A 114472-nucleotide genomic window follows, 5' to 3' on the forward strand; every position below is an offset into this window, starting at 1 on the left:
CAGGCGCGTGCGGTGCTGGGGCTGCCGGCTTTTTTATTTTAAACCTGAAAAGTTACAACGATCTGGAAAGACAACCAGACCGCTTTCGCAGGGACTGCGAATCCGGGAATAAGCCGCGACCAGGTGGGAGTGGCGCACCCCACCGTAGCAGGCGCGTGCGGACCTGGCCGGCTTTTTTTATTTTAAACTGGAAAACTTCCGCTGTGCCATGACCTCCAGTTTTTTTTTTTTTTTGGACTATGTTTGGAAATTGTATTGCTGCGCTGATTGAGCGACTCGCTTAGCCCATATGAGCCTGCTATGGGGTCATGCCTAAATCGAGCAGCATCCATATGCTATTTCTTTTTCTGGTCTACATCAGGACAGCGTTATAACCTAGCGGAATGTATTTAAATTCGTTTAATAATGAAAAATATTTCAAATATTTTAATATTCCTATTGACAGTTTTTTTATAATTCTATAATATACGAATACATTCGAGAAATCGAAATGCTCCTTTAGCTCAGTTGGTAGAGCAATGGACTGTTAATCCATGTGTCACTGGTTCAAGCCCAGTAAGGGGCGAAAAGCTTAGTAAGTTTTTACTAAGCTTTTTTTATTTTAAATACATCTGAAATGCAAGAATGTCTGGGCTTACCTAGATTCAAATACAGACTTGCCCACCAAGTGCAATACGATTTTAAGTTTTTCGTCCATTGACTACTCATGGATATCTCAATAAAATAGAACAATGTACGACATTAAAGATTCCAAAGGTTTTGATACAGACGAAGAAGATTTCGATACTGTAATGGCTTCTGATATTTCATTTACGGGTAATATACGTTTTACAAAACCTTTTATGATCAAAGGTAAAATGAACGGCATCATCGAGGCTACGAGCGATTTGCTTGTTGATACAGATGCGGTTGTTAATGCTGATATTTCTACGGACAGAGTACTTGTAAGAGGCAAAGTTACGGGCAATATCAACGGTAGAAAACTTGTTTATGTAACATCTACAGGAACAGTTAAAGGGGACATCACTTCTGCTCAGGTTGTTCTTGAACCAGGTTCAGTGTTCTCTGGTAAATGTTCAATGTCCGAGTAATTCCTAAGGGGTTTGAAAAATATGAAAAAGTCCATCATCATATCGCTTTTGCTTTCTATGGTAGTCTCAGCATCCTTTGCTCAGGCTGGAAAACCTGATGCCCTTAAGCTCTATCGCGAAGGCAACTATAAGGACGCCATTGTCATCTGTGAGGAAGAGATAACGAATAATCCATCTAACATGGATTCACATGCAGTTCTGTGCTGGTCTCTTGTTGCTAACAAGCAGTATAACGAAGCAGAACAGCGTGCCTCAGAAGCAAGAAAAATCAATCAGTATGACATTCGTCTTATGGAAGTTCTTGGAGAAGCAAAGTACTACCTCGGGAAAAACAATGAAGCAATGGCAATGTTCCAGCGCTACATCGCAAGCTCTTCTGAATCTGCGGCTAGAATTGGAACCGCCTATTACTATATGGGTGAGATATATGTAAGACAGGCAAAATATGAGCATGCAGACATTTCCTTTACGACTGCAGTGCGTTTTGAACCTGCCCACAGTGCCCATTGGTGGACAAGACTTGGCTATGCGCGTGAAATGAACGGTGACTGGCAGAATGCAATTGTAGCCTATGACAAGGCTCTTGCCCTCAATTCATCGCACTATGATGCTATCCGTGGTAAGAACAACTGCAAGGCACACATTCAGTAATCGATAAATGAACAGAGTTGTACACTTTGAGACATTGGGCTGCCGACTGAATCAGGATGAATCTGAAGGGGCAGCCCGTTGTTTTTCCAAGTCTGGGTTTGTAACCGACATGGACTCAATTTCATCAAAGACAGAAATCTCTCAGGATGTGATCCTTTGCGTCATCAATACCTGTACCGTAACCGCAAAGGCAGAACAGAAGGCGCGGAGGATAATAAGGCTTCTTCTTGAAAAATTTCCAAATGCTCCTTTGATTGCCACTGGGTGCTATGCAGAGCTTGACGGAAAACAGATAACAGAAATATGTCCAGACAGAATTTGTATTCTTCCTGGAGCAAAGAAATTTGTCCTTTCCCGTATTGCTGAAGAGGCTGCAGGCGGGCTTCTTGATGTTGAAAGAAAATTGCTTACTCGAAATAATCTGCAGGCCTTCATCGATGAATGCAGTAAGGAAGATGTCTCTGCAAAATTAAACAAATTCACATTGTTCACTCCGATATTTGAGAAGCATTCAAGGTCTTCGCTTAAAATTCAGGATGGATGCAACAATAACTGTTCATTCTGCCGAATTCATCTTGCGCGTGGAAAATCTGTTTCCCTCGATGTTGATGAGGTTGTTTCTCGAGCCATCGAGCTGGAGACCCATGGAGCCGTAGAAATCGTCCTGACAGGGGTAAACCTTAGCCAGTATGCAGGAAGGACCTCTTACGGCCTTCTATTGGCCTTTGGTGGCCTTTTGGAACGCCTCCTTGCCGAAACATCCAAGGTGAAATATCGAATCTCAAGCTTTTATCCTCAGCATGTTACGGAAGATCTATGTAGGACGCTCTCAGATAAAAGGGTACAGCCTTTCTTCCATTTGAGCATCCAGAGCGGCAGTGATTCAATTCTTGAAAAGATGTGCCGTCCATATAAGGTAGAGCATGTTGAAAGGGCAGTTGATCTGCTTAGAAAATATAAGCCAGGTTGCTTCATCTCATGCGATATAATAGCAGGATTCCCTGGTGAGACAGATGATGACTTCGCACTTACGGAAAAACTTTGCAGGGAAAAAAAGTTTGCATGGATCCATGCGTTCCCTTATTCTCCACGACCTGGAACTGCAGCAAAGGGTATGAAGCCTCAGATTCCAGAAAGAATAAAGGATAGCCGAGTTAAGGTCCTTTCTTCCTATGCTGTCAACGGCAAGATTGATTTCATAAAGACTTGCATTGGGGAAACCTTCGAGGCTGTTGTTGAGAACAGCCGTTCCATGAGACTTGGTCTTACAGCCTCCAATGTGTTCCATGCGGTGACTGATAACTTCATACATGTTGAATTCAGGAGCATTGTCCCAGTGTCTCAAGGAACAGTAGTCAAGCTGAAGGTGACCTCTGTTCTTGAGGAAAGCATCAAGGATGGAAGGGAAATAGAGGCGCTTGGGGAGCTGGTCTAGCGGTCCATGATGGTGATTTCAACACGGCGGTTCTTTGCTTTTCCTGCTTCTGTCTTGTTGTTTGCTACTGGTTTTGTCGCACCGAAGCCCTGGGTAAAGATGTGGAATCTGTCACAAACATTCAGTGTGATCAGGTATTCGGCGACGGCGCTTGCGCGTTCTTCGCTGAGGATCTGCCTCATTTTTTCTGTTCCTGCAAGGGCTGTGTGTCCCGAAACAAGTATGTCGTTGTTTGGCCATGCTTCAAGAATTTCCGCAATTTTCTGCAGCTTGATTTTTTCACTGTCCATGAGTATTGCACTGTCTGGCTGGAACTTTATGTCTTCGAGGGCGATTGTAAGTCCCTTGTCTCCGTTCCTGACTGTTACATTTTCAAGACCAAGGTCATTGATCTGATTCTGGACATTCTCAAGATTTTCTTCGGTGTTTGTTCTTGCAAATTCCGTTACTTCGGCTTTTGCGCTCCCTGTGAATTCATAAAGGTTTCCCAATGAGCTTTCCATAAGAATTCGGAAATTCTCAGTGTAATGGTCGATGGAACCTCTTTCATTGTCCCAGTAGATTAATTCATCGCTGAATCCTTTTGTCACAGCAGGATATTCAGCATAGGCATTTGCATTCTTTGGAGCAGGAGTCTGCATGAACATTGTATAGCGTACGTTTATGACATGAAGTCCTGTTTCTTTCTGCACACCAAGATAGGTGTACTCGGCGTTAAAAGGTACCTTGTAAGGTTTAGGCATGTCAAACTGCCGTCTTAGGTCATGTGCTTCGTGTCCTTTTTCTGTCCATTTTTCACCAGGTTTGATTTCTTTGTCGGGAAAAACTGGAACGTCACGGACAGTTGGCATGAAATATTCATCGCTGATCCTGTATATTCCACGAGGATTTCTTTCGAAGATGCTTAGATAATCTTCTCCATAGGTGAACTTTGCACCTGTTCTTGATCCTGTAGAATCCTCGCTTGTCATAAAGGTGCAATTATGTATTCCGCTTCCATCCTTTTCTACTTCGGTCACTTCAGCGGCAACTCTGTTCACGATGATTGAATGGTGGTTCAGCCTGTGGTTTACATAGACATCCTCATCAACGGTAGAAAGAATTCTGTACATGTCTCCTTTCTTGTATTTGAATAGAAACTTTACAGGATCCCCGTCTGTCAATAATTCTTCCGCAAAAAGTGAGATAGAAAAAAAAGAAAAAAACACTGCAAAAAAGAATTTTCTTGTCCTGTCCATGTAAACCTCTCAAGTGTGCATTTGTCTTCAATGCTGATATAATAATAATCTATGGATGACTTTTTAACAATAAACCACATTGCATATATTCTGGTTACGGCGGGAGTTTTTCTTGTAGGCTTGCTTTTTGGGAGGCTGGCTCAGAGTTTCAAGGATAGGGGCCTTATCAAGAAGCATAGGCAGGATGCAGTCAAGAAAAGCAGGGCGGTAATAGGTGGTCAGGTTGCAGAACAGCTTGCTCCATATCTTCCTGAGTTTCCATGCAATCCAGGCGACGTATGTTTTCTTGGTAAGCCTGTAGATTTCATTGGATTTACAGGACTTGCAGAAAACGATGAGATAAAGGAAGTTGTTTTTATAGAAGTAAAGACAGGACAAAGCAGATTGAACGGACACGAAAGACAGCTAAAGGAAGCCATTCAAAAAGGTCGTGTCCGTTATGTCGAGTACTGTCCTTCACTTTGAAATGTTCAGGAGTTGTTTATCGTAAGAAGTGCGCTCAGGTCACCACCAAGAAGCCTGTCGCAAAGATTCTTTGGCATTGGCTTTCCGCGAAGGAATCCCTGGATCGTGTTGCAGTTGAATTTCTTGAGAAGTTCAAGCTGTTCTTCCCGTTCAACACCTTCTGCAATAGTATCGAGCCCCATCTTTGAAACCAGGGTAAGGATACCTTCCGTGAGGTTTGACTCCGAAGCGATATTCTTGATGAATGATTTGTCTATCTTAAGTGTTGTGAGCGGCAGCATTTGCAGATAGCGCAATGAAGAATATCCTGTACCAAAATCATCAAGGGAAATTCCTATTCCCAAGTTCTTCACTTCATTGAGCTTGGAAACTACGAAATCAACATTTTCAATAAGTACGCCTTCTGTGATTTCTATTTCAAGATGTCTTGGGTTGATTTTATAAAAGTCAATCTTCTTGAGAAATTTAGGAATGAAATCATCCTGGCTGAACTGGATAGGTGAAACATTGACCGACATTATTCCGTTGAATTCAAAGCGCTGTTCCCATTCAGAAAGCGTCCTCAATGCAGTGTCCAATACCCAGTTGCCAAGAGGAATTACAAGATGGGTTTCTTCCGCCAGTGGAACGAACTGCTCTGGACTTATCCATCCAAGTTCATCATCATACCATCTTAAGAGGGCCTCGAAGCCACGAAGTTTTTCTGTCTGCGTATAGAACTGAGGCTGGTAGTAAAGCTGGAAGTTCTTTTCAACCATCGCCTTTGAGAGTTTGGTCTCGATGTTGAGCTTGCTTAAGAATTTTTCCTGCATCAAGGTCTGGAAGCCTGTGATGTTGTTTTTCCCTTTTTTCTTTGCCTCAAGTTTTGCCATGTCTGCAAACTTAAGAAGGTCGTCATATTTTTCAGAGTCATCAGGATATACGGAAAGTCCTCCTGATATGCCGATTCCTTCTGCGTTCATGAATCCCAGTACTTTTTTTGAAATGTTCATGGCTTCCGTACGGTTCTTGACATTCTTGAAAAGCAGTATGAATTCATCTCCGCCAAATCGCGTAGGAATCGTATCCTTTGATTCGAACATGCGTAGAATGGTTGCGACCTGCTTGATGAGCTCATCACCAGCGGTGTGCCCACGGGAATCGTTTATATCCTTCATGTTGTCGATGTCAAAAAGAAGTACTCCAAATTTTTCATTTGTGCTCTTCTGTTCCTTGCTGATTTCCCTGATGGCGGTGTTGAGCCAGGAACGGTTGTAAAGGTCAGTGAGGGAATCATGATAAGCGCTGAAAAGCAGCTGCTTGTTAAGGTTCTGGATGCTTTTGAGCTGAGAGTCAAGGTTTGCCCTGTTTTCTGCAAGCTCTGATGCAAGACTTTCAAGTTTCTGATTCTGCTGGGTAAGAGCGTGCTCGTATTCCTTAGCCTTTGATACGTCTGAGAAAGTCACTGCAACCGTATCGTCATAGACACAGTTCATGGTTATCTGGAACCATCTTGAAAAATTGTATGAATAAATTGTTTCAGTGATTACCGTTTTATTGCGCATTACTTCTTCTGCTGTTTCAAACCAGGCTAATGCAGGACTCAGCCGTGTCTTGAATTCAGAAAAAAGCTCACCTTCCTTTAGCAGATCTTTCATCATCCTGAGGAAGTTTTCGTTCATGTAGCTGATCTTGAAGTCGACGAGTTTATGGTCGTCGTCGTATACGGAATCTACAAGAAGTATGGCAGTAGAAAGATTGTCGATGATGATTTTGAAATATTCATCTTGAAGCATCGGATCTCCAGTTTCCTTATTTTTAACTTACTATTTATATTGCTTCAACTCTCGCCCACATATTACATTTTTTTTTAATTAAAGGCAAACGAAGTCATGTTTTTATATAAAGCCGCACGAACCCATATGAGTCCATGCAGCTTTAAGTTTATTCCCAACCGAAAGTTGCAGGCGGCTTGTTCGTGCAGTCAAGATAGAGGGCGTCAACAAAGTCCAGTTCTGCAATCTTATGGACAATCTTGTCCAGTAGTTCTAGAGGAAGCCATGCAAAACGTGCTGTCATTACATCTTCCGATACAACAGGGCGGAGAACAAAGCTTGCCTTGCCGTTGTCAGTTGCAAAAGGAAGGTCGATTGTAAGATGCTGGAAGATCTTGTCGTACCATCCGCTTGCATGGAGTTCTGTGAGCACGATGTTGTCTACTTCCCGCAGCTGGTCAAGACGGTCTCTTGTGCAGTATCCCTTCTGGAGCTTTAAATCGTCATCCTTTACACCAGGTTTCTGGTAGAGCTTGAGTATCGTCCTATTGAGGAACTTTGAGCTGTTTGTGATTGTGCTGGATGTCTTTTCAACCTTCTCGTGAACCTTTGGAACATGGAAGAATCCTTTGTCATCCTGTTCAAAAGCAAGGACAGCTGGGAATCTGTAGGTTCTGAAGTCTCCCTGGACTCCGACAGACTTTACAGGAAGTACTGACTTAACAAGGTTCTTTGTGCAGTTTTCGCAGAATTCTGTGATTGCGATTCCATCAAATTCTTCCTGAGCCTTCTTTAGCTCTTCCTTGTCCTCGTCTGAAAGAACGCCTTCTGAACATAGCACATTTATTGAAAGTCCAGGACCTGGGAATGGATGTCTCATTACGAGTTCATCTTCAAGACCGAGCATTTTTCCGATCTTGCGAACTTCATCTTTGTAAAGGTCCTTGAGTGGCTCGATGATAAGTCCCTGTGCAATAAGTTTCTGAATTCCATCTACGCGGTTGTGGTGTGTCTTGATGGTGTGGCTGTTCTTTGTTCCACCAGATTCGATGATGTCTGGATAGAGTGTTCCCTGGGCCAGCATGTAAGGAACGGGATCCTGGTCAAGCTTCTGTTCTGCAACGAAATTGTCGCGTACTGTAATGAAGTTTTCTCCAACTGCCATGCGTTTTTTCTGAGGGTCTGTAAGTCCTTCAATTGCCTTGAGAAAGCTTTCGCTTGCGTCAGTGGCAAGGAAGTTTGTGAAACCATGGGCTTTGTATGCGGCTGCAACGTTTGCGCTTTCGTTCTTGCGCATGAAACCGTTGTCGATGTGGAGACCGAGTACCCTGTCATTTCCCAATGCCTTGTTAAGAAGGGCAAATGCAACAGTTGAATCGACACCGCCTGAAAGGAAGAGTAGGACTTTCTTGCCTTCAGCATCCTTCTTGATGTTTTCGATGATGTGGTTGAGGACTGCGTTGTCATCCCAGTTTTTTGGCATCTGGCAGAACTTTGCGAAGTTTTCAAAAATCTGGTTTCCACATGGAGTATCCTTTACCTCACAGTGGCACTGGAGTGAGAATCTTTTCTTTGCAAGGTTCTGTGTTGCGGCATAAGGACAGTCCTTTGTGCTTCCAACGACTTCAAAGCCTTCGCCCATCTGAAGAACACCATCCTGATGGCTCATCCATACCTGCTGGCTTGGTTCAATTCCTTCAAAGAGAGGGCTCTTTACTGCAGGATTAAGGTTGAGTGTTGCAAATCCAAATTCACCTGTTTCAGCCTTACCAACCTTTCCATTGTATCCCAACTGAACGATGTAGTGACCGTAGCAGAGTCCAAGGACAGGAACATCCAGGTCAAGGATCTTTGAGTTGAACTCTGGAACTTTGTCGTCATATACGGAAGCAGGTCCGCCTGAGAATACGATTCCCTTTGCGCCTTCAAATGTATCAAGATCAGCTGAAGGAAGGGCAATCTCCGAATAGTAGCCGAGGGCACGGAATCTTTTTGCGATAAGATGCGCGTACTGGCTGCCGAAATCGAGCACAACGATTTTTTCTCTGTTCATATAATTCTATTTACTCCAATAACTATTTTACAAATATATTGAAACCGCACTTACCTTCTTCCTTAGTCTTGTAAAGTGCTTTGTCCGCTTTTTCCACAAGGTCTTCAGAGTAGCCTGAGTCGGATTTTGCTGCACCGACGCTAAGAGAAACCCTGCCGAATTCCGTCATCTGAAGAAGCTTCCTGTTCACTTTGTTTATCTTGTTCTTGACGGTTATATTTGCATTGCCCCAGAAATCAGTAAGCAGCACACCGAATTCATCACCTCCAAGACGGGCGATGAAATCACTTGTTCTGAATGCTTCAGTGAGTTCCTTTGCGACTATCTTGAGGACCTTGTCGCCTGTGATATGTCCGTATGTGTCATTTACTGACTTGAAATTATCCACATCCACGATAAGGAATACAACCCGCCTTGTTGATGAACTGAAATCATTGCAGACATCCTCGAAAGCACGCCTGTTCAGAAGTCCTGTCAGAGGGTCTGTTTCTGCATGCAGCTTAAGCCTTTTTTCGTTTGCGGCCTTTAGGTCAAAGAACTGGTTGTAGGTCTTTGCCAGACACCTGAGTTCAAATGAACCTGTTTCCATAAGCTTGCTGTCTGAGGCGATGGATCTCATGTAGCTGTTTATAGGCGCGATGATGAATATGATGTTTATGATGAAGGCAATGACAAGGATTACAAAGATTATGATCTGTGTGATGACCTGCCAGAAGATTTTTTCGCGAAGTACTTCAAAATTGTCCGAAACTTCCTGTTCGTTTGAATTCTCGATCATGCTTATAAGGAAAGAACAGTTTTCGTCAATCCTCATTTTGTATATAAGGTAGCTGCTGTCGAAAAGAAGACTTATTGCGTGCTTCTGGAGTTGATCTTTAGGAAGCGTTTCATCCTTTTGTCGCAGTGTGATTGCCTTGATTTCATCTGGTATCTCTTCTTCGTCGAATCTGCCTGTCTGGAACAGGAGCTTCATTGCATACATTTCGATTTCAGAAAGACTCTGGGACAGGGCAAAGGCAGTGCTCAATTTCTTGAATTCTATCTCATCGTAGGAAAATACATTTCCTAGTTCCTTGAGTGCGGAATTTCTTTCCCTTGTTTCGTTTCTTTCCGTGAAATAGTTTTTCACATATTGAATGTCACCTGTAACCGTGAAAAGTCGAGCCTGGTCAGTAAGATAGTTGGAGGTTTCCCTGATTTTTAGAGAACTGCTTCTGAAAACTGAAGCTTTGATCAAGGACCTCTTGAATTGATTGAGTCTTGCTACGGAAAGAGTTGAATAGAAAAGAAGAAATGCAAAGACAATGAATGAGACTATAATCATTATGAGATTCAGATCCTTTGCCTTGAAGTATGTTTTCTCTTTTGTTTTATTCATTTTGTCTTCCAGCTTTTATCTACCCATTTCAACAATCTTGTTGTAAAGCTCTATGTCTTTCTGTGCCTGTTCCCTGATGGTTTCTGCGCAGGCATTCTGCCATGGTGTCTTGTCTGATACTTCGATGATGTTTACGCCAGTTGCCCTGAGTGAATCTATCACTGCCTTTTCCCTGTCTTCACAAATGTTTCTGCAGAATTCAGCTGCGTTTGCACCAGCTTCAAGCAATGCCGACTGCTGTGAATTAGAGAGCTTTGACCAAGCCTTGTTTGTGATTATAACTTCTATGACCCCGATGGTGTGCCCGTCAAGAATTACATTTGGAGCAGCCGAATCGAAGTAATTTGATTTATAGTTTACGATTGGCTGTTCTGCTGCATCGACGGAACCAATGATCATTTCTTTGACAACATCATAGAAAGGTACCTGCACTGACTTTGCACCAAGGTCTTCAACGACTGCATTGAGGATCGGATCTCCGTTCGTCCTGATGGTCTGTCCCTTAAGGTCCTGAATTGAATTGAGGGGCTTTGTTGAAAAGAAATGCCTGAATCCTTCCTCTGCAAAGTAAAGTCCACGGACACCGTTTTCCCTTCTGCTTGGTTCCAGAAGGATTTCTGATGCAATCTCAGATTTTGCGAATTTCCAGAAGTGCTCCCTGTCGTTGAACATGTATGGTATTGTAAGGATCGTTGATTTTTCTGCGCTATGGGAGGTAAGTACGAAAGCTGAAATTCTTGCCAGGTCTATGTTCTGCGATTCGAACATTTCAGAAACGACGGAAGTTTCATCGCCTAGAATCGATGATGCATTCAGTTCGATGGTGATTTCACCTTTTGTAAGCCGCTTGACTTCATTTGCAAAGTACATGTCCATCTGACCGACAACTGAATCAGGAGGATTGACCTCTGCCATTACAAGAGTCTTCTGTGTCTTTTTACAACTAAAAAGAGTTGTTGCTATCAGAACTAATGCAGATAACTTTATGAAAAGCTTCATTCAGATTTTCCTTCCGACTGGTCCAGGCTAGAAGTTGCTTCCAGGGAGGGTAGCGAATGGATTTATTGAAGTCTTTGTCTTTGTTTTTGTCGCAAGATTATAGTAGTTTAGAAGTGCATAGTCTTCTTCGTCTTTTCTTTCGCCGTTGATGGTAGTCAACATTTTTTCTTCTATTGTCTTTGAAACATATGCGCGGATTTCTTCCTTGATGGAAGGAGCTGTCGAAGGTAGAAGAAGTAGGATCCACATGGTGCCTTCTGGGGTCTGCTTGATTCCGTAGATGACGGCCTCAACAACCACCTGCTTTGTTCCAAGTCGCATGGTTACATCCTGAAGAAGGAAGTTCTTTGCAATGATCTGGTTTTCGAGCACTGGTGGACAGCGAACAGCCATGCCTACTGAACTGATGTCAAGAAGCTTAAGCTGATGCATCTTTGATCCGTGGTTCCAGAAAAGGGAAGCGTCCTTGTCGTGTGTAAGGCTTGCACGGACATATTGTCTCTTTCCTTTTGCGTTGAGCTCAAGGAGTATCCTATCTATCTGTTTTGAGACACCTTCTATTCCTTCGTTGAAATCGATTACTTCGAAAGGAAGGTGTGCAAACTTGTTGAATATGTTGATGTCTGAAAGCTTTATTCTTTCCGACATTACGACAATCTTGATCGTCATGAGTATGTCTTCACGGTCAAAGGTCCTGACGTAGTTGAACCATCCTGGAATTGTAAGCTGCGTATCAAGGTTTATGAAAAGTACTGATTCGGGATTTTTTCTAAGGAGAGGTTTTGCTTCACGATAGCTTTCTATGTTGTAGACTTCGTATTCCTTTGCCTGAAGTTTTGAAATAATTTCTTTCTTAACAGGGTATGCAGGATTCAAAAAGAAAATCTTTCTTCCAAAGATATCAAGTTGAGATTCGTTCTGCTCTGCCATTTGTTTCTCCTGTAAAAAATATTTATTAAAACTTTTTGAAAATATTTTTGACCCCAAATTCCGCAAGACCGGTAAAAGTCCTGCGGAATGCAATTATGATTAGAAATCAGCAAGTTTCGGAGCGCGTGGGTATGGAATTACATCTCTGATGTTTTCCATTCCTGTTACGTAGCGGATGAGACGTTCAAATCCCATGCCGAAACCTGAGTGTGGCACTGTTCCGAACTTACGGAGATTAAGGTACCAGTCGTAGATACTTTCATCCATTCCGCGGTCTCTGATTGCCTTAAGAAGCTTGTCGTAGTCTTCTTCGCGCTCTGAGCCACCGTTAAGCTCACCGATGCCAGGAACAAGAACGTCAACAGCCTTAACTGTCTTTCCGTCTTCGTTCAGCTTCATGTAGAACGACTTGATTTCCTTTGGATAGTTGTAGACCATTACAGGGCACTTGAAGATCTGTTCTGTAAGGAATCTTTCGTGTTCTGTTGCGATGTCGCAGCCCCAGTATGGCTTGAATTCAAATTTGTCTGCGTGCTTTTCAAGTTCAGCAATTGCATCTGTGTATGAGATGCGAACGAACTTGCTGTTTACAACGCTTTCAAGCTGTGCAATGAGCCCAGGCTGAATTCTCTTGTCGAAGAATTCAAGGTCGTCGCGGCATTTTGTGAGTGCCCAGTTTAGGAGGTACTTTACGAAGTCTTCCTGAAGGTCCATGTCGTCTTCAAGATCAAAGAAAGCCATTTCAGGTTCAATCATCCAGAATTCAGCAAGGTGACGAGGTGTGTTTGAGTTTTCTGCACGGAATGTTGGTCCGAATGTGTATACGCGGCTCAATGCAGTCGCAAGTGTTTCTGCTTCAAGCTGACCTGAAACTGTAAGGGAAGCCTTCTTTCCAAAGAAGTCCTTTCCGTAGTCTACGATCTTGTGTGCGTCTTCAATCTTCATTCCGCCCTGTCCAGCCTTTACACCCATCTCAGCGATTTTCTCGAGGCTGAGAGTTGTAACCTGGAACATTTCTCCTGCACCTTCACAGTCAGAGCATGTAATTTCTGGAGCGTTGATGTACTGGAATCCTCTTTCCTGGAAGAAGGAATGGACTGCAAATGCCATCTGGTTTCTTACGCGGAAGACAGCACCGAATGTGTTTGTGCGTGCGCGGAGGGTAGCGTTTTCACGAAGATATTCCATGGACATCTTGTTTTTCTGGAGAGGATACTCTTCAGGGTTGCATTCTCCGAGGACTGTAAGGTTCATGAGCGTAACTTCTACAGCCTGTCCTGAAGCTGGGGAAGGAATGATTTTTCCTTCAGCCTTGATGGAGGCTCCTGTATTGATTTTCTTGAGTTCATTTTCAATATTATTTGCATCTGCACCCTGAGGATTTGAGCGGTCGAATGTGAGCTGGATGTTGGCAAAGCAGCTGCCGTCGTTAACCTGGATGAAAACGAGGTTCTTTGAATCACGTTTTGTTCTTACCCATCCGCATACTGTTACGTCGCGTCCGTCTGGAGCGGATGTCAATAGATCTTTAATAAGTATAGGCTTCATAATGCTTCAATAATAGTGAATTTTATGGATAGTGTAAATTGAATTTGTGGACGACCAGGGAATTTATAGGAAAGAGTAAAAAAAAATCATTATTAAGTTTATTTTAAGGTTAAAATGGATTTTTTGGAGTTTTTTGAGAGGGTCTAGGTGCTTTTTGAAGAGAAAATGGAGATTTTTCTGTATGAAAAAATATACAGTGTCTAAAAATTAATACAAATACTGTCTATTTTTTTATACTTTTGTATCAGGAAAATTTAATTTTTAACAATTTCTTAACATTTTTAAGAAAAATTTAAGAAAATTGTAAATCTATATATTATATAGACTTAGCTTATGTAGACGTATTTTAAGTGTAAATTAAGGAATAAATTTATAAAGTTGGCACATCTTATGCTAATAAATTCGCATAACATAAAGTGAAAATAACATCATATGGAGCGATCCCATGGAAAAGGACGTTATCGGAAGTTATTTGAACTCTATAAAAAAAATCAACCTCCTTACAGCAGAGCAGGAGGTAGAGCTTTCAAAGAAAATTCAGTCAGGCGACAAGAAAGCTGTCCAGCAGCTTGTTAATGCCAATCTTCGCCTAGTCGTAAGCCTTGCAAGAAAGATGCAGGCATCCCCATCAGTTGTCATGGATTTAATTCAGGAAGGAAATATGGGACTTATGGTTGCAGCTGAGAAGTTCAGCGCAGACTTCAAGACTCGTTTTTCTACTTATGCCTATCCGTGGATTGCACAGTACATGTTGCGCTATCTGAACAGCCGTACATCCTTCATTGCTTTGCCAAACCGCAAGGAAATGATGATCCGTAAGATTCAGAAGGCACAGACATACTTCTTCCAGCAGAATGGCAGGGAAGCAACTGTTCCAGAGCTTGCCCTTACAACAGGTATTCCTGAAGATAAAGTTGTCGAGTATTTGAACTATTCATATACCGTTGCATCATTGGATGTCGAAGTGAGTGATGAGGGGAATTCTGTTTCCCTCGGAGATCTTCTTCCTGATATGACATATTCCCCTGAGGAAATGCTGTTGAAGGAAGAGGAGAAGGAGACTGTGAAGTCTCTTATGGATTCTTTGCCTGGCAAAGAACGTTGTGTTTTGTGGTACCGCTATAACTTTGATGGCGATCTTCATGCCAAGACATTGCGCGAGGTCTCTAAGATTGTCGGCGTAAGTCCTGAGGCAGTTCGTCAGACAGAAATTCGTGCCGTCAAGCACATGAAAGCTGCCGTGGAGAAAATCCGCGCTGTATGATTCCTTGAAACAGTTTCTTCTTGTTGTAGTTTTAGAGAAGAGATCGATTTTCCTGGAGTCGTGTAAATACTTAGCCTCTTAAATATTTATTTATTCAGTCTGGACCTAAGCAGTTTTCGGGGATGAATGGATTTTCCATTTGTCCCCTATTTTTTTTAAACTAAATGGTTTAGTATAGAAGGTATGAAGATGGTCTTGTTAGGGACAGGTACAAGTCATGGTGTTCCTGTCATTGGGTGTGATTGTAAGGTGTGCCGTTCCTTGGATGCAAGGGACAACAGGTTAAGGTGCAGTGCCTATCTTTCGGAGCCAGCTAAGGTTCTTGTTGATGTAGGTCCTGAATTCAGGATCCAGGCCTTGAGATACAAGGTGAAAGGGGTTGATGCGGTTCTTCTTTCTCATTCCCATGCTGACCATCTACACGGTATCGACGACCTTAGGATATTCAGCCATTCCAAAGCCTATGATCCCCATAACAAAGGTGCTGGGGAAACCAAAGGAGAGGGTCTTCCTGTCTATTCCCATAGGGCCGTCATCGAGGATATCAGGCATAGGTTCAGCTATATATTTGGAGAGGTAAGGCAGGGTGGAGGCAAGCCTAAGGTCAATACGATTGCGACAGAAGGCTATGACGTCGATAATCCCATAAGGATCGGCGGTGTGGAGATTCTTCCAGTGCTTCTCAAACATGGCTATCTTGATGATTCAGGCTGGATCTTTAGGGAAAAGGCAGGGGATGGTCATAAAAGCATAGTCTATCTTACTGATCTGAATTCCATTCCTGATGCCTCTGTCGATCGTATAAAAGCTTTTGCGGGGCGAATAGAGCACCTTATCATTGACGGTCTGAGGGTTCTTCCTCATTCCACCCATTTTTCTTTTGAACAGGCGCTTGAGGTGGCGGAAAGGCTTGCTCCAAGGAATGCCTATCTGACCCATATTACCCATAACCTTTTTCATTACCAGGTGCAGGAATTTGTCGATGCCATTATTTCCAGATATCCTTGCCTTGATTCTGCAAAACGCAACGGAGGTTATGTCGGTCCTGCTTTTGACGGAATGGAGCTTGTCTGTTAAGCATCTGATTTAAAACAAAAAATCCCGTCTGCGTGAGACGGGACTGATGTGGCTAACTAAGATTATTCAGCCTTTGGAGCACCTGCGTTTGCTGGTGTAACGTTGATCTTCTTTGTGATCCAACCTGCGCGGAGACACTGTGTGCAGATCTTGAGTGTCATTGTTTGACCTTCGATTTCTGTCTTGATCTTGAGAAGATTTGGCTTCCACTGGCGGCGTGTGTGGTTGTATGACTTAGATACCTTGTTTCCGTGTACTGGGTGCTTTCCACAAACATCACATGTTCTTGACATAATATTACCTACCTAAAAAGAATTTCAATTACAAGTTCAAAGATGATATACAATAAAGTGAATAATGTCAATGAACAACGGGGTGCTGACGGTAAATTTGTATCGCCGTAAAAGCCAGGGATCTGCCCTGTTGGAAGGCTTATGCGGTTACCGTTGCACCTAATTTCCAAACTGCTGCTGGATTTCCTGTATCTGGTCTCTGTAGACGGCAGCTGTCTCATAATCCAGTCTTTCTGCGGCCTCTGTCATTTCCTTCTTGAGTAGTTCAATCAGCTTCTTTCTTTCTTTTGCGTTGAAAAGATTTGCGTTCTTCTTGACTTCATTGAGGTATGCATCGCCAGATTCTGGAGCCTGATCTGTCGGTTGACCGTCTGGATGCTCAAGGATGTTTCCTATTGCCTTGATGATGGTCTTAGGCACGATTCCGTGTTCCTTGTTGAATGCTTCCTGGATGCTGCGACGCCTCTTTGTCTCATCTATGGTCTCTTTCATTGCGTCGCTCATTCTGTCTGCGTACATGACTACCATTCCGTCGGCGTTGCGGGCTGCACGACCAACAATCTGAATCAAGCTGGTTGTACTTCGTAAAAATCCGATTTTGTCAGCATCAAGCAAGGCGATGAAAGAAACTTCAGGCAGGTCGATTCCTTCCCTCAAAAGATTGATTCCTATGAGTACGTCTATTTCACCCATGCGGAGGGCTTTAAGGATTTCCACGCGTTCAAATGTATCGATTTCTGAGTGGATGTACTTTACCTTGAGATCAAGGTTTGCAAGGTAGTCCGTCAGATCTTCTGCCATTTTCTTTGTAAGGGTAAGGATAAGGCTACGCTCGTTCTTTTCTATGCGCTTCTGAACTTCCTTGTAAATGTCCTGCATCTGTCCTTCCGTTGGACGAACTTCGATTATAGGATCGAGCAATCCAGTCGGACGGATGAGCTGTTCTACAACCTGGGTGCTCTGCTTTACTTCCTGAGGTCTAGGTGTTGCCGTTACATAGATCACCTGGTTCATCTTTGCCGTGAACTCATCAGCCTTAAGTGGCCTATGGTCAAGAGCGCTCGGCAGTCGGAATCCAAAGTCGACAAGATTCTGTTTGCGGCATCTGTCGCCTTCGTACATGGCTCCGATCTGTGGAACCGTAACGTGAGCTTCGTCTATGAGGCAGAGGAAGTCATCAGGAAAGTAGTGGAGCAATGTTGCTGGTGGTTCCCCAGATTTTCGGCCTGCGATGACGGCGGAGTAATTTTCTATTCCGCTGCAGTATCCCATTTCCTTCATCATCTCGATGTCGTATGTTGTGCGGGTCTTAAGGCGTTCCGCTTCAAGCATCTTTCCTTTTGCTCGGAGCGTTTCCACGGCTTCTTCCATTTCTTTCTGGATCTTGTCGGTTACAGAAACCATCATTTCCTTTGGAACTACAAAGTGTTTTGCAGGGTACAGCTGAAGCTCGTCAAGTTCTTCTATTGTATTGCCGTTCATTACATCAAAACGGCGTATTCTTGCGACCTCGTCAAAATCAAGTTCTATGCGGTATGCTTCATCCGTTTCCATGTATGTTGGAAAGATTTCGATTACATCCCCACGGATGCGGAAATTACCGCGCTCAAATACCATGTCGTTTCTCTGATATTGAATTTCTGAAAGCCTTAGGGCAAGCTTGTGCATGTCGATTTCTTCTCCACGGGTAAGATGGAGTCTCATGTCCTTGTATAGGTCAGGCATGCCAAGACCGTATATGCAGCTGACTGTTGCTATGATGATTACATCGCGACGTTCCATAAGGGCATAGGTTGCGGCAAGACGAAGCTTGTCTATCTCGCGGTTTACCGATGCATCTTTTTCTATATAAAGGTCACGGGCTGGAACATATGCTTCTGGCTGGTAATAATCGTAGTAGCTTACAAAATACTCGACGGCATTGTTTGGAAAGAATGTCTTGAATTCACGGTATAGCTGGGCACTTAGAGTCTTGTTGTGGCTGATGATGAGGGTAGGCCGCTGGACCGCCTCGATTATCTTTGCCATGGTAAATGTCTTTCCAGATCCTGTAACACCTTTTAGGGTCTGATATTTATCTCCACGTTTGAAACCTTCGACCAGCTTTGCGATTGCTTCAGGCTGATCACCGCTTGGTTCATAGTCAGATACTACTTTGAATTCTCTCATGTCAGTTTTCCAATTCCAGTTCCATTGTAAGTCCGATGTTGTGTCCATCCCTGTGGACGGTGATGTTGACTTTGTCTCCAGGTTTCTTGTCTTCAAGAGCGCTGTAATAGTCTGCAAGTCCGTCAATCTTTATTCCATCGACTTCGATGATTATGTCGCCGCCAAGGTAGATGGTCTGTGGATTGAATGTTCCGTATTGAACAGCCTTTGTTCCACCCTTGAGTCCTGCCTTTGCCGCTTTGCTGCCAGGGCGAACCTTGTTGACAAGGAGACCAGAGCTGATTTTATATCCTGCATATGCTGCGATACGGTGTGTGTTCTGTACGAATGATGCCTGGATCGTTCCACGGTTGACCTTGCCGTAAGCGAGCAGGTCACGGACTACACGACGGGCGGTGCTTACAGGGATTGCAAATCCGACTCCGCTTGAAGAGCCTGACTTTGAGTAGATGATCGTGTTTATTCCAATCATGCGACCTTTGCTGTCTAAAAGCGGTCCGCCTGAATTTCCTGGATTGATTGCTGCGTCTGTCTGTATCATGTTTCGTATGATGACATTGGAGCTTTCCTGTATAGGTCGTCCTAGACCCGAGATGATTCCCGTTGTCATGGTGCGTTCCAGGGCAAATGGGTTTCCGATGGCTATTACCTTCTGACCTACCTTGAGGGTGTCGGAAGCTCCGAATTGAATTATCTTAAGGTCTGTCTTTGGATCAGGATCAAATTTGAGTACGGCGATGTCGCTTTCTACATCCTTGCCGATTACTCGTCCTTCGTAATTTGAGCCGTCTGCAAGCGATATGTTTATGGTTGTTGCATCTTCGATTACATGGACGTTTGTCACCACATATCCACGCTTGTCGATTATGGAACCAGATCCAGAGCCGCTGCCAGTTATGACAGGCTCAAGAAACCAGTTGTATCCCATGGTCTGAGTTGTGATGTTGACAACGGCTTCGTTGCATCTTTCATACACAGAGATGTTCTGCAGTTCGTCCTGGGTATACTCATTGATGTCGTTTGCCACCTTAAGGACTGAAGGTTCTTCAAGTATCATGTCGTCTGCATGGTCTGTTGAAATCTCTTCTGAAACAACCTGAGCTGAGTTCTTGTGGTTTGATTCTCTGCCAGAAAAAAGAAAGAATCCTGCGGCGACAGCTGCACCTGCCACGATTCCTGTCAATGCTGAATACAAAGCGATCTGGTTTCTTGTGTATAGCTTCATAGAGAAAATATACTTCTATTTTGACCAAAATGCAATTTTAGGATTTTCTTTTTCCTGTGTCAGTTATTCATCCTCTTTCAGTTCTTCAGCATGTCGTGCTCAAGAAAACTGAAATAATTGTCCCGTGTTACGATTATATGGTCCAAAAAAGAGATGCCAAGAATCTGGGATGCCTTCTGAAGTTGTCTTGTTGATTCAATGTCAGCCTCGCTTGGATAGCACTGGTTGCATGGATGGTTGTGGCAGCAGATTATTCCAGATGCATGCTCTTCCACGGCGCTTGCAAATACTTCCCTTGGATGGATCAACGCTTTGTTTACGGTGCCTACGGACACGACCCTTGTGCTGAGTATTTCGTGTGCTCCGTTTGTGGTTATGGTTATGAAATGCTCCGACTGCTCCAGGCTGTATTGCCGTACATATTGTATTATGTCTTTGGGATGGTTTATTACTGAATGAAGGTAGCCACGTCGCCGTCTTCCTAGTTCAAGAGATGCCGCCACGGAAAGAGCTTTTGATACCCCCATGCCAGGTATTGCGGTAAGGTTTGTTATCAGGTTCCCATCGTTGCTTGAATTGATTGCGCTTACCACCTGGTCGGAAAGCTGTCCTATTGGATTGTCCTTTGTTCCCCTACCTAGAATAAGCATTATGAGCTCCTCATCGCTAGGGTAGGAGATTCCATTGGCAAGGGTAAGTTCCCTTATGTCTGGATGCCTGTTAAGGTTTGCATAGTCACTTATCTTGTTTTTCATTACCTATATTATTTTCCTAAAAAAACAAAAAAGTGACAAAAAATGAAAAAGCCCTCGATGAAAATCGAGGGCATGCAGTCTATTCAGCTGAATATGTCAACTTATTTGAGCAAGTCTGCTGGAATTGTGATTCCGAGGGCTTCTGCTGTTTCCTTGTTGTATGAGAAGTCACACTTGTCAAGGTACTGGATAGGCATGTTCTTTGGCTTCTTTCCGTTGATTACTTCAACAGCCATTTTTGCTGTCTGCTTTCCAAGTTCGTAGTAGTTGATTCCGTAAGTTGCAAGACCGCCACCCTGGCACATTCCGTCTTCACCTACGATTACAGGAAGCTTTGCTGGTGTTGTTACGAGGGAAACTGTTGCCATTGTAGAAGCAATCATGTTGTCTGTTGGAGTGTAGATTGCGTCAACCTTTCCAACGAGAGACTGAACAACCTGCTGTACTTCGTTTGTGTTTGAAACAGTTGCATCAACATAAGAAAGCCCCTGCTTGTCACATTCTGCCTTTGCAAGGTTGATCTGGAAGCGTGAGTTTTCTTCGCTTGAGCAGTAGAGCATTGCAACTTTCTTTGCGTTTGGAACAAGTCTCTTGAGGAGCTGGATCTGTGCGGCACATGGTGTAAGGTCAGATGTACCTGTTACATTTGTGCCTGGCTTTTCATTTGATTCAACAAGACCTGCTGTTTTTGGGTCTGTAACTGCTGTGATGAGGATAGGTGTTGTTTCTGTCTTGTTTGCAACAGCCTGTGCTGCTGGAGTTGCGATTGCAAAAATCATGTCGCATCTCTGTGAGATAAGCTTGTCTGCGATTGTAACGCAGTTTGCCTGTTCTCCCTGTGCGTTTTCATAGATGATCTTGAGGTTCTTTCCGTCTTCGTATCCTGCTTCCTTGAGTCCGTCTACGAATCCTTTGTATGAAGCGTCGAGTGCTGGATGTTCAACAAGCTGGATTGCACCGATCTTGATAACCTTCTGCTTCTTTGGTTTTGCGAATGTAGCTGTACCTGCAACTGCTAGGGCAGCGAGTGCAAGTGTGAATTTTGCAATTTTTTTCATTTCTTTCCTTCCTTAATGAGTCTTTTTTGGCGTCATGCCCAGAAATATGATAATCGAATATTCTTGAAATTTCAATTTTATTTTGTTTTCACTTCTGAAAATTGCAATTGAGGGAGGTTTTATATATAGTAGGAACATGCTCTGCAATAAATGCACCCGTTGTGGACTTTGCTCAGGGAAAGATGCAAAATCTGATAGTCTCATTGTCCAGATGAAGTCTAAAGGGATTGCTGGCTTCAATGTCGATTCTTCTTTGCCTTCAAACCATGTAGGGATTGCTTTTGATGTCGGCACGACGACAATTGCCTGTGCGCTTTATTGCCTTTCTACTGGAGATGAAATAATTTCTTTTGGCGAAGGCAATGAACAGGTGACCTTTGGAACTGATGTCATTTCTAGAATTTCTTTTTCAATGAAAGATGATGGCTTCGATAAATTGCATGGACTCATGAAAATGCAGGTTGGTCGAATGATTTCTCGTGCGATGCTTCTCTGCCAGGCTGAATTCTTTTCTGAAAGAAGGGGAAGGGCTGAACTGAAAAAAATTGTCGTTGCAGGCAATACGGTCATGGAATCTTTCCTGGCAGGTGTTTCCGTACGGCAGCTTGCCTCTGCTCCCTTTGTTCCTGAATCCACCTTTGGATTTGAAGGATATGCTTCAATTTTTTTTGGAGATGTCGTTCCTGTAGATTGCTCGATCTATTTTGTTCCCTGTGTGTCTGGTTTTATCGGAGGTGACATTGTCTGTTCCATGCTTTCCGCAGGATTTCATGAAAGCGCTGCATGCAATAGATTCCTTGCAGACATCGGTACAAACTGCGAGATGTGCGTCATTGGAAAAAATACGGAAAAAATCATCTGCACCTCAACGGCTGCAGGTCCTGCTTTCGAAGGTTATGGTATTGAGTGCGGATCTCCCGCGGTCAGAGGTGCGATTGTTAAGGTGAGTCTAGACGGTGAATGCCCAGAATGTACAGTCATAGGAGGGGGAGAACCTATTTCAATTTCTGGTACCGGTCTTGTGAGTGCAATATCTGAAATGGTGAAAAAAGGGCATATCAACAGGGATGGAAGCTTTGTCGATGAGACACAGGAACGCTTTTGTCTTTCGGAGAAGGTCTGGCTTTCTGTCAAGGACATAAGGAATTTTCAGCTGGCAAAGGGGGCTGTCTACAGCGGACTGGAAATGCTTTCCTGTAATGTCGAAAAGAGCGATGGTGCCGTTCTTTTCCTTGCGGGAGGTTTTGGCAATGAACTTAGTGTACTGGATGCTGTCAATATAAGGATGATTCCTGGAGATCTGAAGGATAAGATGGTTCCTCTCGGAAATGGAAGCCTTTACGGTGCCTCAATGATTCTTCTGGATGATGCCATGAGAAAAAAGGCTGAAGAGCTTTGTTGCCGATGCTCTGTCCTGGAACTTGCAGGCAACGAAGAATTCAGCAGGACATTTATTTCTTCAATGGATTTTTAGTATCGCATAATGCCTTTTGTAAAAGCAAGTTTTTCTTTATAATCACGTGGAATATGAAAAAAGTATCATTGGTGCCAATTCTTATCTCCCTTCTCTTTGTGTCCTGCGCATCCAGCGGAGTGGAAAAGGTCAAGCCTTTGCGGTGCAACATGGAGCTTTCAGAAAAGCAGCTTTCATATGAATCCTATGTTTTCATCCGTTTCTATGATGCTTTCTATGACAAGCCTTTGAGACCAGGAAACTTTTTGCGTATGCCCATTAAGCTTTTGGGGAAGGCATCTGATGGAGTTGTCTACAATCATTCTTCTATCAGTACAAAACTTTCTGATGACTCCTTTGTCTCGATCTCTCTTTCTGGTAATAGGAATATGGTCCAGTATGAGAATGTGCTTAATCTAGAAGCAAATGAATTCATGTCGACGATTGATTCCAAAAAGTCCAGATGCATGGTGATTGCTCTGCCTTGTGCTGAATCGGAAAGGCTTGCTGTGGGTGCATTGCTTGACTATGCGCTTTCGGGAGATTCCTCTTTCAAATATGGAATAATGAAGACTGCGACGACTGGTATACGTCATTGGAAGAATTCAAAGGCATATAAAAGAAGCCGTAATTTTCCTATCGAGTTTGCATTTGGACCTTTGCCTGTATTGAAAGGACCAGAGGAAATATTTGATCAAAAGGTTTTTGTCTGCTCCAATTTCATAAGCTTCATATTGAAGAATTCTATTGAACGCTATAGAGTTGATTTTCTGGTAAACAGAATTGATTATGAGGGGGTTTCTCCTGTCGATCTTACATATCTTGATGGGGCCATGATTCTTTTTGAATGTGGGTTTGAAGACTACGACAGGGCAATGAAAGAGTTCGTGGAGCTTTATCCACGGTTCAGAAAATTTATTGAGCAATAAAAAAAGACTGTTCGTTAGAACAGTCTTTTTTTGTTTATCGTGCGTATTCGACGATGCGGGTTTCACGAATCATTGTGATCTTGATTCTTCCAGGGTAACGGAGATCTGTCTCGATCTGTTTTGCAATGTTCTTTGCAAGTTCCTTGACCTGGTCATCAGGAATCTTTTCGTTGTTTACAAGTATGCGGAGTTCACGACCAGCCTGGATGGCATAAGCCTGTTCAACACCTGCAAACTTCTTTGCCGTCTCCTCAAGGTTTTCAAGGCGCTTAACGTAGTTGTCTACTGTTTCGCGGCGTGCACCTGGGCGGGCAGCACTTATGGCATCTGCAATCTGAATGATAACAGCTTCGATTGTCTGTGCCTCGCAGTCGTTGTGGTGGGCGGCGATGGCATTTACGATGCGTGGATCTTCACCCATCTTGCGTGCCATTTCTGCTCCGACTTCTGCGTGGTTCTGGTCGCTGTCGTTTTCAGCTCCCTTTCCGATGTCGTGGAGGAGGGCGGCGCGCTTTGCAAGTTCACGGTTTGCTCCAACTTCTGCGGCAAGGATGCTTGCAAGTTCTGCAACTTCCTTGGAGTGGGTTAGTACGTTCTGTCCGTAGCTTGTGCGGAAGTAAAGGCGTCCGATTGCACGGATTGCTTCCTGACCCATGTTGTGGATGCCAAGGTCAAAGAGTGCCCTTTCTCCTTCTTCGTAAATCTTCTGCTGAATTTCGCGTGTTACCTTCTGAACGATTTCCTCGATGCGGGCTGGATGAATGCGTCCGTCAATGATGAGGCGTTCAAGTGCGACACGTGCAATTTCCTTGCGTACAGGATCAAAGCATGAAATGACTACAGCTTCAGGAGTATCGTCGATGATGATGTCTACGCCTGTAAGAGTTTCGAGGGAACGGATGTTGCGGCCCTCACGACCGATGATGCGTCCCTTCATTTCATCGCTTGGAAGTGAAACTGTAGCAACTGTAATATCGCTTGTAGTTTCCGTTGCAATACGCTGGATAGCTGCAACGAGCACTTCCTGTGCTTTCTTTTCTGCCGTTACCTGTGCTTCCTGATCAATCTTGTTGAGAAGTGCCTGTGCGTCATGGCGGGCATCGTTTTCAAGATTCTTGATTATGAGTGCCTTGGCTTCTTCCGCTGTAAGACCAGAAATGCGTTCCAATTCAGAGCGAAGGTTTGCTTCCTTTTCTGCAAGGACTTCTGATCTTTTCTGGAAATCTGCTGTCTGGACTGCAAATTCCTTGTCTCTCTTGTCAAACTCCTGGGCTCTCTGGTCCAAAAGCTCTTCTTTTTTGCTGACACGGCTTTCATAACGCTGCAATTCTGTGCGGCGCTCACGGTTCTCCCGTTCCTGCTGATTACGGTCCTGAATGAGTTGTTCTTTTGCCTGAAGAAGAATCTCTTTTTTCTGAGCTTCAGCTTCTTTTATAGCATCCTGTCTCACGCGCTCTGCTTTCTGTTCAGAGGCGGAAAGTTGAAATCTGGCATAAATCCAGCGAATTGTCCATCCAAGAAGTATTCCTGCTACGGGGAGAACGATGAATAATATCATTTCTGTTGACATTTCAAAATTCTCCTTTTATTCATGTAAGAATAATTCAGAATACATAGTATTATATAAGAAATAAATTGTCAAACTAAATAAGTCCTCTGCAGAAGGAATCATCTCCCGATATCTTTCTAAAGTTTTATCGGTTTGTTATGGATTGCTTTTTGCATGAAAAAAGCACGCAAGGCGGAGGGCTTTGCGTGCCTTGAGTAAAACTGAAAGGAAAATTAATTGAAATGTGCAACTCCGTTGCCAGATTCACAGCTAAAGAAGCCTGCGGCATAACCTGTCGTTTCGGTATATTCCTTCTGGACATTCTCGATGAAGGAGCCAACCTTGTCCTTGTGTACCAGTGCGATGGCGCATCCCCCGAATCCAGCACCTGTCATGCGTGCTCCAAGACAGCCTTCCTGTTTCTGTGCCGTAGCGGCAAGGGTGTTCAATTCTATGCCCGTTACTTCGTAGTCCTCATCGAGGGATTTGTGGCTTTCGTTGAGGAGTGAGCCAAGCCTTGCAAGGTCGCCTGCCTTGAGGGCTTCGACGGCGTCAAGAACGCGCTGGTTTTCATAGACGCAGTGTCTGACCCTCCTTGCGATCGTCTCATCGGCTATGTGTTTTTTGCAGTCTTCCCACTGTGCAGGAGTCAACTGGCAAAGGGCATTGATTTTGATTCCGTTGTCCTGAAGAATTTTAAGTGCTTCCTCACACTGACCACGGCGTTCGTTGTATTTTGAGTCTGCAAGACGGCGCTGCTTGTTTGTGTTCATGACCACAAAACGGTAGTCGCCAAGTTCAAGAGGTGCGTATTCGTATTTTAGAGTGTTGCAGTCAAGTACGATGGCCGTCTTTTCCTTTCCCACGCTGATGATGAACTGGTCCATGATGCCGCAGTTGACTCCCATGAACCTGTGCTCGCTCATCTGACCAAGTTTCGCGATTTCAACGCGGTCAATGTTGAATCCAAATGTTTCGCTTACGGCATAGGCAAATCCGCACTCAAGTGCTGAAGAAGAGGATATTCCGCCTCCCGCTGGGACGTTTGATGCCATGAGGACTTCAAATCCACAGTCGAATTTGCAGCCCTTGGCTTTCAGCTGGCTTAAAATTCCGTTGAGGTAGTTGGCGTAGTCGTCTTTCTTGTCGTAGGTAAAATTGTCGTTGATGTCAAACTGGTGTGTCCCCTCGAACTGTATGCTCTTATATAGAATCTTTGTGTCCAGTCTTTTTCTGATGGCTACATAGAGATACCTGTTGATGGCGGCTGGAAAAACTTTTCCACCGTTGTAGTCAATGTGTTCACCGATGATGTTGATTCTTGCAGGTGAAGAAAAAAGCTTGATTTCATCTTTTGTCCCACCGTAGGTTTTAATGAAGTCATCCTTGAGTTCTGATGGATTGTATTCGTTCTTAGTGAGTGAATTTGACATGGTAAGCTCCTTGTGCCGAGTTGCACTGAGAAGATAGTAAACCACAATGGAGTATGATTCAATAAACGAAAAAAAAAGATGAGCAAACAGTTGCTCATCTCCTTTTGTGCTTGAAATGCTTTAGTTTTTGAAAGAGTCCAGGACAGGTAGAGCGTTGTGGTTCAGGTCAAAAAGGGCCTGATTTTCCCATGTGCTTCCCTGCTTCCAGTCCTGACTGTCAGTGAAAATCCATTCACCACCCCAATAGAAGAATCCGCTTCCTCCGTTCTGGTGGACTGTTTTCTTTATTTCCTCCATGAATTTCTGCTGGTTGAACTTTGAAGGTTTGATGATTTTCTTTCCCTGATGGCTTCCATAAGCAAATCCTGGAACCTCGATAAGATTGTCGTATACCTGAAGCATGGAACTGTCGTCTCCAAGATACCAGACTGCGTTGCGGACATTGTCATGGTTTTCTTCATTATCATCACAGGTCCAGGGAAAGCTTGTTTCCGCTATGACACATTTTTTTCCTTTTGACGTAATGAACCTGATTACGTTTCCCAGTTCTTTCATCGTCTTGTTGTTTCTGTAGAATGGATACCATGAAAGCCCTATGCAATCGTAATCATTGATTTTTTTTATGCCTTCCAGGCACATGGAAATTGTCTCTTTGTCTCCACCTTTTGAAAAGTGGAGCATGATTTCAGTTTCTGGAGCACATCCCTTTATTTCGCTGATGGCGGAATTTACCAGATCGGCGAAGTTGTCTGAACCTATTTTGCCATTTATTTTTGTCGGTTGGTTTTTGCTGTCCTTCAGCAGGATTCCGTTGTTGATTTCATTTCCAATCTGGACCATGTCAGGTGTTGCTCCTGCATTCTTCATGGTCACCATGCATTCTCTTGAGTATCTTCCGATTTCCGTGATGAGTCGTTCCCTGATGAATTTGTCCCATGCCGCAGGTTTTCTCTGGTATTCTGGTGTTGCCCATGTGTCGCTGTAATGGAGGGCAAGCAGAATCTTCATGTCCAGTTCCTTTGCTCTTTTTCCTATGGCTGCGGCTTTTTCTATGGTGCACATTCCATGATTGTAAACGGATCCCTGGGATGCTTCTGGATTGACCCATACCCTAAGGCGGATCCAGTTGGCTCCGTGGTCCCTGAGTATTGTAAGCATGTCTTTTTCTGTTCCGTCTATATCTTTGAAGACGATGCCTTTCTGTTCGATGTCGTAAAGGCATGAAACATCGGCTCCTCGAATGAATGTACCTGGAATGATGGACGAAACGGGATCCTTTCCGAAAGCTGTCGCGGAAACGGTGATTGCTGCCGCTGCCAATATGGACTTAAGTGCAAATGTTTTTCCACTCATGAAATTTACCTCTGGAAATAAAATAAATTATTTCCACGGATTTTAATACAAATCGTAATCTTTCAATAGAGGGGTGCATTTTTTTTATTGCAAAAGTAGTAAAGCGGTTTTAATATTGTTCTTATGAAGAAGAATTTGAAATGTTTTACTTTGGCTGTTGCTGTTGTTTCGGCTTTTGTTTTTTCTGCATGTAAGGAATCGCCTGCAAAAACAGCGACCAAAGCAAATATGTACTTTGGTGTTGCCATTCAGCCTGGAGACATACTTGATGAAAGTAAAGCAAAATTGATTGCTGATAATTTCAATGCCATTGTTCCAGAGAATACCATGAAGATGGTGAACATTCGTCCTACAAAGACTCTCTGGAATTTCTCGGATATGGACAAGATGGTTGATTTTGCACAGAAAAACAAGATGATGGTTCGCGGTCATACCTTCATATGGCATCAGCAGAATTCGACCATCGTCAACCAGATAAAGAGCAGGGAAGATGCCTTTGCCCTCATAAATGAAAACATCAATCAGATCATGACCCGCTATAAGGGAAAGATTGCATGTTACGATGTTGCCAACGAAATCTTCAATGAAGATGGAACTTTCAGAAAGTCCCTCTGGTATAGATGGTGTGGAACGGATCTCTACGAAGAGGCGTTTCGCATTGCACGTGCCGCAGATCCTGATGCTAAGCTCTTTCTTAATGACTATAGCCATGAAGAAGCAGGAACGCCAAAGGCAGAAGCCTTTTATGAATTTGTAAAATCTATGGTGGAAAAAGGAGTTCCGATCGATGGTGTAGGTTTTCAGCTTCATCTTTGCACGGATTACGGTCTAAAGGAAGATGCTCTGCGTGAAAATATCCGCCGTTTTGCAGCTCTTGGGCTTGAAGTTCAGTTTACCGAGATTGATGTGCGTATGAAGATGCCTGCTTCAGAAGCTGATGTAGCAAAGCAGAAGGGAATGTACGAGACTTTGATGCGTGTGCTAAAGGATGAACCTAATGTAAGCACATATATGACATGGGGGTATACGGATGCCAACAGCTGGGTTCCTGCAACCTTCCATGGCTATGGTGATGCCCACCTCTTTGACAAGAATCTTAAGGCAAAGTCTGTCTTTGACAGCCTTGTTGAAATGATGAGAAATTAATTCATAATTCATAATTATTAATTGTGGATTATGAATTCCCGCCGAATTCCCCTTGAATTCCTTTGGAATTCTCTAGACTAAAGACACTTTTTTCTATATATTATTTGCTCACGCTATTATAGCGCGAATACTATATCTTAGGTCTTGACCCCGTTCGCGAGAGACCTATGGAGGACAAAAGTGGTCAAAATCAGACTCATGAAACTTGGTGCTAAGAAGCGCCCAGATTATCGTATTGTCGTACAGGATGCACGCAAGCCACGCAACGGTACAACAATTGAAGAAATCGGTCAGTATCACCCAATCGCTGACGGACAGGAAACAGTATTTGACGTAGAACGCGCAAAGTACTGGATCAGTGTTGGTGCACAGCCTACTGAAACTGTTAAGAAGATTTTCAGACAGGGTGGATTGGCAGCAGACGGCAAGGCAATTTCCAAGTAATTTACAGAGGAGCTAAAAGATGGAAAAAGACCTGATTGAATTTATTGCAAAATCATTGGTCGATGATCCTGCTTCAGTCTCTGTGACAGAAACCGAGGGTGAACGCGGCCCTGTATTACAGTTAAGCGTAGCTCAAGGCGACATTGGCAAAGTTATTGGAAAATACGGTCGTATTGCAAAGGCTCTGCGAACTGTTTTGAGTGCAACATCCAACAAGGATGGCAGGCGCTACAGTCTGGAAATCTTAGACTGATGGCCAGTGCATTGAAAGACCAGTTTGTGGTTGGTATTGTCCGAGGTTCCCATGGGATTACGGGCGAGTTCAAAGTGGAAAGTACTTCCGGCGAGTATGAGCATTTTGCTGATATGGACGAAGTTACTTTGACGAATGGAACTGTTTCACGGCTTGCTAAAGTGGAGTCGGTAAGTGAAGGCAGCAACATTCTGTACATGAAATTAGAGGGAATAAACTCTCCTGAGGAAGCTGCAAAATTCAACAGGTGGGAGATCGTAGTTCCCCGAGAAAAAGCTCATAAATTGCAGAAGGATGAGTGGTATATTGAAGACCTTAAGGGTTGTTCAATATGGTATAAGGAAACGGCGGGTGATACCGCACCGGCATTTGATGAAAATTCAATTGTTGGAACAGTCACAAACGTATTGGAAGGCGGATCAGGTTATCTCGTTGAGATTTTGCTGTCCGAGAGCTGTTCGTTTTTATCGGATGATGTCAAACTTACCAAGAAGGGTAGTCCAAAAACTGTCTATGTACCGTTCAAGGATGAATTCATTGGGAAGGTTGATGTGGATAACAGACAGATGCAGCTGATGCACCTCTGGATTCTGGAGTAACTCCATGAAATTTACTGTGCTGACCTTATTTCCTGAGATTCCGCGGGCTTTTTTTGAAAGTTCGATCATGGCCAAAGCGGTTGAAAAGGGAATTATTGCCTACGATTTGGTTAATATCAGGGATTTTGCCCATGATAGACACCACACATGTGATGACGCTCCCTATGGCGGAGGAGCAGGGCAGCTTTTGCTACCTGAACCTTTAGGACTTGCACTTGACAGTGTAGAGGCATACAGAAAGACGAAACATGTAATCTATGTTACGCCTAGTGGAAAGCCCCTTACCCAAGCCAAAGCGCAGGAACTTAGTCAGAAAGAGGAACTTGTACTGGTTTGCGGAAGGTACGAAGGTATTGACCAGCGAATCATTGATTCCTACGTTGATGAAGAAATCTCCATCGGCGATTATGTCATGTCAAGCGGTGAACTTGCGGCCACTGTTATAGTGGATACAGTTTACAGATTGGTTGACGGAGTCATTACAAGCGAGTCCCTAAGCGAAGAAAGCTTTTCTGACAACCTTTTGGAATATCCCCAGTATACAAGGCCAAATGTATACAAAGGCATGGAAGTTCCAGCTGTTTTACAGAGTGGAAACCACGAAGAAATCCGAAAGTGGCGGCTTAGAAAGAGCCTTCAGAAAACCTTGAAGAACAGGCCTGACCTGATTTACAAGGCTAGGATGATGGGTACCCTTTCAGAAGAAGCAGAAAAAATGATCGACGAACTTGCTGAATATGTAAACTATAAGCATGACAGCAGGAAGAAACGCAACAGGAGAAAATAAGATGGATCTTATTAAGACTATTGAAGAACAGCAGAAGAAAGAAAATGCTGAATGTTTCCGCGTAGGAGATACAGTAAAGGTACACTTTGAAATCATCGAAGGAAAGACAAAGCGTATCCAGCTTTATGAAGGTGTTGTTCTCTGCATCAAGGGCGAAGGCGCTCGCAGAACATTCACAGTTCGCAAGGAAAGCTACGGTGTAGGTGTTGAACGTGTATTCCCAGTAAACAGCCCACGCATCATCAAGGTTGAACTCATCCGCCCAGGTAAGGTTCGCCGCTCAAAGATCTACTACGTTCGCGATAAGATCGGTAAGGCTGCAAAGATCAAGGAACTTATCGGACCTAAGGCAAACGCACGTGTTGCATTCGCTCGTGAAGTTGCAAAGGCAGCTGATGTTCGTGAAGCACAGATCAACGCAGAACACAAGGCAGCAGCAAAGAAGTAGGAGACTTCCTTTGGAAGTCTCTGCGCGAAGTGCTAAGCACTTCGTGGGAAAGACTGCTTAGCTATATGGGACCACCTGTACGGGTGGTCTTTTTTTTTGTCTGTATGCTATAATCGTGGCATGAATCTTTCCTTTTTAGGGTCAATGCCTGGTGCTTATAATTCAGAGAATTCTCCAGTTACGGTGGCAGACGGACAGAAAATACGTGTCGCGGTCCTAAGAAACAATGGTGACGGTACAAGCCTCGTTTCCTTTGGAGGCGGAAAATTCAATGTAAGATGCGAAAGAGATTTTGAGCCTGGGCAGACTTTTGAAGCTCGGGTAATGGATTCCGATGGAAAGCTTCTCCTTAAGCCAGAAGGTGAGAAGGTTTTTGCATCTTCTTTCCTCAGGTTCATGGAACAGAACGGACTTGTACCTGATTTGATAACTGCAAAGGTCTTTGAATTTATGGAACAAAGCGGTGTCCGTATCGACAGAAAGTTTTTGCAGAGATCACGGAGCGTTGCCCTCGATTTTCCAGGAAAAGAAAAGGCTGCCGCGGAGATAGCTTGCATGCTGCTTGAAAAGGGAATAGAACCTACGGTAGAAAATGTTGCCCGTCTTCTGTCGTACCTGGAGGCTGTGGATGAAGATGGTGGTGGAAAAGGTTCATACCACGATGAAGAAGAAAGAGATCAGGAAAACAATGAGGAAACTGAGGATTTTCTTGATGGAATGTATTCGGTTCTCCCTTGCAGAAAAAGCGGTCTTCTTAGTTTTATGAACCACTTAAAGACACGGGATGCGGCGCGACATTGGCTGGTTTTCCCTTATGAATGGCAGGTAGGAAGCAAGATGTCTCGCGGATTCATAAAGCTGCTTCTGGACACTGAATTAAAGGTAACGGAAAAAATCCAAATAAATTGCGAAATCTCGTGCAAAAAGTACTTTTTTGTGCTATACTTTAAAAATAGCAAGGTGAAGGAAGTTCGGTTCTGTTCATTACCGCCGCTTTTGACCTCTGAGATTGAAAATGAGGAAATACGGCTTGGAGAGTTGTTTTGTTCCGGCATGAACGGCAATTCTGTGCCAGTAACCTATTCCGACCTGGCTTATTCTGAAGGCCTTTATTCGTCTTCAGAGATTCCCTTCTCCTTTGAAGATATTGCCTGAAGGTACACGATATGAAAAAAAAGTTGACGGCAGTATCGTTGAAATATCCGAAAAACGTCGAAGCTCCCCTGATAACTGCAAAATCATCTGGTGTCTTTGCGCAAAGAATGGTTGAAATTGCAAGGGAAAATGACATTCCGATAGTGGAGGATGGGCTGCTTGCCAATGTCCTTTCCGTCCATCAGATAGGAGAATGTATTCCTGAGAACACATGGGAAGCTGTGGCGGGAGTATTTGCTATGATTTCCTACTTGGAAAAACAGAATGAGGGTGCCTAGATGATCATACATTGCAGCGTTATAAAACCTGGGGTTCGCTTTAATGCTCCTGTTTTCTTTGAAGACGGTCAGAACATGTTCCTTGGAGCAAACCGTCCTGCAAAACCATTTCACATTTCTGCCCTCAAAAGATGGAATATTCCTTTTCTTGTTACTGAAGGTCAGATTCTACCCGATGACTATGTTGAAGAGGAAGATGTCGAGGAACTTGAACCTCTTGAAGACGATGAGGATGTAGCGGAGCTTGAGGAACTGTAATTCTGCTGTTTCCACCAGGGAAAAGGGGAATATAGGTGAAGATAAGGCAGCGGTATTTTTGACGTCCGCTGGCTATACCATCCTGGAAAGAAATTATCGCATAAGAACAGGGGAGATAGACATTGTTGCCCTAAAGGGTGATGTTCTTGTCTTTGTTGAGGTAAAAAGCCTTCCCCATGGCAATATTGAGATTCTTTCACATGAGCTTAATTCAATAAAACAAAAAAAGATTATTAAAACCTCTAAATCTTATCTCCAAAAACATCGACAATATAGTAACAAGTTCATCAGATATGATGTCCTTGCCATTGATGTTCCGGGGCTGGATCCGGTGCACCACATTGTCAATGCTTTTTCGGAGTAAATGAATGCAGTCAAAGAATGCAGCAACTAAACAGACATTGCCGCAAAAAATTGTGGAACTACAGAAAAAAATCCAGGATGAAAACTACATCAATTCAGCCATCGACAGAATTGCACTTATTGTGAGCCGACAAATTGTCGAGGACCATATAGAAAAAAGTCTCTAATTCGTCTATACTTTAAATATGCGTCACGATAGACATAACAGAAAGCACAATAACGGAAACTGGAAGAATAACAAGCATTCCCACGATAACCATAGTCCGAAGAATTCCAAGCCTGTTTTTAGACCTACCATCAAGGCTGTATCTGAAGAACAGATTCGAGAGAATGAGGAAGCCATCAGAAATTTCAAGGATTCAAATAAACCAGTATGCCCTGTTTGCGGTGAAGTAATCAAAGAGCTATCTTCTGCCATAAACGATTCAAAAAGCGGTTCTCCACTTCATTTTGATTGTGCCATTGCTCAGATACAGAAAGACACAAAGCTTGAAAATGGTGAAAAAATTGCATACATAGGACAGGGAAGATTTGGAGTGATCTATTATGCAAATGTCCACGACACAAAGCATTTCCAGATCAGAAAAATCATAGACTGGGAAGAAAAGGACAAGAAACCTGAATGGCGAGACCAGATGTCAGAACTTTTCAGCAAAGTCCGCTAAATAAACCGTATTGAATTTGACACTAAAATAATATATATTATCAAACGTGTCGCCGAGCTGGTGGAATTGGTAGACACAAGGGACTTAAAATCCCTCGACACTTAACATGTCGTGCCGGTTCGATTCCGGTGCTCGGCAACAAAAAAAGCTGACTTATAAGCAAGTCAGCTTTTAGTTTTTTAAATGGTGTTGTAAAACAAAACCGGAATCGAAGCGAAGAGAACGCCGAGCAGGTGCGAGGAAAAGCGGGCAGGACGCCCGCGTCAGTGAACGAAGCCGGCCCGGAGAGAGCAGACAGGAAGTCTGCGAAAGAAGTGCGAGCCGGTGCTCGGCAACAAAAAAAGCTGACTTATAAGCAAGTCAGCTTTTAATTTTTTATGGATAACGGGGACAGACCCCGAAAACTTTTAACTAGCGGATGAAGTGGGTCCATGCCCTTTCTTCTTTTTCAGGGAGACCGAATTTTTCTTTTCCGAGGGCAATGCTTTTAATGAGAAACGACATGTTTCTTGCAAGTACCCTCATCGTTTGTTTGCCTTCTTCGTCCATCTGTGCCTCGCCTTCTGCGCGTCCGTGGATGATGTTCCAATATTGACTTGAAGCTACAGGCATGCTGCTTATGGTAAAGTATTTGTTCAGTTCATCAAAGGTAGATGAACATCCTCCACGTCTTGCACAGACTACACTTGCTCCGACCTTCATTGTTTTGTCAAAGCTTGAGCTGTAGAAAAGCCTGTCTAAAAGGGCAATCAAGGTAGCGTTTGCAGAAGCATAGTAAACAGGGCTTGCAACGACAAGACCGTCTGCCATTTCAAATTTAGCGGCAACTTCATTTACAGCATCGTTGAAAACACATTTTCCAGTCTGACTGCATTTTCCACATGCAATGCATCCTCTTATATCCTTGTTTCCAACTTGAATTATTTCAGATTCTATTCCTTCTTTTTCAAAAACTCCCTTCATTTCAGAAAGGGCAAGGGCAGTGTTGCCATTTTTTCTTGGACTTCCGTTCAGCATCAATACTTTCATTTTGTTTCACCTTCAACAGGATTATAGAAAATCATTTGATTTTTGTGTATAACTATTGTCGTTATTAATCCGAAAATTTAATTGGATTTTTTTTACCGGAGCGATTTATGTTCAGTGATACACATTTTCATTTTCATCATCTTGTAGAAAACAACAGCCAGGAATTCGGTACTGAAATCCTTGAGCAGATGGCAAAAAATAAAATTTACTTTGGCCTTGATATCGGTACCAGAGCTGATGACCTTATTTACCGTGCACAGACATTGGAAGATTGCCTTGATGCTTTACCTGATGTAAACATGCAGAGCAAACTTAAGAAGTCCATTTATCTTTCAGCTGGAATCTGGCCAGACAAGGACAGCATAGAAGATCGTTATACTGCCATTGAAACTTTGAGGGAAACAATCGAAGAATTCCGTGGGAGCGACAGTTGTTTTGCAAAGCATGTATGTGCCATCGGTGAAGGTGGCATCGACCATCACTGGAGTCCTGCTGGGGCCGACCATCATTGTCGTGAAGATTATGATGATTCTGTTTTTTATGGTGAAAAAGAATTGTTTGGCATGCAGCTTGAACTTGCCCGTGAACTGGATCTTCCTTTCATCATCCACAGCCGTGACGGTTTTGAAGACACCATGGATGTTCTCCGCAGCATCCGTTACAATCGCGGTATCGTTCATTGCTTCAGCTATGGAATAAACGAAGCAAAGCAGTTCCTTGATATGGGATGGTACATTGCTCTTGGTGGTGCCCTTACATACACAAAGAAAAGCCAGATGGACGACCTTAATGCGCTTTTAAGCTATCTTCCAAAAGACAGAATCCTTTTGGAGACAGACAGTCCATATCTTGCTCCTGTTCCAATGCGTGGACAGGAAAACAATCCTCTCTTCATCAAGTACACCTACGAATTTGTCTCAGGAAAATTAGGAATGAGCACAGATAAGCTGGACAAACTCGTAGATGAAAACTGCAAGACCTTGTTTGGACTTAAGAGCTAAGATTTCTAAATTTTCGATTTGCGATTTAATAAATGAAAAGATTGTGAAACTATACAAAAACAAACCGCGGAGTAAGGGTTCGTGCCAAACTGCGTTTTGCGACCCAATTAGAATCTGAGGGTGTAGCCCTCAGCTTTTGATGTTGTAACGGGAGCACCTTAGCAGGCTTGGTACGGTTCCTTACGGGAGCGGTATATCTATAACAGTTAACACGAATTGCATTGCAATTCGTGGGGCGAAAGTTACAAGAGTTTTATTTTCTAATCAACAAGGCTTTCGCCCCCTGTTTTTTTCATTCATAATCAGCATTTGCAGACGATTCTCTACATTTGCGAATGAGGTGTCTGGATCAAGGTCCAGAGGTAAAATCTGGATTGCAGGGAATTCTTCCTTGATTTTCTTCATGCTTCCGCGGCCTGTAATGTGGTTTGGAAGACATCCGAATGGCTGAAGGATTACAAATGAAGTTACGCCGTCTCTTGCAAATTCACGGATTTCTCCAGGTATGAGCCAGCCTTCTCCAGAAAGGAATGTGCGTTCCATGACATGGTTGTTTTCAATGGCCAATGCCGGGAGACGGACAATCTTCCTGTAGAGTGGGTGAACTTCAGCAATCTTTTCGCAGGTTGTAAGGGCAACATTGATGAGTCCTTCCGCAACAAAACTGAATGGTCCCTGGTCCAGTGGGAACTTAACCTTGTAATCCTTCATTTCACAGATGCGTGAATGGAAATCCTTCCAGAAGACATTTATCATTCTTGGAAGAATTACTTCCATTCCGTTTTTCTCAAGATAATCCTCAACATAGAAATTTGACCCTGGATGGAAGGTAACAAGATATTCACCCGTAATGAATACGCGAGGCTTAAGGTTTGTGCGGTCATATTCAATCTTTGTAAACTTCTCTATGGCAATCTTGAATTCCTTTATTGCCTTTGTTGTGCTTGTAACAAGAGCTGCAGAGATTCTATCGATTGCTTCGTCAAAGACTTTGTTTGTTTCGCCCGCATTGATTTCGTAAGGACGAATTTTTCTGCGGAGTTCTTCAAGAATGTCCATGATTACAACAGCCCATACCGTTGCAATGTTGAACATGTTTCCAAGTTTGATTCCAGGGTGCATTTCCTTGTAGTCAACTGGGTCTGTGGAAACTATAGGAACCTGTGTAAATCCTGCTGCATCAAGGGCACGGCGAAGGAGTGCAGAATAATGGGTAAGGCGGCAGTCTCCCTGATATTTTGCCATACCGATGGCTACTTTGTCAGGATCGTATTTTCCGCTCTGCAATGCGCTGATTGCTTCTCCGATAACCATCTGGGCTGGAAAGCAGGTGTCGTTGTGAACATATTTTTTTCCGAGGCGGATTTCGTTTATGCTTCCAAGTGGAAGTGGTTCAGCAATGATTCCGCTTCTTGTTAGAGTTCCGCTCAAAAGCTTGCAGAAAGCAACGGAAACATTCGGAACAAGAACGGTCTTGATTTTTCTATCCTGTCTGTAGAACTTTGCAGTGTATGCGTCTGCAAGAGGTTTTGTTTCTGTTGTATTTCCAACATTCTTGTTGCGTCGTTCTGCAATGGTTTCAATGAAAGATTTTACGCGGATGTTCAGGCTGTTGCTTGCTCCACCTTCATCCATCTTCAAAATCAAAGGTGCCTTTGTGGAAACTTCATTTGTAATGCGGATGATTTCATCGGAAAGGATTGCATCGTGTCCGCAACCAAAGCTTACTATCTGAGCAAATTCAAGCTCCGTTGACTGGGCTGAAAGAAGGGCACCGGCAAGCATTCGTGTATGGAAGTTGTTTGTAACCTCTGCCCTTGTGTATCTAAGGTCTGCCTTTTCAAGACCAGAAAGGGAATCAACGGTAAGGACTGGAATTCCTTCCTTTGTGAATACGCGGGAAAGATCGTGGCTTACAAGGGGATCTGTATGATAAGGACGGCCTGCAAGTACAACTGCAAATTTTCCTTCTGCCTTTGCCTTTTCGCGGATTTTGTCTGCCATGGTAACAAGGGTACTGCGGAATTCTTTAATGGATGCCATACCCTGATCAAAAGCTTTTTTGATTTCAGATTTGGAAATTCCAAATGCGTTTTCCATGTATCTTTCAATCTGGTTGTATCTATCTCTTTCAGAATACCAGTGGAACATCGGGTGTTCGTAACGGAGGTTCCATCTGGCTGCAGGATTTTCCTGGTTGTAGATTACAAGTGGATATCCTTTGACAACGGCACAGACATAATTGCTTTTGCCTTCAGTATCCTTTGCAGGCATGTTCATTATCATTGGCATGAAGATGACATCAACCTTTTTGTCTGCAAGGTTCTGCATGTGACCGTGAACAAGTTTTGCAGGGAAACATACTGTGTCCGATGCAACGAAAGGCAATCCTTCTTCAAACATTGGTCTTGTACTTGGATCTGAAATTACTGTTTCAAAACCAAGTGAACCAAAGAAAGTAGTCCAGAAGGGAAGACTGTCCCAGAATTCAAGGCATCGAGGAAAACCAACCTTAAGGTTCTTCTTTGCGCTTACTTCAGTAAACTTGTATTTCTTTGTGAGCAAAGATTCTCTGATGAGGAAAAGGTCAGGAACATTTTTTACGGCAGGTGCATTTTCTTCAAGACTTTCACCGCGGGGACACCTGTTGCCTGTAACATATGAAGATCCATTTGGAAATTTTACGATGGTTCTGTTGCAGTGGTTTGCACAGTGAGGGCAGATGTTGTTTTCTTCCTGTTCGTAAGTAAAGCCTGAAAGCTTTTCAAAACCGATGAACTTGGATGCTTCTCCTGCATGTTTCTTTGCAAGGAGGGCAACACCGATAGCTCCCATTTCGCCTGGGAAAGGAGCACGGTTTACATTTACTCCAAGATACTGTTCGATGGCGCGGAGAACTGCATCGTTCTTGAAAGTTCCACCTTGAACCATGATGTTTTTCCCAAGACTTGATGTATCTGAAATGCGAACAACTTTTGTAAAAACATTTTCTATGATAGAACGGCAAAGTCCTGCCATAATGTCTTCTGCATTGCATCCATTTTTCTGTTCCGTGATGATGGTGCTGTTCATGAAAACCGTACAGCGGCTTCCAAGGTTCGCTGGATGTCTGGAAGAGAATGCAGCGTCGGCAATCTTTTCAAGAGGAATGTTAAGTGATGTTGCAAAGTTCTGAAGGAAGGAACCGCATCCTGATGAGCAGGCTTCGTTGAGCGTAATGTTTGTAACGATGTCATCCTGAACCCAGATGCCCTTCATGTCCTGACCACCGATGTCCAGAATGAAGCTTACATCTTTCATGTATTTTCTTGCAGCCGTGGAATGTGCTACTGTTTCTACTGTGTGGTAATCTGCTCCAAAAGCTGTTCCAAGCAAAAGTTCCCCGTAACCAGTGGTTCCAAGTCCAAGAACATTGAGGGTAACGCCCATCTTCTTGTATTTTTTATAAAGGTGACGCAAACCTTCCTTTACGATGCGGATAGGGTCACCTTCGTTGTTTGCATAGAATTTGTCTACGACTTCTTCGTCTTTGTTAAGGAAGACAAGCTTTGATGTTGTTGAACCTGCATCGATACCGATGTATATGTCCAGTACATCGCCTTCCTTAAATTCGCGTTCCTTTATTTCTGCAGTCTTGTGTGCTTCACGCCATTCACGGCATTCGTCTTCGTTGTCAAAATATGGTTTTGTAGAAGCATTTTTTCTTTCATCTGAAATGCCGTTGCTTGCTCTGAGTTTTGCGATGGCTTCGTTCAAATCAATCTCATCTTTGCCAGAGTCAGAAAAAAGTTCATCTACTGCAAGTGCTGAACCAAGGGCTACGATTGTATCTGGATTTTCAGGAAGAATGAAATCTTCTTCCTTAAGGTTAAGTCTTTCACAGAAGGCCTTTATCAATGTAGGGTTGAAGTTCAATGGACCGCCTTCAAAAATTACTGGAGCTTTAAGTTCAAGTCCCTGGGCAAGTCCACCGATGGTCTGTTTTATAATTGCATGAAATGCAGAAAGGGCAATGTCTTCGCGACTGACGCTCTGATTTAAAAGTCCCTGAATGTCTGTCTTTGCAAATACACCGCAGCGACCTGAAATTGAATGGACTGTCTTTCCTCGGCTGGCAAGGCTTTCAAATTCTTCAACAGGAACTTTTAAAAGGGATGCAATTTCATCAATGAATGCACCTGTACCACCTGCGCAGGAACCGTTCATTCTCATGTCGCTTGTCATAAGGCGCTGCTGTTTTTCATCAAAGTAGAAGAAAATTATTTTTGCATCCTGGCCACCAAGTTCTATGGCTGTTCTTGTCGCAGGATATTTTGCACGGACTGCAGAAGAGTTTGCTACAACTTCCTGAATGTAGTGAGCGCCTGTAAGTTCGGCAATGTTCTTTCCGCCTGAACCGCATATTCCAATCTTGAATTTCTGTCCTGGATAAAGAGATTCTACTTCCTCAAGCAATTGGGCAGCAGTTTTCTTCTGTTCCGCATGGTGACGCTGATATTTATGAAAAAGAATTTTTTTGTCTGTCTTGTCGTAAACAACAACCTTTACAGTTGTGGAACCAATGTCGATTCCAAGGCGCAGTGTGTTTGTCATATAAACATTTTAACAGAAAAAAAAGTTATGTTGAATAAGAACTGGAATAAAAAAAATCCCTTAAAAATGAAGTTGTCTTCCTTTTTAAGGGATCAATTATGCATTATGAATTATGCATTGAATTAGAGCCCGAAGATCTTTGCGTATGCTTCCAAAGCTCCGTCGTACTTTTTTAGCGGAAAACCGCTATCCTGGTCGAAGCTGTTGCTTACTTTATAAGCAGGTCTGCGTAAGCTTTAAGTGCACCGTCCATTTCTCCGCCGAGTACTGTCTTTGCAAGTACCTTACCGAGCTGTACTCCTTCCTGGTCGAAGCTGTTGATGTTCCAGATGAAGCCCTGGAACATAACCTTGTTTTCAAAGTGGGCAAGGAGGGCACCGATTGAAGCTGGGTTAACCTGCTTTCCGTAGATAAGGCTTGAAGGGCGTTCACCAGCAAAGAACTTGTTTGGATTTTCATTGTCCTTTCCGCAAGCAAAAGCGATGATCTGTGCTGTTACGTTTGCGCAGAGCTTCTTCTGGCTTGTTGAATCTTCGATTACTACATCCTTTCCTGTCTGGTTTTCGCTGTATGCGATGAACTGGAGTGGAACGATGTCTGTTCCCTGGTGGAGCAACTGGTAGAATGAGTGCTGTCCGTTTGTTCCTGGTTCACCAAAAATTACAGGACCTGTAACGTAGTCGATTTTTTCGCCAAAGCGGTTTACAGATTTACCGTTTGATTCCATATCAAGCTGCTGAAGGTGAGCTGGGAATCTTGAGAGAGCCTGTGAGTATGGAAGAACTGCTGTTGAAGGGTATCCCTGAACGTTTCTTTCGTAAACACCGATAAGTGCGTCGAGAAGGGCAGGGTTCTTTCTGATGTCTGCGTTCTTTGCTGTTGCGTCTTCTGCTGCTGCACCGTCAAGGAAGTCTGCGAATACTTTTGGTCCGAATGCGAGTGAAAGGATTGCTCCACCTACACCAGAAGAAGAAGAGTAGCGTCCGCCAATGTAGTCATCCATGAAGAATGCTGCAAGGTAGTCAGGGCTCTTTGCAAGTGGTGATGTTTCAGAAGTAACTGCAATCATGTGCTTTGATGGGTTGCATCCAGCCTTTACGATGAAGTCCTTTACGAATGATTCGTTTGTAAGTGTTTCAAGAGTTGTTCCTGACTTAGAAACAAGGATGAAGATTGTCTTTGAAATGTCGATTGAAGAGCATACTGCAGCTGCATCGTCTGGGTCAACATTTGAGATGAACTTAGCTTCCATCTTGAATGTGTTGTTAGCCTTTGCCCAGTTTTCGAGTGCAAGGTAGATTGCGCGTGGGCCGAGGTCTGAACCACCGATACCGATCTGGCAAACTGTTGTAAACTTTTCACCCTTTTCGTTTACGATTTCACCGTTGTGAACCTTGTTTGCAAAATCTGCCATCTTCTTCTGTTCATTGATGTAGAATTCGCGCTTGTTTACGCCGTCAGCCATAACATCCTTGCCAAGCTGTCCGCGGAGAAGCTGATGGAGAACCATGCGGTTTTCTCCAGTGTTGATTACATCACCGTTATAGAGTGCTTCGAATTTTTCAAGGAGCTGAGATTCCTTTGCAAGTTCTTCAAGTACAGAAAGAACCTGAGCGTTTACCTGTTTTGCTGCATAATTGTATGTAAGTCCGCCTGCCATAGGAATTGAATATTCTGCAACGCGCTTTGCACCGTCAGAACCAGAAAGTTCCTTTGCAACTGAAACTGAATTCTTAAGAGACTGGAGCTTCTTGAATGATTCAAGCTTGTCCAAATTGTTCCATGAAATTGCCATAAAATACTCCTTTATTAGCAAATTTTCTATTTGATGATTGAAAACTATACCAAATAATAGAAAACATTACAACAAATTGAGATTTATTTTGCATAAATATGCAAAATTCTGTATATTTATAGAAATGAAAGACAGACACCAGAGACTTAAGACGATTAAAAAACTCATAAAGAACAACAAAATCAAAAGCCAGGATGAATTGCTGAACCTTTTGCTTGCCGACGGTTTTGAAGTGACTCAGGCGACTCTTTCCCGTGACTTGAAGCTTATGAAGGTTGGAAAAGTCAGTGATGGAAGCAACGGCTATGTATATACAATTCAGGAAGATGAAGACCTTTCTGAAAACGACCAGATCTATGTCCGCGATTTCCTCCGTGGCTATGTCAGCATAGACTTTAGCGGCAACATGGTTGTCATCAAGACTTTTGGCGGCCATGCCGACAGCGTTTCAAATGCCCTTGATGCTATGAACATGGATGATATTCTTGGTACCATTGCAGGTGAAAACTGCATTTTCGCCTGCCTTCGCGAAGGGGTTACAGGCCACCAGTTCCTTTCAAAGCTCAAGGAAAAAATCCCTGAGCTTGAAGTTTAGTTCAGTTCAACATAGGTCTTGCCGCTTCCGCCTTCTTCCGGCCGTGCAAAGCGGTAGTCCTTTACTCCAGGGTAGTGCGCCAGGTAGTCGTGAACTGCCTGCTGCAGGATTCCGTTTCCCTTTCCGTGTACAATAGAAAAATTCCTGAAGTTCTTGATTGCGCATAGATCAAGCTGATGCTCCAGGGCACGCAATGCTTCCTCGCATCTCATTCCCAAAAGCCTGAGTTCAAATTTAGGGGCTTCGTCTTCAACAGAAGAAGTTGATTCAATGAAATAGTCTGCCGTTGATTTTTCGTAAACAGGTTTTTCTGCAGGAATCATCTGACGTTGTGGAACTTCCATTTTCATGAAGCCAATCTGAACCTGCCAGATTCCTTCTTTGACAAGCCTGACCAAAGTACCCTTGCGTTTTTCTGCGCCGCAAAGAACTTCCATCCCTTCCTTGTATTCAATTTTTGTCGGGGCGGTTTTTTTAGGTTCCTTCTGGCGCTTTGCAAATTCTGTCTGCCGTTCGTCAACGGTTGCGGTCTTAAGTGCCTCGGCATTGGAAATACGCTGCTTTGTTTTCTTTCCGTTTGTAGTGCCGTGTTCCTTTGCCTTTTTTATGCGCATGCCGTTTTCTGCAATCTTTTCTTCTTCCGACTTAAGCTTGCTGATTTCTTCTTCAAGTTCCCTGCGTTTTCTTTCAAGCTCAAGTTTCTGCTGGTCGATGGAGTCTTCAATGTCGCTTATGAATTTCTTTACGCCCTGAGTTTTTTCCTTTGTGATTTCACCTTCACGAAGGACACGGACAAGGTTTTCAAGCTGGCTTCTCGTTTCACGAAGGAATGCAAAGCTCTGCTTGTTTTCAAGTTCTTTAAGTTCAATGTCGCGTTCAAGGATTTTAATTTCACGGTTGTGGATTTTAAGTTCCTTGTTCTGAAGGTCAGTTTCCTTTATCTTCTGCTGTCTTAAAAGTTCATCAAGTTCAGAGTGTTTTGCTGTAAGTCCTTTTATCAGTGTGCTTACATCTGCCTGTTCAGTTGAAATGTAATTCTGCGCTTTCTTTACGGCTTCTTCTGGGAGGCCTGAATGGAGTGCAATATCTAGGGCGTGGCTTTCTCCAGGAATTCCCATGAGAAGATTGTAGGTTGGCCTTAAGGTTTCCGTATTGAATTCCACGCTGGCATTTACGCACTTTGGATTTGTGTAGCCGTAGTTTTTGAGTACGCCGTGATGGGTAGTTGCAATGACAAAAGAATCCTTTTCAAGAAGAAGATCCAGTGTTGCCATGGCTATGGCGCTTCCTTCAAGAGGATCCGTTCCGCTTCCAAGTTCGTCCAGAAGAACAAGGGATCTGTCATCCGCATTGTGCAATGCAAGGGCAATCTTTTTCATGCGGCTGGAGAAAGTTGAAAGGGATTCGTCTATGGACTGTTCGTCACCAATATCTGCAAAAACGGAACTGAAAATTGGAAGCCTTGTCCCTTCTTCTGCTGGAATTGGAAATCCTGCCTGGTTCAAAAGACCAAAGAGGGCAATTGTCTTAAGGGTGACTGTCTTTCCACCCGTGTTTGGTCCCGTGATGATGAGAACTTTTTTGCCCTGCATGAAAGTGATAGTGACTGGAACTGCCTTTTCTCCAAGAAGAGGATGTCTTGCCTTTGAAATGAAAGGCGGTTCCTTTTCCATGTCGCAGTCTTCTGCAAAAATTCCGTTGATGGAATTCTGCCATCTTGCCGCAGCATAGGCGCTGTCCAGAAGTACCATGCCTTTTTGTGCCTCAATGAATTCTGGTTTGAACTTTCCAAGGCTTTCTGTAAGCTCCTGAAAAATCTTGTTTATTTCAGCCTGCAACCTGTATTCTTCTTCCACAAGTTCGTTGTTGGATTTGACGATTTCATCAGGCTCAATGAAGAGTGTCTGTCCTGTTGCGCTTACTTCGTGAACGATTCCCTTTATGGAATTTTTTTGGTTTGCCCTTACAGCAAGAAGTTCTCTATCTGCCCTGAAAACAGGAACGTTGGACTGCAGTGCCTGGCTTAAATTGGAGTCTGAGGTGTATTTTCGAATGGCGTTTTCAATTTCCCTTTTGAGGGATGCAATCCTTGATCTGATTTCGCGGAGAACTGGAAGATCCTTTACTTCGCCTGTGGAAATGTCAAGAATCTTGAAAATTTCATCTGCGGCCTGACCAAGAAAAGGAATGGTGTCCATTGTCTTTGCAAGATCTGGAATCTTAAGTTCATCTCTTGCTCCGTTGATGGCGTTCCTTGTTTTTTCAACATAGGTTGCAAAAAGACCAAGGGCAAAAATCTGCTCCTGGTTCAATGCCGCACCTTCAACTCCAAAAGCCGAAAAAATTTCCTTTACTGGTGGCCAGGCAAATAGGGCCTGTGGATTGTCCGAGTTTAGGTATAGATGCCATTGCCTTCCAAGGTTTTTATAGAGGTCAATTTTTTCTTTGTTTGTTGTGCTTTCACGTTCAAGTACAGAGTCGCGTCCTTCTTCGCTTTGTGCAAAATGTGAGATTGTTTCGCGGATTCTGTAGAAATCAAAATCCTCTGCCACCTGTCCCTGTAAAAAAATGTCTTTGTTCATAGTTGTTCAATTAAATTTAAAATTTCTTCCGGCTTGTCTGCAAATGTTTTTGCTCCGTTTGATTCCAGAAGTTCTTTGCTTCTGAATCCCCAGGTAACGCTGATGCATTTGATGCCTGCATTGCGAGCCGTTGCCACATCAACTTCAGAATCTCCGATGTAGACAACTTCTTCTTTATCAACATCCATGATGCGGATGATTTCATTGGCAAGGTCAGGAAAAGGTTTTCTTTTGAATCCTTCCTTTTCTCCTACTGCCGTAGTTCCGTCTACAACTTCTGAAAAATAGAGCTGTGCAAGTTCCTTGACCTGTGGATCTGGCTTGTTTGAGTTTATTCCAATTTTGATTCCGCGTTCTTTCAGTGCAGAAATCAAATCCATTATTCCGTCATAAGGTTTTGTCTTGTTGTGCCAGTTTGTGCTGTAATTTTTTTTCATCAGTTCAACTGACCTTTCAAAGTCCTTGTTTTCTTTGCCCTGTGGAACTGCCTGTTCCATAAGGCGCGCAATTCCGTTGCCAACAAAACTGCGGACTTCATCCAAAGTGCGAGGTGGCATTCCAAGCTGTTCAAGGGTTTTGTTGCAGCTGTCGGCAAGGTCCTGAATTGTATCGAGTAGAGTTCCGTCCAAATCAAAAATAACTGCCTTGATCAATTGCTTTTCCTTAAAACTGTAAAGATGAGACATCCCATAAAAAGAACCGCATTTACAAGAACGATGGAAGCCCCGCTTGCCGTGTTGAACTGGTAGCTTAAGGCAAGACCAAGGATTCCGCTGATGAGGGATATGAGCACAGAAAGCAATGTGTATCTTCCTGTTGAACGGCTTACAAGTCTTGATGCTGCTGCAGGCAAAACAAGGAGCGAATTGATTACAAGAAGACCAGTCCACCTGATGCTTACTGTTACGATGACCGCTGTGAGCAATGCAAAAATCTGTTCGATTAAGAAGGTCTTGATTCCACGGCTTTTTGCAAAAACTGCGTGCATGGAAACAAGAAGCATCCTATTGTAAAAAATCACCCATACTACAAGAAGGACAATTGCTGCAAAAATTAAAAGAAGGATTTCTTTAGGCTGAATGCTAAGGATGTCGCCGACAAGATACTTTTGATATTTTGCAAAATTTCCTCCTGCAGAAAGAAGGACGATTCCCAAGGCGACTGCAGTGGAAGAGAAAACTCCGATGATTGTGTCGCTGGAAGATTTTCCCTTCCTTTTTACAGAGATAATTGCAAAGCTAAGAAGAAGTGAAAATGCAATCATTGAAACTGTAACATCACGGATGCCGATTATTACGCCAAGGGCAATTCCTGTAAGGGCGCTGTGACCGATGGCATCGCTGAAAAAACTCATGCGGTTGGAAACAACGGAAGTTCCGAGCATTCCAAAAAGAGGGCAGGCAATGAGGATTGCAAGAAAGGCATTCTTCATGAACATTGGAGAAAGCCATTCAAAAGGAAGCAGTGCGTCTATGAATGAATAGATCATGTTCATCATTCTTCCTCCCCGTGGTTGTGGTCGCATTCTTCTGATTCTTCATCGTCGTTGTCTTCGGGAAGTTCAATGTGTCCAAAGACATCAATGAATTCCTTGTTGCCGTAAACATCTTCAACCTTACCGATGATGGCACCGCTGTTGTTTATGAATACAACTCTGTCGGCGTGCCTTGCAACCAGATCAAGGTCATGGCTGATGAGAAGGACGGTAATGTCGTAGTCTCTTCTGATGGAGGAAACAAGTTCATAGAAAGATTTGAGTCCTGTTCTGTCTACACCGCTTACAGGTTCATCAAGCAAAAGAATGTCTGGTACAGGATGGATTGCAAGGGCAAGCATTACGCGCTGAAGTTCTCCGCCAGAAAGATCGCATACACGGCGGTTTACAAGTTCATGGGCATTTGTGGATTTTAAAATTTCCAGAACCCGTTCCTTGTCTTTCTTTCTGTGTGGAAGCCAGACAGGCCTTTTTGAAATGCAGGAGAGAACCATGTCTTCCACACTTGTTGGAGTTCCTGGTTCTACAGAAAGGGACTGTGGTACATAGCCGAAAACAGGTTTTGTCGTTGTGTACGGAATTTTTTTCTGGCAGGTGCAGTAGCGGTCATGGTCGCTGGTTCTGTCTTTTCCGCAGTGACCGGCACATCTTTCGCCTTCGTAAATTACAGTTCCCGTATGAGGAATTGTATTGAGCAAAGCCTTCATGAAAGTTGTCTTTCCCGCTCCGTTGCGTCCTACAATTGCCGTAAGTTCCCCGCAGTGGATGTGAAGGTTTATGTCCTTGAGAATATAGTCGTGACGGCCTTTTACGCTCAGACCTGCAATTCTAGTACAGCAAACATGCTGCTTACCGATTAGACATGGCATTATTCTTTTTCCGTTGTTCTATTTTGCCAAAGCTTCCTTTAAAACTTCGGCGTTCTTTTTCATCGTGTTGATATAGGAATCCTTTGCGTCATCAGCCTTGAAACTTCCTGTTACACAAGGATCAAGCTCAAAGACCTTGAGTCCTGTTTCCTTTGCGATTATATCCGCAGCACTGGAAGAATACTGTGGTTCGGCAAAAAGTGCAATTTTAGTTCCGCCTGAGACGATGGACTTGATCTGCTGAATCTGCTCTGCAAGCTCCTTTGGACTTGGTGTTTCTCCAGGTTCCCTTTCAATTACTGTTGCGATTTCAAGGTTGAATTCAGATGCAAAATATGGGAATGCTTCATGGAAGGTTATGATTTTCTGTCCTGAAAATTCATCAAGGATTGAATGCATGCTGCTTCTTAGGCTCTGAAGCTTTGCAAGGTATGCGTTTCCATTCATTACGTATTTAGTAGCATTCCGTGGATCAAGATGGGAAAGCCCCTCGACGATTCTCTGCGTTTCATGAATTGCCCCTGTTGGTGATACCCATACATGTGAATTGTTGTCTGTGAGTTCAAATCCTTCTGATGCAAGTATAAGTGAATCTTTTTTTGTTTCCAGAATTTTTTCTATGAAGTCTTCCATTCCAGAACCGTTTGCCACGAGTATGTTGCAGCTTTCAATTTTTTTCATATCTTTTGTTGTAAGCTGGTAGTCGTGAAGGCATCCTGTGTCTGGAGGTGCGAGCATGGAAAGTTCAACTCCATCAATTCCATCAGTGATATTCAATAGCAATACATAAAGTGGGTAAAAAGTGGCAGTAATTTTTATAGTGTTTTCATCAGTTTTTTCAGGCTGAACTGCAGGAGCCTTCTTTTGCGTGCAGGAAGACAACAAAACAAGCAGGGAAGCCATAAAAAATGCTATTTTTTTTCTATTAATTGTAAATGCCATGACCTAAATATAAACTTCTCTGTGGAGTATTTCAAGGGTTTTGTATAGTAATATTTCTTTATTTACCTTGACGATAAGGGGATTTACAGTCATAATATCCGCGTAAAAATTCAGGAGAATTTATGCCTAATCAGATAGCTACAAGCGCATTTTCCTTTTTTGGCAGTGGCGCTATAAAAAATTTAATGGATATCATCAAGAACCGCGATTTTCAGCGAATTCTTGTTATAACAGACGGTTCTGCTGAGGAAAGTGGAGCTGCAAAAAAGATAACATCTCTCATTGCTAAGAACAAGCTGGTTTATCAGGTTTTTGACCGCGTAAACATGGCTGCTACGGTAAATAACGTTAAGGCTGCTGTAGAAGCCGCCAAGTCATTCCGTGCTGATGTTCTTGTTGCTCTTGGATCGGGATCTGTAATGGATACGGCTAAGGCAGCTGCAGTCCTCCTTGGAAATCCAGACATCATCGATGCCCGCAAGCTTGAAGGCCGTGATAAGTCAAAGAAGCCTGCAATTCCACTCTATCTTGTTTATTCTTCAGTTGGAAATGCCCGTGGTTTTGGCTACGATGTAATGCTTGATGATGAAGCTCAGCGCAAGAAGATTGAATGTTTCGATGTTCATGCTCTTGCAGATGCCGTTATCTGTGATTCTGACATTTTTGCATCTTCAAAAGATTTTGCGGTTTCTTCAATGGCTCTCATTGCTTCTTCTGTAGAAGCTCTTGTTTGCAAGGAAGCTTGGCTCATGACAGACATCAATGCCGTAGAGTCAATCAAGATAATTGCAGAAAACGTTAAGGATGCCGTTAAGGGTACTGCTGCCGCAAATGCTGCCAAGGAACAGGTGCTTTATGGTCAGTATCTTGCAGGTCTTGCGGTTTCAAACAGCAGCGCAGGTCTTGCTACAGCAATGGCAAATGCCCTTGAAGCCGCAAACGGAGCTCCTGCAAAACTTACATCTGCACTTTTGCTTTCGGCTGTAATGCAGCACAATGCCGCAGCAAGTGGAACTAAGTATAAAGATATTGCCCTTGCCCTTGGAGCAAAAATTTCTGCTACAGCAAAGCCAGATGCCTACAGAAAGGCAGCTGTTGCAGCAGTTGAAAAACTTGCAAAGGACCTTAAGCTTCCAAAGGTAATCGAAGGACTTGAACTTACAAAGGATGATTTGGAATTCCTTGCAGACAATGTAATGAAGAGCACATTCGTTGAATCAAATCCAAAGGCTGTTACAAAGAAAAAGGTAATCGACCTTTATAAGACTCTTATAAAGTAAAAACTAGATTGAGTGAATAAAGAATCCCGCACGATGTTTTATTACATTGATGTGGGATTTTTTTTGTTTACAGCTTATTTTATGCCTGAAACATTTCTCAGCTGGCCTTCAAGGTCGTAATACAGCTTTGTGTTTTTGAATCCGTTTTCCTTCATTATTCTTTCAGTTTCTTCTGCATTGTATTCACCTGTTTCAAGGATGAGCATTCCACCTGGAATCAAGAATCTGTAGGCCTGTGGAATAAGGTTTCTGATGAGTGCAAGTCCGTCATCGGTTCCGCTAGGTTTTCCTTCAAGGGTAACATCTCCGTCCAAGGCAAGTCGTGGCTCGCTCCTTCCGTCTTTTAAAAGTTCTGTGGTTTCCGATGCCGGAACATAGGGTGGGTTTGAAACTATGATGTCGTAGATGCCAACTTTTGCATGACCAAGATTGTCAAAAAGGTTAGTCTGTACGAAATTAAATTTCTGTCTCTGTGCTTTTGAAAGAAGTCTGTCGGCATTTTCTTTTGCAACGGCAAGGGCTGCAGAACTTATGTCGCACATGGTAAAGCCCGGGAGATGTTCCTTTGAAATTGTACCGTCGGATTCGGAAAGGAATTTCATCAGGCTGATTCCAACACAACCACTTCCAGTGCACATGTCGCAGATGTTGAATATTCTTGGCTGCCTTGTATATTCATCAATTATCCAGTTGGCTGCATTTTCTACAAGAATTTCCGTATCTGGTTTTGGAATGAGAACATCAGGAGTTACATTGAAGTCGAGACCAAAGAATTCCTTATGTCCTGTGATGTAGGCAATCGGCAGCCCTGTCTTTCGTTTTGCGATAGCTTCTGCAAGTTTTGCTTCCTGTTCTTCTGTAAGTTCAAGATCCCTGTTAAAGAGGATGAATGTCTTGTCCTTCTGTAAAATCCATTGGAGTAAAACATCTGCATCAAGGGCAGGTGAAGGAGATGTGGTAAGTTTTTCTATTGCTGTCTGTTTGAACTGCTGGATTGTCATATTTTTCGGCGCTGAAATATAAAAAAAGCAGCAGATGTTTTTACCTGCTGCCTTTGTAACTATTTGTCCAGTTCGTTGAACTGTTCTTCCTTTGCGTAAACGTTGAGGGCATCAAGCATGTCGTCCATGTTGCCCATCATGAAGCCTGGAAGGTTGTGTACGCTCATGTTGATGCGGTGGTCAGTGATGCGGTCCTGCGGATAGTTGTAGGTTCTGATCTTTTCAGAACGGTCACCGTTTCCAACCATAAGCTTACGGGCTGTTGAGCGTTCCTTGTCCAGTTCTCCCTGCTTAAGGTCAAAGAGACGGGCACGCAAAACCTGCCAAGCCTTTTCCTTGTTCTTGATCTGGCTCTTCTGGTCCTGCTGAATAACAACGATGCCTGTTGGAATATGTGTCAAACGAACTGCTGAGTCTGTAGTGTTAACACACTGTCCGCCTGGTCCACCTGCACGCATAACATCTACACGAACATCGCCTGGATTGATTGTAATGTCTGCTTCTTCTGCTTCTGGAAGAACTGCAACTGTAACTGTGGAAGTCTGAAGGCGGCCCTGGCTTTCTGTTGCAGGAACACGCTGAACACGGTGAACTCCGGATTCCCATCGCAATGTTCCGTAAACGAATTTTCCGCTGATGGAAGTAACGATCTTGTTGAAACCGCCAACTTCCGTTTCCTGTGCTTCCATTGTTTCTGTCTTCCAGCCTTTGCGCTCTGCAAGGTGAATGTACATTTCCCAAACATCGCGTACGAAAAGGGATGCTTCGTCACCACCAGCGGCTGAACGGATTTCAAGGATGATGTTCTTTTCATCAAGTGGATCAGGTGGAATCAGCTTAAGCTTGATCTGTTCTTCCATCTGAGGCTTCTTTTCTTCAAGAGCCTTCAATTCCTCACGGGCCATTTCCTTCATTTCAACATCGTCTTCCATAGTAATCATTTCTGTGGAATCCTTGATGCCCTGGAGAATTTTCTTATATTCGGCATAAAGTTCGCAAACTTCTGTAAGGTAGCCGTTTTCTCTCATTGTGTCCTTGTATTTCTTCTGGTCCTTAACAAGATCAGGATCCATTACAAGTTCCTGCACTTCCTTCAAGCGCTTTTCACATTCGTCGAGTTTTTTGATTAAATCCATAGAGAAAAAATATATAGGTTTTGCCGTAAAAAATCAAATGCCGCAGCCCACCTCGTTCATTATATATTTCTTGATTTATGGAAATTTGTGAAATAAAAATATGGTTGTAGAGTATATATATGTGGAGGTGTATTGTGAAAAAGAATTTATTGAACGCTGTCAGGATATTTTCTGTCCTGTTGATGGCGGCGTTTGTTTCCTGTTCAAAAGATGACGATGAAACCGTTGTTTTGCCTCCAGCTCCTGTAAAGGGAGTCGGAAATTACATTAGGATAGTCAGAAACAGTGAATCTACGCTAAACGATGCCGTTTTCAAGATTAGTGATGGAAATAGCTTTGTTAAATATGATTATACTATGGATCTGCTGGATAACTTTACCATTTATTACGGCTGTTCCGATACTGTGAATTTGAACACAGGAAAATACATTGATACGCAAAATTCAGAAAAGACTGGAGCAAACGGACGATATGCAGCAAAGATTGTGTTCACTGAAAACGGAAAAGAGTACACCATCTATCTCTTTTCCTATTCAGAAGGCGAAACTTTTTCAGATTACATAAAGATTGCCATAGATGGAGGTCCTGAAAAAACGATAAATGTTTATGACGAGCTAAAATACAGCCTTGGAAAAAACCTTGGGAATTTTACTGTCAATGGAATTACTTCTGAACTGCTTGCCCTTGAAAATTCCGTATTGAAATCCAAAATTACAGTAAAGGCAGGAAAAGAAATCGGATCAAATAATATTCAGTGGAATCCGGTCAGTGACTTTGAAGTAAAAACTACTACAGGTAAAATACATATATTATTCAGCTACGGAAATTCTAAATATCAGATTAATCTTATAAAGCCTGAATAAACCGGCATTTTGCTGCGTAAATTTTTAAGCCTCCGGGAATTCAAACTGAATTTTCGGAGGTTTTATTTTTTCCCGATTACGACAATGGAATTTTTTACCTTCCAATTGAAATTCTGTCTTTGGGCTGTTCTTTCAAAAAGTTCCTTGAACTTCATCAGGCTGTCATGTCCGATTTTTTCAGCCATGAATTTTCCATATGCTGAATTTTTGGTGTCAAACCAGCGGTCAAGTTCGGCTTTTGAAATTTTTCTTCTCTCAACCTGGACAAAAGGAATCACATTGCAGGAAAAATCATTCGAATTGAAAAACCCTTCAATTGTATTTTCATTCCAGTTGAACAGGGGATTTTCACTGTCGCTGAAGAATTCCTTCTCCGCCTTTTCAAGTTTTTCAACGATCATAAGGTCTTCATCTGTCATTACGGATCTGGCAAATGAACTTTCTTCAACAAGGCGCGACATGTGCTGTCCGCCACAAGGAATTATCTGGCTCAAGATGATCCTGAAATTATCAGCAAGCATGCCTTTTTCTTTCAAGGCTGTAAAAGTTCCGGCTGCATTGTCCATATCATTTTTTGTGGCAAATATATTTCTTGCAAAAAATCTGTCGATTTCAATGTCTCCAAAATTTCCTATTGCATTTTCCAGGTTTCCATCTGCCCAGAGATTACCAGCCGGCTGAACTGTGTATTCCGGCTGGTCAAGTTCTGCAAGGGTAGAGGAATACTGCTTCAGTGTATCCATTCCTTTTTCTGTCCTGCAGATTCCGTAGACATGACCTTCAGGAGTTTTTCTTATTAGGTCAAAAACCAGAAGTCCGTCATCTGCATTGACCGCAAGGCATCTGTGGTGCCGTAAAATTTCTGCAGATGAAATCATTGCATTGCGGGTTTCCAGGAGAATCTCTGCACGGTTAAGTTCGGTCCTAGCCTTCCATGCATTTTCTGCACGGTTAAGGCTTGCATTGCGGTTTTTGTCTTCAGGGGTGAATGTAAGGTTTTCTTCGGTCTTTTCAAATCCTGCAAAATGACCTGCCTTTGCCCACCAGTCGGAAATAGGATTTACCGTAAGGTTTTCTGTACCGTCGGCATCTTCAAGAATAGCAGCAATCTGTGCTTCCCTGCGGCTAAGAACATCTCCGCGGATTTCGCCTTCGTATCCCTGTTCTGATGGAGTGTAGAAAACTCTGCCTGTAAGAGCATCAGGAAGATACTGCTGTGCAACCCAGTGGTCGCGGTATGCGTGAGGATAAAGGTATCCCTTGCCGTGGCCAAAGCCTTCTGCATCGCGGTTGTTGTCCTTTAAATGGTTAGGAACTTCCACATCTTCCTTTTCAACTGCAGACATGGCGTCAAAAAATGCCATGCTTGAATTTGATTTTGGAGCTGTTGCCAGGTATAGGGCTGCATGTGCAAGAAAATAATTTCCTTCAGGAAAGCCAACCCTGTCAAAGGCAGCGGCGCAGCTTTCAACAACCTGAATTGCTCTTGGATCTGCAAGCCCCGTGTCTTCACAGCTGGAAATAAGCATGCGTCTGAAAATGAAGTGGGGATCTTCTCCAGCTTTTACCATTCTTGCAAGCCAGTAACAGGCTGCATCAGGATCGCGCCCTCTAAGGCTTTTTATGAATGCGGAAATGATGTCGTAGTGATAGTCGCCGTCGCGGTCATAGAGAACAACTTTTTTCTGGATGCTTTCTTCGCAGGCTTCCTTGGAAATATAGATTTCTGATCCAACCAATGGAGGCCAGGATTCTGGCGTTGTCTCAACTGCAAGCTCAAGGGCGTTCAAAAGGGAACGGCAGTCACCGTTGGCAGTTTCTACCAGATGTTCAAGGGCACCTTCTTCAAATGTTACCTTGTAGTTTCCATAACCCCTTTCCTTGTCGTTTAGTGCCTGGGTCGCTGCAAAAATCAAATCTTCCTTTTCAAGGGATTTCAGCTGGAATACTCGGCTGCGGCTAACAAGAGCCTTGTTTACTTCAAAGAAAGGATTTTCTGTTGTGGCACCGATTAAAATTATTGTTCCGTTTTCAACCCATGGCAAAAGGGCATCCTGCTGGCTTTTGTTCCAGCGGTGAACTTCGTCTACAAAGAGGATTGTCTTCCTGCCGTAAAGATTTTTCTTGTCTTCTGCTTCCTTGATGGCATCGCGAATGTTGGCAACGCCCGTAAGGACTGCATTTAGGGTAATGAAGTGCGAGCTTGTATGGTTTGCTATTACACGGGCAAGGGTTGTTTTTCCAGTTCCAGGTGGACCGTAAAAAATTACTGATGTAAGCTGGTCTGCCTGAATGGCACGGCGTAAAAGCCGTCCTTTGCCGACAATATGACTCTGTCCGATATACTCGTCAAGGGAACGAGGCCTCATGCGGGAAGCAAGAGGCTCATGGGAATTCAATGCGGCTGACTGGAAAAGAACGTCGTCATTCATCAGTCGCCGTCGCGGTTCCAGTCGCTACCTGCAGGACAGGCGTAAAGACCTATGTTCTCGTAGGAGTCTGAGCTGGAAGAAATGGATGCATAGATTGTAGATGCGCAGTAAAGATCCGTGTTTGCCATTGGTTCATTCTGATCGTATGCATAAACCATGTAAACGTGTTCCGAAATTACGCTGTTTCCGTTGTTGCCGAATGAGTGGACTGCAATAGGTTTTTTTTCTGCGTCAAGTAGAGTTCTTTCAAGGCCACCTGTTGTTCCGTAGAAAAGATAATCTTTTGTAAGCGTAAGGCAGAGAACTCCGCTGTGAGTGTTGAAGTTTCCTGTAGTTCCTGCAGAAGGATTATCTGTATAATATATCGTGTCTGCGTAGTTTGCGCTGTTTGTAGAACCTGAAGTGTATGTTTCTGTGTAATAAATAAAAGTATCGTTTGCAGTAAGGGCATAGTATTTTGAGAAGTAATCTTTTCCTTTGAATTTTACACAGTTCATGATTGCTGATGAAGTTGTGTCACCGATACAGTATGTTGAGCTGATTGTTTCCGGAGTAGGTGCTGTAGTTCCGCTGAGTTTACAAACCTTTCCGTTGAGAGTTACATAAGCATTCCTTCCTGAAGATGCCTGGTTGTCAAAGATAATCTTTGTGTGGGGAATGTTTCCTGTTGTGCCTTCTACAAGCTGCCATTTCAATGCTGGAAAGTCTGATGCATCTGCTGCATAGACTTGTCTTTTGTAGTTGTCATTTGCTCCGTTGTCATCTTCTTCGTAGAAACTTGCAAGGGCGTATACATAAGTGTCATCAGCTGCAAGCCAGTCAACCCTGTTGCTTACATTGAAATCGCTTGATCCTGATACAGGCATGGAGAGGCTTTTCCAGTTGCCTCTTCCGATTTGACTTAGAGGTTTGTTCTCTTTGCCATACACACGGCCGTTGGCAAGGAAAAGGTGATTTCCGCTACGAACAATCCTTGAAATATCACCGTTAAGACCGCTGTTGTCGATGGCGACTTCCTTTTCGATGAGGGCATAGATATTGTCGTGGCAGGAAGTAAACAAGATTCCTGCTGTGAGAGATATTGCTGAAACAATGGCAACTAATCTATTTCTTTTCATTTTATAATCCTTGATAAACTTTTTAGAACATGTATCTGGCGCACAGATCAACCAACCAGAAGTGACCGTATTTGTTTTCCTCTCCACTGTGATGCAATGAATTGAACTGTGGAAGGAACATGTATGCCGTATCAAGACCTACACTCCAGTTTTCTGAGATCCTGTAGTGTGCACCAACCTGAGGTTTAAGCACCAGTCCAGGAAAGTAGTTCTTTCCGTTGTAGGATTCCCATGCGAAACCGATTCCCATGGTGAGAGGAAATGAGAATTTCCCCAATGAAGGCTCGTATGTACCTGTGATGACTATAGGAACTGTATTGAAAGAGTGGCTTCCGATTGTTACATTGAATCCAAATCCGAGGTCAACACCCAATGCAATCTGGGAAGTAATGAAACTGTGGTAACCGATCGATCCCTGTCCACCGATTTTAAGCTGGGATTCTCCGTGGAGTACGCTTGATGCATCTGGAAAGTTTAAAGGATATGAAGATCCCAAGGAAAGTCTGATGTATTGGTCTCCAGGAAGGTGCATTCCATAGTCAAAGAAAATATCGCTCCCGTCATCTCCTTCCTCATATTCATCGTCTGAATCATCATATGTTTCATCTGAAGCGTCTGTATTCTGATTGTAGTGAATCTTTGGCATGTTTACCTGTGCTGCAGCAAAAGAGAATGCAAAAAGGCAAACTGCTAAAAGTGTAACTATACGTTTCATAAATATTCCTATGGCAATTTGTTGTTTTTTACTATAATATTTGGCAGATTATAGAGTTTTTGGCTCATTTTTTCAACATATTAAACTAACTTGCGGAGGATAGGTTACATGAGCGCAGTGATTATCGATGGAAAACAGATTGCGGCAGAAGTCAAGGCTGATGTTGCAAAGAAGGTTGAAGGATTGAAGGCAAAGGGAATTACTCCTTGTCTGGCCGTTATTCTTGTAGGCGACAATCCTGCCAGCGTAAGCTATGTTACAGGTAAAAGAAAGGCCCTTGAAGAAGCTGGAATGGCAGACAAAAGTGTAGTACTTCCTGCAGATACTTCAGAAGAAGATGTTCTTAAGCTCATTGATGAATTGAACCGTGACAAGTCTGTTCATGGTATCCTTGTTCAGCTTCCTCTTCCTAAGCATATCGATGAAAAGAAAGTAACAAACGCAATCATTCCTGAAAAGGATGTTGACGGATTCCATCCTGTAAATGTAGGTAAGCTTGTTACAGGCGAAAAGGGATTCCTTCCATGTACACCAAACGGAATTACAGTTTTATTGAAGAAAATGGGCGTTGAGACAAGCGGAAAGAATGTAGTTGTTGTAGGACGTTCTAACATCGTGGGAAAGCCTATGGCACTCCTCATGATCCGCAAGGAATTCAATTCAACTGTAACAATCTGCCACACAGGTACAAAAAATCTTGCAGACTATACAAAAAACGCGGATATCCTCATTGTTGCTTCGGGACATCCTTCGACGGTTACAGGTGACATGATCAAGGAAGGCGCATGCGTCATCGATGTTGGCGTAAACAGAATTCCTGACAGCACAAAGAAAAGCGGATTCCGTCTTGTTGGTGACGTTGAATTTGAAAGCGCAAAGGAAAAGGCAAGTTTCATCACTCCTGTTCCAGGTGGAGTAGGACCTATGACCATCGCAATGCTGATTTACAATACACTTGAATCCGCAGAAAATAACCTGTAAGAAAAACGGGCCCCAGCTTCGGAGAAAAGTACAGCTCACTAAGTCCTCAGTCGCTTCGCTCCCTGCGGAAACGTTCGCTCGTACTTTTCTCCGGCGTCCCATTTTTCTTACAGAAATTATAGTCGTTCAAGTAAATTGAAAATTCATGGTTGGAAACTATGAATTATGAATTATAAATTGTGAATTATTATGATAGACATACAGAATTCTGAAGACAATAGAGAGATTCCTCTTAAGAAGGTTGGGGTACGCAATGTGGAATATCCGGTGGCGGTTCTGGACAAGAAGCATAAGGTTCAGAATACGACTGCCGTTGTGGATCTTTTTGTAAATCTTCCGCACCACTTTAAGGGAACCCACATGAGCCGCTTTATCGAGGTTTTTCATAAGTACCGTGAAGACATTTCGATCAATCACTTTATGGAAATGCTTGAGGAAATACGCACTAAGCTGGAGGCTGAAAAATCCTTTGGCAAGATTTCCTTTCCATACTATATAGAAAAAGAAGCGCCGGTTTCCCGTTCAAAGGGAATCATAAAGTATATCTGTACATACGAAGCGGAAGTTTCTGAAACTGAAAAGAAATTCTATCTTGAAGTGAAGGTTCCCGTTACAACATTGTGCCCATGCTCAAAGGCAATTTCAGAATACGGTGCTCACAATCAGCGCGGAACAGTTACCGTTAAAATTCTCTACAAGGATTTTTTCTGGCTTGAGGATTTGATTGAAGCTGTTGAGAATTCAGCATCTTCTCCATTGTATTCAGTGCTCAAACGACAGGATGAAAAATTCGTTACGGAGCACGCCTATGATAATCCCCGTTTTGTTGAGGATGTTGTCCGCGAGGTCTACATTGCATTGAAAGATTTTGAAGGCGGCGGAAAATTCAGCTGGTTCAGTGTGGAAGCAGAAAACGAAGAAAGCATCCATGCCCACAATGCATACGCGTATACGGAATATAATTTATAATTATGAATTATGAATTAAGAATTATGAAATGCTCTAAGTTGGTATTTTCCTATTGATTTGTTTATCTTTTATTTGATGAAAGATAATAACATAGTAGTAATTAAGAGCAGGGATTTTGCTATTAAGATTATTCGATTATATCAGTTTTTGATTTCTGAAAAAAAGAATATGTTTTATCAAAGCAAATCCTTAGAAGTGGAACGAGCATTGGTGCAAATGTAAAAGAGGCTATAAGAGGTCAAAGCAAGGCTGATTTCTATGCTAAGCTAGGCATTTCGCTAAAGGAGTCAAGCGAAACTGAATATTGGCTTGATTTGCTGCATGAAACTGAATTTATTAATGATGAATTGTTTCAGGTTATGTTCTCTGATAATATTGAATTGACAAAAATACTTACGGCAATTTTAAAGACAAGGAGAAAATGTTCATAATTATGAATTACGAATTATGAATTATGAATTATAAATGACTTATTTTATAGATGAGCCGGTAGCAGGTGCGTGGCGGCGAACATACATTGGAAAAGCAAAGCGAGATTAAATATTATGAATTATTTTATAGAAAACTACGGCTGCGAAATGAACATTGCGGAATCTGCGGCTGTTGAACAGATTCTGATCAAACGTGGATGGACAAAGGCAGAGGATGTTCAGCTTGCGGATTTTGTTGTTATAAATACCTGTTCCGTTCGTGGAAGTGCGGAAGAAAGAATTTTTGGCCGCCTTGGATTTTTTACGGGGCTTAAGAAAGTCCGTGTCCTTGCAAAGGATGCCAAGAGGCGCAACATGGAAGTTGCCGCTGACTATGTTGCAAAGAACGGACCAAAGCCTTTGACTGTTGTTGTCATGGGATGCATGGCGGAACGACTTTTGCACGACCTTCAGAAAATGTGGCCTGTAGTTGACTATGTAGTCGGTACCTTTGGCAAGGAAAAATTCCATGAGATCATTCCAGCCGTAGAAAAGAACATCAAGTATGAAATGGGTGATGTTGAACCCGTCTATAAATTTGCGGAAAGCTATTACGAGGAAAATGCCTTCAGTACTTTTGTTCCAATCATGCACGGCTGCAACAATTTCTGCACCTACTGCATCGTTCCTTATCTTCGCGGAAGGGAAACAAGCCGTTCCGTAAAGGACATCCTTCATGAGCTTGATATCCTTTCAGAAAGAAAGGTCCGTGAAATCTGTCTGCTGGGTCAGAATGTAAACAGCTACAACGACAATGGAATTAAGTTCCCTGAACTTTTGAAAATCATCAGCGCCCATCTTGATGAAATAAAATCTACGATTGAATGGATCCGTTTTGAATCAAGTCACCCAAAAGATTTCAGCGATGAACTAATTGAAGTGATAAGGACTGACAGAAAAATCTGCCGTGGAATCCATCTTGCGGTTCAGCATGGATCAAGCGAAGTTCTCCGCCGTATGAACAGAAAATACACTAGGGAAAATTACCTTGACCTTATTGTCCGCCTCAGAAAAGCCGTTCCAGATGTTGAACTTACAACGGACATAATGCTCGGGTTCCCTGGAGAGACCGACGAAGAATTTGAGGAAGCCTATTCCCTGATGAAGGAAGTTGAATTCGAAAGCGCTTTCATGTACTACTACAATCCACGGGAAGGAACTCCTGCTGAAAAAATGGAAAACCAGATTCCGATTGAAGTAAAAAAAGAACGCCTGCAGAAAATCATCAACCTGCAGCTGGAACTTACCCAGAAAGTGATGAAGCGCCGTGTAGGGCAGACCATAAAAGTTCTTGCCGACATAGTTTCCAAGGACGACCAGAACGAGCTTTTGGGCAAGACGGAACAGAACGAACGCGTAGCCTTCCGTGCAGATCCAAAGATCATCGGTTCTTTTGTGAATGTTCGTTTGGACAGCCTTAATGGAAACACATTCAAGGGTACGCTGGTTTAAACTGTCATCTTCGGGCGTGACCCGGAGGTCTCTTTTCTGAGAAAAAGGCAATTAATTATTGATGCTTCAGTACATTGTATTGAATTATTCAAAATACCTTTAGGTGATACTCATTTGAATCAATGCAGCTGTAATTCTTCTTCTACTTCTCTAATCAGCTTAAAATGTTTATCGTTTGTACATACTGAACAGTTGAACTTAAGAGCCAGGTAGGAAATTGTTGCATCTTGTAACGGAACGATTAGACCGGAATCACGCAGTTTTGCAATAAAAAGACCGATTTGCTTCCAGTCATCTTCTTGTAATGGAAGAGAATCTACGGAATTTACAAACAGTTCTATTGCTTTCCCTTCATTTTGGTTTTTGATTCCTCTGTATAATTCAGCAATTACAATTCCGCATAGAACAATATTTTCCTGATGCAAAAGATCCCAGTGAGGATCATTCTGGTTGTTAATCATGTCTATTACAATGTTAGTATCCAAAAGAATCATATAAGGCTTGCTCCCCGCAGTTCGTCTATGTAGCTTGAGTCAATCTGAAGGCCGCCAGTTTGCGAGAAGAAATAATCTTTGTTGAAGTTTGTGGATTTTTGAAAGCCATCTGCAGTAAAAACCGTAGACTTTTGCAGTGAAGTAATCTGGGATTGTAATCTTACAATGGTATTTTGCAATTCTGAAAGAATTGTCATAAATTGTGCATTAACAGATGATGAATTGAAAGAAGCATCATAAGCAGGTGCCGGGCTTGCAACGGAATATTCCTTGCAATGACCGCAGGAATAAGAAGCAGAAGAGTTTTCTTGGGCGAACTCGTTGTCTATTAGTGTTTTGTAGGAAACCTTGTAGATTTTTGCCAGTTTTCGGACAATTTCGACTGGAGGTTCAACTTCGCCTGATTCATACTTTAGATATGAAATGCGAGAAACGCCAAGTATTTTTGCCAGCAAGTCTTGAGAATAACGATTGTCAGTCCTGAGTTTTTTTAAGGTTTCTTTCATGGATTTAAATTAGTACAGAAAATATGAAAAAGTCAAGGAAAGTATATAAAAAATGAAAATAAAACTATACATTTTAATTATATGTTATAGATTAATCCGTGGAAAAATTAGAAAAATTAGGGGGCTGTCCCCTCTGTATTCGGAGGAGATTCCCGTGTCGAGCACGGGAATGACATGATGCGTACTGTCATCCTCGGCCTTGAGCCGGGGATCTCTGTCTTTAAAACGCTATATTTATTTTCAAAAAAAATTTATACTCAGAATGTATTTCCATTAACAAAATTTTATTCAGGAGAAAAAAATGAATAAATTATTAATGGCGGCAGTGGCCTTTGCTTTAGTGACTGCATTTGCCGGATATTCTCATGATGGAGGCAGCAAGTCTGATTCTGTAAACATTGCAACCGTAAAAGTTACAGGTGCAGAATTCACAGGAAGCTTAGAAAACGAACTGTGGGATTACGAAGGTGCTTTTACTGCAGCACGCAGCATTAAAATAAATGATTTTTACATTGGGAAATACGAAGTTACAAAAGACGAATATAAGGCTGTGATGAAAGGAAATAAGCTGGGGTTAAATGCAGACCCAAGCTGTTCTTCAAGCGACCCTGCAAAATACAAAATTACAGCAGGAGAAATTGACGGAAAACGCGCCGTAGAAAACGTAACATGGTTCGACGCAGTATACTTCTGTAACCTTTTAAGTGAAAAAGACGGACTTACATCTGCCTACAAAATTGAAAATCCTGTTGTTTCAGACGGACACATTACAGACGCAACCGTTGAGCCTGTAGCAGGTGCAGACGGCTGGCGGCTTCCAACAGAAATAGAATGGGAATACGCTGCCCGCGGAGGTGACACAAAATCTGCTGCATGGAAGTATAAATATTCAGGTGTAGACAGCAGCCTTACATCCGATGAAATCTCGGATACTGCATTGGATGCAGCAGGCTGGTACTGGTATAACACAGCATCCGGAACAACAGCAGATGATGATCCAGAAAGCGGTACTCCAGGTTATGGAACACATCAGGTAGGAAAAAAAGCTCCTAATACTTTAGGAATCTGTGACATGAGCGGCAATGTGTGGGAGTGGTGTTATGACTGGTATTCAAATATCGGCCCGACAACACCTCTTGCCGGCCCTTCTGAGGGTTCTTACCGCATTTGGCGTGGTGGTAGTTGGGGAGACGACGCAAACATCGCGTGTGTGGCTTTTCGGCTAAACGACATCCCGGACTTCAGGTTCATCAATCTGGGCTTCCGCGTTGTTCGCTCCGCTCAGTAACACCCTTAAAAAATCAGAATGCATGGCAATGGGAGCGGGCGGTAGCCGCGAACAGGCAATGTCATCCTCGGCCTTGATCCGGGGATCTCTGTCTATACCGGCAGCAGATTGTCGGATCAAGTCCGACAATGACATGGGATCGAGCACGATAATGACATGAGGCTAAGTCCGCCTGTTTCCTTAAAACTTTAATTCTGCTATAATCCCCTCAATATAAATTTCAACAAAGGAAGACTATATGACATTCTATGAAGAACTTCAGTGGCGCGGCCTCGTGAAAGATGTAGCCGGCGAAGACATTGCAGATAAGCTCAACAATGAGAAGGTTACTTTTTACTGGGGAACAGACCCAACGGCAGACAGCCTTCACCTTGGTCACTATTCTTCACTTGTAACAGCTAAGCGTCTTGCTCGTGCTGGACACCATCCGATCCTTCTTTGCGGTGGAGCTACAGGCCTCATCGGTGATCCTCGCCCAACTGCAGAACGCGAAATCATGGCAAAGGAACGCTTAGAAAAGAACCTTGCTGGAATCAAGGCACAGGTTGACCGCATTTTTGAAGGAAAGGCAGAAATCGTAAACAACTACGACTGGACAAAGGACTACACATTCCTTGAATTCCTCCGCGACATAGGAAAGTACATCAACGTAAGCTATATGCTCGGAAAGGACATCATTGCACGCCGTCTTGAAACAGGAATCACATTCGCAGAATTCTCATATACACTTTTGCAGGGGTATGACTTCCTCCACCTCTTCCGCACAAAGAACTGCATCATGCAGTGTGAAGGTGCTGATCAGTGGGGCAACATCACTACAGGTCTTGAACTCATCCGCAAGATTGAAGGTAAGGAAGCATACGGCTTTACTATGCCTCTCGTTCTGGACAAGTACGGCAACAAGTTCGGTAAGTCTGCAGGCAACGCTCTCTGGCTCGACATCAACAAGACTTCAAGCTATGAACTTTACCAGTACCTTGTTAATGTTGACGACAGCATGGTTGTTGACTACCTTAAGATCTTTACATTCCTTTCAAAGGAACAGATTGAAGAACTTGAAGCAAAGAACAAGGAACACCCTGAACTCCGCGAAGCTCACAAGGCTCTTGCACGCGAAATCATCACAGACCTTCACGGGGCTGCTGAATACGACAAGGCAGTTGATATTTCAGCAAAGCTTTTCAGCGGCGACCTTAAGTCCCTTTCACTCAAGGACATTGAAATCGGTTTCCGCGATGTTCCGACTGTTGAACTCAAGGAAGAAGGAAAGGCAATCATCGATGTCCTCGTAGAAAACAAGATTTGCGGAAGCAAGAGAGAAGCCCGAGAATTCTTTGCGCAGGGATCAATCACATGCAACGGCGAAAAGATTTCTGATGAAAATACTCCTGTAACAAAGGCAATGGCAATCGAAGAAAAGGTTATCGTTGTTCGCCGCGGTAAGAAAAAGAATTACATCCTTAAGTTCTAAGTGAAAGTTAATGATATGAAGGCCCGGTACCATCTGCCGGGTCTTTTTGAATTTTACGACCTGTACAAGATTTTTCTTCCTCTTTTTTTTAAGCATCGGAATTGGTTTTACGACTGGTGTGAAATCGGATCCATCTACGGAGCGCCAGCAGACTGCCTTTGGGGTGGCGGTAGGGTTGGCTTTGGTCAGAATGGAATTGAAAAAGAAATCCTTGCCCTGTGCTCGGAGTTCAATGTTTCAGCCCGTCTTGCTTTCAGCAATTCACTGATAGAAGAAAATCATTTAAGTGATGAAAAATGCAACAGACTTTGTTCTCTGTTTTCAAAAACTCCTGGCAACGGCATCATTGTACATTCCGATCTTCTGTTGGATTACATAAAGGACAAATATCCGAGTTTTTATTTTGTTTCTTCCACTACAAAAGTTCTTTCAGAATTCAATCAGCTTGAAAATGAATTGAACAGAACTGAATTCAAATATGTTGTTCCCGACTTTAGGCTGAACAAAGATTTTGAAAATCTTTTTTCGCTGGATGATATTCAAAAATCAAAAGTAGAATTCCTTTGCAACGAATGCTGCCTTCCAAACTGTTCTGCAAGAAAAACCTGCTATGAAAACGTCAGCCGAAAAAATCTTGGCTTAAAGGAATCGGCACATAGATGTGTTTTTGCAGAAGAAAAAGGCAGCTATAGTTTTTCTAGGGCTATGGAAAATCCTGTTTTCATTGGAATTAAAGACATTCAGGAAAACTACCTTAAAAACGGATTCTCAGAATTTAAAATTGAAGGTAGAAGTCTTGGCAGTGCCCTTGTCCTGGAATTCCTTCTGTATTATCTAACAAAACCCGAATTTCATATACATGTTCGGGAAAACATTTATCTGGACAATACTCTCGATTTATTTTAATAATTTGCAAAATCAAGAAATCTGCATTAAAATTAAACTTACATAATATTTTTAGGAGAAAACAATGAATTTTATTTTCTTAGGACCACCAGGAGCTGGAAAGGGTACACTTGCTGCACAGGTTGCAGAAGAATACAAGATTCCACAGATTTCTACTGGTGATATTTTCCGTGAAAACATCAAGAATCAGACAGAACTTGGAAAGAAAGTAAAGGCAATCATGGATGCTGGCGGACTCGTTGGCGACGATGTTGTTCTTGAAATTGTAGAAGACAGACTTAAGAAGGATGACTGCAAGAACGGATTCATTCTTGACGGTTTCCCACGCACAATTCCACAGGCAGAAGCATTTGAAAAGCTTGGCATCGATGTAAAGGTTGTAAACTTTGAAGTTAACAATGACCTCATCATTGCCCGTCTTTCAAACCGCCGTGTATGCAAGAGCTGCAAGGCTAACTTCAATGTAAAATTCCTTCCACCAAAGGTAGAAGGTGTTTGTGACAAGTGTGGTGGCGAACTCTTTACTCGTGAAGATGACAAGCTTGAATCTATCACACACCGTCTTGAAGTATACCGCAAGGAAACTGAACCTCTCATCGACTTCTATCGCAATCTTAACAAGATGACAGACATTGACTCTGCACGCGATTCACAGGAAGTTCTTGTAGATTTCAGAAAGATGTTCCCTGCAAAATAATTCGGGGTAACCTTATGAAGACAACGGAAGAAGAAAAACAGAAATTCATAAAAGCCTTTGAAGAGGAATTTGAAGACAAAGTCATTTCCTTTGAGCTGGCTGAACTTCGCGCTTCTTCCGTTGTCTTTAATTTATTGAAGCTTAAGCCAGAACAGAATGAAAATTCCATGTGGGGGCTTGTAGTGTTCTGTGAGGGAGGAACTTATTTCTATAGTTTCCCACAGGACAGCCTGCTTTCACTTTATGTCAGAAAAACAACGGGTATGAACGAACAGATGCCTCAGTGCATTTCCCTTTCTGGAATCCGTTGCCGATTCCGCGTTCCTGAAACTACTTTTTTTGATTTTGTCATTCCGCGTAGAAAGCACATCGTAAAAGTTTATTTCTTTGATGAAAATAAAATCAGCCACTCCTTTGAACTTTTGATGAACAAAAAAGCGGCTGATGTCATTGGTCTTTTCCCGACTTATTGATAGTCAGTATTTTTTATCTTACCAATAATTTTGTGATTTTCTTGTTTATCTGCTTGTAGATAAGTGCAAGTAAAAGATTTGCTGCAAATACGGCAATGAAATATGCAAGAAGATTCCAGTGCAATTCCTTTATGATAGGATTTTCCTTTGTTCCTGTAATAAAAAGGAAACTGTTGAGTGCTATTCTCTGCATAAGATAGAATTCAAGTGAAATTGACGAAAAGAAAGAAAGTACCTTGTTGCTTCGTGTCCATTTGAATTTGAGTACTGTAAGGAAGGCAAGCAGTGTTGCAAGCTGAACCTGCTGTGAAACAAGGCAGATAGTCTTGTCGATTCTTCCAACACCATGTCCTGCAAATTCAGACCAGTAACTGATATTCATCATTGTGTAGAATCCAAGATACATTCCTCCTGCCATCAAAATTCCGAGAAGACTGAATTTCAACCAGTACTTTTTAGAGAAGAATGCAATTATCTTTTCTTCATGATGAGCCCATAAAAGTCCCATTACAAAGCACATGGTGCTGTTGACCCACCATTCGCCCTGGAACCAGAGGGCAAGGATCTGCTGATACCATTTTGCTGTACCAAAACTCTGTGGACCTTTGTACCATCCGTAGTCAATCCACCATGCAAAATGTCCACCGATGCAGAAGATTACAAGCTGAGCTAGAGCAACGAGAAATACAACAAAAATTGCATTTGAGACCTTTTTGCATTTTTTGAAGGCAAACATAAAGGCTGCATACATGATGAGGATTACGATAGGATACCAGCTCTGGTCGTTCAGGATGATGATGTTCAAAAGACCCAGTACCCAACGGAGTGCATCCATCTCCCTGTACTTTGCTATGCAAATGAAAATTGCATAGAAAATGTTCATCACATAGATTGCTATGATGATAGGAAGCATCCTCTTTTTGAAGAACGTTGAAAGGTAATCAGGCTTTGCTTTCCAGCTTTTAAGAAGTCCAATTCCACTGTAGAAAAAGAATATACCTACGAAAATGAATCCTATGTATTCAAAGAATTTGATGTCCGCAGTTTGCTGAAAGGCAGGATTCTGTGAAACATGGTGGAAGAAAACACCGAGACAGGCAAATCCTTTTGCTGCGGTTGAATTCTCAATAGAAAGATAGTCTGCTTTGAGCTGTCCTTTTGTTGCAAAGCTGCTTCCCCAGAAAAGAAGAGCAAGGGTAAATCCGTAGATTAGAATTGAGATAAGCATTGTTTACTCCTGTTGTAGTTTATTTTATCTTTTTCAAACAGCTGTCAAATTCTGCGGCAGAAAAAAGATTGTCCGGTTCAAAATTCTTTCCGTCTGGCAATATCATGATTTCATTTTCTACCGTACCAAGAACTGCGTCAAAATCAGGATTGTCAAGTTCAACATCAGCAACAGGGCTCTTTGCATTTTCGCGGGCTCTGTATTTTGTAGAATATTTTGTTGGATTGATGCTGTTTTTTGAAGTGTACAGATTCCAAAGGAATCTTGCCGACAGGATTCTTGTCACAGTGGTTTTTTCTGTAATCTGCTCTGAAGATCCGCTTGTGCTGTTCATCAGACCTGTCCTTGAAAGCAACTGAAAAAGCTTTTTCCCTTCATATTTTTTACCGGCAGTATAATAATCAAGAAAGCCTTCCTTTGAATTTGCCAGAGACATCATCTGGAGAACGGTCATAGTGTTTTTGTTCCAGTCTACGGATATGTTTTCAGAATCAATGTTTCTAAGATTCCATGCTTTTTCTCTAAGTGCAATATAATGACTCTTGTATGTCGACTCTGGGTTTACAAAGGCAAGATCAAAGAGGCCTGCGGCTATGTCGTATTCACCTTTGTCAAAATGCTCGAGAGCATCTTCTATTGTAAGGGCTTCTGAATCAATCTTGAGCCTGTAGGTGCTTATGTCAGAAATGAGTCCAAGCCTTCTTTGGAGGATAAGGAGCTGAACATCATTTTCATACTTTTTTTTGGCGTTGCTGCAGCACTTTGATGCTTCGGATTTTTTTCCTTGCATGTAGGCACATCTTCCCTTTAGTGCAAGAAGACGACTTTCAACGACCTTGTCCAGATGAGGCTGCCTAAGTTCGTTTTCAATTTCTCTTTTGATGAAGTCCGCCTGAATGTTGTCATCTTTTGACAGCTCTTTTCCGTTCAGCATGAATGAGCTGTCCAATTCAATGACCTGATTTTCAAGTTCAAGAACTCTTTCAGAATTTACTGTTTCTTCCGCAGAAATGAAGATGTCCTTCTGCAATGATGCACAGCCAGTGAATGCGAGAAGAAATGTGGCTGCTAGTATTGAAAGTCTTTTCATTTAAGCCTCCATGAATTAATTTCTCTGCTGATGGAAAGCACCAGACAGTTTGTATTTTTGTCTTTGTTGACATCTGCAAATACAGGAACTCCACGACCTGCCAGTGGGAATGACATGAGGAGCTCAAGGTCAGGACTGAATCCATAGAGGACGTTGCTGTCTCCGCTTGCATAGATTCCTTCCCATCCTTCAAAGTTCTTTGAGCTGATGTAGGCTTCTTTTGCGCTCTGTACATCAGGAAGCTTTACGCAGGAATAAGTTTTGTTTGCGTTGAATTTGTAGATTACTGCGTCGTCTGAAAGTGTGTAGAAGGAATTCCTGTCGTATACCACGTTTGTTGTGAACACTTTTCTTGTTTCGATAGGGAATCCATCTTCTAGTTTTCCTTCCTTGAAAAGATAGAATTCACCTTTCTGGGTAAGGAATGCAATGGTGATTGTTCCGTCAATCTTGGCGATTGCAGGAGAGCCGAATCCGATTCCATCTACAATCATAGGATTGTTTCTGTTGATGCATTCTTTGTCTTTGAGAAGGTAGATCTCACCTTCAAATCCACGGCTGTATACAGCAATGTAGTTTTCACATACTGCTGGGCGGCTTTTGAAGTTGAGGTCGGAACCAATGTAGACTTCCTCAACATTTCCTTTACTGTCAGCAAAGATAAGACTTCCATCTTTTGTTGGGATAATATAGGAATCCTTGTATACTGATCCACCTGATGTGAATACAGAGTCCGTATGGAATTCTTTTGCAATGCCCAGATTCTTGTCCACAAGGAAAATGTCGCCCTGGTCAGTATTTACCCAAAGTTTGTTGTCCTTTCCTGCAGATCCCTTTGTCGAAGCGATGTAGATCTTGCTTTCGAATGTGTCGAGAGTTTTCTGTTCAAGGGAATTGAGGTTGAGGCATTTTAGTTTTGTGTCTTCTTCAATCCAATAAAGGTTTTCAGGTTCCTTTTCGTTGTCGGCAATAAGGTTGTAGTCGCTGATTTTTCCTGTTGCCTTAGGAAATCCTGCAAGCATGGGTGAGTCTTCCTGTGATATTGCACTTGCATAAAGTCTTGCCTGGAGTCCATCGTCCTTGATTTCAAAATCAAAACGCCCGATTCCATAGAGCTTAAGGATTTTAGATGTGAGGGAAGTGTTGTCCAGGAAGAATGGAAGACTTCGTTTGAGGTTGTAGAAAAGCTCAAGGCTTGTATTGGGTTTTGCGTTTGTGGAAACGGTTTTCCAGTTTACGTTTCTAGAGATCACGTAGTTCTTGTTGATGTGCGTATAGACGGAAGAAAGGTTTTGTGGGGACATTGAAAAATATATGTACCCGTTGTTTACAAGATAGAATGGGCGTGGAAGATTTACATTGAAAATTGAAAGCAGACCAGATAGGAATCCTGGAAGTTCAAGACATGGAAGTCTCATTCCATTTACGATAAGGCTTGTGTTGGTGTTGATGAGGATCGAATTGTTGAGCTTGTCAAAGACCTTTGCTCGTTGTGATTCATCCTTTATCTGAAGGGCAAACACAGGGTCGCTTGAACCTTCAATTCCGAATGCTGTGATTTCATTTCCTGTCCATGAGAAAAGAATGTCTTCAAGTGTCATTGAGAAAAGTGTCTTGCAAAGGCCGTTGGCTTTCTTCCATGTTGCCTCTATGTCGGTTGTTTTCTGGATTAGAGGGAAGAAAGAGTTTTTCATCTGCTCAAGAGATGCAAGATTTATGAGAGTGTAGTACTGGGTGTCACTTGAAAGAAGTGCTGGTATTCTAGGCTGTGTTGAGTTCAGCTTGAAGAGGCTTGTAAGATCGGTGTTGCATTCTTCTTTGTTGATTGGAATGTTAAGGCTTACATCGATGTTGTCGTTGGTGATGTTGAAGGTTATGGAAGAAAGGTTGTCCTTTCCGAGAATCTTTTCTGCCGTTTCAGTGTAGAAATTTTCAAGTGCCTTCATCTTTGCGATTTTCAATGATGGAGCAAGAATTTTCAGTGCGCTTGTCTTTTTACCTTCAATTTCTTTTTTTTCTGATGCTGTCAGATTTCGTGAAGCAAAGTTGTGTGATGATTCATCAAAAAGTTCTTTTGATGTGGTGACTATGATTATGTTTTTATAAGGCTTTGCATAGATTGTTGTTTCCCCAGCCTTGTATTCAAAATGACCGTCACCCCATGTAAGGTCCTTTACATGAAGAAATCCTGCGATTACAGAAGATAGCCTTGTTGCAAATGAAAGCCATCCAAGATCAGCGACCGCTATGAAACCATTGGCTTCTTCAATATAAAGGGCGGTGTCGATTCTTATGTCCATGAGTTTTGTAAGCAGTGGACTTGCATTGTTGATGAAAGCCCTTGCGTTCATGTATGGCTCACGGACAGAAGAGAGAGAAGGTTCAGAAAGAATTGTTTCTGCAGCTTTGAGTCCTACCAGCGGTTCTACTGCTGAATAAATTTTGTCCGTGTGAAGAATCACGGTATAATTTTTAGGGATAAATTTAAGCGGAGAGATTCTATTGAATGCTGAATAGGCAATCCAAGATCCTAGAATGATCAGCAAAGAGGATACAAATATAAGAGCACCTAAGATTATCTTTGCTGGCAATGATTTTGTTTTTTTTCCTGTTTCTTCCATAATGCAAGTATTATAGCACTATTCATGCAATTGTTAAATTGTCAGCAAAGGTATAGAATATCTTATATGAAAAAGTTTTTGTCTGAGTTCATAGACTCAATTGAATATAAAAATATTTTAGAGACTGATCTTTCTGCGGTGGAAGTTGATTCCCTTGTTTTTGATAGCCGTGCCGTAAAACCTGGTTCCCTTTTCTTTGCTTTGCCTGGAACCCATACTACGGGAAACAGATTCATTGCCAGCGCCATTAAGAACGGTGCAGTTGCTGTAGTTTTTGAAGGTGACATTACCGACGAAGAAAAGAAAAACATAGAAGAAGCAAGAAATGGCCGTGAAGTAGCTTTCATTAAGGTAGAATCGAGCCGCTTTGCCATGTCTCCTATGTCTGCATGTTTCTATGACTATCCTTCAAAGAAGCTTGTTGTCTATGGGGTTACAGGTACCGAAGGAAAAAGTTCTACAGTTGCTTTCATCTGGCAGCTTTTGCGTCTGTCAGGCTTTAAAGCGGGGTTCATTTCTACGGTTCAGTATTCCCTTGGTGGAGATGCCATTGCAAATCCTGAGCATCAGACAACTCCTGAAGCTACGATCGTTCAGCGTGAACTTTACGAAATGCTTGAAAACGGTTGTACCCATGCGGTTGTTGAAAGTTCAAGCCACGGTTTGAGCGAAAAAACAAATCGTCTTGGTGATGTGCTTTTTGATTGTGGTGCCTTCATGAATGTTACTTTGGAGCACCTTGAATTCCACGGAACCTACGAGCAGTACAAGAGTGACAAGGCAAATCTTTTCAGGGCCTTGGACAAACACGACCATAATAAAACCATTGCTGGAACTGAAACTGTTGTTCCTGCTGTTGGAATCGTCAATCTTGAAGATCCTGCTGCTGTTTATTTTGCTGAGTGTACAAAAAACAAGGTTGTTGGATTTACAACTGAAGGAAGGGCTGGAAAACACGCCGTTGAAACCAACGCCGTTGAGTTGCCTGCCGTTCCTGCTGGAATGCCTGTAGCCTCTGCAAAGAATATTGTTTCTACAAGCACTGGAATTTCCTTTGACCTGACTGTAGGCGGAAAATCAGTTTCCGTTAAAGCTCCTGTTCCTGGTGCCTTCAATGCCTACAACATCATGACTGCAATTCTTTCTGTAAGCGAAACTACAGGAAAATCAATTGAAGAACTTGCTGCAGAGTGCGAAAAGCTTGAAAGTGTAAAGGGTAGAATGACCGTTGTTGATGAAGGTCAGCCATTTGAAGTAATCGTTGACTATGCTCATACCCCATCAAGTTTTGAAACCATATTCCCTCCTGTGAAGAACCGCTGCAAGGGGAAAATAATCAGCGTCTTTGGTTCAGGTGGTGAACGAGATACAAAAAAACGTCCGTTGCAAGGTGAGATTGCTGCAAAATTCTGCGACTATGTAATTCTTGCAAATGAAGATCCTCGCGGTGAAGATGAAATGGCACTTCTTGAGGATATAGCAGTTGGTTCCAGAAAAGCTGGGAAAACCGATGGCAAGGATTTGTTTCTTATTCCAGACAGACCTGCAGCCATCAGAAAAGCCTTTGCCCTTGCAGGTAAGGGCGACATAGTTCTTCTTCTTGGAAAGAGCCACGAAAATTCAATCATATTTAAAGACCATATAATGCCTTACGATGAAATCAGCGAGGCAAAAAAAGCATTGGGAGAATTAAAATGAAAGTAACATTGATGTATGGCGGACGCTCTGGCGAACATGAGATTTCACTTATTTCCTGTGCATCCGTTCTTAGAAATATTTCCGACAAGCATGAAATCACCTTGATTTCAGTAAGCAAGGACGGCAAGTGGTATCTTGAAGATGCATCCGTAATTGCAGAAGTCAAGGCAAATCCAGAGGCAAAGCTTTCCGTTCATGCAGATGAAACAAAGCGCGTTAATGTAATTCCTGGCGGTGGAACAGCTGCAACCTTCTGCTGCGGCGGAAAAACAATTGCTGCCGATGTCGTATTCTTTGTGATGCACGGAACCTACAGCGAAGACGGAACCCTTCAGGGCCTTTTTGAAATGGTTGGAGTTCCTTATGTTGGCTGTGGCGTAATGTCTTCTGCAGTTACAATGGATAAGGTAACGACAAAAATCATCTGGGAAAAAGCAGGACTTCCTGTTGTTCCATATATGTGCCTTACTAAGGCAGACATCAATAATTCTGCTGAATACGACAAGCTTGTGGCAAAGGCAATCGACACCCTCAAGTTCCCTCTTTTTGTAAAGCCATGTTCTGCAGGTTCAAGCGACGGTGCATCAAAAGCATCAAATCCAAAGGAACTTTCATTTGCTCTTATGGAAGCATTCAGCTGGGACAACAAGGTCCTCATTGAAAAGGCAATCAATGCCCGTGAAGTTGAATGTTCCGTAACTGGCAACAGCATCACTGCAGATGCAAATGTTCCATGCTCGATGCTTAAGGCTTACGGTCCTGGTGAAATCGTTCCAAAGCATGAATTCTATGACTACGATGCCAAGTACAACGATCCTGATGGGGCAGAACTTAAGATTCCAGCCTTGCTTGATAGCGACAAGCTTGAGTTCATCCGCGAAACAGCAAAGAAGGCTTATGCTGCCGTAAGCGCAAGTGGTCTTTCACGCGTAGATTTCTTTATCGATCGTGATGACGGTTCTATCTATCTTAATGAAATCAATACAATTCCTGGATTTACAAGCATCAGCATGTTCCCAAAAATGTGCGAAAGTGCAGGGCTTAAATATTCAGATTTGATTGATTATCTTTTTGATGAAGCCATAGCAGAATACAACGCAAAGAATCAGCTTTGCACTACAAGAGTTTAATATGACACCACATGTTTACCCTGAAGGCTGTGCCTTTAACACACTTGAAGATATCCGCGGAAAGAAAGTTACCGTCATGGGACTTGGTCTCAACGGCGGTGGAGAAGCCTGCGTAAGGTTTTTCCTTCATCACGGAGCCTATGTTACTGTAACAGACATGAAGACTGCGGAACAGCTTGCTCCAACAATCAATTCCATTGGGACTGATCCTTCCCTGGATTTGTCTCGGCTTCGCTATGTTCTTGGAGAACATAGGATTGAAGATTTTGAAACTGCCGACTGCGTAATCAAGAATCCTGGAGTTAAAATTCAAGGTAACAAATTCCTTGCCGCAGCAAAGGCCATTGAAACTGACATCAGCATTTTCCTTCACTTTACAAAGGCTCCTATTATTGCCGTGACTGGCAGCAAGGGAAAATCCAGTACAGTAAGTGCCCTTTCTTATGCCTTGAATCAGGCCGGTTTCAAGTGCTTTCTTGGCGGAAACATTACCGTAAGCCCTTTGACTTTCCTTTCAAAGACAGACGGTACAACTCCAGTTGTTCTTGAGCTTTCAAGCTGGCAACTGGCAGACCTTCGCGGTAGAAAAGCCCTCAAGCCAAAGATTGCAATCATAACGAAAATTGTTCCTGACCATCAGAACTGGTACGGCGATATGGACAGCTATGTTGAAGACAAAAAGCTCATCTATGCTGACCAGGATGAAAAGGACTTTACCATCCTTGATTTTGATGACGATGACTATCTTAGGGACTGTGCAAATCCAAAAGCTGGTTGCCGTTGCTGGGGTGATTTATTCGCAAGCGAAACAAAAGGTCGTGTGCTTCGTTACAGCAAGAACGAACTTCCTTCTGATGTTGCCGGTGTTTTCCAGAAAAATGAAAGCCGTGAATTCACTGCAGGCTATGTAAGGCTTCCAACTGATCTTATGAGTGCTCATGCCCGCAATAAATGCATTGCAGAAGAACAGATCATGGGTGCGCTCCAGGTTCCTGGCAACCATATGAAGATCAATGTTCTCAATGCAGGTCTTGCTCTATATCTTATGGGGGTTGCGGCAGAACAGGCCCTTTTTATTCTTGGAGAATGGAAAGGCATAACTCACCGTCTTGAAAAATTCCACGAGTGGAAATGTCCTGTGGATGGCAGATCGGTTTCTTTCTTCAATGACAGCTGTGCTACAGTTCCTGAAGCGGCAGCTGCTGCAAGTCAGTCATTTGATAGGAGGGTGATTCTTCTTTCTGGCGGTACTGATAAAGGTCTTGATTTCCTGCCTCTTGCAAAAGGTCTTAACGGTGAGGATGGATCCCACTATAAGCCCTATGAAATATACCTTCTTGCAGGATCTGGTACGGATAAACTTATTCCTCTGTTAAAGGAGCGAAATGTGGATTATTACGGACCTTTTGATTCTCTTTCGATTCTTCTTGGAATGCTCAAGACAAATCTGATGTCTGATAATTCTTCAAAGACTTATGGAAGGTTTTTAAACGGGGATGTTCTTCCTGTAGTGTTCAGTCCAGGCGCAACTTCGTTTGGAATGTTTACAAATGAATTTGACCGTGGAAATAAATTCAAGTCCATGGTAAAGGAGATTTTTTAATATGGATAAAATTGCAAGTTTTACAATCGATCACATCAAGCTTGAACCTGGTCTCTATGTTTCACGCATTGATAAGTTTGGTGAATCCTTCATTACAACTTTTGACATACGCATTACATCGCCAAATGATGAGCCTGTTCTCAATACTGCGGAACTTCACACCATCGAGCATCTTTGTGCTACCTTTGCACGCAATGACAAGGAATGGGCAGAAAAAATCGTTTACTTTGGTCCAATGGGATGCAGAACTGGTTGCTATCTTCTTGTTGAAGGAAAAGTTACCAGCAAGGAAATGGTTCCTTTCATGACAAAGATGTTTGAATTTGTCCGTGATTTTGAAGGAGAAATTCCTGGTGCAAAACCTGAAGAATGCGGCAACTACCTTGACCAGAATCTTCCGATGGCAAAGTACGTTGCAAAACGCTATCTTGAAAACACGCTCTACAACATTGACGATGCACATCTGAATTATCCTGCATGATGCAGAATGACTCCGGAAGATTTTCCGGAGTTTATTTTGCAAATTTTTCAAATATTTCCTTTATTCCGCGGCAACCTGTTTTATCAAAAATTCTCGATAAGTAGTTGTCCACAGTACGTGGAACGATGTTAAGTTCAGCTGAAATCTGACTTTTTGTTTTTTGATTGAGAATAAGTTTAAGGATTTTTTGTTCCTGCTTTGTAAGCCCATCAAATACTGTTTTATATGTAAAAATAGACGAAATTAGTTTTTGTTGAACAAATGTTTCTCCAGCTAAAATACTTTTTACGGCTGATATCAAGATTGTTTCACTTGCAGATTTTTCAACGAAGCCGTTTGCTCCTTCTTCAAGAGCAATTGAGATGATGCCAGGTTTTGCATACATTGAGTATACAAGAATTTTTATTTCGGGATATTTTTCACGGATTACTTTTAGTAAATCAAGACCATTTTCATTGCCAAGATATAAATCGAGAATGATTATGTCGGGAAGTTCATTTGTAGAATTTGATGATGACAGTAAATTCAGTTTTTCTTCTGCTTCGGACTTTGAGAAAGCATATCCCAAGCATACCGCTCCTGTTTTTTCCTGAATAAATTTCTGAAGCCCAATATTTGTAATTGTGTGGTCTTCTATTATAAAAAATGTTTTTACCTGCATTGTGTTTCTCGTTTAATAATAATTTAATGATCTATATAGTATTTGTTGAAGTCTTGGATGATTTAAAGATACATATTTGGGTGCCTTCCTCAATGTTTGAAGTGATTGTGAAGGTTGCTCCAATCAAGCTAGCTCTCTTTTTCATTCCTTCAATACCATAATGCCTGCGTCTATCTGTTTTTTCAATATCAAATCCTTTCCCGTCATCACTTATGAAAATATAAAGCCCTTTTTCTTCATGTTTGTTTTCGTTACGAATCATCAGTACTGCTTCCTCTGCATCTGCATGTTTAATTATGTTTGTCAATGATTCCTGTATGATACGGTAAAGGTTGAGTATCTCATTCTTTGATAAAAAAGATGCTTCAGTGGATTCCAGAATTGAAAGCCTTATTGGAATTTTTTCTAGACCTATAAACTCTTCGCAGAGATTGCGGATGCAGAAGAAAAAATCATTTTTTGTAATGTCTGGAGGTGATAGGTTATAGCTCAAGGAGCGAATTTCCACCAGTGATTTTGAAAGAAGTTCGGACAGTTTGGACAGCTTATGATCACTATTTTCTTTTTCGCAGATATTTTTACAGTATTTAATATTTTGAGCCACAGTATCATGTAGTTCTCGGGCTATCCTTTCCCGTTCTTCTTCCTGTCCTTGAATGACAAATCTGATATATTCATCAGTGTCCTGCAGGTTTTTCTTTGATTTCAAGAAATTGATCAATAGTATGATGCAGATAAAAAGCATGAGAAAAAATACAATGTCAAAAACAATGAAGTAGGTAGTATAGTTTTTGAGTATTTTTTCTAGTTCATTTACATTCTGTGTTTGAATCGGCATATCTACCTTCTTTTCATGAAGAAATCAAATGATCTGTAAATGCCAAAGCCTGTAAAGGTAGCAATCAGTCTGTCTAAAAAAGATACTGGAATCTGCGCCAGGATATAGGAAACAATTGGTGGATAATGCTGGATGATGAATCCTTCTGAAAAGTTTTTAATAGGGTTCATCATGTCGGTAACTTCATAGTATTTATAGTGAAAGTAATCTATTAGCCCACCGGAAATAATTGAACACATTGATGATGTAAGGGCAATCAAGAATAAATAAAGCAGGGTAATGGAAACACTGATTCTAAAGTCCGATTTATTTTTTGCAAATAACCATGTTGAAAAAACAATCAGGATTCCGCATAAACCATACATAGGGATGAAAGGATCAAAAAATCCTGTTTTGCATATCCACATAAATGAATTGATTAAACTGTAACCGATTGAAACACAAATAGCTGGCACAAATCCAAGATAAAAAACAACTGCAACTATAAATATCGTGTCAAAAAATAGAGGAATCTTGAGTACCTGATAGAAGATGAACGTTGTTAATAGATTCAGAACTTCTGCAACAAGACAGATGAGGATAGTTTCATAATTGAAGGAAGTTCCATATGACACGGTTTTCATTATACTATAGGACCTTCATCATTTTAATAGTTCTGTTGCACTTTTGTATTGAGTATATCTTCACAATAAAACAGTGAAAAATTCACAAAAATATTCTTATGAATTCACAAGTAATGGTGAAATGCTACTCATTACAAATCAATAATTACCATTGATAATTCAATTGAACTTTTTTGAGTTTAATAATTTTGCTAAGCGATGGTTATATCGAAAAGAGGGCTAGAAATGAGTAATGATGTATTGTCAGTGTTGCCACAGAGTGTGACATCTTCAAATGCGGAAAGCAGTGCACAAAGTGCTTTGATGAGCTGGAAAGGGGCAAGCGCTTCATGGGAGCAGAAAACCTGTGATTCTGTAGGAGCTGCATCAGTGGAATTTGCCGTTAAGTGGAATAACGCAATTATCCCGGAAATTGATTCAAAGATTAAGAAATTAGAGTCTGATTATGAAAGTAAAAAGGCTAAGCATGATGAAGCATATTCGCAGTACAAGGATAAGGAAAGGGAAGCAGAAAAGTATGATAAAGAAATAGATGATATCAGATTCGAAAAACTTCACCATATCGAATTAAAGGATGGTCTGGGGTTTGCTCCTGAAGCTGCAGAAAAGGGACCTGACGGAATGCCTAGGGTTGACTGGAAGATTGTAAATGCACCTGCATTTTATGCGGCAGACAAAAGGGAAAAGATTGCCTTAAGTGAACAGAGTGAATGCAAGAAACAGGCTGCTAAATTTGAAACAGAAGCAAAAAGCTGGTCTAAGCAGATGGATGCTGTTGAAGCTGAAATGAAAAAAGTTAAAAAAGAAAAGGAAGCTCTAGTAAAAAAGATTGAAACTTTCATTCTTGATGTTTACCACCTTAATTTAATGAATGAGTCCGTTGCTTTTTTGACAGCAGTAAAAAATTCTCCAATTGATTTTTCATCTTCAACAAAAAAATTGTTGTCGAGCCGTTTGTTCTTTATTAAGAATGCTTATAGGAAAACCTTTGATGCTTTTGAAAAAACAATTAAGGCAGGGGCAGATACATATAGCGGCTGCACTTTTGCTTTGGCAGAAAATCAGATTTCCTATAAGGCAGAGCGCCATGTAGAAATCAACAAGTTTAAAGGAGTGCTTCAGATTTCTTTGTTTTCCGATTCTCAGTCAAGCGCAAAATATTCAATTTCAAGTAAGAATGATTTCTTGATGACTGGAAAGGATATTGAAGCTGCAAAGCAGAATGTACAGGGTGCTTTCAAAACTTTTGAACTTTCTACAAACCGTGCCAATTTTACAGCTTCACTTAACAAGAACTATGAAAATGATGCCGTTGAAAGTGAAATTGAAAAACTCTCTGAAACCTCTGAAGCCTATGCAAAGGAGTTAAGTGAAATCCTTGAAGTAATGAAGGCAAATGGCGCTACAAACAGCAAAATCCGTATCCTTATAGGCAAAGTCATGAACTGGCATTTGGATCACTGGCCAAAACTTTGGTATAAGATTGCATCGATAGCCGCTGTACTGATACTTCTGGTTGGTGTTTTTGCTGGTACAATCGCAGGCATAAATAATGCTGTAAAAAATGCAGAATATAAAAAGATGTTTGCAGAATGGAATGTTACCACAGACAAGAAATCAAAAGAGATGACAAGTGCAAGAAGAAATATTGCTCTGTCAGACACTCAGCTTAGATATGTGTATGTTACTATTTACCAGGAAAATGAAGCGATGCAGATTGCAGAAGAAAATAAATCATTTAGCCTGAAGAAACCTGAAAAGTTCATTCCTTTTGATGAAGAATATGAATCGTTTATTAGACAGAGTCTGGCAGGTATATTGCCACAATCATCCGTTACTTATCTTTATTTTTTTGTAAGAGAATACGAAGGTGAAATTTATAAGCGCGAAAGTAAAAAGAAGCGCAAGGGAAATTCGTACGGTTGTATCATTTGTGTCGAGACTGATCAGGATGGATCTGTAAAAACAATGACAGATATATCTGGTTGTGGCCTGAGAACACGTTAATTAATGAAGAAGAATGAGGACAAAGAAAGTTTTTTTTCCCTCATTCTTTTATGGAGGATTTATGTCAGATAAAGATTATGGACACTGCAATTATTGTGGAAAATACAGGCCTTTGACATGGAATGGAGGTTATTGCTCTGAGCGCTGTTATAAAAAATCTGGACAGCAGGATCAGGATACAGCTGATGAAATCAACTATCAGATGTTGTGGTATTACAGGGATGATTTGGCTGCAGTAATATTCAGAACAATAGTCATGAGCATAGGCTGGAATGTTTTTTATTATTGCATCTTAGGCATTCTTCGTGATAATTCTCAGCCTACGTTGGTGAATATACTTACAATACCAACTCCTTTGGTAATGGTTGGCATTACGGTTGTTTTGTCAGTGTTCCAGAATCTGATAGAAAGAGGTAAGAGTAAACATTTTCGCTGGTTCATACAGTTTGGTATTCCTATACTTTTATTAATAGCTGTGGAAATTAAAATAAACGCTTAAAGTTTGCTGCTTCGGATTCCATACCTGTTCTGAATGATTTAGAAATGCAGATCGCAGATTGTCGGGCCAAGCCCGACAATGACATTTTCTATATGCTGGTTTTTATTTTGTGTCTTCTTCAAGTGCCTTCTGCATGAGTTCATCGTATGGATCTGCAGCCCGCTTGAAGTTGTAAAGCTTTCCATCCTTGAGAAAGCAATGGCGTGAATGTGCAGTTACACATAGGGCGCCAGTTTTCTTGTTTTTCATCACATAACCTATTTCAAGTTTGAGTCCGTTGTAGCCAAGTACCTTTACTTCAATTTCAAGTATGTCCGCGAATTCAGTTGGAGTCTTGTAATCAATGTCCAATCCTACTACTGGTGAGCCTATTCCTTTGCGCTCTACTTCTTCAAAAGGCATTCCGATTTCTTCAAGGTATTGAACGCGTGCCTCTTCCATGAACTTGATATAGTTTGAGTGATGGGTGATGCCCATTTTGTCTGTCTCGTGATAATTGATTTTGCGTGTATATTTAGTCATAGGGACATTTTCTAACTTTTTTATTTTATTTGCAATATTTTTCACCCTATATCATCAACTGATAGAGTGTCTATGGTATCTTTTAGACATCAAGAGATAGTGAGGTGTTTATATGTTGTATTATGTTTTTTATTCAATTGCTGCCGTTAATTTTGCTGCTTTCCTTGTTTCACTCATCATGTATACCAAGGAATCCATCAAGTGCGCAAACTACCGCAGGATGGAAGAATATATCCGCAGCCTTGAGATTGAGAATCTTAAGCAGGCTGTTTGAAATGAAAAAGGGCCGTCACATTGGACAGCCCTATTGATCAGCCTTTTACAGCCAGATTATTTCCAAGGATTCTTTCTGATGAAAGTCTCGTTTCTTTCGTAGCCAACGCTTACGATTGAAACAGGAGTTTCTGTGAAAGCCTCGATGAATTCAATGTACTTGCGTGCGTTCTTAGGAAGCTTGCTGTACTTCTTGATTTCCTTGAGTGAAGTCTTCCATCCGTCAAACTTTTCAAGAACTGGCTTTGCCTTGTTGAGCATGTCTACGTTTGATGGGAAGTCTGTTACGATCTTTCCGTCGATTTCGTATGCTACACAGGCCTCGATCTGATCCATTGCATCATAGATGTCAAGGTGTGTAAGAACGAGACCGTCCATGCTGTTGAAACGGCATGCATAGCGGAGGGCAACCAGGTCAAGGTAACCACAGCGGCGTGCGCGACCAGTTGTTACACCGTATTCACGGCCTGTGTCGCGTACATAGCGGCAAAGTTCGCTTTCTGATTCATCTGATTCATTGAATTCTGTTGGCATTGGACCGTTTCCAACGCGTGTCTGATATGCCTTGAAGACACCGAGGATCTGGTCGATTGAGTGTGGACCGATTCCTGAACCTGTACATGCACCTGCTGCACAAGATGTTCCAGAAGAAACGTATGGATATGTACCTGAGTCGATGTCGAGCATTGCACCCTGGGCACCTTCAAAGAGGATGTTGTCCTTTCTGAATTCGTGCATCTTTGCAACAAGGTCAACTCTCATTGAAAGGAGCTGGTCCTTGTACTTGTTGATGTATTCAAGGTCTTCCCCGTCGAATTCTGCCATCTTGTCTGCCCAGTCAAGGTCGGCAAGACGAACGCCGTCACGGTGTGCCTTTTCTGCATATGCAATACCCATACCGCGGCCTGTTGTTCCGATTGGACGCTTGCGCTGTGCATCGCGTTCCTTGTCCATTGTTCTGTACTTTGGAAGGATGAGCTGTGCACGGTCAGAGATAAATACACGGCCTTCCCAGTCGATGCCGTTGTCCTTGAGCATCTGGAGTTCGTTGAAAAGGGCTTCTGCGTCAATTACCATTCCACTTCCAAGGAATACTGTCTTGTCCTTGTAAAGGATTCCGCTTGGAACCTGGTGGAGGGCAAACTGCTTTCCGTCTACAACGATTGTATGTCCAGCATTTGGGCCGCCTGAATAGCGAACAACATACTTGGCATCTTCTGCAAGGTAGTCTACGATCTTACCTTTTCCTTCATCTCCCCACTGGGCACCGATGATTACAACGTTCATATAAAATCCTCCTGACTGCAAGAGATGCATTCAGCGCCAGATGCAGTCAAAAAATTTACAAATTGATTAGCTATGGATAGAAGTGTTTCTAACTGTTACGTCGTGAGCCGAACCTTCACTGATTGTTGTCTGGCTTACGAGGGTAATCTTTGCCTTTTCCTGAAGTTCAGGGATTGAAAGGGCACCACAGTTGCACATTGTGTGGATGATCTTGCTTGTTGTGAGGGCAACACCATCATGCAGATGTCCTGCGTATGGAACATAAGAGTCAACGCCTTCTTCGAAAGAAAGTGTCTTTTTTCCGCCAAGGTCATAGCGCTGCCAGTTGCGTGCGCGGTTTGAACCTTCGCCCCAATATTCCTTTACATAGCTTCCATTGATATTGAGCTTTGCTGTTGGTGATTCATCAAAGCGTGCAAAGTAGCGGCCCTGCATTACAAAGTCTGCACCCATAGCGAGGGCAAGAGTGATGTGGTAGTCATGAACTACGCCACCGTCTGAACAGATAGGAATGTAGATTCCAGTCTTTGCATAGTATTCGTCGCGTGCCTTTGCAACTTCGATTGTTGCTGTAGCCTGTCCGCGTCCGATACCCTTTGTTTCGCGAGTGATACAGATTGAACCGCCACCGATACCGATCTTGATGAAGTCTGCACCCTGTTCTGCAAGGTACATGAATCCTTCGCGGTCAACAACGTTTCCAGCACCAACCTTTGCGTTTGGCCATTTAGCGTGGATATCTTTAAGGGCCTTTCCCTGCCAGCAAGAGTAACCTTCTGAAGAGTCGAGACAAAGAACATCTACACCTGCGTCGAGGAGGGCAGGAACACGTTCCATGTAGTCGCGTGTATTGATACCTGCACCTACGATATATCTGTGCTGAGAATCAAGGTTTTCGTTTGGATAAGTCTGATGGTTGTCAAAGTCCTTGCGGAATACCATTGATACAAGGTTTCCGTTTCCGTCGATGATTGGGAGCTGGTTTACCTTGTGTGTCCAGATGAGGTCGTTTGCTTCAGAAAGTGTGATTCCGTCCTTGCCTGTAACGAGCTTAGAGAATGGAGTCATGTATTCAGAAACCTTTGCGTCTGGTGCAACGTGGTTGATTCTGTAGTCGCGTTCTGTGATGATTCCTTCAAGCTTTCCGTGAGCCGAACCATCGCTTGTAACTGCGATTGTGCTGTGGCCTGTTGTGGCAATAAGGTCAACTACTTCCTGAATTGTCTGGTCTGGGCGGATGTTTGAGTCTGAAGTTACGAATCCAGCCTTGTATGCCTTAACGCGGGCAACCATTGCTGCCTGGTTTTCAATTGTCTGTGAACCGAAGATGAAACTGATTCCACCTTCCTTTGCAAGTGCGATGGCAAGCTTATCATCTGAAACTGACTGCATTACTGCAGAAACCATAGGAATGTTCATTGTAAGAGCTGGTTTTTCACCTGCTTTCTTGTTGTAGCGTACGACTGGAGTCTTGAGGGAAACATTGTCCGGAATACACTCTTCTGATGTATAGCCTGGAATCAAAAGATACTCAGCGAATGTGTGAGAAGGCTCTTCATAATAATATGCCATGATTTACTCCTAATATAGAAAAATGATAATAGATACTTGCCAATGCATTATAGTGAATATGCACGCCTTAATAAAGGGAATTTGAAAAGAATTCTTCAGTCGTTTGGAAATTATGCCGAAAATCAGATTATGAAAGTGTCTAAATTTTTTATTTCCGCATCCGTTGTTTTTATTTCCATGTCTGCCCTTGCTTTTGCAGACATTACACACAAGGTTGAAAGCGGTGATACCTATTATTCCATTGCAAGAAAATATGGCGTAAAGGTAAGCGAAATTTATTCGGCAAACGGACTTACTGAAAATGATACTCTTAAGATCGGTCAAGCGCTTAAAATTCCAGGCATAGACAAGGCTGAAAAAAAGGCAGAGTCAAATTCATCGGTCGCCTACGATACATATGTAGTGCAGAAGGACGACACTTTCTACCGCATTGCAAAAAACAATTCGATTACCGTAGATGAGCTTCTTGAAATAAATGGCTATACTAAAAATGAAGTCCTAAAAGTTGGAAAGAAGATAAAGATTCCCCATAAGGGAGTTGCTTCTTCTACAGAGAGATCAAAGACTGAATCAAAAACAGTTGAAACCAAATCTGCTGACACAAAGGTTGAAGCAAGAAAATTTGATACATATACGGTTCAGAAGGGTGACACTTTCTATCACATTGCCAAGGTCAATGCCATCACGGTTGATGAGCTTAAAACACTTAATGGGCTTGATTCAAAGTCTGAACTTAAGGCTGGACAGAAACTTAAGATTCCAGTAACAATAGTAGATACTGCAAATGCAAATCTTCCGTCCCTTCCAGATGATCCAAGAAAATATTCTGCAAAGAAAGGCGATCCAAACCTTTCATGGCCTGTTAAGAATCCGACAATCACATACATGACAGGAAAAATCAGCGGTGTTCAGCTTGGCTGTGCAAAGAACGAGAATGTCACTGCGATCAGGGCTGGAACCGTAATGTATGTTGGAAACTATCGCGGTTACGGTCAGGTTGTTTTCGTACAGACAAAGACGGGGCATATCTATGTTTATAGTGGACTGGGGTCGATAAAGGTAAAGAAAGGCGACTATCTTGTATTCGGTGATGTAATAGGAACTGCAGGAACAGATAGCATCAAGGGGACAAACCAGATGTGCCTGATGGTGTTCCAGAAGTCGTCGCCGATAGATCCTGCAAAAGCACCAAGGGGTTGATACCCCTTGGTGCTTTTGGTCGAGTTTTCTTTGGCCGCATAACCGGGCGGGCAGAATGCTTCGCATTTACGGAAAATTCTTTATCACATCTTTGGCATAAGCTTTTATAATTTACACAATCTTTACAATTCAATAATTGATTTTTTCATCAAATCATCTATATATAGAGGTATGGTTTACATACTGGAAGATGATGACAATATCAGAAAACTTATAAAATATTCACTTACAAGTCAGGGTTTTGATGTTCAGGATTTTTCCCTTCCTTCTGATTTCTGGCAGGCTTTGGAAAACAACAAGCCTGATCTGTTGCTTCTGGATATTATGCTTCCTGAGGAAGATGGAATTTCAATTCTAAAAAAACTTCGGTTTAATCATGGGACTTCAACCGTTCCTGTAATAATGCTTACGGCAAAGGATTCGGAATACGATGTTGTTACGGGGCTTGATGCTGGAGCTGATGACTATGTTACAAAACCATTCGGCATGATGGCTCTTGTCTCACGGATAAAGGCAGTTCTTAGAAGGTATGAAAAGTCAGATTCAAAAAAAGAAATTCTTGAAGCGGGTGGAATTAAACTTGACGAAAACCAGCATACCGTATTTGCAGGCAGCCAGCAGATATTCCTTACGGTAAAGGAATTCGATCTACTTCTGCTTCTTATGAAAAACAGAGGCAATGTGCTTACAAGGGAACTGCTTCTTGAATCTGTATGGGACCTTTCATCAGACGTTGAAAGCCGAACCGTCGATGTACACATTAGAACTTTGAGGGCAAAGCTTGGTGAATATGAAAAGAACATCGAAACAATTCGCGGCGTAGGATATAAATTCGTATGAAAAACAGATCGCTTACTTTTAGAATTTTTACAAATACTTTTTCTGTTGGAGCATTCATCTATTTTATCTGTGCTTTTTTGTTTATCTCCAACATGTACGGTTATTTTGAAAAACAGATTTTTTCTGAACTTGAAACGGAAAGCAATTTTCTTGAAAGCTATGTTCTGGAAAATAATCTTGATCATCTTGGTTCTTTAAAGACTGAGAATCGTATAACGCTTATTGATTCAAATGGAAAAGTTTATTTTGACAACACGGTGGATGCTGCGACCTTGGAAAACCATGGCAGCAGAAAGGAATTCCTTGAAGTAAAAACAAAAGGTTCAGTGCAGATAGCAAGATTTTCTTCTACAATGACTGAAAAAACTTTGTATTTTGCAAGGCTTCTTTCCAATGGTGATGTGTTGAGAATCAGCTGTGACCAGCATTCAGTATGGGTCTTGATTTTGGGTATGAGCCAGATCCTGATGGTGATGCTGGTTCTTGCCGTAATTGTTTCTGGCATATCTGCTTCCTGGATAAGCAAAAAAATCGTAGAGCCTTTGAACCTTATTGATCTTGAAAATCCGGAAGCAAGTCAGGTCTACGAAGAATTGAAGCCGTTTACAAAAAGAATTGCGGAAGAGAATTTTGAAAAATCCCAGAGGGAAGAACTTCGCCAGCAGTTTACGGCAAACGTGAGTCATGAATTGAAGACACCGCTTACAAGTATCAGTGGATTTGCTGAAATATTGAAGACAGAGGGGACAGACCCCAAGGTTACAAGGGATTTTGCAGGGTCCATCTACGATGAGGCTCAGCGCATGATTACCCTTGTCAACGACATCATCAAACTTTCAAAACTGGATGAAAAATCCATAAGCCTTGAAAAGGAAGCTTTGAGTCTCCGCGAAATCTGTCGTGAAGCCATGAATGTTCTTTCTGCAGCGGCAAAAGCAAAAAATGTGACTGTAAACCTGAGCGGGGACAGCGGACTTATCAACGGAGTTCAGCCTGTAATTTATGAAATGGTCTATAACCTTATGGACAATGCCATAAAGTACAATGTTCAGGGTGGAAAGGTTGATGTTACCCTTCAGAATCTGATTGACAGCAAAAGCGTGATCCTTACAGTAAAGGATACAGGCATCGGAATTCCTGCATCAGAAAAGGAAAGAATTTTCGAACGCTTTTACAGAATCGATAAAAGTCGATCAAAACAGAATGGAGGCACTGGTCTTGGGCTCAGCATTGTAAAGCATGCTGCTAAATATCATCAGGCAAGCATTCTTTTGACCAGTGAAGTTGGAAAGGGCAGTACGTTTACTGTTGTTTTCCCAGTATAAAGCCTCTGTTTTTTGTTTTTCTCTTTGGAATCTATAATTCCGTATAGTAAATCAGGCAGACTTAAATCCTCTCTTTTTGATTAATGAAGAATTTTACATAAATTTTACATAAATTTGATTTTCAAACTTTCTGCAATTAATCATAATTTAACCATGATTATGAATGTAATTTCACAGATTGTGGGGTTTGCAGGTTCTCTTTGTCTCCTTCTTTTCGGAATGAACATGCTGAGTAACGGTATTCAAAAGGGAGCAGGAAGCGGTATGCAGAAGCTTCTTGGCAAGATTACGGGTAACCGATTTTATGCCGTGCTCACTGGTATCGGTGTTACTGCCATCATTCAGTCATCTGGAGCAACTACGGTCATGGTTGTTTCCTTTGTCAATGCGGAAATTCTGAACCTTGAACAGGCAATCGGAGTTATCTTTGGAGCCAATATAGGTACCACGGTAACGGCATGGATTGTTTCATTCTTTGGATTCAGTTTTTCGATTTCTGCAATGGCTGTCCCGCTTTTTGGATTCGGGTATATCCTTAAATACTTTAAGCGCTTAAAGATACACAACTTTGCGGAATGCTTCATGGGATTTGCATTGCTTTTCATGGGTCTTGGGCTGTTAAAAGAAAGCCTTTCCCTTGGACCTGCCGCAAGCAAAATATTTGCTGTCATAAATGACTGGGGAATAAAAGGTATATTTCTTGGAGTTATCATAGGTGCCTTCATAACGGCATTGATCCACTCAAGTTCTGCTATGACGGCAATAGTTTTGACTATGGCGGCAAATGGCACCTTGTCATGGAACCTTAGTGCGGCAATTGTTTTAGGTAGCAACATTGGTTCTACCGTAGATGCTGTCATGTCGAGTCTTGGTGCTTCCGTAAATGCGCGGCGTACTGCCTTTGTTCATGTTGCCTTCAATGTTTCTGGAACATTACTTGCACTTGCAGTTTTCAATCCTTTCCTTCAGCTGATAGATTTTATCGTCCCTCTAGAACCTGCCGCAAATATTACGACTCATATTGCCATGCTTCATACTGTCTTCAACATCTGCGCAACGTTGGTATTCATTCCTTTTGTCAGCCAGATTGCTACCATCGCAAAAAAAGTTATTTCAGAGTCTGCTGAGGCAAAGGATGAACATTATCATCTTCCAACGATTCTTCCACATTCAAGAATCAGTGCTGATCTTTATTCATTTCAGATACAAAAGGAAATTACAAAGATGAGCGCAAAAGTTATGGAAATGTTTGACTCTGTATGCAATAGTTTCATAAATCCTGCAAATGCAGAAAATGAAAATGAACATGTCAGGTATCTTGAAAACTATATTGATGAGATGAATGGAGCGATTACTGAATTCCTTCAGAAGTGTTCAAGGCTACCAAATGCAAATAGAGACGACAGAGTCTATTTTTCAACTCTGCTCCATATTACTGATGCCCTTGAAAACTTAAGCGATGAAACATGCTCTCTCATGCACACCGTTAAAAAATATGTTTCTAATTCAGATTATGATTTCAACTTCATCCGTTCAAAAGAAATAAGTGAATATGTTGAGCGTGTCCGCGTGTTTTATGAACAGGTCTGCCTTTATTTTACTGTTGGATTCAGCGTAGAGGAAAAAAACGCTGGAGAACTTATTGAAGAAAAAATTGATGAGACTAAGAAAGAATTGAAACGGGCCAGCCGTAAGCGACTTGAATCTGGTGCTGATGTAAAGGAAGAACTTCAATACATTGATATGGTCAGAAAAGTAGAAAGGGCTGGTGACTGCGTCTATGCTATGTTGCAGAGCCTGTGAATCAAAGGTATTGGAGTATGATCTCCCTTATTCCTTCGAAGCGAGGATCCTTCAAACCGTAATCAAGTCCCTTATATGTCCATAGTGCCCTTCCGATTCCGTGAAATTCAAAGGCTTCGTGGATCTGCTTGAACCATTGAAGAGTAGAGGCGTTGTCTGCACGGTCAATGGCACCGTATTCAACGCAGTAAATGATGGTGTTGAGTTTTTCGACATAGTTTACAGCACGTTGAAAAAGGTTCTTGAAGTAATCGGGACCAAGAAGATCTGGACAGGTATTCTTTGCCGAAAATCTGATTGCCGGATATTTTTCCAGGCGTTCATGGTATTCTTCCTTTGATACAGGAAAGCTCATTTTTGCATCGTTTGGAATATCGTCTCTCCAATAAGCCTGCTGCTGGCAAAAAAGCAAAGGCTCGTAGCAGTGAAAACTAAATCCAACATTAGGGTCATGAAAATCCGAAAGGGTTGTTATTGCATTAACACTTGAATGGCTTGAGCCGCATACAAGAATTTTTGTTGTCGGTGCAAATACACGGATAATTGAAATGGCACTTCTTGCAATGTTCATCCAGGAATCCTGATCTGTTGCATCCATTACGGCATTCAGAAGTTCAAAGCAGATTCTGTCTGGTCTTGAGCCGTAGCGTTTTGCAATGGAAATCCAGATGTTTATGAATCGCATGATGACTTTTTCATTGTGGAAAAATCCTTCATCGGTTTCTCCGTCAAGAAAGTAGTAACCGTAGAACTTATGAATTTCAATGATGAGGTTTACATTGTATTCGTCACACCATTCAAGACAACGGTCAAGATATTCGAAATTCTCTTCCTTTGACCCACCTTTCTCATCCTGCAGAAGCGTATAATCGACAGGAACCCTTACATGATCAAGTCCCCAGTCTGCAATCTGCTTTATGTCTTCTTTTGTGATGAATGTATCAAGATGATCTTTTTTCAAGCTACTCTGTGAAAGCCAGCCACCAAGGTTTATTCCTTTTCTAAATCCGTTCCATGGTTCCATGAGAACAATTATAACACAGAAAAATATAATATAAACATCAGGAATTGAGGGCAAGCATGGCAAGTGTCTTTATGTCAGTGTTTTCTTTCTTTTCGAGTACCAGATGCTTAAACAGTTCCATACAGACTCTTGCATCATCATTTGCTCTATGGGCTTGAAGGACGTTTATCCCATAGCGATTGGCAAGAGATTGAAGTCTGTAAGCTCCTTCTTCAGTTCCTTTAAAGTCAGGATGAAACGCTCTGGTCATTACAAGAGTGTCTATTACCTGATGTTCGAGCTTTGGCTGTCCAATTCGTTCTAGTTCAGCATCGATAAAATGAATGTCAAAGGGAGCGTTGTGAGCAATCAAAATTGTATCTTTCCCACCGCAGTATTCCTTGAATCTTTCAATGGCCTCCGCAGCTGTAGGACTTTTACTTACCATGAAATCATCGATTCCTGTAAGCTGGGTTATGTACATGGGAATTTCAACGGGAGGTTTAATAAGAATGTCGAAAGGCTCATCAAGAAGACCGTATCGGTTGAATTTTACCGCGCCAATTTCAATGAGAAAGTTTTCTTTGGGATGAAGACCTGTTGTTTCCGTATCGACCGCAACATAGGTGTAGTCTTTTTCAAAAAAATCACGGACAGTTCTTTTATTGTCTGTAAGTATCTTAATGTTGGAACCCATTTTTTTTATTTGCCTTTTGCAATCCAAACTCCAGTCCAGTGCTCGTCAATGACCGTTTTATCTTCAATGATTTCACGGCAATGTTCCGCGTACTTTGAACTTGGGGCATCGCTAGTGTTTGTTTCAAAAACAGAAAGGGCTTCCTTTATCTTTCCATCGTAGAACAAATTCAAACCCTGAGAAAATTTTTCAAGGGAATCAAAGTTCTTCTGATATTCTTCCTTGAGCATTGGTTCATACACTGTGACTGCCTGAGTTTTTCCAACTACCTGAACTTTTCCAAGCTGACGGAAAGCAAGGTTTGTTCCATTGTCCGATACCTGGGCCATTGTTGATTCGCTGCACATTATGTATGTTCCGAATTGCTTGTTCAGGCCTTCAAGTCTGGATGCAAGGTTTACAGCATCTCCAAACATGGTGTAATCGAATCTTGTCTGGCTGCCCATGTTGCCGACTACGGCATCTCCCGTATTGATTCCGATTCTAGTCCACATTGGGCGACCAACTTTTGAAATGAAAAAGTCTTCCATTTCCTTAAGCCGCTGCTGGCATTTTACGGCAACTTCAAGGGCCATGTTGCTGTGGTTTGGAATATCTGTAGGTGCATTCCAAAAGGCGATGATGGCATCTCCTTCATACTTATCAATTGTGCCGCCAGTTTCTAATATTATTGAAGACATTTCACTTAAATAACAGTTCAGAAGGTCTGTAAGTTTTTCCGGAGTGAGTCCCTCGCTTAAAGTTGTAAAACTCTGAACGTCTGAAAAGAAAATGCTGATGTTGCGCTTTTCTCCGCCCAACTTAAGTTTTTCAGGATTTGAAATCAGCTGATTGATTACGCTTGGACTAAGATACTGACTGAAGGCTCCTTTGATGAATCTTTTTTGGCGGCCTTCCATAAAGTAATCAATGCTGGCTTTTGCAAGGTATGAAAAAACGAATGCTGCCAGAAGTGGTACTGACCACATATAAAGGCATTTAACAAAGCCGATGTATGTTAATGCGTTTACAAGTCCAATTCCTAAAGTTATTGACAGAATATTTGCTGCTACTATGGAAAATGTTCTTTTTCTTTTTCCCGAGAAGTGAGCAAGGTGTACTCCTGCAATGCAAAAGAGCAATACGAACAGGTAATTAAGCCATAATGGAATATCCCTTATGAAATCCTTGCTAAGAAGATTGTCCAGGGTTGTAATTGGAATTCCAGATCCTGGATAAACTTTACTTACTGGAGAAGAGCAGATATCAAAAAGTCCTGGTGCATAATAAAGGACGAATACATGGGCATTTTCGAAATCTTCCGCTGAAAAATCTTCATATTCTTCTCCTCTTGAAGTCTTATCAATGCAGTCCAGGATGTCAAAGGCACAGAAATGAGGATATCGGTTTATGTCCCCTCTGAAATTCAGTCTGAGAGTTTCCGTGTTCTTGGTGTTGTCATATGTAGAAGGCAATCCAGAAGGAACACCATCTTCCAAATCGTAAACTGGTCGGAATCCCATTGATACAAGAGTATGGCCTTCAAAATCATCTGTAATTCTTGTACGCCTGATGGTTCCGTCTTCGTCGGTTGCGCTGGTGGTGTTTGAAAGATTTGAAAGGGAGTCTTTGATTTTTTCTATGGGATTAAGCAATTGTCCTTCACTCATGAACTGGGCGGCATAAGATTTTGTGTGAGTTCCTGAAGAGAGAAGGTTTGCAAAGGCATCGTCGTCCGATTGTCCGAGAATGGAAGGTTCTGTAAAAAGAATATCATATGTACAGCTTGAAGCTTTTCCCTGGTCAAGGAAACTGTAGATTTTTCCATAAGCTTCTCTTGGCCAAGGCCAACTCCAGCCGAATGTTTTGTTGGCCTGAGTTATGCTGTACTGGTCAACAAGAATCAGGACAATGTCGTCATTTGGTTTTGAAAACTTGGCAGAAAAATTTACCCTTGCATCATAGGATTTGAATTCAAGGGACTGAAATACATTTAGCTTTGTCAGGCCAATGATTACAAGAAATGTAAGGACACATATGGTCCACGGAATTAATCTCCCAAGTTTTTTTTTCATTTATTCTGCTCCAAAAAATCAGAATGACTTCTTTGCCATGTTATATCTTGTAAGGCGTGGTGTTAAATCTACGTCCGCATAGATTCCATATTTTTTGTTAAGGTTTGTTTTTCTTTCCTTTGGGGAAGGGTGAGTTTTACCAAAACCAGTGCTTCCTGTAGGGGTGTTCTTTTCAAGCTGTGAAAGCATTGCGTCCATTTCTCTTGCCTTATATCCGGCTGCATTTAAAATGGTGATGGCGTATGCATCTGCTTCGAACTCAAACTTCTTTGAATAACCGCTGTTGATGAGGGTGTCGATGCTGTCACCAATTATATCAGAAAAAGATTTTGTAACTTCAGCAAGTTGATCTGATGTCTTTATATTGGAATCATTTCCCTTGGAGTTCTGAACTGCATCTGCTGTAGTCATTGCTGCGGCAAGACCAAGTGATTTCCATGCATCCTTTTTGCGACTGCTACTGATGGACTGAATGGCATGATTTTTTGAAATGTGTGCAAGTTCATGTGCTATGACGGCTGCAAGCTGATCTTCGTTTTCAGTACACTTCATGAGTCCTCTAGTAACAAGGATATGTCCTCCGCTAGTTGCAAAGGCATTGATTTCATCAGTGTCCAGAATTGCAATGTGATATCCGTTGAACATTTCGTTTGCATTGGAGGCAATAACAAGGGTGTTCATAATGTTTGAAACGTATGCAGTTGCATTCTTGTTTCCGTATACCTTGTATTTGGAAAGTATTGATGCAGCAACACTGCGCCCAATGTAATATTCTTCTTCAAGAGTGAAAGAAATTTTTGAATTCTCCACATCGTCCATGCTTTTGTCTATTGCTTCTACAGTACTTCCGCTGAGGACACCGGCTTCTCCAAGAACTTTTGCTGAAACCTTTGTTACAGAAGCCATGGTTTCGCATGAAGCCAAAAGGAATGCCGAAACTGTAAGAAGGGAAAGGGTTGTGATGAATGATAGGATGCGTTTCATTATCTGTCACCTCCCTTGAGTTTTCCTTCTTCAATGAAGTCGTTTAGTTTTGCCATGTCCTGTGTTGATTTTTCCAATTCATCCACAGCCTTATAGTTTCCGTTTTCTGAATTTGCATAGAGGTTTTCAATTTCTGCAGAAAATCCTTTACCCGCAAGAGCTATTTCCTTTGCGTTTGCGGATCCCTTTGATGAAATTTTTCTTTCGCTGGTTTTGTTGGTTTTAACCCATCCCTTTATTGAAGGTTTTCCTGAGACCTGAACGTAAGTCCAGTCACCGTCCGCATCAAGGACGATAAGCTCGGCACCATATGATACCTTTGTAACCATTTTCCCAAAGAGAGATTTTTTATTCATCAGATCTGCTGAGTTTGTGTTTACATAAATTTTCTTTTCTGCAAAACAGAATGCAGTGAAAAATAGAACTAGCACTGTTGATAATACTTTTTTCATAACTTTCCTCTATTTCTATAATAAAAAAAAATCCGAGGAATTGGAATTCCTCGGATTAATTATTTCAATATCAACTGAAACTCAATTATTTAGCTGAATCAAGGATCTTTGTGATTTCCTTAGAGATTGCATCACAAAGCTTTGCTGCTTCTGCCTTAGACTTTGCAAGTTCAGTGTCCTTTCCACCCTTAACTGGTGTGCAGCTGTTGATGTAGAACTTGATCTTTGGTTCTGTTCCAGATGGACGAGCAGAAACGATTGTTCCGCCTTCAAGGAAGAACTGGAGAACGTTGCTCTTTGGGAACTTGAGCTTTTTCTTCTTGTCCTTCTTTGCAGGATCGAATTCAACCTGTTCTCCGATGTCGCGGATCTTGAGAACCTTCTTTCCACCGAGAGTCTTGAGTCCTTCTGTGCGGAGCTTTGTCATGATTCCGCCCATGATTGCAGGACCCTTAACGCCTGGGAAGTACTTGCTGATTGAGCGGTCTTCAAAGTATCCGTACTTCTTGTACATTTCATCGAGACGCTGGAGCAAAGATACTCCCTGGCTTCTCCAGTAAAGTGTCATTTCTGCACAGAGGGCAGCTGCTGAAACGCCGTCCTTGTCCATTACAGACTTTTCAATCTTATAGCCGTAGCTTTCTTCAAGGCCGAATACATAGCTGTTTGTCTTGTTCTTTTCGAATTCTGCTTCTGCTGCTGCGATCCACTTGAATCCTGTGAGAACTTCGATGAGCTTTACCTTGTACTTCTTACAGATTGCATCAACGAATGGTGATGTAACGATTGAGCGGATACATGCAGGATTTTCAGGCATCTTCTTCTTTTCTGTGCGTGAAAGGAGGATGTAATCGCAGAGGAGTGCACCCATCTGGTTTCCTGTAACGAGAACGTAGTTTCCGTTTTCATCTGGGAAAGCTGTACCAAAGCGGTCTGCATCTGGGTCTGTTGCCATTACAACATCAGCCTTTTCTTTCTTTGCAAGTTCAACAGCCATCTTGAGTGCTGGTGCTTCTTCTGGATTTGGCTTTTCTACTGTTGGGAATGCTCCGTCTGGTTTCTTCTGCTGTGGAACAGTGATAACCTTGAGTCCGAGGTCGCCAAGAACTTTTTCTACGTGCATAGCACCAGTTCCGTGGAGTGGTGTGTAAACGATCTTAACGTTCTTTGCTTCCTTCTTGATGAGGGCTGGGCGGAAGAGTTCCTTCTTGATCATTGCCCAGTATGGTTCGTCGATTTCCTTGTCGATCACGATGAGCTTGCCAGCTTTGACTGCTGCAGCCTTGCTCATTGTGTTGATCTTTTCAACAGCGTTAACTTCCTTGATGATACCAACATCATGTGGTTCGATAACCTGTGCACCGTCATCCCAGTATGCCTTGTATCCGTTGTACTGAGGTGGGTTGTGTGATGCTGTTACAACAACACCAGTCTGAGCCTTGAGCTTGCGGATTGCAAATGAAAGTTCTGGAGTTGGGCGGAGTGACTTGAAGAGATAAGCTGTGATTCCGTTTGCTGCAAATATGCGTGCTGTTGCTTCTGCAAACTTGTCAGAGTTCTTGCGGCTGTCGTATGCAACAACTGCCTTGAGAGTTCCCTTCTTTGCCTTTGCAGGGAAAGCCTTGATTACGTAGTTAGCGAGACCCTGTGTTGCCTTGTTGATTTCAAGAGTGTTCATGCGGTTTGTTCCGCCACCCATAACACCGCGAAGACCACCTGTTCCGAATTCAAGTGTTGTGTAGAAACGGTCTTCGAGTTCCTTCATGTCCTTCTTTGCAACAAGAGCTTCAACTTCCTTGCGGAAATCCGCGTCTTTTTCTTCAGCAATGTACTTTTTTGCTGCTTCAAGGATTTCGTTCTGGTTCATAAAATATATCTCCTATCAATGAGTACAGAATTATAAAAAAAAGTATAGCAAATAAATTTTACTTGTTCTATTATATGTTTAAAGAAACTGTAAAATTTTTAAGGGGAAAGGAATGAGAAAAAATATTTTGTTAAGCATTGTTTTGCTTTCAATCTGTTCGGCCTTATGTTTTAGTGCCAAGGTAAAAAGAGTTGATTCGGACAAGCTTACTGATCTTGATGGATTCTGGAATGACAACGATGTAAAAATTGTATGTGACAGCCTTATCGAACAGTGTGTCAATTCTCCTGCCGTAAGAAAAAAGTCTGCAAAGATTGAAAGCATCACTGGCGAGATGCCATATGCAATCATCGGAAAAATAGAAAACAACAGTTCGGAGCACATTGATACTTCCATCATTGAAACTAAATTCCGTAATGCAATCATCAATAGTGGTGTTATGAATTTTGTTGCATCTAAAAATGAACGTGATTATCTCCGTGAAGAAAAGGATGATCAGCAGGAAACTACAGTCAATGCAAAGTCTCTTGGAAATGAAACTGCAGCGGACTATATGCTCATCGGAACTGTAAAATCTATCGTTCAGAAGGAAGGTAAAAAATCTGTCCGTGCCTATTTCGTTGATGTGCAGCTTGTTGATATTGAAACAAACAGAATCCTTTGGACTGGGGAAGACGATTCAATAAAGAAGGTTGTTAAAAGATCAAAGGTTAAGCTTTAATAATCAGACATGAAAATAAAATCTTTAACAATTTCTGCTGTCTGCATTTTACTTTTGACAGGTTGTGGTTCTACAAAGAAAATTGATCAGGTGAAATTCGATCAATGCTTTGAAAGTGGGGAATACGGTGAATGTGCTTCCATGCTAGAAAACACAAAGGCTGCGGAAAACATTGAAACAGCTATAGATATTTCTCTTCTTAAGAATTATGCAGGTGATTATGCAGGCTCTGCTGAATATTTCAATGCAACAAATCAGGCTCTTGATGATGCTTTTACACGAAGCATAACAAAAGGAATTGCGGCAGCTATTGCCAACGAAAATGCATCTGATTATGCAGGGAATGTCTATGAGTACATGCTTGTAAATGCTTTCAACAGCCTTAATTACTACAACATGGGTGACCTTAAGGAAGCCCTGGTTGAAATCCGTATGATTGAAAACAAGCAGAAAGAATACATCAATAAATATGGAGAACTTATTCTTTCTGAAGAGGAAGATTCCACTGCTGCGGATGCATCTGCTGCAACTCTTGGAATCAATATGAATGAATACAAGGATTCGATTCCAAGAAATGCAAATGAGGGTGACTTATACAAGGATTCTTCTTTTGCCCATTATCTTGCCGCATTGTTATATCTTCAGGATGACAGCGGAGATCCAAAGCTTCATGAACGGGAGTACCGTGCCTTGAATCCAAACGGAGCAAGTCTTGTTGACGATTTCAACATTCCATATGGAATGGGAAGGCTTGATGTTGTTGCTCTTGCTGGAAAAATCAAGGAGAGAGTGGAAGCTTCTATTCAGATTCCATTTTACATATATGACATTCCAGCAATGAATCCTCACCTTAAATATGTATGGCCTACTGTAGATGGTGTTCCAGACGGGAATTACAGAGTTAAGGTTTCCGTAAAAAATGGTGAATCAAAAGTATTGAAGGTTGTTGAAAATTTTGATGTGGCAGTAAACAAGGATGTTGCTTCAAAAGCAAAGAAAGCATTCATGCGAAGTTTCATCAGAAGTACCGTTAAGGAAGGTAGTGTGGTTGCAAGCGCAATCATTACATACAACGCCTGCAAAAATGATTTCTTCAGGGAACTTGCCCTTATAGCTTTGGGTCCGACAATCAATGCCGTTAACCTTACTGAAACTGCTGATGTAAGGCAGGCAAAATATCTTCCAAGCAAAGTTTGTGGCGGTGGTTTTACCCTTGAGCCAGGAAGCTATTCCATCGTAGTTGAATATTACCGAGGCAAGGAATTGATTGTAACGGAAGAGTTTGAAAACCTTGAGGTCAAGGCAAACAGCATTACCCTTGTTGAATCTGTTGGAGTTGCAAGATAAAGGTACTGCTGCTTGATATATTATTCATCTGCCTTCTTGAGGATTTCTGTTTCCCACTGGAGAAGTTTTTTCTCCAGGTCCTGGTTGTTTCCCTTTACGTCGCACATTACGCGGAAAACAGGTTCGGTTCCGCTTGGACGCATCCAGATGAAGGCAACAGGATTCCCATTTTTATCATGGAAACGAACTTTAAGTCCGCCGTTGGCATTGTTCCAGTTTTCGTCTCCAACAGTTTCCTTTGTTCCGTTGGTAAGACAGCATGTCCAGCTGAAAATTCCCTCAGTTTCAAATTCTGCTTTTCTGTCTGAAAAGAATTTTTCAAACTCAGTTTTGAAGTTTTCCTTAAGCTTTCCTTTGTCTTCCATCTTTACCTGTAGGACGGCACGGTCTTCGCTTACGCCTGTGGTAGTGTAGGCTGGCAACGTGTCGATTACATCTGCAAGCGTAAAGTCATTTCTGTATTTGTCTTCCTGTCCGCTTTTTTTGCACCAGATATGGAAAAGTCCTTCTCCATTTTTTGTATCTCGGAGTGAAAGAAGTTTTACGAGTGCGAAAATCGTTGCGACAGGATCGCGGACTGCAGACGGATATGTAATGTTTCCACCGTTGCTTCCTTCTCCAAATATGCGAACGTTGAATCCTTCCGCACGTTTTTCGCGGGCAAGGTTGACTACATTTGCTTCACCGACTTCCGCACGGAAAACTTTTGCTCCAAGGCTTGATGCGATTTCATCAATGCGCATGGAAGTAGGGCAGTTTATGGCGACCGCAAGATTTTTTGTGGATGGATTTTTCCAGTATTCAAAGGAAAGTTCAGCCATTACGCAAAGTGCAAATACTTCCTGTGCAGGAATTGGCTGGGCTGTCTGAGTTTTTTCATTCCAGTAGACAATGTTTCCACGGTCACCGTCGCAGTCAGGCATGTAGCCAAGGAGAGCGGATGTGATTCCATCTTTCTGCATCTGCTGCATTCTGTCTGCACAGTGCACAAGATTTTCAGGTTCAGGAATGATTGCGTGGACAATCTGTCCTGGAATATCGTTGAATGATTCAAGCTTAATTTTGCATGATGGAATGAACTTCTTGTCGATGGAAGCACCACGGGCTGAACCGTTCATGTCGCATACCAAAGTTAAAGGATTTTTCTTGCATGCTTTTTTGATTTCATTGAAGATGACCTTCTGAGCTGCAGGTTTTTCACAGCCGCTTATTACGTGACGGATGAATTTTTCATATGATTTGAGGCTCTGCTTCTTATAGTATTTTGCGGCTCCAACAGCAGGAATCCCTTCAAGTTTTTTTAGAAGTGCAGCCTGTTCATCCTGTGTAATTTCTGCGCATTTTTTCTTGAAGCTTTCGATAACTTTTTTTGCTTCTCCGCCTTCAAGAACTCCTCCGTCGCTGAGACCGAATTTGATTCCGTTATGTCCAACGGGATTGTGGCTTGCGGAAATGTAGATGAATCCGTCAAAGTTTTTTGCATAGGCCATGATTTCTGGAGCCGAAGCGTAACCGAGGTAAACTGGTTTGATTTCATTGCAGCTGCAGGCATTGAGTATTACCCGCGCAATTTCAGCTCCTGTTGGACGAGTGTCTGTTGCGATTACTACTTCTGGTCTTGCGTTGCCTGTTACTGATTTTATGTATTCAGCAAAAGTTGATCCAATTGAATAGGAAAGAATTTTGTTGTCGTTGCCGATTTCTTTTGATGAGCTTTCGCCGTTTTTGTCTTCTGTAAAAATCTTTCTCCATCCTGATGCGGAGAGAATCATATTGTGTTCCATGTGTGAAGTATAGATTGAAAACAGAAAGTTGAAAAGAGAATGGGCGAAAGCGTTTGAATCACTAGATGCCGGAAACTTTTTTAACTTTCGCCCCAAGAATCAGGAACTTTCAGTCCCCGATTCTTGTACACTGAGATAGGGATGGGGGAAAAGCGTTTGAATTACTAGATGCCGGGAACTTTTTTAACTTTCGCCCTAAGAATCAGGAACTTTCAGTTCCCGATTCTTGTACACTGAGATAGGGATGGGGGAAAAGCGTTTGAATCAATAGATGCCGAATTTTTTTTAACTTTCGCCCTTGAGTTACATTTCGTGAATTTCTATTTCACCTAGAGTTGAAAAATTGTTTTTGTCGTTGATGAAAACTACTGCGATATTCGTCTTGAATTCCTTTTCGATCGTTGGAATTACGGCTGCTGCTTTTTCTTTCCCCATGATAAAAAAAGCCGTGGAAAGACAGTCTGCAAGTATGCTTTTGGAACAGACGATTGTTGCGGATGCTGTTCCGTTTGCTGAAGGGATTCCCGTCTTTGTGTCGAATATGTGATGGTAGCGTATTCCGTCTTTTTCAAAATAGCGTTCATAGTTTCCACTTGTGACAATGGATTTTTCAGCGGTGGAAATTATCAGCAGGGGAGTGGCATTGGGATCCTTGGGATTTTTTATGCCAACGTTCCAGAATGATCCGTCGGCTTTTTTGCCGAACATGTAGATATTGCCTCCAAGATCAACTACGGATTTTTTTACTTTGTATGATTTGAGAATTTTTATGATCTCATCGGCGGCATAGCCTTTCACGATTGCTCCAAGGTTTATGCTCATTCCTTTTTCTTCAAGAAAAACAGAATCGCTGTCTGTAGTGATTTTTTTCCAGTCGACTTTTTCCATTGCGGCTTTTATTTCATCTTGATCAGGAACTTTTGCGTGGTCAGTGTTGATGCCCCATAGTTCAATAAGAGGATTTGCGGAAATGTCCAGGGCTCCGTCTGTAAGCTCCGAAATTTTCTGCGCGGTGTTTACTACGTACAGAAATTCCTTTGAAACTTCAACTGAACTGATGCCTGCGTTTTTGTTTACAAGGCATATTTCAGAGTCAGGAATCGTAAGACTGAATTTTTTTTCTATTGAATCGAGTTTTTCAAAAATGGAATTGTAAAGTTCAATGGTTCCATCTTCGAAAGCATTTACTGAACATACAGTATCCATGCAAATCTTCGATTGGGGAGGAAGAACTGTTTTGACTTTGCAGCCGGAAAAGAAAAATACCGCAACTAAAAAAAATATGGTAAAAACTGGATGGTAAGTGCTGAATGAGTTTTTCATAGAAGGAAATTTATGACTTGGTGTCGTGTGTCTACGGACGAGAATTTCAGCGCATGCTGAAATTCTCGTTCAGGAAACTGAAGCTTAAAGTTTCAGTTTCCTGATTTATTTAGCAACGAAATTTACCATCTTGCCTTTGACAACGATAACCTTAACGATTTCCTTGCCGTCGGTAAATTTCTTGTAGCCTTCTGTTTCAACGGCCATCTTCTTCATTGTCTCTTCATCACAGTCGGCTGCAGCCTCAAATTTGTCGCGGAGTTTTCCGTTGATCATGACAACGATTTCCTTTGTGTCTTCCTTGCAGTATTCTTCGCTGAAGGTTGGCCATGCTTCGTAGGCGTTTGTGTTTGTGTGACCGAGCTTTTCCCAAAGTTCTTCACCAAGGTGAGGAGCGTATGGGCTGAGCATGAGGACGAAACCTTCCCACATTGCCTTAGGCATCTTTTCTACCTTTGAAGCTTCGTTGATGAAGATCATCATCTGGCTTATTGCTACGTTGAAGTCAAGGTTGGCTGTATCCTTTGTTACCTTTGCAACTGTCTTTGCATAAGTCTTGCGGAGTTCTACAAGTGCCTTGTCTTCGATCTTTGCTGTAATGTCGATATCTGCCATTGGCTTTTCACTTACCTGCCAAACCTTGTCAAGGAAGCGGTTGATACCAACGAGCCCCTGTGTGTTCCAAGGCTTAGAAACTGTAAGCGGTCCCATGAACATTTCGTACATGCGCACGCTGTCTGCACCGTACTGGTCGATCATTTCATCAGGGTTTACTACGTTCTTCAAAGACTTGGACATCTTTGCGATGATCTGTTCAACTTCTTCGCCAGTTGCCTTTTCAATGTACTTGCCGTCCTTTTCTTCAACTTCATCAGTTGGAACAAGAGTCTTGTTCTTGCGCTGGAAAGCAAAAGAAGTGATGAGTCCCTGGTTGATAAGGCGCTGGAATGGTTCCTTTGTAGAAACTACGCCGCAGTCATAGAGAACCTTATGCCAGAATCTTGCGTAGAGAAGGTGGAGAACTGCGTGTTCTGCTCCTCCAACATAAAGGTCAACAGGCATCCAGTAGTTTTCAGCTTCCTTTGAACAGAAAGCATCGTTGTTCTTTGGATCAAGGTAGCGCAGGTAGTACCAGCATGAACCGCCCCACTGAGGCATTGTGTTTGTTTCGCGCTTTGCATCCTTTCCGCACTTAGGGCACTTGCAGTTAACCCAGGAGTCGATGGCTGCAAGAGGTGATTCACCTGTACCTGTAGGCTGGTAAGACTTAACATCAGGAAGCTTAACTGGAAGTTCGCTTTCTGGAACAGCAACAGTTCCGCAGCAAGGGCAGTGTACCAGAGGAATAGGTTCACCCCAGTAGCGCTGACGGCTGAAGATCCAGTCGCGGAGCTTGTAGTTTACGGTTGCCTTACCGATTTTCTTTTCCTCAAGGAATTCAATCATCTTTGCGATGGCATCCTTTTTGTTGAGTCCGTCTACAAAGCCTGAGTTGACGTGGATTCCGTCCTGTGTCCAAGCCTGTGTCTGAACATCAACTTCCGACTTGAGAACTTCAATGATTGGAAGATCGAACTTCTTTGCGAATTCCCAGTCGCGGTCATCGTGGGCAGGAACGGCCATGATGGCACCAGTTCCGTATGAAATGAGAACATAGTCTGCAATCCAGATTGGAATCTTCTTTCCATTAACAGGGTTGATTGCATAGCTTCCTGAGAAAACACCTGTCTTGTCCTTTGCAAGGTCAGTGCGCTGAAGGTCAGATTTCTTTGCAGCTTCTTCGATGTATTTTTCAACGGCATCCTTCTGTTCAGCTGTAGTGATCTTCTTTACTGCAGGATGTTCTGGAGCAACTACCATGTATGTAGCGCCAAAAAGTGTATCACAGCGAGTTGTGTAGACTGTAAGCTTTTCGCCCGCATGTCCGTCGATTTCAAAATCAACTTCTGCACCGAATGACTTTCCGATCCAGTTGCGCTGCATGGCCTTAACGCTGTCTGGCCAGTCAAGTGTATCAAGGTCTTCAAGAAGGCGTTCTGCATATTCAGTGATCTTCAGGATCCACTGGCGGATTGTCTTGTGTGTAACAACTGCACCACAGCGCTCGCACTTTCCTTCCTTTACTTCTTCGTTGGCAAGACCTGTAAGACAGCTTGGACACCAGTTGATTGGAGTTTCTGCTTCGTAGGCAAGTCCCTTTTCGTAGAGCTTGAGGAAAATCCACTGAGTCCACTTGTAGTAATCTGGTTCACATGTAGAAACGCAGCGATCCCAGTCATAAGAAAAACCGAGTGCCTTGATCTGGCGTGTGAAGTTCTCGATGTTTGCGTTTGTTGTGATTGAAGGATGTGTTCCAGTCTTGATTGCATAGTTTTCTGCTGGAAGACCGAAAGCGTCATATCCCATTGGGTGAAGAACATTGTAGCCGTTCATGCGAAGGTAGCGGCAGTAAATGTCTGTTGCAGTGTAGCCCTCAGGATGTCCAACGTGAAGGCCTGCTCCCGATGGATAAGGGAACATGTCGAGAACATAGCGTCTCTTGTCTGCCGAAAATTTTTCATCTTCTGTTACACGGAATGTCTTGTTCTTATCCCAGTAATTCTGCCACTTCGGTTCAATGTTTTTGAATGGGTATGCCATTTTTATAACTCCTTTGTTTCACGTGCCATGGAGGGCGCGACAATAGTTTATCAATTTATCTTGCGAGTTTTTGCGAAACAGAAACTCGGCGAGTAAAAATTACAGCAGGTAATTTTTATGCGCAATTATAGTAGATTGTTAAAAGATTGTGAAGTTTTCGTCTGGCATTATGTGAGTCATCATAATCTTTCAGTCTTGACCTTCAGATCAACCGGTGTGTTTTTTACGGCTTTCCAGATGGCGGTAAAAATTCCACGGGGCTGCCAGGTAAGGTAGGCTATGTCTGCGCTGTGAATTCTGTAATATCTAGGCATTTGTTTACTACGACAATAATATAACCAGCTGCCTGAAAAAAAAGCATTAAAGGACCTGTTTAGTTTATTGGGCCAGCTGCAGTTTTTCATTCACCGTCTGGATCAATTTGAAATGCTTGTCATTGGAGCATAATGTAGTCTTGTATTTTATGGCAAGATATGCAATCACTGCATCCTGGAAGGGAACGGAAAGCCCAGATTTTCGTAAATCTGCAATGAACATCCCGATCTTTTTCCAGTCTTCCCCTGATGCATCAGAATCCAATGGAAGTTTATCTACTGCATTCACAAACAGTTCAACTGCATTTTTTTCCGCAGCATTTTTGATTCCTCTGTAAAGTTCTGCAATTACAATCCCGCAAACAACCACGTCTTCCTTGTTCAGTAATTCCCAATGTGCATCTTGTGAATTGTTTATCATATCGATGACGACGTTTGTATCTAAAAGAATCATATGAGGCTTTCCTCCCGCAGTTTTGCTATGTAGGAAGGATCCATTTTTACTGTTCCGATCTGCTCAAAAAAATCAGTCTTGTTAAATTTTTTTGATTTTGAATAGACGGATTTTTTAGTTTCTGGTTTTTCCTTCAGAAAATTAAGTTCCGTCTGCAAGGATAAAATCATTTCCTGCATCTGGAATAAAATTTCTGAAAAATGTGCAAATCTGGAATCTGTATTTATGTCAAAAGAAACAGGAGATTCAGAAAACGCAGGAGCGGGAGAAGCTACGGCAATATAACCATCGTGATTGCATTTATAGGAGATTTTCTTATCTGTTTTGGAACCACTTTCAAATTGATTGTCAATCAGTACTTCATAAGGAACCTTGTATATTTTTGCAAGCTTTCTGACGATTTCCACGGATGGTTCAACTTCCCCTGATTCATATTTCATGTAAGCTTGACGGGAAAGTCCTAGTATCTTTGCCAGCAGTTCCTGAGAGTATCTGTTCTTTGTACGCAATTCCTTTAAGATTTCCTTCATACTAAAAAACTAAGACTATTTTTATTAAAAGTCAAGTTTTATATACTGAATTTGTTGTGTTTTGTTTACTTGGATTTTAAAAGGGATGTGACAGAGGGGACAGACTCCTTTGGTTTTAAAAGTGACTTTAAGATCATCGCCGATTATTTTGTGAAGCGAAGAAAGATTCCAGAATATCGTGGATCAAAAGATACGATAAAGCATGTGGACGAGTTTTTTAAACTCATGAAAATTTTGACAAATGACAATGAAATAGAAACGGTGTATAATGAAAGCATATTCAATGAACAAGGAGGTACTGATATGGCTGGATATTTTACGACTTTGATTAATGAAGGCAAACTTGAAGGTAAACTTGAGGGAAAGGCCGAGCTTATTCAAAAGATGATCAAGAACGGAAATATGTCCATTGAACAGATTGCCACCCTCCTGGAACTGCCTGTAGAAAAGGTGAAAGAACTTTCCCAGATGGAACTTGCATCCGCATAAAATATCACAATAATCTGGTTATATAAAAACTAGCGAAAACTGGGTATTTTAATAATATCAGATTAGGACTATCATCGGCTCCATGAAGATCAGAAATTCAGTTTTTGCAATCCTTATTGCATGTGCTGCACTTTGCGGCTGTTCCAAGAAAAAGGACAATACTCTTAAGGTTTATTCTATTATACATGAATCAGAAGCCGAGGTTATCTGCAGCCTCTTTACAAAGAAGACCGGCATTCCCGTTCAGTATCTGCGTGCTTCTACCGGCGAACTTGTAAACCGTCTTATTTCAGAAAAAGATAATCCTCAGGCAGACATTTTGTTTGGTGGGGCAACTTCCTATCATCTTCTTGCCCGCGATGCAGGTGCCCTTGAATCCTATGTTTCACCGGAAGCTGAAGGTTATCCTGAATATGCTCTTTCTTCAGACGGAACCTATACAGGCTTCTGTGTCCTCACTTTGGGGATCGGTTACAACACAAAAAGATTTGCGGAAAAGTTTCCAGGTGTTGAAGTTCCGCTTACATGGGACGACCTGCTCAATGAAAAATTCAAAGGCGAAATCGTTTTGACAAATCCACAGGCTTCATCTACAGCCTACCTTTTTGTCCAGAACCAGCTTCAGCGCCTTGGAATGGAAAAGGGGTGGGATTATCTTTCAACTCTTGCTCCACTTGTCGGTCAGTTTCCAGACAGCGGAAGCGCACCTGCAAAACTTTTGGGCACAGGCGAGTATTCCCTGGGTGTTTCATATCTTCACATGATGGCAAAATACAAGGATCAGGGCTTTGACGTTGGCTATGTGGCTCCTCCTCGTTCTGTAGGTGACGTTGACTGCATTGCCATCACAAAAAATGCGGCCCACATGGAGGAAGCGAAAAAATTCGTTGACTTCATTTTGAGCGCGGAAGCACAGGAAGTTTTAAGCGGAATGAACTACACGCTCCCGGCAAATCCACGTGCAAAACTTAAGGAAGGTTCCATCACTTTGGACCAGATAGATCTCATCGACTACGATTCAAAGGCTGCGGCTGAACAGAAAAAAGAAGTTCTTTCAAGGTGGGCAGAAATAGTTGAATAAAACTGTAGCAAAGGAAAAAGACATTCTTCTCTGGTTTCTGTGGGGCACTGTAATTGCAGTCCTTTCAGCAACCATGCTTTTCCCTTTGCTTCGAATCTTTGCTGAAGTGAAGACTGAATCTTTTGCTACCGTTTTCAATTCCAGAAAATTTCTTGCAGTAATGGGCAACAGTGTGCGTTCCGCTTTTTGGGGAGCGCTGGTTTCCGTTGTTCTCGGTTACGGTTTTGCCTACGCAGTTGTCGTCGCAAAAGTTCCGTTTTCAAAATATTTTGCCGTTGTTCCTGTCCTTCATTTGATTACGCCGCCTTTTGTTGGAGGACTTTCCTTCATTCTGCTTGCGGGGCGTCAGGGTTTCATCACAAAAACAATTTTAGGACTTGATGTTTCCTTTTATGGTTTCTGGGGACTTTTAGTTGCCCAGGTTCTGTGTTTTTTTCCAATAGCATTTTTAATCTGCGCACAGAACCTTGGAAACATGAATGGTCATTTTGCTGAAAGTGCCTTGTCCCTAGGAGCAGGCAGACTAAGAATGTTTTTTACAGTAACACTTCCTCTTTCCCTTCCTGGCATCAGCGCAAGTTTCCTTTTCATCCTGGTAAGCATCTTGAGCGACTTTGGCAATCCCTTGATTGTTGCTGGCCGCTATAAGGTTCTTGCCGTTGAAATCTACACGCAGCTTACAGGCTGGGTCGATTCTTCTGTTAGTGTAGTTCTAGGAATAATTCTCCTTGTGCCTTCTGTAATATTGTTTTTGATTCAGGCATGGCTTGTAAAAAAGTATGCGATAAAAACGGCAACTGTAGGCGGGAGAGTTTCTTCTTGTACACAGATTAAAAGTTCAGCAGCATCAAGAATCATTCTTTTCATTTTATGCGGAGTTCTTTCCCTCATTGTAATCGCCCAGTTTGCATCCATTGTGGCAGGCAGCTTCCAGAAGCTCTGGGGGATAAATACAACCTTCACAATGAACCACATCACTTCTGTGGCACGCCATGGAAAGGCTTTGTTCAATTCCATTTCTTATGCCTTGATTGGGGCGGCTTTAAGCACGATTCTTGCTTTCCTTGCATCTTTCTTTGTTCACAGGTCTTCTTTTCCGTTGAAGAAAACCATTGATGTGCTGATTCAGGTTCCGGCTGCAATTCCAGGAACTTTTCACGGTCTTGCAATTTCTTTGCTTGCCTCGGCACTCAATTTTCACAATGCAAGGGTTCTTGTGATTGCCGCAATTTCCGTTGGTTTCATTCCTTTCTCCTATAGAATAATTTCTTCTTCCATGATGCAGATAAGAACTACCTTGGATGATGCGGCCCTTTCCCTTGGTAGTACAAGAACAGGAATATGCGGAACCATTATTGCCCCTTTGTGCAGCGAAGGAATTTTAAGTTCTTTCATCTATACTTTATCAAGGGGAATTGGAACCGTAAGCGCGGTAATTTTCCTTGTGTCCTTTGATACACCTCTTGCATCCCTAAAGATTCTTAATCTTGCAGAGCAGGGGGACTGGGGACAGGCAGCGGCCCTTGCTCTTGTACTGACCGTGATCACCTTTGCAATTTTGCTTGCAGAAAAACTTCTGAAAAGGAGATTCTATGAACACAATTCTTGAATTTAAAAATATTTCTTTCAGTTATGGAAAGATAAAAATAATAGATGATTTATCCCTTGCAGTTGAAGAAAAAAGCTTTACTACATTGCTTGGTCCTTCAGGCTGCGGCAAGACTACTTTGCTTCGCCTTGCATCGGGTTTCATTTCTCCTGACTCTGGTGAAATTCTTGTAAACGGAAACTCTCAGAAAGGAATCGCACCAAATAAAAGAAAAATCGCATACGTTTTTCAGGACTATGCATTGTTTCCCCATATGACCGTTGAAAAAAATATTCTATATGGATTGAAGTTGCATTCCCATGAGAAGGAATTGATGCACTATAAACTTGAACAGAACCTAAGACTTTTAGGTCTTGTTGGTCTTGAAAAAAGATATCCTCATGAACTTTCCGGCGGGCAGCAGCAGCGAGTTGCCCTTGCGCGTTCCCTTGTTCTTGAACCGGAAATACTTCTTATGGATGAGCCTCTTTCAAGTCTTGATGCAAAGCTCCGTTCCCAGCTTAGGGAAGAACTTAAGGAACTTCAGCAGAATGTTGGAATTACAACAATCTATGTTACCCACGATCAGGAAGAAGCCATGGGCTTGAGCGACAACATTGCCGTGATTGATCATGGAAAACTTTTGCAGCAGGGTACAGGTCCTGAACTTTATTACAAGCCAGAAACAAAACAGGTGGCAGATTTTACTGGAAGTGCCAATTATTTTGGGAATGTAATGGTGAGAAACGAATGGTTTACCCTAGAAGAAAATGATGACATGAAATTTTCGGGAACTGTAGTTTCAAAAACTTTCCTTGGGAAAACAACCAGAATTAAGGTAAAGTCTGATTCATCTTCCAGCGGATTGTTCTGCGCAGAAATTGAAACCTCAAAGGCTCAAGAATTATCCGCCGGAAAAAATGTTGTGTTTTATGCAGAAAATATTGTGAATTTTTGATTAGTCTTTCCCGTAAAGGGTTTTCCTGTGAAAAGAATCCCACCAGTAAATTTCTATGTATTCTCCTGAATGTAGACTTCTGGTCAGATTGTAAGTTGTAGAATTATTTAGAGAATAGTTGGATTTAGAACAGCAATCACCAAAATCTTTTTTTGTATGAATATCGATTCTAACATGCTTGTTTTCCCTGGTTTTTTCACTGAAAGTAACCGTAAATTTATTACAGGCACTGTCTTCCCAATAGGCATTGTCAGAACAACTGATGGTATCTTCAATAAGTCTGCAGGAAGCCAGACTAAAAATGAAGAATGCAATTAATGACATCAAAATGATTTTTCTTGTATTTTGTTTTTTCATGTGGGACAATTTACAGTAGATAGGATATTTTGAAAATTACCTTTTTTGTCGAATTTTGACTATTTCAGGTGCATTTTTTCCTTTTGTTGAAATATTAAGCGGTAAAAAAGGTAATATCCAAAAAACTTAAGGCTTGGAGTTTTTTGTTTGTCTTAGCTTATTAGGTTGAACGCAAGAAGAGTACCTTACAGATTGGACAGAGATCAGGTCTTACATTGATTAACTTGAAGTGAGGAAACTATGAGAAGAAAAGATAGGGAAGTAAAAGATTTTGACGAAATAATTTCCATTCTTGATAAATGCAAGGTTCTTCATCTTGCAATGATAAGCGAAGGAAACCTTATTCGGTTCTTGTTAATTTCGGATATATCGTAAAAGAAGAAGATAGAACTAAAAAACTTTCAATTTATATTCACGGTGCCGGCGAGGGGAAGAAAGTTGAAGCCCTCAAGGAAAATCCTGCAGTAAGCTTTAGCTGTGAATGTGGTGTTGAAGTTGATTCTTTAGGAGATAAGGCTGATGCATGTAAGTGGACCTGTTACTACGAAAGTGTAATCGGTTTTGGCAAAGTGCGCTTCCTGGAAAAGTCTCCTGAAAAAACTGAAGGCCTTGATTCCCTTATGCTTCATAACGGATATAAAATTCCGGCTGGTGTAAAAAAAATTGCCTACGGAATGATGGAACTTGCAAAAACTATGGTTGCCTGTATTGATGTGGAAGAGGTTAGTGGCAAACGTCATATAAGGAATAAAAAAAAGAGTGAAAGTTTATGATTGAATTAAAAGAATTATCAACAAAAGACTTTGATGACATAGAAAAAGTTACTTCCATGGAATGATGGTTGAAGCACATTGGCAAAATAATCATTTTATCTGATAAAATTGACCTGTCCTCCGTATTTAATTTCTGCTGCTTACCTGCTATTATGACCGCCATAAAAAATATGATAAGACAATGGACTTGTAATTAAGTCTCTAAGATAATTGAAGGTGAAAAAATGATTGAAACCGAAAGGCTTATCCTAAGAAATTACACGATGGATGATTTTGATGCACTTTACGAAATTGTAAGTGATCCTGAAACAATGCAGCATTATCCAGCTCCTTTTGATGAAGAGAAAACCCGTGGCTGGATAAAATGGAATCTTGAAAACTACGAGAAATACGGTTTTGGACTTTGGGCTGTTGTGTTGAAAGAAACAGAGGAATTCATCGGTGACTGCGGAATTACTATCCAGAACATTGACGGTGAACTTCTTCCTGAAATTGGATATCACATTAACAAAAAATACTGGCGCCGTGGATTTGCAAAGGAAGCTGCCCATGCTGTTCGTGACTGGGTTTTTACCAATACTGAGTATAACGAAATTTATTCCTACATGAAGTACACAAATGTTGGTTCCTATTCAACGGCTGTTGCAAACGGAATGAGAAAAGTAAAGGAATATCTTGACCCAAAAAACAAGATTTCTTTTGCATATTCAATCAAGCGTGCAGACTGGGATAACATTGTTGCAGGTCCAAAAACCGTAACAAAGGAAGACATTAAATCAGCTCTTGAAAAACTTGGCGTTGAAAAAGGCATGATCCTTGAAGTCCACAGTTCATTGAAAAGCTTTGGAAATGTTGCTGGAGGTGCACAGACTGTAATCGACGCTCTTAAAGAAACTGTTACAGAAGAAGGAAGCATCTTCATGCCGGCCCTTCGTCTGAGCCATGAAATGGAACCTACAGAAGAAGACAAAAAACTTGGCATCAAGGTTAAGATAAAGGTACTTGATCGCGATGAAAAGAAAACTGCCATGGGAATTATTGCAGACACTTTCAGAAGTCTTCCTGACACATACACGGGCAGCGATGTAATCAGCACAAGCGGCTGGGGAGAGCACGGAAAGGAAGCCTTGACCGGCGGACTTGATTATGCAATCCACAATGGCGGAAAGGCACTTCTTTTTGGAGTCGACATTTACAAGCTTACAGCCATGCACTACATGGAAGTTCACACTCCAAAGGAAATCAATGAACAGTATGCTCCAGGTGATGAAGTGAACAAAATCTATCCGCCTGAAGAATGGTTCATTGAAACGGGACATCCGCCACTAAAAGCATGGTATACTATCCAGTGCATGGCCTACAAAAAAGGACTGATAAAGGAAACCTACATCGGCAACTGTCATGTAATGTATTTTGACATTTGGGATGTTGTAAGCCTTTATGCCAAAGAATTAAAAAACAGACCCTTTGAACTTTGGGGAATAAAAGAATAACAGGAGAAAAAAAATGGACGCAATTTGGACAGAACTTTACAACGCCGCAAAGGCAGTGCAGAATCCAAGACAGATTTCTGACTATGTATCAGGCGGAGAAGTTTCCGCTGCCATTCTTTCAAAAAGTGGAAAAATCTATACAGGAGTCTGCATTGACACCTGCTCAACTTTAGGAATCTGTGCCGAGCGAAACGCAATCTTCAACATGATTACAAACGGAGAAAACGAATTTACAAAAGTAGTTGCTATTATCCCAAACGGAAAACAGGGTGCTCCTTGTGGTGCATGCCGTGAACTTATGGTTCAACTTATGCCAAAGACATACAAGGACATTGAAATTCTTATGGACTATGAGACAGAGAGAATTATAAAACTTGGAGACATTACTCCGGAGTGGTGGATCGGCGAATAAGATTACAATACATAAAATGCTTGAGAAAAATAAAATGAATTACAAAGTCATAGATTTTGAAAATTATGAAAAATTTTATGCAGGCGCAATGGCTGACATAGAAAAGGCAAAGGCAACCCGTGAATATGGTCTTGATGCAGTGAATCATCCAAACTGGTTTGATGCTTCATGTATTCCGTGGATTTCCTACGACACACTGAA

Annotated in this window: 105 protein-coding genes, 2 tRNA genes and 1 pseudogene; 56 read left to right on the plus strand and 52 right to left on the minus strand. The window is 42.1% G+C overall.

Annotated features, from left to right (window positions below):
- Nucleotides 1-492: 492 nt before the first annotated feature.
- The 4 genes from ACKI39_RS11300 (at nt 493) to mtaB (ending at nt 3177) form a co-directional block, all read left to right on the plus strand.
- A tRNA-Asn gene (locus tag ACKI39_RS11300) sits at nt 493-565 on the plus strand.
- A 166-nt stretch (nt 566-731) separates the two neighbouring features.
- On the plus strand, nt 732-1091 hold the full coding sequence (locus ACKI39_RS11305; protein WP_407400597.1) for a bactofilin family protein: 360 nt from the start codon (nt 732-734) through the stop codon (nt 1089-1091).
- A 21-nt stretch (nt 1092-1112) separates the two neighbouring features.
- Complete coding sequence (locus ACKI39_RS11310) at nt 1113-1742, plus strand: tetratricopeptide repeat protein (RefSeq protein ID WP_407400599.1); 630 nt, start codon at nt 1113-1115, stop codon at nt 1740-1742.
- Between the two features lie 7 nt (nt 1743-1749).
- Nucleotides 1750-3177, plus strand: coding sequence for a tRNA (N(6)-L-threonylcarbamoyladenosine(37)-C(2))-methylthiotransferase MtaB (mtaB, locus tag ACKI39_RS11315; protein ID WP_407400601.1), 1428 nt, complete (start codon nt 1750-1752; stop codon nt 3175-3177).
- Here mtaB and ACKI39_RS11320 read toward each other — a convergent pair.
- Nucleotides 3174-4415 carry an OmpA family protein gene (locus ACKI39_RS11320; RefSeq protein ID WP_407400603.1) on the minus strand — a complete coding sequence of 414 codons (1242 nt, stop codon included), beginning with the start codon at nt 4413-4415 and terminating at the stop codon, nt 3174-3176. The genes mtaB and ACKI39_RS11320 overlap by 4 nt on opposite strands.
- Before the next feature lie 51 nt (nt 4416-4466).
- Here ACKI39_RS11320 and ACKI39_RS11325 point away from each other — a divergent pair, with 51 nt between their 5' ends.
- Nucleotides 4467-4880 (plus strand): Holliday junction resolvase-like protein, encoded by a 414-nt coding sequence (locus ACKI39_RS11325; RefSeq protein ID WP_407400605.1) that lies wholly within the window; start codon nt 4467-4469, stop codon nt 4878-4880.
- Nucleotides 4881-4885: 5 nt separating this feature from the next.
- On the opposite strand, the gene ACKI39_RS11330 is transcribed toward ACKI39_RS11325, so the two are convergent.
- The 6 genes from ACKI39_RS11330 to asnS all read right to left on the minus strand — a co-directional run bounded on the left by ACKI39_RS11330 (nt 4886) and on the right by asnS (nt 13542).
- Entirely contained in the window at nt 4886-6655 is a 1770-nt protein-coding gene (locus ACKI39_RS11330; protein WP_407400607.1) for a sensor domain-containing protein, read from the minus strand.
- Between the two features lie 148 nt (nt 6656-6803).
- Nucleotides 6804-8687, minus strand: a complete 1884-nt coding sequence (gene guaA / locus ACKI39_RS11335; RefSeq protein WP_407400609.1) for a glutamine-hydrolyzing GMP synthase — start codon at nt 8685-8687, stop codon at nt 6804-6806.
- A 22-nt stretch (nt 8688-8709) separates the two neighbouring features.
- Nucleotides 8710-10065 carry a GGDEF domain-containing protein gene (locus tag ACKI39_RS11340; protein ID WP_407400611.1) on the minus strand — a complete coding sequence of 452 codons (1356 nt, stop codon included), beginning with the start codon at nt 10063-10065 and terminating at the stop codon, nt 8710-8712.
- Between the two features lie 15 nt (nt 10066-10080).
- Complete coding sequence (locus ACKI39_RS11345; RefSeq protein ID WP_407400613.1) at nt 10081-11064, minus strand: TRAP transporter substrate-binding protein; 984 nt, start codon at nt 11062-11064, stop codon at nt 10081-10083.
- Between the two features lie 27 nt (nt 11065-11091).
- The gene (locus tag ACKI39_RS11350) at nt 11092-11994 is read right to left on the minus strand and encodes a hypothetical protein (RefSeq protein ID WP_407400615.1); all 903 of its coding nucleotides are present in this window, start codon (nt 11992-11994) and stop codon (nt 11092-11094) included.
- Nucleotides 11995-12093: 99 nt separating this feature from the next.
- Nucleotides 12094-13542 carry an asparagine--tRNA ligase gene (gene asnS / locus ACKI39_RS11355; protein WP_407400617.1) on the minus strand — a complete coding sequence of 483 codons (1449 nt, stop codon included), beginning with the start codon at nt 13540-13542 and terminating at the stop codon, nt 12094-12096.
- A gap of 445 nt (nt 13543-13987) precedes the next feature.
- Between asnS and ACKI39_RS11360 the strand changes: the two genes are divergently transcribed.
- Nucleotides 13988-14806: a sigma-70 family RNA polymerase sigma factor gene (locus ACKI39_RS11360; protein WP_407400619.1), complete on the plus strand. Its 819-nt coding sequence runs from the start codon at nt 13988-13990 to the stop codon at nt 14804-14806.
- Nucleotides 14807-14989: 183 nt separating this feature from the next.
- Nucleotides 14990-15883, plus strand: coding sequence for an MBL fold metallo-hydrolase (locus ACKI39_RS11365; protein WP_407400621.1), 894 nt, complete (start codon nt 14990-14992; stop codon nt 15881-15883).
- A 62-nt stretch (nt 15884-15945) separates the two neighbouring features.
- On the opposite strand, the gene rpmB is transcribed toward ACKI39_RS11365, so the two are convergent.
- From rpmB to ACKI39_RS11390, 5 genes are all read right to left on the minus strand, one after another.
- Nucleotides 15946-16176: a 50S ribosomal protein L28 gene (rpmB, locus tag ACKI39_RS11370; protein WP_407400623.1), complete on the minus strand. Its 231-nt coding sequence runs from the start codon at nt 16174-16176 to the stop codon at nt 15946-15948.
- Between the two features lie 159 nt (nt 16177-16335).
- Nucleotides 16336-18345 (minus strand): excinuclease ABC subunit UvrB, encoded by a 2010-nt coding sequence (uvrB, locus tag ACKI39_RS11375; protein WP_407400625.1) that lies wholly within the window; start codon nt 18343-18345, stop codon nt 16336-16338.
- A 1-nt stretch (nt 18346) separates the two neighbouring features.
- Complete coding sequence (locus ACKI39_RS11380; protein ID WP_407400627.1) at nt 18347-19570, minus strand: S1C family serine protease; 1224 nt, start codon at nt 19568-19570, stop codon at nt 18347-18349.
- Between the two features lie 77 nt (nt 19571-19647).
- Nucleotides 19648-20325 (minus strand): JAB domain-containing protein, encoded by a 678-nt coding sequence (locus ACKI39_RS11385; protein ID WP_407400629.1) that lies wholly within the window; start codon nt 20323-20325, stop codon nt 19648-19650.
- Between the two features lie 101 nt (nt 20326-20426).
- A complete protein-coding gene (locus tag ACKI39_RS11390; protein ID WP_407400631.1) occupies nt 20427-21383 on the minus strand; it encodes an ABC transporter substrate binding protein in 957 nt (318 codons plus the stop codon).
- 136 nt (nt 21384-21519) lie between these two features.
- Between ACKI39_RS11390 and ACKI39_RS11395 the strand changes: the two genes are divergently transcribed.
- Nucleotides 21520-22857: an ASKHA domain-containing protein gene (locus ACKI39_RS11395; RefSeq protein WP_407400633.1), complete on the plus strand. Its 1338-nt coding sequence runs from the start codon at nt 21520-21522 to the stop codon at nt 22855-22857.
- Nucleotides 22858-22910: 53 nt separating this feature from the next.
- Nucleotides 22911-23765, plus strand: a complete 855-nt coding sequence (locus ACKI39_RS11400; RefSeq protein WP_407400635.1) for a hypothetical protein — start codon at nt 22911-22913, stop codon at nt 23763-23765.
- Between the two features lie 34 nt (nt 23766-23799).
- Here the strand turns inward: ACKI39_RS11400 and rny are convergent, their stop codons facing one another.
- From rny to ACKI39_RS11415, 3 genes are all read right to left on the minus strand, one after another.
- Nucleotides 23800-25335, minus strand: a complete 1536-nt coding sequence (gene rny / locus ACKI39_RS11405; RefSeq protein WP_407400637.1) for a ribonuclease Y — start codon at nt 25333-25335, stop codon at nt 23800-23802.
- Nucleotides 25336-25547: 212 nt separating this feature from the next.
- Nucleotides 25548-26747, minus strand: a complete 1200-nt coding sequence (locus ACKI39_RS11410; protein WP_407400639.1) for a galactokinase — start codon at nt 26745-26747, stop codon at nt 25548-25550.
- Between the two features lie 120 nt (nt 26748-26867).
- Nucleotides 26868-28100 carry a glycoside hydrolase family 53 protein gene (locus tag ACKI39_RS11415; RefSeq protein WP_407400641.1) on the minus strand — a complete coding sequence of 411 codons (1233 nt, stop codon included), beginning with the start codon at nt 28098-28100 and terminating at the stop codon, nt 26868-26870.
- Between the two features lie 123 nt (nt 28101-28223).
- Here ACKI39_RS11415 and ACKI39_RS11420 point away from each other — a divergent pair, with 123 nt between their 5' ends.
- From ACKI39_RS11420 to ACKI39_RS11480, 13 genes are all read left to right on the plus strand, one after another.
- Nucleotides 28224-29246 (plus strand): endo-1,4-beta-xylanase, encoded by a 1023-nt coding sequence (locus ACKI39_RS11420; RefSeq protein WP_407400643.1) that lies wholly within the window; start codon nt 28224-28226, stop codon nt 29244-29246.
- Nucleotides 29247-29426: 180 nt separating this feature from the next.
- Nucleotides 29427-29690, plus strand: coding sequence for a 30S ribosomal protein S16 (gene rpsP / locus ACKI39_RS11425; protein WP_318690068.1), 264 nt, complete (start codon nt 29427-29429; stop codon nt 29688-29690).
- A gap of 19 nt (nt 29691-29709) precedes the next feature.
- Nucleotides 29710-29943, plus strand: a complete 234-nt coding sequence (locus ACKI39_RS11430; RefSeq protein ID WP_407400645.1) for a KH domain-containing protein — start codon at nt 29710-29712, stop codon at nt 29941-29943.
- Entirely contained in the window at nt 29943-30542 is a 600-nt protein-coding gene (gene rimM / locus ACKI39_RS11435) for a ribosome maturation factor RimM (RefSeq protein ID WP_407400647.1), read from the plus strand. Before ACKI39_RS11430 ends, rimM begins: the two co-directional genes overlap by 1 nt.
- A gap of 4 nt (nt 30543-30546) precedes the next feature.
- Nucleotides 30547-31329, plus strand: coding sequence for a tRNA (guanosine(37)-N1)-methyltransferase TrmD (gene trmD, locus ACKI39_RS11440; RefSeq protein WP_407400649.1), 783 nt, complete (start codon nt 30547-30549; stop codon nt 31327-31329).
- A gap of 1 nt (nt 31330) precedes the next feature.
- Complete coding sequence (rplS, locus tag ACKI39_RS11445; protein ID WP_318690280.1) at nt 31331-31777, plus strand: 50S ribosomal protein L19; 447 nt, start codon at nt 31331-31333, stop codon at nt 31775-31777.
- A gap of 120 nt (nt 31778-31897) precedes the next feature.
- Nucleotides 31898-32932, plus strand: a complete 1035-nt coding sequence (locus ACKI39_RS11450; RefSeq protein WP_407400651.1) for a hypothetical protein — start codon at nt 31898-31900, stop codon at nt 32930-32932.
- Between the two features lie 11 nt (nt 32933-32943).
- A complete protein-coding gene (locus tag ACKI39_RS11455; protein WP_407400653.1) occupies nt 32944-33210 on the plus strand; it encodes an EscU/YscU/HrcU family type III secretion system export apparatus switch protein in 267 nt (88 codons plus the stop codon).
- Nucleotides 33211-33468, plus strand: coding sequence for a phosphohydrolase (locus ACKI39_RS11460; RefSeq protein ID WP_407400655.1), 258 nt, complete (start codon nt 33211-33213; stop codon nt 33466-33468).
- Nucleotides 33455-33832, plus strand: a complete 378-nt coding sequence (locus ACKI39_RS11465) for a YraN family protein (RefSeq protein WP_407400657.1) — start codon at nt 33455-33457, stop codon at nt 33830-33832. Before ACKI39_RS11460 ends, ACKI39_RS11465 begins: the two co-directional genes overlap by 14 nt.
- Before the next feature lie 4 nt (nt 33833-33836).
- Nucleotides 33837-33998 carry a hypothetical protein gene (locus ACKI39_RS11470; RefSeq protein WP_407400659.1) on the plus strand — a complete coding sequence of 54 codons (162 nt, stop codon included), beginning with the start codon at nt 33837-33839 and terminating at the stop codon, nt 33996-33998.
- A gap of 18 nt (nt 33999-34016) precedes the next feature.
- Nucleotides 34017-34496 (plus strand): hypothetical protein, encoded by a 480-nt coding sequence (locus ACKI39_RS11475; RefSeq protein ID WP_407400661.1) that lies wholly within the window; start codon nt 34017-34019, stop codon nt 34494-34496.
- A 51-nt stretch (nt 34497-34547) separates the two neighbouring features.
- A tRNA-Leu gene (locus ACKI39_RS11480) sits at nt 34548-34634 on the plus strand.
- A 273-nt stretch (nt 34635-34907) separates the two neighbouring features.
- Here the strand turns inward: ACKI39_RS11480 and ACKI39_RS11485 are convergent.
- Nucleotides 34908-35525: a flavodoxin family protein gene (locus tag ACKI39_RS11485; protein WP_407400663.1), complete on the minus strand. Its 618-nt coding sequence runs from the start codon at nt 35523-35525 to the stop codon at nt 34908-34910.
- 107 nt (nt 35526-35632) lie between these two features.
- Between ACKI39_RS11485 and ACKI39_RS11490 the strand changes: the two genes are divergently transcribed.
- On the plus strand, nt 35633-36526 hold the full coding sequence (locus ACKI39_RS11490; protein ID WP_407400665.1) for a TatD family hydrolase: 894 nt from the start codon (nt 35633-35635) through the stop codon (nt 36524-36526).
- Between the two features lie 264 nt (nt 36527-36790).
- Here ACKI39_RS11490 and ACKI39_RS11495 read toward each other — a convergent pair whose 3' ends face one another.
- Nucleotides 36791-41119: an acyl-CoA dehydratase activase gene (locus tag ACKI39_RS11495; RefSeq protein ID WP_407400667.1), complete on the minus strand. Its 4329-nt coding sequence runs from the start codon at nt 41117-41119 to the stop codon at nt 36791-36793.
- A 208-nt stretch (nt 41120-41327) separates the two neighbouring features.
- Nucleotides 41328-42914 (minus strand): glucose-6-phosphate isomerase, encoded by a 1587-nt coding sequence (locus ACKI39_RS11500; protein ID WP_407400669.1) that lies wholly within the window; start codon nt 42912-42914, stop codon nt 41328-41330.
- Between the two features lie 124 nt (nt 42915-43038).
- Between ACKI39_RS11500 and ACKI39_RS11505 the strand changes: the two genes are divergently transcribed.
- A complete protein-coding gene (locus tag ACKI39_RS11505; RefSeq protein ID WP_407400671.1) occupies nt 43039-43509 on the plus strand; it encodes an arginine repressor in 471 nt (156 codons plus the stop codon).
- On the opposite strand, the gene ACKI39_RS11510 is transcribed toward ACKI39_RS11505, so the two are convergent.
- Genes ACKI39_RS11510 through ACKI39_RS11530 form a run of 5 tightly spaced genes read right to left on the minus strand, consistent with a single transcriptional unit; the run spans nt 43506 to nt 49397 of the window.
- The gene (locus ACKI39_RS11510; RefSeq protein WP_407400673.1) at nt 43506-46091 is read right to left on the minus strand and encodes an endonuclease MutS2; all 2586 of its coding nucleotides are present in this window, start codon (nt 46089-46091) and stop codon (nt 43506-43508) included. The genes ACKI39_RS11505 and ACKI39_RS11510 overlap by 4 nt on opposite strands.
- A complete protein-coding gene (locus tag ACKI39_RS11515; protein WP_407400675.1) occupies nt 46088-46744 on the minus strand; it encodes an HAD family hydrolase in 657 nt (218 codons plus the stop codon). Before ACKI39_RS11515 ends, ACKI39_RS11510 begins: the two co-directional genes overlap by 4 nt.
- Entirely contained in the window at nt 46741-47589 is an 849-nt protein-coding gene (locus ACKI39_RS11520; RefSeq protein WP_407400677.1) for a metal ABC transporter permease, read from the minus strand. Before ACKI39_RS11520 ends, ACKI39_RS11515 begins: the two co-directional genes overlap by 4 nt.
- Complete coding sequence (locus tag ACKI39_RS11525; RefSeq protein ID WP_318690086.1) at nt 47586-48455, minus strand: metal ABC transporter ATP-binding protein; 870 nt, start codon at nt 48453-48455, stop codon at nt 47586-47588. The genes ACKI39_RS11520 and ACKI39_RS11525 overlap by 4 nt, the downstream gene beginning before the upstream one ends.
- 18 nt (nt 48456-48473) lie before the next feature.
- Complete coding sequence (locus tag ACKI39_RS11530) at nt 48474-49397, minus strand: metal ABC transporter substrate-binding protein (RefSeq protein WP_407400679.1); 924 nt, start codon at nt 49395-49397, stop codon at nt 48474-48476.
- Nucleotides 49398-49519: 122 nt separating this feature from the next.
- Here ACKI39_RS11530 and ACKI39_RS11535 point away from each other — a divergent pair, with 122 nt between their 5' ends.
- Entirely contained in the window at nt 49520-50677 is a 1158-nt protein-coding gene (locus ACKI39_RS11535) for an iron-containing alcohol dehydrogenase (protein WP_407400681.1), read from the plus strand.
- 74 nt (nt 50678-50751) lie between these two features.
- Here ACKI39_RS11535 and prmC read toward each other — a convergent pair whose 3' ends face one another.
- Entirely contained in the window at nt 50752-51678 is a 927-nt protein-coding gene (prmC, locus tag ACKI39_RS11540) for a peptide chain release factor N(5)-glutamine methyltransferase (RefSeq protein WP_407400683.1), read from the minus strand.
- Between the two features lie 59 nt (nt 51679-51737).
- Nucleotides 51738-52814: a peptide chain release factor 1 gene (gene prfA / locus ACKI39_RS11545; protein ID WP_318690090.1), complete on the minus strand. Its 1077-nt coding sequence runs from the start codon at nt 52812-52814 to the stop codon at nt 51738-51740.
- Nucleotides 52815-52948: 134 nt separating this feature from the next.
- Between prfA and ACKI39_RS11550 the strand changes: the two genes are divergently transcribed.
- Nucleotides 52949-53677 (plus strand): hypothetical protein, encoded by a 729-nt coding sequence (locus tag ACKI39_RS11550; protein ID WP_407400685.1) that lies wholly within the window; start codon nt 52949-52951, stop codon nt 53675-53677.
- Nucleotides 53678-53739: 62 nt separating this feature from the next.
- On the opposite strand, the gene ACKI39_RS11555 is transcribed toward ACKI39_RS11550, so the two are convergent.
- From ACKI39_RS11555 to ACKI39_RS11565, 3 genes are read right to left on the minus strand one after another with little or no spacing between them, the layout of a single operon-like run.
- Nucleotides 53740-56109, minus strand: a complete 2370-nt coding sequence (locus tag ACKI39_RS11555) for an AAA family ATPase (RefSeq protein ID WP_407400687.1) — start codon at nt 56107-56109, stop codon at nt 53740-53742.
- The gene (locus ACKI39_RS11560) at nt 56109-57227 is read right to left on the minus strand and encodes a hypothetical protein (protein WP_407400689.1); all 1119 of its coding nucleotides are present in this window, start codon (nt 57225-57227) and stop codon (nt 56109-56111) included. Before ACKI39_RS11560 ends, ACKI39_RS11555 begins: the two co-directional genes overlap by 1 nt.
- Before the next feature lie 22 nt (nt 57228-57249).
- Nucleotides 57250-57942, minus strand: coding sequence for a TP0733 family outer membrane beta-barrel protein (locus ACKI39_RS11565; RefSeq protein WP_407400690.1), 693 nt, complete (start codon nt 57940-57942; stop codon nt 57250-57252).
- Between the two features lie 108 nt (nt 57943-58050).
- On the opposite strand from ACKI39_RS11565, the gene folD reads away from it, so the two are divergent.
- From folD to miaB, 4 genes are all read left to right on the plus strand, one after another.
- Nucleotides 58051-58923 carry a bifunctional methylenetetrahydrofolate dehydrogenase/methenyltetrahydrofolate cyclohydrolase FolD gene (gene folD / locus ACKI39_RS11570; protein WP_407400692.1) on the plus strand — a complete coding sequence of 291 codons (873 nt, stop codon included), beginning with the start codon at nt 58051-58053 and terminating at the stop codon, nt 58921-58923.
- A 189-nt stretch (nt 58924-59112) separates the two neighbouring features.
- On the plus strand, nt 59113-59892 hold the full coding sequence (gene folE2 / locus ACKI39_RS11575; protein WP_407400694.1) for a GTP cyclohydrolase FolE2: 780 nt from the start codon (nt 59113-59115) through the stop codon (nt 59890-59892).
- Between the two features lie 206 nt (nt 59893-60098).
- Nucleotides 60099-60323 (plus strand): four helix bundle protein, encoded by a 225-nt coding sequence (locus ACKI39_RS11580; protein WP_407400784.1) that lies wholly within the window; start codon nt 60099-60101, stop codon nt 60321-60323.
- Nucleotides 60324-60437: 114 nt separating this feature from the next.
- Nucleotides 60438-61814, plus strand: a complete 1377-nt coding sequence (gene miaB, locus ACKI39_RS11585) for a tRNA (N6-isopentenyl adenosine(37)-C2)-methylthiotransferase MiaB (RefSeq protein ID WP_407400696.1) — start codon at nt 60438-60440, stop codon at nt 61812-61814.
- A 119-nt stretch (nt 61815-61933) separates the two neighbouring features.
- On the opposite strand, the gene ACKI39_RS11590 is transcribed toward miaB, so the two are convergent.
- Complete coding sequence (locus ACKI39_RS11590; protein WP_407400698.1) at nt 61934-62308, minus strand: PIN domain-containing protein; 375 nt, start codon at nt 62306-62308, stop codon at nt 61934-61936.
- Nucleotides 62305-62814 carry a helix-turn-helix transcriptional regulator gene (locus tag ACKI39_RS11595; protein WP_407400700.1) on the minus strand — a complete coding sequence of 170 codons (510 nt, stop codon included), beginning with the start codon at nt 62812-62814 and terminating at the stop codon, nt 62305-62307. The genes ACKI39_RS11590 and ACKI39_RS11595 overlap by 4 nt, the downstream gene beginning before the upstream one ends.
- A gap of 301 nt (nt 62815-63115) precedes the next feature.
- Here ACKI39_RS11595 and ACKI39_RS11600 point away from each other — a divergent pair, with 301 nt between their 5' ends.
- From ACKI39_RS11600 to ACKI39_RS11620, 5 genes are all read left to right on the plus strand, one after another.
- A complete protein-coding gene (locus ACKI39_RS11600) occupies nt 63116-64102 on the plus strand; it encodes a formylglycine-generating enzyme family protein (RefSeq protein ID WP_407400702.1) in 987 nt (328 codons plus the stop codon).
- 238 nt (nt 64103-64340) lie between these two features.
- Nucleotides 64341-65573, plus strand: a complete 1233-nt coding sequence (gene tyrS / locus ACKI39_RS11605; protein WP_407400704.1) for a tyrosine--tRNA ligase — start codon at nt 64341-64343, stop codon at nt 65571-65573.
- A 15-nt stretch (nt 65574-65588) separates the two neighbouring features.
- The gene (locus ACKI39_RS11610) at nt 65589-66479 is read left to right on the plus strand and encodes a hypothetical protein (protein WP_407400706.1); all 891 of its coding nucleotides are present in this window, start codon (nt 65589-65591) and stop codon (nt 66477-66479) included.
- 64 nt (nt 66480-66543) lie between these two features.
- Entirely contained in the window at nt 66544-67176 is a 633-nt protein-coding gene (locus tag ACKI39_RS11615; RefSeq protein WP_318690102.1) for an adenylate kinase, read from the plus strand.
- 14 nt (nt 67177-67190) lie between these two features.
- On the plus strand, nt 67191-67649 hold the full coding sequence (locus tag ACKI39_RS11620) for a hypothetical protein (RefSeq protein WP_318690103.1): 459 nt from the start codon (nt 67191-67193) through the stop codon (nt 67647-67649).
- 13 nt (nt 67650-67662) lie between these two features.
- Here ACKI39_RS11620 and ACKI39_RS11625 read toward each other — a convergent pair whose 3' ends face one another.
- The 3 genes from ACKI39_RS11625 to ACKI39_RS11635 are packed head-to-tail and all read right to left on the minus strand — an operon-like array spanning nt 67663 to nt 72588.
- A complete protein-coding gene (locus tag ACKI39_RS11625; protein WP_407400708.1) occupies nt 67663-68877 on the minus strand; it encodes an acyltransferase family protein in 1215 nt (404 codons plus the stop codon).
- Nucleotides 68878-68896: 19 nt separating this feature from the next.
- The gene (locus ACKI39_RS11630) at nt 68897-69967 is read right to left on the minus strand and encodes a hypothetical protein (RefSeq protein ID WP_407400710.1); all 1071 of its coding nucleotides are present in this window, start codon (nt 69965-69967) and stop codon (nt 68897-68899) included.
- Nucleotides 69964-72588: a hypothetical protein gene (locus ACKI39_RS11635; protein ID WP_407400712.1), complete on the minus strand. Its 2625-nt coding sequence runs from the start codon at nt 72586-72588 to the stop codon at nt 69964-69966. Before ACKI39_RS11635 ends, ACKI39_RS11630 begins: the two co-directional genes overlap by 4 nt.
- 66 nt (nt 72589-72654) lie before the next feature.
- Here ACKI39_RS11635 and ACKI39_RS11640 point away from each other — a divergent pair, with 66 nt between their 5' ends.
- The 4 genes from ACKI39_RS11640 to ACKI39_RS11655 are packed head-to-tail and all read left to right on the plus strand — an operon-like array spanning nt 72655 to nt 77500.
- Complete coding sequence (locus ACKI39_RS11640; protein WP_407400714.1) at nt 72655-74286, plus strand: UDP-N-acetylmuramoyl-L-alanyl-D-glutamate--2,6-diaminopimelate ligase; 1632 nt, start codon at nt 72655-72657, stop codon at nt 74284-74286.
- A complete protein-coding gene (locus ACKI39_RS11645; RefSeq protein WP_407400716.1) occupies nt 74283-75416 on the plus strand; it encodes a D-alanine--D-alanine ligase family protein in 1134 nt (377 codons plus the stop codon). The genes ACKI39_RS11640 and ACKI39_RS11645 overlap by 4 nt, the downstream gene beginning before the upstream one ends.
- A gap of 1 nt (nt 75417) precedes the next feature.
- Nucleotides 75418-77019, plus strand: coding sequence for a UDP-N-acetylmuramoyl-L-alanine--D-glutamate ligase (gene murD / locus ACKI39_RS11650; RefSeq protein ID WP_407400718.1), 1602 nt, complete (start codon nt 75418-75420; stop codon nt 77017-77019).
- Nucleotide 77020: 1 nt separating this feature from the next.
- Entirely contained in the window at nt 77021-77500 is a 480-nt protein-coding gene (locus tag ACKI39_RS11655) for an S-ribosylhomocysteine lyase (RefSeq protein WP_407400720.1), read from the plus strand.
- A gap of 31 nt (nt 77501-77531) precedes the next feature.
- Here ACKI39_RS11655 and ACKI39_RS11660 read toward each other — a convergent pair whose 3' ends face one another.
- Genes ACKI39_RS11660 through ACKI39_RS11670 form a run of 3 tightly spaced genes read right to left on the minus strand, consistent with a single transcriptional unit; the run spans nt 77532 to nt 79613 of the window.
- Nucleotides 77532-78161: a response regulator gene (locus ACKI39_RS11660; protein ID WP_407400722.1), complete on the minus strand. Its 630-nt coding sequence runs from the start codon at nt 78159-78161 to the stop codon at nt 77532-77534.
- Between the two features lie 31 nt (nt 78162-78192).
- On the minus strand, nt 78193-78999 hold the full coding sequence (locus tag ACKI39_RS11665; protein ID WP_407400724.1) for a sensor histidine kinase: 807 nt from the start codon (nt 78997-78999) through the stop codon (nt 78193-78195).
- A gap of 2 nt (nt 79000-79001) precedes the next feature.
- A complete protein-coding gene (locus ACKI39_RS11670; RefSeq protein ID WP_407400726.1) occupies nt 79002-79613 on the minus strand; it encodes a hypothetical protein in 612 nt (203 codons plus the stop codon).
- A 234-nt stretch (nt 79614-79847) separates the two neighbouring features.
- On the opposite strand from ACKI39_RS11670, the gene ACKI39_RS11675 reads away from it, so the two are divergent.
- Nucleotides 79848-81629 (plus strand): hypothetical protein, encoded by a 1782-nt coding sequence (locus ACKI39_RS11675; RefSeq protein ID WP_407400728.1) that lies wholly within the window; start codon nt 79848-79850, stop codon nt 81627-81629.
- Between the two features lie 61 nt (nt 81630-81690).
- Nucleotides 81691-82128 carry a hypothetical protein gene (locus ACKI39_RS11680; protein WP_407400730.1) on the plus strand — a complete coding sequence of 146 codons (438 nt, stop codon included), beginning with the start codon at nt 81691-81693 and terminating at the stop codon, nt 82126-82128.
- Nucleotides 82129-82230: 102 nt separating this feature from the next.
- On the opposite strand, the gene ACKI39_RS11685 is transcribed toward ACKI39_RS11680, so the two are convergent.
- Nucleotides 82231-82650, minus strand: coding sequence for an acyl-CoA thioesterase (locus ACKI39_RS11685; RefSeq protein ID WP_318690111.1), 420 nt, complete (start codon nt 82648-82650; stop codon nt 82231-82233).
- A 112-nt stretch (nt 82651-82762) separates the two neighbouring features.
- On the opposite strand from ACKI39_RS11685, the gene ACKI39_RS11690 reads away from it, so the two are divergent.
- Nucleotides 82763-82924: a hypothetical protein gene (locus tag ACKI39_RS11690; RefSeq protein ID WP_318690112.1), complete on the plus strand. Its 162-nt coding sequence runs from the start codon at nt 82763-82765 to the stop codon at nt 82922-82924.
- A gap of 56 nt (nt 82925-82980) precedes the next feature.
- Here ACKI39_RS11690 and purA read toward each other — a convergent pair whose 3' ends face one another.
- Both purA and ACKI39_RS11700 read right to left on the minus strand, forming a co-directional pair.
- Nucleotides 82981-84210 carry an adenylosuccinate synthase gene (purA, locus tag ACKI39_RS11695; RefSeq protein ID WP_318690113.1) on the minus strand — a complete coding sequence of 410 codons (1230 nt, stop codon included), beginning with the start codon at nt 84208-84210 and terminating at the stop codon, nt 82981-82983.
- A gap of 66 nt (nt 84211-84276) precedes the next feature.
- The gene (locus tag ACKI39_RS11700) at nt 84277-85782 is read right to left on the minus strand and encodes an IMP dehydrogenase (RefSeq protein WP_407400732.1); all 1506 of its coding nucleotides are present in this window, start codon (nt 85780-85782) and stop codon (nt 84277-84279) included.
- Between the two features lie 129 nt (nt 85783-85911).
- Here ACKI39_RS11700 and ACKI39_RS11705 point away from each other — a divergent pair, with 129 nt between their 5' ends.
- From ACKI39_RS11705 to ACKI39_RS11720, 4 genes are all read left to right on the plus strand, one after another.
- A complete protein-coding gene (locus ACKI39_RS11705; protein WP_407400734.1) occupies nt 85912-86982 on the plus strand; it encodes a LysM peptidoglycan-binding domain-containing protein in 1071 nt (356 codons plus the stop codon).
- Nucleotides 86983-87153: 171 nt separating this feature from the next.
- Nucleotides 87154-87822 (plus strand): response regulator, encoded by a 669-nt coding sequence (locus ACKI39_RS11710; protein ID WP_407400736.1) that lies wholly within the window; start codon nt 87154-87156, stop codon nt 87820-87822.
- Complete coding sequence (locus ACKI39_RS11715) at nt 87819-89147, plus strand: sensor histidine kinase (protein ID WP_407400738.1); 1329 nt, start codon at nt 87819-87821, stop codon at nt 89145-89147. The genes ACKI39_RS11710 and ACKI39_RS11715 overlap by 4 nt, the downstream gene beginning before the upstream one ends.
- Before the next feature lie 153 nt (nt 89148-89300).
- Nucleotides 89301-90950, plus strand: coding sequence for a Na/Pi cotransporter family protein (locus ACKI39_RS11720; RefSeq protein WP_407400740.1), 1650 nt, complete (start codon nt 89301-89303; stop codon nt 90948-90950).
- A 1-nt stretch (nt 90951) separates the two neighbouring features.
- Here the strand turns inward: ACKI39_RS11720 and ACKI39_RS11725 are convergent, their stop codons facing one another.
- The 6 genes from ACKI39_RS11725 to ACKI39_RS11750 form a co-directional block, all read right to left on the minus strand.
- Nucleotides 90952-91974: a glycoside hydrolase family 5 protein gene (locus ACKI39_RS11725; RefSeq protein WP_407400742.1), complete on the minus strand. Its 1023-nt coding sequence runs from the start codon at nt 91972-91974 to the stop codon at nt 90952-90954.
- Nucleotides 91975-92011: 37 nt separating this feature from the next.
- Nucleotides 92012-92650, minus strand: a complete 639-nt coding sequence (locus ACKI39_RS11730; RefSeq protein ID WP_407400744.1) for a 3'-5' exonuclease — start codon at nt 92648-92650, stop codon at nt 92012-92014.
- A gap of 5 nt (nt 92651-92655) precedes the next feature.
- Entirely contained in the window at nt 92656-94704 is a 2049-nt protein-coding gene (locus ACKI39_RS11735) for a CHASE2 domain-containing protein (protein WP_407400746.1), read from the minus strand.
- An 18-nt stretch (nt 94705-94722) separates the two neighbouring features.
- Nucleotides 94723-95688, minus strand: a complete 966-nt coding sequence (locus ACKI39_RS11740; protein WP_407400748.1) for a M48 family metallopeptidase — start codon at nt 95686-95688, stop codon at nt 94723-94725.
- Nucleotides 95688-96140 carry an SH3 domain-containing protein gene (locus ACKI39_RS11745; RefSeq protein ID WP_407400750.1) on the minus strand — a complete coding sequence of 151 codons (453 nt, stop codon included), beginning with the start codon at nt 96138-96140 and terminating at the stop codon, nt 95688-95690. The genes ACKI39_RS11740 and ACKI39_RS11745 overlap by 1 nt, the downstream gene beginning before the upstream one ends.
- Before the next feature lie 85 nt (nt 96141-96225).
- A complete protein-coding gene (locus ACKI39_RS11750; protein WP_407400752.1) occupies nt 96226-98007 on the minus strand; it encodes a phospho-sugar mutase in 1782 nt (593 codons plus the stop codon).
- A gap of 112 nt (nt 98008-98119) precedes the next feature.
- Here ACKI39_RS11750 and ACKI39_RS11755 point away from each other — a divergent pair, with 112 nt between their 5' ends.
- Entirely contained in the window at nt 98120-98728 is a 609-nt protein-coding gene (locus ACKI39_RS11755) for a penicillin-binding protein activator LpoB (RefSeq protein WP_407400754.1), read from the plus strand.
- Nucleotides 98729-98737: 9 nt separating this feature from the next.
- Nucleotides 98738-100075 (plus strand): COG3014 family protein, encoded by a 1338-nt coding sequence (locus tag ACKI39_RS11760; protein ID WP_407400756.1) that lies wholly within the window; start codon nt 98738-98740, stop codon nt 100073-100075.
- Nucleotides 100076-100095: 20 nt separating this feature from the next.
- On the opposite strand, the gene ACKI39_RS11765 is transcribed toward ACKI39_RS11760, so the two are convergent.
- The 6 genes from ACKI39_RS11765 to ACKI39_RS11790 all read right to left on the minus strand — a co-directional run bounded on the left by ACKI39_RS11765 (nt 100096) and on the right by ACKI39_RS11790 (nt 107120).
- Complete coding sequence (locus ACKI39_RS11765; protein WP_407400758.1) at nt 100096-101859, minus strand: phosphoglucomutase; 1764 nt, start codon at nt 101857-101859, stop codon at nt 100096-100098.
- Nucleotides 101860-102162: 303 nt separating this feature from the next.
- Nucleotides 102163-103065 (minus strand): FAD:protein FMN transferase, encoded by a 903-nt coding sequence (locus tag ACKI39_RS11770; RefSeq protein WP_407400760.1) that lies wholly within the window; start codon nt 103063-103065, stop codon nt 102163-102165.
- Between the two features lie 222 nt (nt 103066-103287).
- Nucleotides 103288-105822: a leucine--tRNA ligase gene (leuS, locus tag ACKI39_RS11775; protein WP_407400762.1), complete on the minus strand. Its 2535-nt coding sequence runs from the start codon at nt 105820-105822 to the stop codon at nt 103288-103290.
- Between the two features lie 179 nt (nt 105823-106001).
- The gene (locus tag ACKI39_RS11780; protein ID WP_407400764.1) at nt 106002-106136 is read right to left on the minus strand and encodes a hypothetical protein; all 135 of its coding nucleotides are present in this window, start codon (nt 106134-106136) and stop codon (nt 106002-106004) included.
- A 64-nt stretch (nt 106137-106200) separates the two neighbouring features.
- The gene (locus ACKI39_RS11785) at nt 106201-106590 is read right to left on the minus strand and encodes a PIN domain-containing protein (protein ID WP_407400766.1); all 390 of its coding nucleotides are present in this window, start codon (nt 106588-106590) and stop codon (nt 106201-106203) included.
- On the minus strand, nt 106587-107120 hold the full coding sequence (locus ACKI39_RS11790) for a helix-turn-helix transcriptional regulator (RefSeq protein WP_407400768.1): 534 nt from the start codon (nt 107118-107120) through the stop codon (nt 106587-106589). Before ACKI39_RS11790 ends, ACKI39_RS11785 begins: the two co-directional genes overlap by 4 nt.
- Nucleotides 107121-107423: 303 nt before the next feature.
- Between ACKI39_RS11790 and ACKI39_RS11795 the strand changes: the two genes are divergently transcribed.
- From ACKI39_RS11795 to ACKI39_RS11810, 4 genes are all read left to right on the plus strand, one after another.
- Nucleotides 107424-107609 carry a hypothetical protein gene (locus tag ACKI39_RS11795; protein ID WP_407400770.1) on the plus strand — a complete coding sequence of 62 codons (186 nt, stop codon included), beginning with the start codon at nt 107424-107426 and terminating at the stop codon, nt 107607-107609.
- Between the two features lie 82 nt (nt 107610-107691).
- On the plus strand, nt 107692-108690 hold the full coding sequence (locus ACKI39_RS11800; RefSeq protein WP_407400772.1) for an ABC transporter substrate-binding protein: 999 nt from the start codon (nt 107692-107694) through the stop codon (nt 108688-108690).
- Nucleotides 108683-110299: an ABC transporter permease gene (locus ACKI39_RS11805; RefSeq protein WP_407400774.1), complete on the plus strand. Its 1617-nt coding sequence runs from the start codon at nt 108683-108685 to the stop codon at nt 110297-110299. The genes ACKI39_RS11800 and ACKI39_RS11805 overlap by 8 nt, the downstream gene beginning before the upstream one ends.
- Nucleotides 110283-111236 carry an ABC transporter ATP-binding protein gene (locus ACKI39_RS11810; protein ID WP_407400776.1) on the plus strand — a complete coding sequence of 318 codons (954 nt, stop codon included), beginning with the start codon at nt 110283-110285 and terminating at the stop codon, nt 111234-111236. The genes ACKI39_RS11805 and ACKI39_RS11810 overlap by 17 nt, the downstream gene beginning before the upstream one ends.
- On the opposite strand, the gene ACKI39_RS11815 is transcribed toward ACKI39_RS11810, so the two are convergent.
- Entirely contained in the window at nt 111237-111593 is a 357-nt protein-coding gene (locus tag ACKI39_RS11815; protein WP_407400778.1) for a hypothetical protein, read from the minus strand.
- Nucleotides 111594-111892: 299 nt separating this feature from the next.
- On the opposite strand from ACKI39_RS11815, the gene ACKI39_RS11820 reads away from it, so the two are divergent.
- The 4 genes and pseudogenes from ACKI39_RS11820 to ACKI39_RS11835 all read left to right on the plus strand — a co-directional run.
- Complete coding sequence (locus ACKI39_RS11820; RefSeq protein WP_407400780.1) at nt 111893-112366, plus strand: pyridoxamine 5'-phosphate oxidase family protein; 474 nt, start codon at nt 111893-111895, stop codon at nt 112364-112366.
- Between the two features lie 224 nt (nt 112367-112590).
- Entirely contained in the window at nt 112591-113859 is a 1269-nt protein-coding gene (locus tag ACKI39_RS11825) for a GNAT family N-acetyltransferase (RefSeq protein ID WP_407400782.1), read from the plus strand.
- A 13-nt stretch (nt 113860-113872) separates the two neighbouring features.
- Nucleotides 113873-114271 carry a cytidine deaminase family protein gene (locus ACKI39_RS11830; RefSeq protein WP_318690132.1) on the plus strand — a complete coding sequence of 133 codons (399 nt, stop codon included), beginning with the start codon at nt 113873-113875 and terminating at the stop codon, nt 114269-114271.
- Nucleotides 114272-114287: 16 nt separating this feature from the next.
- Nucleotides 114288-114472, plus strand: a pseudogene (locus ACKI39_RS11835) (hypothetical protein); the annotation flags it as partial.

The organism is Treponema sp., assembly GCF_045641405.1.
Taxonomy (GTDB): domain Bacteria; phylum Spirochaetota; class Spirochaetia; order Treponematales; family Treponemataceae; genus Treponema_D.

What these genes read in the sequence shown, in the direction of transcription:
- ACKI39_RS11305 (WP_407400597.1), top strand. Translation starts at nt 732, where the DNA reads ATGTACGACATTAAAGATTCCAAAGGTTTTGATACAGACGAAGAAGAT.
- ACKI39_RS11310 (WP_407400599.1), top strand. Translation starts at nt 1,113, where the DNA reads ATGAAAAAGTCCATCATCATATCGCTTTTGCTTTCTATGGTAGTCTCA.
- mtaB (WP_407400601.1), top strand. Translation starts at nt 1,750, where the DNA reads ATGAACAGAGTTGTACACTTTGAGACATTGGGCTGCCGACTGAATCAG.
- ACKI39_RS11320 (WP_407400603.1), bottom strand. Translation starts at nt 4,415, where the DNA reads ATGGACAGGACAAGAAAATTCTTTTTTGCAGTGTTTTTTTCTTTTTTT.
- ACKI39_RS11325 (WP_407400605.1), top strand. Translation starts at nt 4,467, where the DNA reads ATGGATGACTTTTTAACAATAAACCACATTGCATATATTCTGGTTACG.
- ACKI39_RS11330 (WP_407400607.1), bottom strand. Translation starts at nt 6,655, where the DNA reads ATGCTTCAAGATGAATATTTCAAAATCATCATCGACAATCTTTCTACT.
- guaA (WP_407400609.1), bottom strand. Translation starts at nt 8,687, where the DNA reads ATGAACAGAGAAAAAATCGTTGTGCTCGATTTCGGCAGCCAGTACGCG.
- ACKI39_RS11340 (WP_407400611.1), bottom strand. Translation starts at nt 10,065, where the DNA reads ATGAATAAAACAAAAGAGAAAACATACTTCAAGGCAAAGGATCTGAAT.
- ACKI39_RS11345 (WP_407400613.1), bottom strand. Translation starts at nt 11,064, where the DNA reads ATGAAGCTTTTCATAAAGTTATCTGCATTAGTTCTGATAGCAACAACT.
- ACKI39_RS11350 (WP_407400615.1), bottom strand. Translation starts at nt 11,994, where the DNA reads ATGGCAGAGCAGAACGAATCTCAACTTGATATCTTTGGAAGAAAGATT.
- asnS (WP_407400617.1), bottom strand. Translation starts at nt 13,542, where the DNA reads ATGAAGCCTATACTTATTAAAGATCTATTGACATCCGCTCCAGACGGA.
- ACKI39_RS11360 (WP_407400619.1), top strand. Translation starts at nt 13,988, where the DNA reads ATGGAAAAGGACGTTATCGGAAGTTATTTGAACTCTATAAAAAAAATC.
- ACKI39_RS11365 (WP_407400621.1), top strand. Translation starts at nt 14,990, where the DNA reads ATGAAGATGGTCTTGTTAGGGACAGGTACAAGTCATGGTGTTCCTGTC.
- rpmB (WP_407400623.1), bottom strand. Translation starts at nt 16,176, where the DNA reads ATGTCAAGAACATGTGATGTTTGTGGAAAGCACCCAGTACACGGAAAC.
- uvrB (WP_407400625.1), bottom strand. Translation starts at nt 18,345, where the DNA reads ATGAGAGAATTCAAAGTAGTATCTGACTATGAACCAAGCGGTGATCAG.
- ACKI39_RS11380 (WP_407400627.1), bottom strand. Translation starts at nt 19,570, where the DNA reads ATGAAGCTATACACAAGAAACCAGATCGCTTTGTATTCAGCATTGACA.
- ACKI39_RS11385 (WP_407400629.1), bottom strand. Translation starts at nt 20,325, where the DNA reads ATGAAAAACAAGATAAGTGACTATGCAAACCTTAACAGGCATCCAGAC.
- ACKI39_RS11390 (WP_407400631.1), bottom strand. Translation starts at nt 21,383, where the DNA reads ATGAAAAAAATTGCAAAATTCACACTTGCACTCGCTGCCCTAGCAGTT.
- ACKI39_RS11395 (WP_407400633.1), top strand. Translation starts at nt 21,520, where the DNA reads ATGCTCTGCAATAAATGCACCCGTTGTGGACTTTGCTCAGGGAAAGAT.
- ACKI39_RS11400 (WP_407400635.1), top strand. Translation starts at nt 22,911, where the DNA reads ATGAAAAAAGTATCATTGGTGCCAATTCTTATCTCCCTTCTCTTTGTG.
- rny (WP_407400637.1), bottom strand. Translation starts at nt 25,335, where the DNA reads ATGTCAACAGAAATGATATTATTCATCGTTCTCCCCGTAGCAGGAATA.
- ACKI39_RS11410 (WP_407400639.1), bottom strand. Translation starts at nt 26,747, where the DNA reads ATGTCAAATTCACTCACTAAGAACGAATACAATCCATCAGAACTCAAG.
- ACKI39_RS11415 (WP_407400641.1), bottom strand. Translation starts at nt 28,100, where the DNA reads ATGAGTGGAAAAACATTTGCACTTAAGTCCATATTGGCAGCGGCAGCA.
- ACKI39_RS11420 (WP_407400643.1), top strand. Translation starts at nt 28,224, where the DNA reads ATGAAGAAGAATTTGAAATGTTTTACTTTGGCTGTTGCTGTTGTTTCG.
- ACKI39_RS11430 (WP_407400645.1), top strand. Translation starts at nt 29,710, where the DNA reads ATGGAAAAAGACCTGATTGAATTTATTGCAAAATCATTGGTCGATGAT.
- rimM (WP_407400647.1), top strand. Translation starts at nt 29,943, where the DNA reads ATGGCCAGTGCATTGAAAGACCAGTTTGTGGTTGGTATTGTCCGAGGT.
- trmD (WP_407400649.1), top strand. Translation starts at nt 30,547, where the DNA reads ATGAAATTTACTGTGCTGACCTTATTTCCTGAGATTCCGCGGGCTTTT.
- rplS (WP_318690280.1), top strand. Translation starts at nt 31,331, where the DNA reads ATGGATCTTATTAAGACTATTGAAGAACAGCAGAAGAAAGAAAATGCT.
- ACKI39_RS11450 (WP_407400651.1), top strand. Translation starts at nt 31,898, where the DNA reads ATGAATCTTTCCTTTTTAGGGTCAATGCCTGGTGCTTATAATTCAGAG.
- ACKI39_RS11455 (WP_407400653.1), top strand. Translation starts at nt 32,944, where the DNA reads ATGAAAAAAAAGTTGACGGCAGTATCGTTGAAATATCCGAAAAACGTC.
- ACKI39_RS11460 (WP_407400655.1), top strand. Translation starts at nt 33,211, where the DNA reads ATGATCATACATTGCAGCGTTATAAAACCTGGGGTTCGCTTTAATGCT.
- ACKI39_RS11470 (WP_407400659.1), top strand. Translation starts at nt 33,837, where the DNA reads ATGCAGTCAAAGAATGCAGCAACTAAACAGACATTGCCGCAAAAAATT.
- ACKI39_RS11475 (WP_407400661.1), top strand. Translation starts at nt 34,017, where the DNA reads ATGCGTCACGATAGACATAACAGAAAGCACAATAACGGAAACTGGAAG.
- ACKI39_RS11485 (WP_407400663.1), bottom strand. Translation starts at nt 35,525, where the DNA reads ATGAAAGTATTGATGCTGAACGGAAGTCCAAGAAAAAATGGCAACACT.
- ACKI39_RS11490 (WP_407400665.1), top strand. Translation starts at nt 35,633, where the DNA reads ATGTTCAGTGATACACATTTTCATTTTCATCATCTTGTAGAAAACAAC.
- ACKI39_RS11495 (WP_407400667.1), bottom strand. Translation starts at nt 41,119, where the DNA reads ATGACAAACACACTGCGCCTTGGAATCGACATTGGTTCCACAACTGTA.
- ACKI39_RS11500 (WP_407400669.1), bottom strand. Translation starts at nt 42,914, where the DNA reads ATGGCAATTTCATGGAACAATTTGGACAAGCTTGAATCATTCAAGAAG.
- ACKI39_RS11505 (WP_407400671.1), top strand. Translation starts at nt 43,039, where the DNA reads ATGAAAGACAGACACCAGAGACTTAAGACGATTAAAAAACTCATAAAG.
- ACKI39_RS11510 (WP_407400673.1), bottom strand. Translation starts at nt 46,091, where the DNA reads ATGAACAAAGACATTTTTTTACAGGGACAGGTGGCAGAGGATTTTGAT.
- ACKI39_RS11520 (WP_407400677.1), bottom strand. Translation starts at nt 47,589, where the DNA reads ATGATGAACATGATCTATTCATTCATAGACGCACTGCTTCCTTTTGAA.
- ACKI39_RS11525 (WP_318690086.1), bottom strand. Translation starts at nt 48,455, where the DNA reads ATGCCATGTCTAATCGGTAAGCAGCATGTTTGCTGTACTAGAATTGCA.
- ACKI39_RS11530 (WP_407400679.1), bottom strand. Translation starts at nt 49,397, where the DNA reads ATGGCATTTACAATTAATAGAAAAAAAATAGCATTTTTTATGGCTTCC.
- ACKI39_RS11535 (WP_407400681.1), top strand. Translation starts at nt 49,520, where the DNA reads ATGCCTAATCAGATAGCTACAAGCGCATTTTCCTTTTTTGGCAGTGGC.
- prmC (WP_407400683.1), bottom strand. Translation starts at nt 51,678, where the DNA reads ATGACAATCCAGCAGTTCAAACAGACAGCAATAGAAAAACTTACCACA.
- prfA (WP_318690090.1), bottom strand. Translation starts at nt 52,814, where the DNA reads ATGGATTTAATCAAAAAACTCGACGAATGTGAAAAGCGCTTGAAGGAA.
- ACKI39_RS11555 (WP_407400687.1), bottom strand. Translation starts at nt 56,109, where the DNA reads ATGAATGACGACGTTCTTTTCCAGTCAGCCGCATTGAATTCCCATGAG.
- ACKI39_RS11560 (WP_407400689.1), bottom strand. Translation starts at nt 57,227, where the DNA reads ATGAAAAGAAATAGATTAGTTGCCATTGTTTCAGCAATATCTCTCACA.
- ACKI39_RS11565 (WP_407400690.1), bottom strand. Translation starts at nt 57,942, where the DNA reads ATGAAACGTATAGTTACACTTTTAGCAGTTTGCCTTTTTGCATTCTCT.
- folD (WP_407400692.1), top strand. Translation starts at nt 58,051, where the DNA reads ATGAGCGCAGTGATTATCGATGGAAAACAGATTGCGGCAGAAGTCAAG.
- folE2 (WP_407400694.1), top strand. Translation starts at nt 59,113, where the DNA reads ATGATAGACATACAGAATTCTGAAGACAATAGAGAGATTCCTCTTAAG.
- miaB (WP_407400696.1), top strand. Translation starts at nt 60,438, where the DNA reads ATGAATTATTTTATAGAAAACTACGGCTGCGAAATGAACATTGCGGAA.
- ACKI39_RS11590 (WP_407400698.1), bottom strand. Translation starts at nt 62,308, where the DNA reads ATGATTCTTTTGGATACTAACATTGTAATAGACATGATTAACAACCAG.
- ACKI39_RS11595 (WP_407400700.1), bottom strand. Translation starts at nt 62,814, where the DNA reads ATGAAAGAAACCTTAAAAAAACTCAGGACTGACAATCGTTATTCTCAA.
- ACKI39_RS11600 (WP_407400702.1), top strand. Translation starts at nt 63,116, where the DNA reads ATGAATAAATTATTAATGGCGGCAGTGGCCTTTGCTTTAGTGACTGCA.
- tyrS (WP_407400704.1), top strand. Translation starts at nt 64,341, where the DNA reads ATGACATTCTATGAAGAACTTCAGTGGCGCGGCCTCGTGAAAGATGTA.
- ACKI39_RS11610 (WP_407400706.1), top strand. Translation starts at nt 65,589, where the DNA reads ATGAAGGCCCGGTACCATCTGCCGGGTCTTTTTGAATTTTACGACCTG.
- ACKI39_RS11615 (WP_318690102.1), top strand. Translation starts at nt 66,544, where the DNA reads ATGAATTTTATTTTCTTAGGACCACCAGGAGCTGGAAAGGGTACACTT.
- ACKI39_RS11620 (WP_318690103.1), top strand. Translation starts at nt 67,191, where the DNA reads ATGAAGACAACGGAAGAAGAAAAACAGAAATTCATAAAAGCCTTTGAA.
- ACKI39_RS11625 (WP_407400708.1), bottom strand. Translation starts at nt 68,877, where the DNA reads ATGCTTATCTCAATTCTAATCTACGGATTTACCCTTGCTCTTCTTTTC.
- ACKI39_RS11630 (WP_407400710.1), bottom strand. Translation starts at nt 69,967, where the DNA reads ATGAAAAGACTTTCAATACTAGCAGCCACATTTCTTCTCGCATTCACT.
- ACKI39_RS11635 (WP_407400712.1), bottom strand. Translation starts at nt 72,588, where the DNA reads ATGGAAGAAACAGGAAAAAAAACAAAATCATTGCCAGCAAAGATAATC.
- ACKI39_RS11640 (WP_407400714.1), top strand. Translation starts at nt 72,655, where the DNA reads ATGAAAAAGTTTTTGTCTGAGTTCATAGACTCAATTGAATATAAAAAT.
- ACKI39_RS11645 (WP_407400716.1), top strand. Translation starts at nt 74,283, where the DNA reads ATGAAAGTAACATTGATGTATGGCGGACGCTCTGGCGAACATGAGATT.
- murD (WP_407400718.1), top strand. Translation starts at nt 75,418, where the DNA reads ATGACACCACATGTTTACCCTGAAGGCTGTGCCTTTAACACACTTGAA.
- ACKI39_RS11655 (WP_407400720.1), top strand. Translation starts at nt 77,021, where the DNA reads ATGGATAAAATTGCAAGTTTTACAATCGATCACATCAAGCTTGAACCT.
- ACKI39_RS11660 (WP_407400722.1), bottom strand. Translation starts at nt 78,161, where the DNA reads ATGCAGGTAAAAACATTTTTTATAATAGAAGACCACACAATTACAAAT.
- ACKI39_RS11665 (WP_407400724.1), bottom strand. Translation starts at nt 78,999, where the DNA reads ATGCCGATTCAAACACAGAATGTAAATGAACTAGAAAAAATACTCAAA.
- ACKI39_RS11675 (WP_407400728.1), top strand. Translation starts at nt 79,848, where the DNA reads ATGAGTAATGATGTATTGTCAGTGTTGCCACAGAGTGTGACATCTTCA.
- ACKI39_RS11680 (WP_407400730.1), top strand. Translation starts at nt 81,691, where the DNA reads ATGTCAGATAAAGATTATGGACACTGCAATTATTGTGGAAAATACAGG.
- ACKI39_RS11685 (WP_318690111.1), bottom strand. Translation starts at nt 82,650, where the DNA reads ATGACTAAATATACACGCAAAATCAATTATCACGAGACAGACAAAATG.
- ACKI39_RS11690 (WP_318690112.1), top strand. Translation starts at nt 82,763, where the DNA reads ATGTTGTATTATGTTTTTTATTCAATTGCTGCCGTTAATTTTGCTGCT.
- purA (WP_318690113.1), bottom strand. Translation starts at nt 84,210, where the DNA reads ATGAACGTTGTAATCATCGGTGCCCAGTGGGGAGATGAAGGAAAAGGT.
- ACKI39_RS11700 (WP_407400732.1), bottom strand. Translation starts at nt 85,782, where the DNA reads ATGGCATATTATTATGAAGAGCCTTCTCACACATTCGCTGAGTATCTT.
- ACKI39_RS11705 (WP_407400734.1), top strand. Translation starts at nt 85,912, where the DNA reads ATGAAAGTGTCTAAATTTTTTATTTCCGCATCCGTTGTTTTTATTTCC.
- ACKI39_RS11710 (WP_407400736.1), top strand. Translation starts at nt 87,154, where the DNA reads ATGGTTTACATACTGGAAGATGATGACAATATCAGAAAACTTATAAAA.
- ACKI39_RS11715 (WP_407400738.1), top strand. Translation starts at nt 87,819, where the DNA reads ATGAAAAACAGATCGCTTACTTTTAGAATTTTTACAAATACTTTTTCT.
- ACKI39_RS11720 (WP_407400740.1), top strand. Translation starts at nt 89,301, where the DNA reads ATGATTATGAATGTAATTTCACAGATTGTGGGGTTTGCAGGTTCTCTT.
- ACKI39_RS11725 (WP_407400742.1), bottom strand. Translation starts at nt 91,974, where the DNA reads ATGGAACCATGGAACGGATTTAGAAAAGGAATAAACCTTGGTGGCTGG.
- ACKI39_RS11730 (WP_407400744.1), bottom strand. Translation starts at nt 92,650, where the DNA reads ATGGGTTCCAACATTAAGATACTTACAGACAATAAAAGAACTGTCCGT.
- ACKI39_RS11735 (WP_407400746.1), bottom strand. Translation starts at nt 94,704, where the DNA reads ATGAAAAAAAAACTTGGGAGATTAATTCCGTGGACCATATGTGTCCTT.
- ACKI39_RS11740 (WP_407400748.1), bottom strand. Translation starts at nt 95,688, where the DNA reads ATGAAACGCATCCTATCATTCATCACAACCCTTTCCCTTCTTACAGTT.
- ACKI39_RS11745 (WP_407400750.1), bottom strand. Translation starts at nt 96,140, where the DNA reads ATGAAAAAAGTATTATCAACAGTGCTAGTTCTATTTTTCACTGCATTC.
- ACKI39_RS11750 (WP_407400752.1), bottom strand. Translation starts at nt 98,007, where the DNA reads ATGAACCAGAACGAAATCCTTGAAGCAGCAAAAAAGTACATTGCTGAA.
- ACKI39_RS11755 (WP_407400754.1), top strand. Translation starts at nt 98,120, where the DNA reads ATGAGAAAAAATATTTTGTTAAGCATTGTTTTGCTTTCAATCTGTTCG.
- ACKI39_RS11760 (WP_407400756.1), top strand. Translation starts at nt 98,738, where the DNA reads ATGAAAATAAAATCTTTAACAATTTCTGCTGTCTGCATTTTACTTTTG.
- ACKI39_RS11765 (WP_407400758.1), bottom strand. Translation starts at nt 101,859, where the DNA reads ATGGAACACAATATGATTCTCTCCGCATCAGGATGGAGAAAGATTTTT.
- ACKI39_RS11770 (WP_407400760.1), bottom strand. Translation starts at nt 103,065, where the DNA reads ATGGATACTGTATGTTCAGTAAATGCTTTCGAAGATGGAACCATTGAA.
- leuS (WP_407400762.1), bottom strand. Translation starts at nt 105,822, where the DNA reads ATGGCATACCCATTCAAAAACATTGAACCGAAGTGGCAGAATTACTGG.
- ACKI39_RS11780 (WP_407400764.1), bottom strand. Translation starts at nt 106,136, where the DNA reads ATGCCTAGATATTACAGAATTCACAGCGCAGACATAGCCTACCTTACC.
- ACKI39_RS11785 (WP_407400766.1), bottom strand. Translation starts at nt 106,590, where the DNA reads ATGATTCTTTTAGATACAAACGTCGTCATCGATATGATAAACAATTCA.
- ACKI39_RS11790 (WP_407400768.1), bottom strand. Translation starts at nt 107,120, where the DNA reads ATGAAGGAAATCTTAAAGGAATTGCGTACAAAGAACAGATACTCTCAG.
- ACKI39_RS11795 (WP_407400770.1), top strand. Translation starts at nt 107,424, where the DNA reads ATGGCTGGATATTTTACGACTTTGATTAATGAAGGCAAACTTGAAGGT.
- ACKI39_RS11800 (WP_407400772.1), top strand. Translation starts at nt 107,692, where the DNA reads ATGAAGATCAGAAATTCAGTTTTTGCAATCCTTATTGCATGTGCTGCA.
- ACKI39_RS11810 (WP_407400776.1), top strand. Translation starts at nt 110,283, where the DNA reads ATGAACACAATTCTTGAATTTAAAAATATTTCTTTCAGTTATGGAAAG.
- ACKI39_RS11815 (WP_407400778.1), bottom strand. Translation starts at nt 111,593, where the DNA reads ATGAAAAAACAAAATACAAGAAAAATCATTTTGATGTCATTAATTGCA.
- ACKI39_RS11820 (WP_407400780.1), top strand. Translation starts at nt 111,893, where the DNA reads ATGCAAGGTTCTTCATCTTGCAATGATAAGCGAAGGAAACCTTATTCG.
- ACKI39_RS11825 (WP_407400782.1), top strand. Translation starts at nt 112,591, where the DNA reads ATGATTGAAACCGAAAGGCTTATCCTAAGAAATTACACGATGGATGAT.
- ACKI39_RS11830 (WP_318690132.1), top strand. Translation starts at nt 113,873, where the DNA reads ATGGACGCAATTTGGACAGAACTTTACAACGCCGCAAAGGCAGTGCAG.